This is a genomic window from Bacteroidia bacterium (assembly GCA_041391665.1).
In the GTDB taxonomy this organism is placed as follows: domain Bacteria; phylum Bacteroidota; class Bacteroidia; order J057; family J057; genus JAGQVA01.
The window spans coordinates 2768234-2860622 of record JAWKNO010000001.1; the positions used below are offsets into that span (position 1 = coordinate 2768234).

Annotated in this window: 93 protein-coding genes (1 of these 93 only partly in view); 46 read left to right on the plus strand and 47 right to left on the minus strand. The window is 41.7% G+C overall.

The window, feature by feature from the left end; all coding sequences use genetic code 11:
• A protein-coding gene (locus tag R3D00_11245) for a hypothetical protein (GenBank protein ID MEZ4773748.1) crosses the window boundary here: on the plus strand, positions 1-569 show its final stretch. It extends 1006 nt beyond the left edge of the window; the window shows 569 of its 1575 coding nt (coding positions 1007-1575); the start codon falls outside the window, past its left edge; its stop codon occupies positions 567-569.
• An 82-nt stretch (positions 570-651) separates the two neighbouring features.
• On the opposite strand, the gene R3D00_11250 is transcribed toward R3D00_11245, so the two are convergent.
• The 3 genes from R3D00_11250 to R3D00_11260 all read right to left on the minus strand — a co-directional run bounded on the left by R3D00_11250 (position 652) and on the right by R3D00_11260 (position 5422).
• Complete coding sequence (locus R3D00_11250; protein ID MEZ4773749.1) at positions 652-2421, minus strand: PQQ-dependent sugar dehydrogenase; 1770 nt, start codon at positions 2419-2421, stop codon at positions 652-654.
• A gap of 136 nt (positions 2422-2557) precedes the next feature.
• On the minus strand, positions 2558-4474 hold the full coding sequence (locus R3D00_11255; protein MEZ4773750.1) for an ATP-dependent DNA helicase RecQ: 1917 nt from the start codon (positions 4472-4474) through the stop codon (positions 2558-2560).
• A gap of 72 nt (positions 4475-4546) precedes the next feature.
• Positions 4547-5422 carry a hypothetical protein gene (locus R3D00_11260; protein ID MEZ4773751.1) on the minus strand — a complete coding sequence of 292 codons (876 nt, stop codon included), beginning with the start codon at positions 5420-5422 and terminating at the stop codon, positions 4547-4549.
• Positions 5423-5636: 214 nt separating this feature from the next.
• On the opposite strand from R3D00_11260, the gene R3D00_11265 reads away from it, so the two are divergent.
• Positions 5637-6893, plus strand: a complete 1257-nt coding sequence (locus tag R3D00_11265) for a TPM domain-containing protein (protein MEZ4773752.1) — start codon at positions 5637-5639, stop codon at positions 6891-6893.
• Between the two features lie 5 nt (positions 6894-6898).
• On the opposite strand, the gene R3D00_11270 is transcribed toward R3D00_11265, so the two are convergent.
• The gene (locus R3D00_11270; GenBank protein MEZ4773753.1) at positions 6899-7339 is read right to left on the minus strand and encodes a nuclear transport factor 2 family protein; all 441 of its coding nucleotides are present in this window, start codon (positions 7337-7339) and stop codon (positions 6899-6901) included.
• Positions 7340-7457: 118 nt separating this feature from the next.
• On the opposite strand from R3D00_11270, the gene gltX reads away from it, so the two are divergent.
• The 5 genes from gltX to R3D00_11295 all read left to right on the plus strand — a co-directional run bounded on the left by gltX (position 7458) and on the right by R3D00_11295 (position 12881).
• A complete protein-coding gene (gene gltX / locus R3D00_11275; GenBank protein MEZ4773754.1) occupies positions 7458-8984 on the plus strand; it encodes a glutamate--tRNA ligase in 1527 nt (508 codons plus the stop codon).
• A 178-nt stretch (positions 8985-9162) separates the two neighbouring features.
• The gene (locus tag R3D00_11280) at positions 9163-10077 is read left to right on the plus strand and encodes a hypothetical protein (GenBank protein MEZ4773755.1); all 915 of its coding nucleotides are present in this window, start codon (positions 9163-9165) and stop codon (positions 10075-10077) included.
• 11 nt (positions 10078-10088) lie between these two features.
• Positions 10089-10862: an enoyl-CoA hydratase-related protein gene (locus R3D00_11285; protein ID MEZ4773756.1), complete on the plus strand. Its 774-nt coding sequence runs from the start codon at positions 10089-10091 to the stop codon at positions 10860-10862.
• Positions 10863-10892: 30 nt separating this feature from the next.
• Positions 10893-11624, plus strand: a complete 732-nt coding sequence (locus R3D00_11290; GenBank protein MEZ4773757.1) for a DUF4197 domain-containing protein — start codon at positions 10893-10895, stop codon at positions 11622-11624.
• A gap of 21 nt (positions 11625-11645) precedes the next feature.
• The gene (locus tag R3D00_11295) at positions 11646-12881 is read left to right on the plus strand and encodes an ABC transporter permease (protein ID MEZ4773758.1); all 1236 of its coding nucleotides are present in this window, start codon (positions 11646-11648) and stop codon (positions 12879-12881) included.
• Position 12882: 1 nt separating this feature from the next.
• Here the strand turns inward: R3D00_11295 and R3D00_11300 are convergent, their stop codons facing one another.
• Positions 12883-13404 carry a hypothetical protein gene (locus tag R3D00_11300; GenBank protein ID MEZ4773759.1) on the minus strand — a complete coding sequence of 174 codons (522 nt, stop codon included), beginning with the start codon at positions 13402-13404 and terminating at the stop codon, positions 12883-12885.
• A gap of 147 nt (positions 13405-13551) precedes the next feature.
• On the opposite strand from R3D00_11300, the gene R3D00_11305 reads away from it, so the two are divergent.
• Complete coding sequence (locus R3D00_11305) at positions 13552-13701, plus strand: hypothetical protein (GenBank protein MEZ4773760.1); 150 nt, start codon at positions 13552-13554, stop codon at positions 13699-13701.
• Positions 13702-13707: 6 nt separating this feature from the next.
• Here R3D00_11305 and R3D00_11310 read toward each other — a convergent pair whose 3' ends face one another.
• On the minus strand, positions 13708-16125 hold the full coding sequence (locus R3D00_11310; GenBank protein MEZ4773761.1) for an FtsX-like permease family protein: 2418 nt from the start codon (positions 16123-16125) through the stop codon (positions 13708-13710).
• 246 nt (positions 16126-16371) lie between these two features.
• Between R3D00_11310 and lysS the strand changes: the two genes are divergently transcribed.
• On the plus strand, positions 16372-18099 hold the full coding sequence (gene lysS / locus R3D00_11315; GenBank protein MEZ4773762.1) for a lysine--tRNA ligase: 1728 nt from the start codon (positions 16372-16374) through the stop codon (positions 18097-18099).
• 1 nt (position 18100) lies between these two features.
• On the opposite strand, the gene R3D00_11320 is transcribed toward lysS, so the two are convergent.
• From R3D00_11320 to R3D00_11335, 4 genes are all read right to left on the minus strand, one after another.
• The gene (locus R3D00_11320; GenBank protein MEZ4773763.1) at positions 18101-19750 is read right to left on the minus strand and encodes a T9SS type A sorting domain-containing protein; all 1650 of its coding nucleotides are present in this window, start codon (positions 19748-19750) and stop codon (positions 18101-18103) included.
• 74 nt (positions 19751-19824) lie between these two features.
• On the minus strand, positions 19825-21342 hold the full coding sequence (locus tag R3D00_11325; GenBank protein MEZ4773764.1) for a T9SS type A sorting domain-containing protein: 1518 nt from the start codon (positions 21340-21342) through the stop codon (positions 19825-19827).
• Positions 21343-21586: 244 nt separating this feature from the next.
• The gene (locus R3D00_11330; protein MEZ4773765.1) at positions 21587-23155 is read right to left on the minus strand and encodes an AAA-like domain-containing protein; all 1569 of its coding nucleotides are present in this window, start codon (positions 23153-23155) and stop codon (positions 21587-21589) included.
• A 25-nt stretch (positions 23156-23180) separates the two neighbouring features.
• Positions 23181-24749: an AAA-like domain-containing protein gene (locus R3D00_11335; GenBank protein ID MEZ4773766.1), complete on the minus strand. Its 1569-nt coding sequence runs from the start codon at positions 24747-24749 to the stop codon at positions 23181-23183.
• A 213-nt stretch (positions 24750-24962) separates the two neighbouring features.
• Here R3D00_11335 and R3D00_11340 point away from each other — a divergent pair, with 213 nt between their 5' ends.
• Positions 24963-27044, plus strand: a complete 2082-nt coding sequence (locus R3D00_11340; protein ID MEZ4773767.1) for a DUF349 domain-containing protein — start codon at positions 24963-24965, stop codon at positions 27042-27044.
• A 64-nt stretch (positions 27045-27108) separates the two neighbouring features.
• Here the strand turns inward: R3D00_11340 and R3D00_11345 are convergent, their stop codons facing one another.
• From R3D00_11345 to R3D00_11355, 3 genes are read right to left on the minus strand one after another with little or no spacing between them, the layout of a single operon-like run.
• The gene (locus tag R3D00_11345) at positions 27109-27597 is read right to left on the minus strand and encodes a hypothetical protein (GenBank protein ID MEZ4773768.1); all 489 of its coding nucleotides are present in this window, start codon (positions 27595-27597) and stop codon (positions 27109-27111) included.
• Between the two features lie 26 nt (positions 27598-27623).
• Positions 27624-28235 carry a hypothetical protein gene (locus tag R3D00_11350; GenBank protein ID MEZ4773769.1) on the minus strand — a complete coding sequence of 204 codons (612 nt, stop codon included), beginning with the start codon at positions 28233-28235 and terminating at the stop codon, positions 27624-27626.
• 33 nt (positions 28236-28268) lie between these two features.
• The gene (locus tag R3D00_11355; GenBank protein ID MEZ4773770.1) at positions 28269-28961 is read right to left on the minus strand and encodes an RNA polymerase sigma factor; all 693 of its coding nucleotides are present in this window, start codon (positions 28959-28961) and stop codon (positions 28269-28271) included.
• A gap of 5 nt (positions 28962-28966) precedes the next feature.
• On the opposite strand from R3D00_11355, the gene R3D00_11360 reads away from it, so the two are divergent.
• From R3D00_11360 to R3D00_11380, 5 genes are read left to right on the plus strand one after another with little or no spacing between them, the layout of a single operon-like run.
• Complete coding sequence (locus R3D00_11360; protein ID MEZ4773771.1) at positions 28967-29671, plus strand: alpha/beta fold hydrolase; 705 nt, start codon at positions 28967-28969, stop codon at positions 29669-29671.
• Positions 29672-29717: 46 nt separating this feature from the next.
• Complete coding sequence (locus R3D00_11365; GenBank protein ID MEZ4773772.1) at positions 29718-30722, plus strand: hypothetical protein; 1005 nt, start codon at positions 29718-29720, stop codon at positions 30720-30722.
• 18 nt (positions 30723-30740) lie between these two features.
• Positions 30741-31835: a carboxylate-amine ligase gene (locus tag R3D00_11370; protein MEZ4773773.1), complete on the plus strand. Its 1095-nt coding sequence runs from the start codon at positions 30741-30743 to the stop codon at positions 31833-31835.
• A 1-nt stretch (position 31836) separates the two neighbouring features.
• On the plus strand, positions 31837-32664 hold the full coding sequence (locus R3D00_11375) for a GMP synthase (GenBank protein MEZ4773774.1): 828 nt from the start codon (positions 31837-31839) through the stop codon (positions 32662-32664).
• Entirely contained in the window at positions 32661-33875 is a 1215-nt protein-coding gene (locus R3D00_11380) for a hypothetical protein (GenBank protein MEZ4773775.1), read from the plus strand. The genes R3D00_11375 and R3D00_11380 overlap by 4 nt, the downstream gene beginning before the upstream one ends.
• Here R3D00_11380 and R3D00_11385 read toward each other — a convergent pair.
• The 5 genes from R3D00_11385 to R3D00_11405 all read right to left on the minus strand — a co-directional run bounded on the left by R3D00_11385 (position 33872) and on the right by R3D00_11405 (position 40455).
• Positions 33872-35089 carry an ATPase gene (locus R3D00_11385; GenBank protein ID MEZ4773776.1) on the minus strand — a complete coding sequence of 406 codons (1218 nt, stop codon included), beginning with the start codon at positions 35087-35089 and terminating at the stop codon, positions 33872-33874. The genes R3D00_11380 and R3D00_11385 overlap by 4 nt on opposite strands.
• 4 nt (positions 35090-35093) lie before the next feature.
• Positions 35094-36536: a leucyl aminopeptidase family protein gene (locus R3D00_11390; protein MEZ4773777.1), complete on the minus strand. Its 1443-nt coding sequence runs from the start codon at positions 36534-36536 to the stop codon at positions 35094-35096.
• Positions 36537-36549: 13 nt separating this feature from the next.
• Positions 36550-37320, minus strand: coding sequence for an alpha/beta hydrolase-fold protein (locus tag R3D00_11395; protein MEZ4773778.1), 771 nt, complete (start codon positions 37318-37320; stop codon positions 36550-36552).
• Between the two features lie 106 nt (positions 37321-37426).
• A complete protein-coding gene (locus R3D00_11400; protein MEZ4773779.1) occupies positions 37427-39832 on the minus strand; it encodes a TonB-dependent receptor in 2406 nt (801 codons plus the stop codon).
• 83 nt (positions 39833-39915) lie between these two features.
• The gene (locus R3D00_11405) at positions 39916-40455 is read right to left on the minus strand and encodes a hypothetical protein (GenBank protein ID MEZ4773780.1); all 540 of its coding nucleotides are present in this window, start codon (positions 40453-40455) and stop codon (positions 39916-39918) included.
• Positions 40456-40730: 275 nt separating this feature from the next.
• On the opposite strand from R3D00_11405, the gene R3D00_11410 reads away from it, so the two are divergent.
• From R3D00_11410 to R3D00_11535, 26 genes are all read left to right on the plus strand, one after another.
• Entirely contained in the window at positions 40731-41099 is a 369-nt protein-coding gene (locus R3D00_11410; GenBank protein ID MEZ4773781.1) for a metalloregulator ArsR/SmtB family transcription factor, read from the plus strand.
• A gap of 132 nt (positions 41100-41231) precedes the next feature.
• Entirely contained in the window at positions 41232-42338 is a 1107-nt protein-coding gene (locus tag R3D00_11415) for a transposase (GenBank protein MEZ4773782.1), read from the plus strand.
• A gap of 21 nt (positions 42339-42359) precedes the next feature.
• Positions 42360-42908 (plus strand): mercuric transport protein MerTP, encoded by a 549-nt coding sequence (merTP, locus tag R3D00_11420; protein MEZ4773783.1) that lies wholly within the window; start codon positions 42360-42362, stop codon positions 42906-42908.
• Positions 42908-43531, plus strand: a complete 624-nt coding sequence (locus R3D00_11425) for a class I SAM-dependent methyltransferase (GenBank protein ID MEZ4773784.1) — start codon at positions 42908-42910, stop codon at positions 43529-43531. Before merTP ends, R3D00_11425 begins: the two co-directional genes overlap by 1 nt.
• Positions 43524-43739, plus strand: coding sequence for a GDCCVxC domain-containing (seleno)protein (locus R3D00_11430; protein MEZ4773785.1), 216 nt, complete (start codon positions 43524-43526; stop codon positions 43737-43739). Before R3D00_11425 ends, R3D00_11430 begins: the two co-directional genes overlap by 8 nt.
• Positions 43740-43741: 2 nt before the next feature.
• Positions 43742-44308, plus strand: coding sequence for an AraC family transcriptional regulator (locus R3D00_11435; protein ID MEZ4773786.1), 567 nt, complete (start codon positions 43742-43744; stop codon positions 44306-44308).
• Between the two features lie 69 nt (positions 44309-44377).
• Positions 44378-45100, plus strand: coding sequence for a cation transporter (locus tag R3D00_11440; protein ID MEZ4773787.1), 723 nt, complete (start codon positions 44378-44380; stop codon positions 45098-45100).
• Between the two features lie 133 nt (positions 45101-45233).
• The gene (locus R3D00_11445; GenBank protein ID MEZ4773788.1) at positions 45234-45656 is read left to right on the plus strand and encodes a hypothetical protein; all 423 of its coding nucleotides are present in this window, start codon (positions 45234-45236) and stop codon (positions 45654-45656) included.
• A gap of 160 nt (positions 45657-45816) precedes the next feature.
• Positions 45817-49617: an efflux RND transporter permease subunit gene (locus R3D00_11450; GenBank protein ID MEZ4773789.1), complete on the plus strand. Its 3801-nt coding sequence runs from the start codon at positions 45817-45819 to the stop codon at positions 49615-49617.
• Positions 49614-50846: a TolC family protein gene (locus R3D00_11455; GenBank protein MEZ4773790.1), complete on the plus strand. Its 1233-nt coding sequence runs from the start codon at positions 49614-49616 to the stop codon at positions 50844-50846. The genes R3D00_11450 and R3D00_11455 overlap by 4 nt, the downstream gene beginning before the upstream one ends.
• A 1-nt stretch (position 50847) precedes the next feature.
• Positions 50848-52635, plus strand: a complete 1788-nt coding sequence (locus R3D00_11460; protein MEZ4773791.1) for an efflux RND transporter periplasmic adaptor subunit — start codon at positions 50848-50850, stop codon at positions 52633-52635.
• Between the two features lie 5 nt (positions 52636-52640).
• Entirely contained in the window at positions 52641-53045 is a 405-nt protein-coding gene (locus tag R3D00_11465) for a heavy-metal-associated domain-containing protein (GenBank protein ID MEZ4773792.1), read from the plus strand.
• 146 nt (positions 53046-53191) lie between these two features.
• Complete coding sequence (locus R3D00_11470; GenBank protein ID MEZ4773793.1) at positions 53192-53818, plus strand: DUF3347 domain-containing protein; 627 nt, start codon at positions 53192-53194, stop codon at positions 53816-53818.
• Between the two features lies 1 nt (position 53819).
• On the plus strand, positions 53820-54272 hold the full coding sequence (locus R3D00_11475; protein MEZ4773794.1) for a heme-binding domain-containing protein: 453 nt from the start codon (positions 53820-53822) through the stop codon (positions 54270-54272).
• The gene (locus R3D00_11480; protein MEZ4773795.1) at positions 54245-54844 is read left to right on the plus strand and encodes a helix-turn-helix domain-containing protein; all 600 of its coding nucleotides are present in this window, start codon (positions 54245-54247) and stop codon (positions 54842-54844) included. The genes R3D00_11475 and R3D00_11480 overlap by 28 nt, the downstream gene beginning before the upstream one ends.
• A 48-nt stretch (positions 54845-54892) precedes the next feature.
• Entirely contained in the window at positions 54893-57475 is a 2583-nt protein-coding gene (locus R3D00_11485) for a heavy metal translocating P-type ATPase (protein ID MEZ4773796.1), read from the plus strand.
• An 11-nt stretch (positions 57476-57486) separates the two neighbouring features.
• Positions 57487-59226 carry a potassium transporter TrkG gene (locus tag R3D00_11490; GenBank protein MEZ4773797.1) on the plus strand — a complete coding sequence of 580 codons (1740 nt, stop codon included), beginning with the start codon at positions 57487-57489 and terminating at the stop codon, positions 59224-59226.
• 190 nt (positions 59227-59416) lie between these two features.
• On the plus strand, positions 59417-59830 hold the full coding sequence (locus tag R3D00_11495; protein ID MEZ4773798.1) for a transcriptional repressor: 414 nt from the start codon (positions 59417-59419) through the stop codon (positions 59828-59830).
• Positions 59831-59876: 46 nt separating this feature from the next.
• Positions 59877-60206 carry a DUF6660 family protein gene (locus R3D00_11500; GenBank protein ID MEZ4773799.1) on the plus strand — a complete coding sequence of 110 codons (330 nt, stop codon included), beginning with the start codon at positions 59877-59879 and terminating at the stop codon, positions 60204-60206.
• Positions 60207-60503: 297 nt separating this feature from the next.
• Entirely contained in the window at positions 60504-64883 is a 4380-nt protein-coding gene (locus R3D00_11505) for a CusA/CzcA family heavy metal efflux RND transporter (GenBank protein MEZ4773800.1), read from the plus strand.
• A gap of 2 nt (positions 64884-64885) precedes the next feature.
• A complete protein-coding gene (locus R3D00_11510; protein MEZ4773801.1) occupies positions 64886-66157 on the plus strand; it encodes an efflux RND transporter periplasmic adaptor subunit in 1272 nt (423 codons plus the stop codon).
• A gap of 41 nt (positions 66158-66198) precedes the next feature.
• Positions 66199-66588, plus strand: coding sequence for a DUF302 domain-containing protein (locus R3D00_11515; protein MEZ4773802.1), 390 nt, complete (start codon positions 66199-66201; stop codon positions 66586-66588).
• A gap of 10 nt (positions 66589-66598) precedes the next feature.
• Positions 66599-66817 (plus strand): hypothetical protein, encoded by a 219-nt coding sequence (locus tag R3D00_11520; protein MEZ4773803.1) that lies wholly within the window; start codon positions 66599-66601, stop codon positions 66815-66817.
• Positions 66814-67056 (plus strand): acyl carrier protein, encoded by a 243-nt coding sequence (locus tag R3D00_11525; GenBank protein ID MEZ4773804.1) that lies wholly within the window; start codon positions 66814-66816, stop codon positions 67054-67056. Before R3D00_11520 ends, R3D00_11525 begins: the two co-directional genes overlap by 4 nt.
• Positions 67049-67672 carry a hypothetical protein gene (locus R3D00_11530; GenBank protein MEZ4773805.1) on the plus strand — a complete coding sequence of 208 codons (624 nt, stop codon included), beginning with the start codon at positions 67049-67051 and terminating at the stop codon, positions 67670-67672. Before R3D00_11525 ends, R3D00_11530 begins: the two co-directional genes overlap by 8 nt.
• Before the next feature lie 6 nt (positions 67673-67678).
• On the plus strand, positions 67679-69601 hold the full coding sequence (locus R3D00_11535; GenBank protein ID MEZ4773806.1) for a heavy metal translocating P-type ATPase: 1923 nt from the start codon (positions 67679-67681) through the stop codon (positions 69599-69601).
• Position 69602: 1 nt separating this feature from the next.
• Here the strand turns inward: R3D00_11535 and R3D00_11540 are convergent, their stop codons facing one another.
• The 28 genes from R3D00_11540 to R3D00_11675 form a co-directional block, all read right to left on the minus strand.
• Positions 69603-69779 (minus strand): hypothetical protein, encoded by a 177-nt coding sequence (locus R3D00_11540; GenBank protein ID MEZ4773807.1) that lies wholly within the window; start codon positions 69777-69779, stop codon positions 69603-69605.
• A gap of 10 nt (positions 69780-69789) precedes the next feature.
• Complete coding sequence (locus tag R3D00_11545; protein ID MEZ4773808.1) at positions 69790-70257, minus strand: hypothetical protein; 468 nt, start codon at positions 70255-70257, stop codon at positions 69790-69792.
• On the minus strand, positions 70254-70688 hold the full coding sequence (locus tag R3D00_11550; protein ID MEZ4773809.1) for a hypothetical protein: 435 nt from the start codon (positions 70686-70688) through the stop codon (positions 70254-70256). The genes R3D00_11545 and R3D00_11550 overlap by 4 nt, the downstream gene beginning before the upstream one ends.
• Positions 70688-71224, minus strand: a complete 537-nt coding sequence (locus tag R3D00_11555; protein MEZ4773810.1) for a M15 family metallopeptidase — start codon at positions 71222-71224, stop codon at positions 70688-70690. Before R3D00_11555 ends, R3D00_11550 begins: the two co-directional genes overlap by 1 nt.
• 160 nt (positions 71225-71384) lie before the next feature.
• Positions 71385-71714: a hypothetical protein gene (locus R3D00_11560; GenBank protein ID MEZ4773811.1), complete on the minus strand. Its 330-nt coding sequence runs from the start codon at positions 71712-71714 to the stop codon at positions 71385-71387.
• 9 nt (positions 71715-71723) lie between these two features.
• Positions 71724-73064: a hypothetical protein gene (locus R3D00_11565; protein MEZ4773812.1), complete on the minus strand. Its 1341-nt coding sequence runs from the start codon at positions 73062-73064 to the stop codon at positions 71724-71726.
• Positions 73065-73070: 6 nt separating this feature from the next.
• On the minus strand, positions 73071-73469 hold the full coding sequence (locus tag R3D00_11570; protein ID MEZ4773813.1) for a hypothetical protein: 399 nt from the start codon (positions 73467-73469) through the stop codon (positions 73071-73073).
• Positions 73408-73773 carry a hypothetical protein gene (locus tag R3D00_11575; GenBank protein MEZ4773814.1) on the minus strand — a complete coding sequence of 122 codons (366 nt, stop codon included), beginning with the start codon at positions 73771-73773 and terminating at the stop codon, positions 73408-73410. Before R3D00_11575 ends, R3D00_11570 begins: the two co-directional genes overlap by 62 nt.
• Positions 73757-74125 carry a hypothetical protein gene (locus R3D00_11580; GenBank protein ID MEZ4773815.1) on the minus strand — a complete coding sequence of 123 codons (369 nt, stop codon included), beginning with the start codon at positions 74123-74125 and terminating at the stop codon, positions 73757-73759. Before R3D00_11580 ends, R3D00_11575 begins: the two co-directional genes overlap by 17 nt.
• A gap of 11 nt (positions 74126-74136) precedes the next feature.
• Entirely contained in the window at positions 74137-74484 is a 348-nt protein-coding gene (locus R3D00_11585) for a hypothetical protein (GenBank protein ID MEZ4773816.1), read from the minus strand.
• A complete protein-coding gene (locus R3D00_11590) occupies positions 74484-74684 on the minus strand; it encodes a hypothetical protein (protein ID MEZ4773817.1) in 201 nt (66 codons plus the stop codon). The genes R3D00_11585 and R3D00_11590 overlap by 1 nt, the downstream gene beginning before the upstream one ends.
• Positions 74685-74688: 4 nt before the next feature.
• Entirely contained in the window at positions 74689-75069 is a 381-nt protein-coding gene (locus R3D00_11595; GenBank protein MEZ4773818.1) for a peptidoglycan-binding domain-containing protein, read from the minus strand.
• A 12-nt stretch (positions 75070-75081) separates the two neighbouring features.
• On the minus strand, positions 75082-75489 hold the full coding sequence (locus R3D00_11600) for a hypothetical protein (protein MEZ4773819.1): 408 nt from the start codon (positions 75487-75489) through the stop codon (positions 75082-75084).
• 11 nt (positions 75490-75500) lie between these two features.
• A complete protein-coding gene (locus R3D00_11605; protein ID MEZ4773820.1) occupies positions 75501-75974 on the minus strand; it encodes a hypothetical protein in 474 nt (157 codons plus the stop codon).
• A 10-nt stretch (positions 75975-75984) separates the two neighbouring features.
• A complete protein-coding gene (locus R3D00_11610; protein ID MEZ4773821.1) occupies positions 75985-76170 on the minus strand; it encodes a hypothetical protein in 186 nt (61 codons plus the stop codon).
• On the minus strand, positions 76170-76664 hold the full coding sequence (locus R3D00_11615; GenBank protein ID MEZ4773822.1) for an N-acetylmuramoyl-L-alanine amidase: 495 nt from the start codon (positions 76662-76664) through the stop codon (positions 76170-76172). Before R3D00_11615 ends, R3D00_11610 begins: the two co-directional genes overlap by 1 nt.
• Positions 76665-76668: 4 nt before the next feature.
• Positions 76669-78405 carry a YncE family protein gene (locus R3D00_11620; protein MEZ4773823.1) on the minus strand — a complete coding sequence of 579 codons (1737 nt, stop codon included), beginning with the start codon at positions 78403-78405 and terminating at the stop codon, positions 76669-76671.
• Positions 78402-79208, minus strand: a complete 807-nt coding sequence (locus tag R3D00_11625; GenBank protein ID MEZ4773824.1) for a hypothetical protein — start codon at positions 79206-79208, stop codon at positions 78402-78404. Before R3D00_11625 ends, R3D00_11620 begins: the two co-directional genes overlap by 4 nt.
• Positions 79208-79630 (minus strand): hypothetical protein, encoded by a 423-nt coding sequence (locus R3D00_11630; protein ID MEZ4773825.1) that lies wholly within the window; start codon positions 79628-79630, stop codon positions 79208-79210. The genes R3D00_11625 and R3D00_11630 overlap by 1 nt, the downstream gene beginning before the upstream one ends.
• A gap of 10 nt (positions 79631-79640) precedes the next feature.
• Complete coding sequence (locus R3D00_11635; protein ID MEZ4773826.1) at positions 79641-79868, minus strand: hypothetical protein; 228 nt, start codon at positions 79866-79868, stop codon at positions 79641-79643.
• A gap of 9 nt (positions 79869-79877) precedes the next feature.
• On the minus strand, positions 79878-80426 hold the full coding sequence (locus tag R3D00_11640) for a hypothetical protein (protein ID MEZ4773827.1): 549 nt from the start codon (positions 80424-80426) through the stop codon (positions 79878-79880).
• 11 nt (positions 80427-80437) lie between these two features.
• Positions 80438-80857 carry a hypothetical protein gene (locus tag R3D00_11645; protein ID MEZ4773828.1) on the minus strand — a complete coding sequence of 140 codons (420 nt, stop codon included), beginning with the start codon at positions 80855-80857 and terminating at the stop codon, positions 80438-80440.
• A 10-nt stretch (positions 80858-80867) separates the two neighbouring features.
• Positions 80868-81437, minus strand: a complete 570-nt coding sequence (locus R3D00_11650; GenBank protein ID MEZ4773829.1) for a hypothetical protein — start codon at positions 81435-81437, stop codon at positions 80868-80870.
• A gap of 1 nt (position 81438) precedes the next feature.
• Entirely contained in the window at positions 81439-82071 is a 633-nt protein-coding gene (locus tag R3D00_11655) for a hypothetical protein (GenBank protein ID MEZ4773830.1), read from the minus strand.
• A gap of 103 nt (positions 82072-82174) precedes the next feature.
• Positions 82175-83062, minus strand: a complete 888-nt coding sequence (locus tag R3D00_11660) for a hypothetical protein (GenBank protein ID MEZ4773831.1) — start codon at positions 83060-83062, stop codon at positions 82175-82177.
• Positions 83063-83119: 57 nt separating this feature from the next.
• Positions 83120-83272 carry a hypothetical protein gene (locus tag R3D00_11665; GenBank protein MEZ4773832.1) on the minus strand — a complete coding sequence of 51 codons (153 nt, stop codon included), beginning with the start codon at positions 83270-83272 and terminating at the stop codon, positions 83120-83122.
• A gap of 325 nt (positions 83273-83597) precedes the next feature.
• Positions 83598-84467: an SDR family oxidoreductase gene (locus R3D00_11670; protein ID MEZ4773833.1), complete on the minus strand. Its 870-nt coding sequence runs from the start codon at positions 84465-84467 to the stop codon at positions 83598-83600.
• Between the two features lie 17 nt (positions 84468-84484).
• Positions 84485-85018 carry a hypothetical protein gene (locus tag R3D00_11675; protein ID MEZ4773834.1) on the minus strand — a complete coding sequence of 178 codons (534 nt, stop codon included), beginning with the start codon at positions 85016-85018 and terminating at the stop codon, positions 84485-84487.
• Positions 85019-85172: 154 nt separating this feature from the next.
• Here R3D00_11675 and R3D00_11680 point away from each other — a divergent pair, with 154 nt between their 5' ends.
• The 5 genes from R3D00_11680 to R3D00_11700 all read left to right on the plus strand — a co-directional run bounded on the left by R3D00_11680 (position 85173) and on the right by R3D00_11700 (position 91464).
• A complete protein-coding gene (locus tag R3D00_11680; protein ID MEZ4773835.1) occupies positions 85173-85613 on the plus strand; it encodes a helix-turn-helix domain-containing protein in 441 nt (146 codons plus the stop codon).
• Positions 85614-85769: 156 nt separating this feature from the next.
• On the plus strand, positions 85770-86540 hold the full coding sequence (locus R3D00_11685) for a DUF6577 family protein (GenBank protein ID MEZ4773836.1): 771 nt from the start codon (positions 85770-85772) through the stop codon (positions 86538-86540).
• Positions 86537-87592 carry a nucleotidyl transferase AbiEii/AbiGii toxin family protein gene (locus R3D00_11690; protein ID MEZ4773837.1) on the plus strand — a complete coding sequence of 352 codons (1056 nt, stop codon included), beginning with the start codon at positions 86537-86539 and terminating at the stop codon, positions 87590-87592. The genes R3D00_11685 and R3D00_11690 overlap by 4 nt, the downstream gene beginning before the upstream one ends.
• Positions 87593-87604: 12 nt before the next feature.
• Positions 87605-89653, plus strand: coding sequence for a DUF262 domain-containing HNH endonuclease family protein (locus R3D00_11695; protein MEZ4773838.1), 2049 nt, complete (start codon positions 87605-87607; stop codon positions 89651-89653).
• Positions 89654-89655: 2 nt separating this feature from the next.
• Positions 89656-91464 carry a DUF2779 domain-containing protein gene (locus tag R3D00_11700; GenBank protein MEZ4773839.1) on the plus strand — a complete coding sequence of 603 codons (1809 nt, stop codon included), beginning with the start codon at positions 89656-89658 and terminating at the stop codon, positions 91462-91464.
• 2 nt (positions 91465-91466) lie between these two features.
• Here the strand turns inward: R3D00_11700 and R3D00_11705 are convergent, their stop codons facing one another.
• Positions 91467-92360 carry a WYL domain-containing protein gene (locus R3D00_11705; GenBank protein MEZ4773840.1) on the minus strand — a complete coding sequence of 298 codons (894 nt, stop codon included), beginning with the start codon at positions 92358-92360 and terminating at the stop codon, positions 91467-91469.
• Positions 92361-92389 lie beyond the last annotated feature (29 nt).

A 92389-nucleotide genomic window follows, 5' to 3' on the forward strand; every position in this document is an offset into this window, starting at 1 on the left:
CTTATGCGGAGTTTCTGTTTTTTGAAGAATATTTCAATGCTGATCGCGCAAAAGCTTATATGAAAACTGAGCGGGAATCCATTCAGGATGTGGCCTTACAGTATGAGGGCAGCCTGACCCCTGATCTTAACCGTCAGGTTGGCCTGAAAGGTGCCTGGTTGCTTCACTCCCTGCGGGTAGTTGCAGATAATGATGCAAAATGGTTTGAAACACTTCGTACGCTCAGCATGGATTTTCGAACCAAAACACTTTCCGCCCAGACATTTTATGAATTTTTATCATGGAAACTGGGGCAGGATTATGTTTATGTTTTCCGTCAGTATATGGCTTATCCCAATTTGCCGGTATTTGTCTATAAAATTCACAAAAAGGGCAAAAAATTTAACCTCTCCTACCGATGGGAAGCGGATGTTGCAGAGTTTGATCTGCCTGTGGATATGCAGACACTCAGCGGGGTAGAGCGCCTCACACCAACCAGCGAATGGCAAACCTTCACCCGTAAAGGAATGTCAGAAAAGCAGGTGTTTTTTGACGATAATGCAGGTCTGTTTGAAATCAGACGGGATTAGGCAAAGTACTTTTCCCTTCCGCATTAACAACGGTCATGGGTTTATCATACTGCCACGTTGAGGAACCGGGATCTTCCCAACCTCAAAATTGTCCGCTAATCTGATATATTTTACCATCTGCCTTTGTCAGCAGGTACAGTTCTCCGTCTTCATCGGTACCAAAACGCAGATCTACGCGGCTGTGTCCTGTAATATTATTGCCAGTCAGTTCGGGCCATAAAGCCGGTTTCCCATCCTCCAGTTGTAATGATAATTCCTCAATAGGCGCCTGTTTTCCCAATGCGAGTGAGGCTGCATCTACCATAAAAATACGACCGGCAACAATTCCTCCGAAGATATATTTTCCCTTTAGCGCTGGCACTTTTTTGCCCTGATATACAAATCCACCACTGATGGCAAGTGCTTCATCATGGTCAAACTGCACGACCGGATAGGTGTAACCCGCCAATGAATCATCACTGGCAAGCGGATAAACCTTTCCAATATCAGCGGATGGGTCCAGTCTGAATGTTCCTTCCCGCTCCGGCCATCCATAATTATTTCCTTTAACAATGATATTCAATTCTTCGAGGAAATTCTGGCCTATGCAGGTTCCCAACATTCTCCCCCCATGGGCAGGATCCCAGGTAAATCTATGCGGGTTTCTGAAGCCCATGGCATAAATTTCTCCCGAGGTATTGTCATCCTGGTCTGAAGCATACGGGTTGGAGGGCGGGATGCCGTAGTGTCCATTTTTACTGTTATTTCCCCGTGGGTCTATGCGCAAAATGGAGCCCCAGATACGACTTTTGTTCTGAACAAGGAAGGATATTTTTTGTCCGACAGATCCCCCGTCTCCTATGCCGATAAACAACAATCCATAGTCTTCATCTCCCGGGCGTGCATACGGATTAAACGCAATTTCCTGCATGCCGTGAATCTGGGTTACCATATCGACCCGCATAATTTCCCTTTCACTTCCGGCAAACTTATCGCTGGCCGGGTTTTCCTGTTTCCATTCGGTCAGTACCCATCGCACCTTTCTCTGAATGGAGTCCGCAAATGAAAAATCTGCAGCCGAAGATGTCGCCGGGTTTTCCGTATGAGAGGTATAAAATAACCCATTTTTTGCATATTCAGGGTGAAAAGCAAAACTTCCCATTCCCGTCCCATGTCCCGGTGTATGAATAAATTCAGGCTTGCGGGCGGCCAAATCGAGAAACAGATGGGGTTTGCCTTGTACCAGTTCATAAAGTTTTCCCCGGAGGTCATGGACAAACAAGCGTTTACTCCCATCGTATAAAGGCGCCATTTTATTAATTCTGGCCCGTTGCCCTTCATCAGCTGTTGGAGGAACCTGGGAAAATTCTTTAATAATCAGGGTCAAATCAGCGCGCGGAATTTTTTCCTGGATAGGATCTGTCAGAGGCTGTCCCCAATCTGTACGGGTGATTGTGGCAGGTTTTTCTTTATGAGTATGTAAATATGCCGTGAGTGCATCTATATCTTCGTTTCCCAGCATGGGGAAAGCCGGCATATATTGTTTGAACTGCCCAAACAACTGAGTCGCTCTTTCATCCCCTGACTGAATAACCTCCGTAGGATTTTTGATAAAACTCTTCAACCAGTCATGAGATACTTTTTGGGTGACACCGGCCAGATTAGGGCCAATGCCCGTGCTTTGAAAATTGTGGCACGCCACACAATAGTTGTCAAAAAGTAAATTTCCTTTGGCGATAGTTTCAGCGTCCTGAGCGTATGTATCGGCTGATTGCTCAGCGTCGCCGCAGCCTGAGAATATGAAACCTGCAATGAAGATATAACAAAGCAGTATATCCTTTGTCCTGTATTTTGAAATGCTAAATCGGGGCATAAGCTTTTAAAAGAAAAATTTTCAGTAAACGGGTAATCGAATGATAAGCGCTAAAGTTAAATAACCGTATTGGCAGATATGATTCAATCATTATCATTTAGGTAGCCATTTTTCACATTTGGAAGATTCTTTTGGATCATGGCCTTATTGTCAAATTCCCCCATATATCTGTCAAAATCACTTCCTTGTCGAGGAGGTAACGCAAAACCTTTTCGCGTTGGGCGGGTGTGCCGGTTTTTACCTGGTTAATTGTGTCCCGGTAAGTTTGCGGCCCGGCTTTCACAAAACTAATGATTGCAGCCTGTATTTTTGTGTATTCATCGTCGGAAACTTTGGTTTTATTTCTGCCAATACATACATCGCACTTGCCACAGGGGGTATGCGAGGTTTCTCCGAAATAGTGCTGAATCATCAGACTCCGGCACACTTCTTTTTCATAAATATAGTGCAGCATTTCTTTCAGCCTGCGGTCATTCTGCTCTCGCAAAAACTGATATTTCTCCCAGTTGAGGGCTTTTTTACTGAGTAAATGCCGGGGTTGATGAAACCTGAGCGTTGGCAAATCGGTCGGTGCCTGGTAGTAAATGATGTTGTGTAAAACCAGTCGGTCGAGTTGTTTTTGCAACGCTTCCACGGTTAGCTGAAGTTTTCCTGCCCAGAAGCCCGGTAAAAATCTGACTTCCTGCATATAGGACTCACCCCCGAGGTTTCGGAGCATAAAATCAATAAGCGCTGCCAAAGAAGGGTGGGATTGTTTGTAGTGCAATACATCTTCGGGGCGTGCGATAAACTGTATATAGCCATAATCATCCGCATCTTCATTGAATTCCACGATCCCTTCCTGGTTCAGGAGGCGAAGGCTATTGTACAATTGCAATGCGGGAATCTGCACCGAAGGTGCCAGCTCACCCATAATCAACGGGTGGGTTTCGCTGACATTCCCGCTATTGGGTATCTGGAAATAATTGCACAGCTGGTGGTAATGGTGGTTGAGCTGCTCCCATGTAGGATATTTGTCCTGGCTCCAGCGTTTCATTTCTGCTATATCAACCGGCGAAAGAAACGCGATAGCCAACGCAGTTTTACCGTCTCTTCCTCCGCGGCCAGCCTCCTGATAATAACTCTCCAGATCAAACGGGAGGTTGTGATGCACCACAAACCGCACGTCAGGTTTGTCGATCCCCATGCCGAAGGCATTGGTGGCGACGATTACCCGTGTTCGGTCTTCGATCCAGTCCTGCTGAATCTGACTGCGCTGGGAGTTTTTCATCCCACCGTGATAAGCGGCTGCGGCAATCCCTTTGGACTGGATCAGCGCTGCGATCTTTTCCGTAAGCTTTCGGGTGCGGGCATATATGATGCCTGTGCCAAGGGTTCGCTGTACAATCTGGAGGATTCTTGCGGCCACATTTTCCTCTTCAATCACAAAATAGCGCAGGTTGTCGCGGCGAAAACTTTTGGAGAAGGCATTTACCTGCTTCATTTCCAGTTTTTCTACGATATCCTGCTGCACCTGCGGTGTAGCGGAGGCGGTAAGGGCTATGACCGGAATATGCGGGATCGCCTCCCGGATTTTGCAGATCTCCAGATAGGATGGCCGGAAATCGTACCCCCACTGGCTGATGCAGTGTGCCTCGTCAACGACGAGGAAGTTGATCTTCATCTTTGGCAGCCGGAGGCGAAAAATTTCTGAATGGATGCGTTCGGGCGCGAGATACAAAAACTTATATTTTCCATCCATGGCGCCCTGTAACTTCTGGTCTATCTGCCACCTGGGCATGGCACTGTTGACATACGTGGCGGCAATACCCATTTGGTTGAGTCTTTCTACCTGGTCTTTCATCAGGGCTATCAGCGGAGAAACTACCAGTGCGAGGCCTTCTTTGCACAATGCCGGAACCTGAAAACAGACAGACTTGCCACCTCCGGTAGGAAGCAACGCCAGGGTGTCCCTTCCTTGCAGCGCACTTTCTATAATTTCTAATTGGAGGGATCGAAATTCATCGTATCCCCAGTACTTTTTAAGAATCTCTATGGGTGCTGCGTGCGACATGGCTGGCAAAGATAAAAAAATAAAGCGCAGGCCCCGAAGGTACTGCGCTTTATTACACACTAACAATATTTTTTACTGCTTCACAGAGAACTCGTAGTAATCCTGATTGTTGGTCTCTGTAACGCTGATGTTTGTAACAATAATTGCAAAGTAAGTTCCTTCGCTCAGCACCAGAAACTGGTCGCCATTGGCTACTTTATCTGAAGTAGTGATGGAAGTTCCCAGGCCAAAGGCTGCTTCAATTTGCTCTTTTTTGGTAATCGTCGCGTAGTCAAATCCTGCAGCCGGAACCCTGAGGTCAGCAGCATTGGCAGGAGAGATGATCTGCTTCCAGTTATCTTTCAATGGGAGCGCCAGATCAATTCCGTTGTCTTTGATATCGGCTGTAGGATCAGTAGAACCAACGCCTGTACCGGTGTGGAGGTCAAGACCACCTGTACCCACAGGACCACCCTGATTGAGGAGCAGTACCATGGTTTTTTCGGAAACTGGGGTTCCAGGATCAAATGAAGTTACATCTACAGAAACTTCATCAGAAAGCCCGGCGTTGTCCAGCACTTCGAAAGAATAGGTATTGGTAACGTCAGGTGAGGTTTGGGTTTTGATTTCGATTACCCAGGTAAAACCACCTTCAGAACCAGGCCCCAGTGGGTTTGGATTGCTTTGTGCTGCAAATCCGTCAAAAGTGATGCGGGCAAAATCTGTAATTGCTACTCCGTTTTCTTTTACGGTGATACGGCTGAGGTTGGAATCACCTTTTACCGCTGTAAGTTTTATTTTAAATAGTTCGTCAATTGCTACAGTAGCTGTATCGCTGACAAATCCCGCATCCGTAGAAAGACTTAATGTTGGACCAACCGGAGCCGGTGGTGGGTCTTCCTGACAACCAGCGAGAAATAAAACGATTGCCAATACAGCAACTGAAAGAAGGACATTTAATTTTTTCATAAAATTCTCAAAATTTGTGTTTGTTGAGTGATTCGTGTATTAAGACCGTGCGAAATTACAAAAAGTCACATATCAGCATATTTTTTTTAACTTTTACACTGATTTCTTAATACTGTAACGAAAGGTATTCATTCATATTTCGTAAAATTCAGCTAATCCGCTGCCTCTGAATGGTAATTTTTTTTCAATCTCTGAAAATTTATCCCCAGGTTATATGAAAATCTGTTGGTTATTGTCTTTCATCCTGCTTTGTATTCCTTTGTATGGCCAGGTTCCCGAAACCCCTCAAAACTACGTTACGGACGTGGCAGGGCTGCTCTCGGCTGAAGAAGAGGCCTCATTGAATCAGATTCTTGCCTCCTATGAGGATTCTACTACTAACCAAATATTTATTTTATTGACCCGGTCTCTGGAGGGCAGAATCATCGAAGAAGTTTCTTTGGAAACGGCAGTTCGCTGGGGGGTTGGGCAAAAAGGCGAAGACAATGGGTTGCTGATTTCAATTTTTGCCGATGACAGGCAAATGCGGTTTGAAGTTGGCTATGGACTCGAACCTTTTCTCACCGACTACGAAACGCAGCGGATTCAGCAGGATGATATGATTCCGTTTATAAAGCAGGGGGATTATTTTCATGCAATTGAAGCGGGAATCAATCAATCTATCCTGATACTGGAAACGCCACCGAAGGAGCCTACAGAATTCGAATTACAGCAACAGACTTTTTATCAGTACGAAGATTACCCTTTGTGGCCACCGGTAAGATGGGAAAATGGATACCTGTGGGTGCATTGGGGCGTTTTTGTTGTGATAATTTTACTCGGTATGTATCCTGCCTATCTTTTGTTTGGACTGATCGCAAAAATGATTGGGGCCGAATTGAAGACCTCGTGGAAGCGGCTGGTTCTGCTGCTGGCATTAAATGCACTTGTTTTTTTAGCTGCATTCTGGCTGGTCGATGATACCGGGTTTATTTTTGTTTTTCCCCGATTCGGACCAGTAAAAGTGTTGTGGGCTGTGTATGCATTGTGTTTCTTTTGGATGCCGGTGTTGGGGATCTGGCTCAAAATGTCGAAAGATATTTATCAGGTAAAGAAAAAAGGGGTCAGCAATTCCGGTAAAAAGAAATCAGCCTTTGCGGACTTCAGCGTATTTGAAAAAATCATGTATTATATCGCATATACGCTGTATGGGGGCATGATCTGGACCAATCTGGTATTATTTAGTATCTGGGGCTCCAATACCTGGGGGGTAGATGGAATTTTTACTTTCATCATCGTGAACCTGTTTTTATTTCCTTTTGTCTTTTCTCTGTCCCTGGCATTTTTGGGTGAAGGTGGGACTGGTGGCGGTTCGGGATCAGGCAGTAGCTGGAGCAGTAGTAGCTCAAGTTCTTCCTGGAGCAGCTCTGACAGCTTTAGCGGCGGAGGTGGTGGCGATTTCGGCGGTGGGGGAAGTAGCAGTAGCTGGTGATCGTGTCAGGAGGTGTGATCACTGACAATCACCCATTTTCCCTTTATCTTTTTCCACACAAGCGTAAAATACCCGCCCAGATCGCCGATCTCTCTTTTCAGATGAAAGGTGCCTATGAGGAAAGCCGTATTTTTATCCAGTTTTTCCAGCCGCAAAATCTTAAAACTCAGTGTTCCCATAGCGGTTCTGTCCGGGTATCTTTTCTTATAGTTATCCCGCGTCTGTGTCCATCCATAGGTAATCCCCGAACTACCGATAAACGTAAGGGAGTCTGACTTCCAGTACCCTTCCATAAACCGGTCGACATCACCTGCATTCCAGGCTTTTTCCTGATCGAGAAAGACAGCCATGATAGCTGTTTTATCCCCGGAAGAAAGGGTTTGCGCCTGTAAGAAAGAATGACATAAAAAAATAAGGGAAGCAAAAAGGAAAAATTTAGGTTTCATCGCGATACATTTTGCGCCCAAACTACACAAAAGTTTTCTGAACGACATTCCCGGTTTCACATACAGCGGAATTCCCCTACATTTGCATAAATAAATCCTTCGGAAAAGTTTTTTACAAATGGTAGTAGTCAGATTTGCTCCTAGTCCCACAGGACCGCTTCACATTGGCGGTGTTCGTACCGCATTATATAATTACTTGTTTGCCCGCCAGCACAACGGCAGGTTTATCCTCCGCATAGAAGATACAGACCAGGCGCGATTTGTTCCCGGCGCAGAAGAATATATCATCGAATCACTCGAATGGATGGGTATTTCCTTCAGTGAAGGCGTAGGAGCAGGCGGAGAAAAAGGCCCTTACCGCCAAAGTGAACGCGCGAAAATCGGCCTGTATAAACAATATGTCGACCAGTTGATCGCCAATGGCAAAGCCTATTATGCGTTTGACACGCCTGAAGAGCTCGATGCGATGCGCGAGCAACTCAAAGATGACTCTACAGATGTCCAGCAGTACAACCATATTTCCCGGATGAAGATGAAAAATTCTTTTACCCTGTCTGAGGCAGAGGTAAAGGAGCGTTTGCAGTCCGGGCAGCCCTATGTCGTGCGAATGAATATGCCGGCAGATGAATCGGTCACTTTTCAGGATGTGGTGCGCGATACCGTGACTTTTCACACCAGCCAGCTCGACGATAAAGTATTGATTAAAAGCGACGGGATACCGACTTATCACCTGGCCAATGTAGTGGACGACCACCTCATGGAAGTAACCCATGTGATACGGGGAGAAGAATGGCTTCCCTCGACGCCGTTGCATGTTTTGTTGTACCGCGCCTTCGGCTGGGAAGACACGATGCCCGTTTTTGTGCATCTCCCGCTCCTGCTCAATCCGACAGGAAAAGGAAAGCTCAGCAAACGCCATGGCGATAAAATGGGTTTCCCCGTGTTTCCGGTCAACTGGCACGACCCTGAATCCGGAACCATATTTCCCGGTTTCCGCGAAGCCGGTTACGATCCTGACGCATTACTGAACTTTTTGGCACTGCTGGGCTGGAATCCCGGTAATGACGAAGAGGTGATGGACGTAGATCGTCTGACCGAATTGTTTAGCCTGGAGCGGATTGGCAGCGCGGGGGCGAAGTTTGACCTTGACAAGCTGACCTGGTTTAATGAAACGTACCTTCGCCACCGCCAGCCGGAAGAGCTGTTGCCACAGGTGAAAACCGCGCTCCAACACGCGGGTATCGCGCTGCCGGATGACCATTTCCTCACAGGTATGATCGGACTCATGCGCGAAAGAGTAAAATTTGTAAAAGAATTTGCAACAGAAGCGCCCTATTTTTTTCAGGCACCCACCGCGTATGATGAAAAGATGTCGAAGAAATGGACTGCCGAATCAGCCGTTTTACTGACCGCACTTGCAGAGAAGTTTGAAGATTTGGCAGAATGGACAGCAGAGATCCTGCACCATGTTTTTCAGGAATTTCTTGCAGCAAGGGAAGTGGGCGCAGGTAAGGTCATGGCACCGCTACGGCTGGCACTAACAGGCACATCTTCGGGCCCGGGAGTGTTTGAAATTGCAGAATTGCTGGGAAAAGCCGAAACTGTAAAGCGAATCAAAACAGCTGTAGAAACAATTCAGGTATAAATATTTCCGGATAATTCGAAGGAAACTGCGAAAGCCATGAAATTTTCCAATTATTGACCGTATTTTGTAAATTCAAAAGCTGATTACAAACTGGCAAAACTTAGCGTGTGGTTTCTGACGTATAAAATAATTACTACCGGAAATCGTCAAAAGAAAGAATATTAACCGAATACTAGCTTTGGCAACAACGAAAAAATCAAAACCCAACCGGATACAAAAATTCATCAACTATACCAAGGAGGCTTTCTTCTGGCCGGCCCACCTGGTGATGATGGCTGGGATTACCGCGATTGCGGCACTGGGCATTTTTATTGTACCGGAATTGGCGATCGGAATTGATTCCGGGCTGATTACCTCCTCAATTATTCTTATGGCCGGCGGCGTCGAGCTTATGCTGCTCAGTGCGATTTCTCAAAACCCCCGGTTTATCAGAGCCATTAATGCCAAATATCAACAGGATATTGATGCTTTTCAGAAAACCAAAACCCTCGTGGACTACTATAACGAGCTTACCCTCGAATCTCAGGGCAGATTTGATAAGCTCCGCAAACGCGTGAAAGAGGTGCGGGACAGCTTTAAAAAGCTCAATACTACTGTTCCCAGTCTGGTAAATAGTTTTCTGAATAAAATGAATGCGATTGAATTATCGTATGCGCGGTTGTTGTATTTCAGAGATAAATTCCCTGAACTCACCAACGAAACCGTTATTCACCAGACCGTACAGGAAATCGATAAACTCAATCAGGAGTTGAAAAACGCTACCAGCCGCCTGAAAAAACTGAAGGAAAAACGCCTCAAACTGCTGGAAATGCGGATGGATAATTATTATAAAGTCCGGGAAAACCGTGAGGTAATTGAAGAGCAGCTTCAGACCATCGAAGAAATGGTTGAGTATATCAAAGATCAGCCCATGACCCTTCAGAATACTGAGCGGGAGGATATTATGATCGACAATCTGTTGTTTGAAACTGAACAGACCCAGCAGACGATGGAAGAAATCGAATCACTCATCCAATCCGAATTTTATCCCGGTATTGTGGATGATATTGATGGAGACTTTGACATGGGTGATGCGTCTAAAGAGAAAGAATAATATCTGTCTGTATGTACAATACCCTCATTACTGAGAAAAAAAACTATACCCTGGTGATCATGCTCAACCGTCCTCAGGTCTTAAATGCCCTGAACCGGGAGCTTCTGGAAGAACTCTACGCTGTCATCCGGGATATGAAAAATGATCCGGAGATAAAAGGCGTTGTGATCATTGGTGCCGGCGACAAGGCTTTTGCAGCCGGAGCAGATATCGCGGAGCTAAAAGACCTGTCGGCAGATAAAGCCGTCGAAGCCAGCAAATTTGGCCAGATGGTTTTTAATGAAATCGAAAATAGCCCCAAGCCCATCATCGCTGCAATCAATGGCTTTGCACTTGGAGGAGGGTGTGAACTGGCGATGGCCTGCCATATGCGTATTGCTTCTGGTGGTGCCAAGTTTGGTCAGCCGGAAGTAAAACTGGGGCTGTTGCCCGGATATGGTGGCACTCAACGACTGGTTCAACTGATCGGAAGGGGAAAAGCAACAGAAATGATCATTACCGGAGATACCATCGATGCTGACGAAGCGTTGGCATTAGGTATCGTCAATTATGTAACTACCCGTGGCGAACTGGCCGAAAAATGCCTGGAAATACTTCGGAAAGCCTATCAGCAATCCCCTCTCGCGATTCAATATTCGCTGGAGGCAATCGCTGCCGGCTTTAATCACGCCAACGGACTTGATAAAGAAGCCGAAAACTTCGGCAAAGCCATTACCTCTTACGACGGCAAAGAAGGTACTGCCGCTTTTGTAGAAAAACGCAAACCCAACTTCCGGGGCGAATAATACCTCAAAAAACCAACCTAAGTTACCATTATGAAAAAAAGTATTTCCATTTGGCTCCTCATTTTCACCCTTTCTTTCTGGGGCTGTGATACCTTACTTCAAATGGCCGAAACAGGAATGGCTAACCTTGATCCCACAGATACTGAAATTATCGGCGGGTTAAAAGAAGCACTCGCCAATGGCGCAGCAAACTCGGTTTCCATTTTGAGTAAGTCCGGCGGTTATCTCAATGACCCTCTGGTGAAAATTCCTTTTCCCGAAGAAGCGCAGTTTGCTGCAAATACGCTCAGGGATATTGGTTTGGGAAGTCTGGTGGACGAATTTGAAAAACTCCTTAATCAGGGGGCGGAAGATGGCGCCAAAACCGCACTGCCTATTTTCAAAAATGCCATCACTTCCATGTCCTTTGCCGACGCAAAAAATATACTCTTTGGCGGTGAAAATGCAGCTACGGAATATTTTAAAGCCAAAACCCGCGATGACCTGGTTGCCGCATTTTCCCCGCATATCAAAACTTCACTGGATAAGGTAAATGCTACCAAAGCCTGGGAAGATGTGACTACCCGCTATAATGCAATTCCGCTGGTACGGAAAAAAGTGAACACGGATATTGTAAATTATGCAACGGGTAAGGCGCTTGACGGTTTATTTCTCAAACTGGCAGATGAGGAAAAGAAAATCCGTATGGACCCGGTTGCCCGTACATCGGATTTGCTAAAGAAAGTATTTAACTACGCCGACAAAGAGAAAAGTAAGCAGTAATACTGCCATAAGCTTCTTAAGATGCGCATTTTACTCAATCTGAACCAATCGCTTGATGCCATCCGCGCCAATTTACTTCGCGCCGGTATCACGATTTTCATTATCGCTCTCGGCATTACGGCACTTGTGGTCGTCATGACTTCGATTGCAGGGGTAAAAAGCGCTATGATGAACAGTTTCTCTTCCCTGGGTTCTAATACATTTAAAATCCAGAATATGGCTTCTCAGGTCATGTTTCACGGTGGGGGAGGGCAGCGGGTCGTCAAATATCCGGCCATCGACTACCGGGATGCTACAGAGTTTAAAAAGCAATACGAACATCTGGCGGTTGTAAGCATCAGTGGGTCTGCTGGTGGCGCATTCAAGCTTAAGTACCGGGAAAATACTACCAATAACAATATTCAGCTTCTGGGGGTGGATGAAGACTACCTGAAAACAGCTCGTTATGACCTTGCTGAAGGGAGAAGTTTGTCTGAAGAAGATGTCTCACTTGGGAAAAATGTCATCGTCATCGGCGCAGAAGTAAAAGATATGCTGTTTCCTTTCGAGTCGGCCGTCGGCAACTTTGTAACGGTTGATGGCAATATGTACAAGGTCATTGGGGCATTTGCCAAAATGGGTACGTCCGGAATGTTTGGCGGCGATAAGATCGGTATGATTCCCATTTCCACTGCCAGAAACCATTTTCCCAATATGGGCTCCCTGACGCTGAATATTTTTGCCACTGACCCTGCCAGAATGGACTATCTGATGGAAGAGGCCCGGGGAATTTTTCGGCTGGTAAGAAAGGTAAGAGCTGATCAGGACGATAATTTTGCCATCACCAAAAGTGATTCTTTTGTCAGCCAGTTTCTCGATCAGATGAAAGTGCTGACAATTTCTGCTCAGGTCATTGCGATGATTACCCTGATGGGGGCATCCATTGCTTTGCTCAATGTCATGCTCGTATCTGTCACTGAGCGCACCAACGAAATCGGGGTGAGAAAGGCCATGGGCGCTTCCAGACGCAATATTTTATATCAGTTTTTATTCGAAGCCATTGTCATCTGCCAGTTGGGGGGATTGCTCGGTATTTTGATGGGGTTATTTGTCGGTAACCTGATCAGCACCCTGATGTTTAATACAGGCTTTGTTGTGCCGTGGAATTGGATTTTCATCGGCCTGATCTCCTGCCTGGTGGTCGGTGTTGGCTCCGGCTATTATCCTGCCTGGAAAGCGGCACGGGTGGACCCGATCGAGTCGCTCCGGTACGAATAGATTACATCTCCCGAAAAGAGTGAATCAGCTTGTCCATGTCTGGTTCGTATTGCGCCAGGTTTCTTTCTGTTGTCCAGACCAAAAGTTGATACAGGTGTTCTTTTCCTGCAATCATGACGAGTTTATAATAAATAGACTCCCCTTTTACCGTTCCGCTCACATGGCCTTCCAGCGCTTCCAGTCCGTTGATCTTTAATTCTTTGGGGCCGGGCGCTAATGGTTCATGAACATCTATCAGCAGGTTTTCGATATGGAAGTCATAATAATCTTCCAGCGTTCCTGCATTGCCTTTATTGTTATTTTTAAGATCCTCCCAGGTATTGTATCTGATAATGGCATACACTTCTTTGTGTTTATTGGCGAGTTGTACCTGGGCATCGCTGTTGAGCGAAGCGGTTGCTTCCAGGTAATCGGGTACAGTAAGGGCAAATAAGCCATTAAACAATTGATTTTCATAGCTGGTCGCGCAGCCTGTAGCTAAAAGAGCCAGAGCAAATCCCAAAGTGAAAATTTGTCGCTTCATACCCAAAATTGGCGCGAAAACTCCTGAACTCCAAACCGGGAGGAAATCCTTTCCAAAATTTTAGATCTTTTCCCAATGTTAACTTAATGTTAAGTAATTGTTTTTTTTAAGTTAATTTTTTATTACCTTAGTGTAAAGATAAAGATTATGATCGCCATATTAGAAAAAATCAACACCATTACCCATCGGGTACATCTGGATCTGGAGGCGATCGCCTTATTTGGTGGTAGCCTGCTTATCGCTCTGGCTCTCACAGCGATCTGTGAGACCTGTGGTATTAATATTTTCGCTGTCTGATGGTATTTAATCCTGCCGGATCGCATCTACGGGATTTGCAGTTGCTGCCTGATATGACTGCCAGGCGACGGTTCCCCATGCGATAAATAAAGCCACCATTCCTGCCAATACAAACGAAACCCATCGTATATCTCCCTGATAGGCAAAGTTGTCCAGCCAAAATACGCTGATCGAAATATAGGCCAGTACAACACCGCCTGTTATTCCGGCAATCACCAGCAGGGAAAATTTATTTGTCAGCAGTAAAATAATCTGTGGTACAGTTGCACCCAGCACCTTGCGAATGCCTATTTCCCTCGATCTTTGTTCGGTAGTAAATGATGTCAACCCAAATAATCCCAGCGCAGCAATCAGTATCGCCAGCAGCGAAAAATAGCCGATCACTTTGCCCAGCCGATCTTCTCCTTCGTATTGACTGTTGAAATTTTCATCGACAAATTCATATGTAAATGGAAATCCTTCCCGGAGAAATGCCCACTGCGCTTCGAGATATTCCAGCGTCTGCTGCCTTGCGCCTTCGTGAATGCGGAAAACCAGACTACCTGCGCGACCGTCTGTGATCATGAATATCACCGGCGCTATCGGCTGTCTCAGGTTTTCGAAGTGAAAGTCTTCTGTTACGCCAACTACAATCCCGGTTCTGTCTCCATATTCCATCTTTTTCCCGATGGCGGCTTCCGCATTTTCCCAGCCAATCGCCTTGACAGAAGATTCATTGATGATAAATGCATGCAGGGAATCACTGGCGAGGTTCCTGTCAAAGTCTCTGCCCGCCGCCATTTTTACCTCAAGGGTTGATAAATAATCGTGCCCTACATGGATGTCTGCGATCCGGAAGTCAACGGTTTTCATTTCTCCGTTTATTTCGGCAGTTGCTCCCTGTGAGTCCAGCAGCCTGCCCGAAGGCACCCGGCTGGCAAGCGATATGTCTGTGATTCCGGGCTGGGTCAGCCATTGGGTTTTGAGCGACTCAAAACGGTTATAGATATCGTCATTGGAAGGCAAAATTACCAGATTCTCCCGGGTAAATCCCAGGGGTTTATTTTTCATAAACTTCAACTGATCCTGTACCATCATTACTCCGGCAATCAGTGCCACCGATATGCTAAACTGAACCACCACAAGCGACGAGCGCAAAAACGAGCCTTTGCCCCCTGAAAATAACTTCCCTTTCAATATCGCCACCGGCTCAAAGGAGGATAAGTACAGCGCCGGATAACTCCCTGCCACCAGTCCCACAACCAGGGTCAATACCAGCAATCCGGGTAAGGTCCACGGATCGTTCAGAAAGGAGATATGAAGGTCTTTTCTGAAAAAATTGTTGAACCACGGGAGAAGCAGCTCCACGATACTCACCGCCAGAATCAGCGCAAAAACTGCCAGCAATACAGACTCTGTGATAAATTGCCGGATCAGATTTCCCCTGAACGCACCGATCACTTTTCGAAGCCCGATTTCTTTGGCGCGGGTAGAGGAGCGGGCCGTAGAAAGATTGATAAAATTGATGCAGGCAATCAGCAGGATCAGAAAAGCCACCACGGAGAAAAGATATACATAGTTGATATCGCCATTTTCTTCAATTTCTGAGTCCAGATGCGAGTGAAGGTGGATTTGTGTTAATGGCATCAATCTCAATGCGTTATATTTAGATGCTGGCTGTCCATTCCACAAACCCAGGTGCTTGTATAAAAAATCCGGAAAACGGCTTTCCAGCTCCTTGGGTTTTACGCCTTTAGCCAGGAGCAGATATGTGGGAAAATTGTTACTGCCAAAATTTTTCATCAGTTCTTCCCTTCCGAAAAAATTCTCCAACGAGATAAAAGAACAAAGCGCATGAAAAGAAAAATGAGAATTAACCGGTACATCTTCCATAATACCGGTTACTTTCATATCCGCCATATTATTGTAGTTGATCGTCTGGCCTATGGCAGGCTTGTCTCCAAAATATTTTTGAGCGGTACTCTGAGTCAGTACCAGCGAATTGGGTTCTGAAAGGGCGGTTTCCCAATCCCCTTCCAACATCTTCCAGGAAAAAACTTTTCCTATGTCGCTGTCTGCAAAAAACAGTTGGTCTTCTACCAGTTTTTTTTCGCCAATGACGAGCAATGGGTTGTAGTCCTGCACAAATCTCACAGCTTCTTCAATCTCGCCTTCAAAATCGCCTTCCAACAGCGGGCCAAATGGCGGTGCAACCATGCCAAGGTGAAGACTGGTCTGTCCGTCCTCATTAAACCATTCCCGTGAGACGCGGTAGATCCTGTCAGATTGCTCGTGATACCGGTCAAAGGACAATTCGTCCCTCACCCACAAAATAATCAGCAGACAAGCCGCCATGCCGGTCGCTAGTCCGACAATATTGATGAATGTATGCACTTTCTGACGTTGCATACTTCTGAGCGCTGTTTTAAGATAGTTTTTCAGCATAGTGCTTATAAATTTTCCTCTTCCTTCTTAGCAGATGCGTGAACCGGAGAATCTGTGATCGAAAATCCGTTTCATCACTTTGCAAACAATATGAGTTTCTCAGAGGCAGATAAGACAGGAGAAATTACTATAAAGGTTGTATGAAACGAATACATTTCCTCGCTTTAGCAATTTTCCCATAGGATACTGCTCATTTTCCATGAAAAATCCCTACTTTTGCAGCGCTTTTCAGCAGAAATCTATATTATGAGCGATCATCATTTTTCCGATCAGGAAATCATCCGAAGAGAAGAGCTTCAACAGCTTCGAAACCTGGGCATCAACCCCTATCCCGCCGAACTATTTCCCGTAAATATCAAGGCGAAGGACATCGAAGAAGGTTTTGAAGCCGGAAAAGAAGGCTTTGACAACCTCTGCCTTGCCGGCCGCATCACCACCAAACGGGTGATGGGCAAAGCCTCTTTCGCCGAACTCGAAGATTCCTCCGGGAAAATACAAATCTATATCGCCCGCGACGAAATCTGCCCCGGCGAAGACAAAACCCTCTACAACGAAGTATTCAAACGCCTGACTTCCCTCGGCGACATCGTGGGTATCAGGGGCGAAGCTTTTATCACCCAGACCGGTGAAAAAACCGTGAAGGCGACGGAATTTGTGATCCTCTCCAAAATTCTGCGCCCGATTCCCTTTTCCAAAGAGACTGACGAAAAACTCTACGAAACCTTTACCGATACCGAGCAGCGCTACCGCATGCGTTATCTCGATATGATCCTCCACCCCAAAGTGAGGGAAACCTTCCGCAAACGCACCACGCTGGTGCAGACCATGCGCGAATACCTCAACGAAAAAGGGTACCTCGAAGTGGAAACGCCCATTCTCCAGCCCCTCTACGGAGGCGCTGCGGCCCGGCCGTTTAAAACCCACCACAATACCCTCGACATGACCCTTTACCTCCGCATTGCCAATGAGTTGTACCTCAAAAGGCTGATTGTGGGCGGTTATGACGGGGTGTATGAATTTTCCAAAGACTTCCGCAACGAAGGCATGTCGCGTTTCCACAACCCCGAGTTTACCCAGGTGGAACTGTATGTGGCGTATAAAGACTACGAATGGATGATGAACCTCGTGGAAGAAATGGTCGAAAAAGTCGCCATCGCCGTCAACGGAAATACGAAGGTTCAGGTAGGCGAAAACATCATTGACTTCAAACGCCCGTGGAAACGATACACCATGTACGAATCCATCCAGGCATTTACCGGTATAGACATCTCCGAAATGGATGAAGCCGGGTTGCGTCAGGTCGCTCACAGCCTGCATATACCCGTGGACGATACCATGGGCCGGGGCAAACTGATTGACGAAATATTTGGCGAAAAAGTCGAACCGAACCTTATCCAGCCGACCTTTATCACCGACTACCCGGTAGAGATGAGTCCGCTGGCCAAAAAACACCGGAGCAAACCCGGACTGGTAGAGCGGTTTGAGGCCATTTGCAACAGCAAGGAGATTTGCAACGCCTTCTCCGAACTCAACGACCCGATAGACCAGCGCGAGCGGTTTGAGGAGCAGTTGGAGCTTGGCAAACGCGGTGACGACGAGGCCATGTTGCTCGACGAAGACTTTCTCCGGGCACTGGAGTACGGCATGCCGCCGACGGCGGGGCTGGGCATCGGCATAGACCGGCTGAGCATGATCATGACCAATTCGGCCTCGATTCAGGACGTGCTGTTTTTCCCACAGATGAAACCCGAGAAAAAAGCCGCAGTGGTTTCCAAAGACGATTTTATCGCCGCAGGCGTGGCCGAAGAATTTGCCGCCCTCGTAATGGAAACCGGCATCCGCACCGTGCAGGCCCTAAAAGAAGCCAACCCCAACAAACTCCATCAGGACGTATGCGGGCTGATCAAAAAGAAAAAACTCGACCTGCGCAAACCCGCGAAAGAAGAAGTGGAGAATTGGGTGAGGGGGAATTAATTCAGATTTCCCTAATCATTTTCTTTATTACCGATCTCTTCCCCTGCCCAAGCCGCAGCAGATAAAACCCATCCGGCAGCACTGGCACGGATAGGCGGAAGGGAAAAATATTGTCTTCTATAAGCATCTGCGTCTTCCATATTTCCCGGCCCGACAAGTCAAATAAGCTTAGATTCAGCGGCCCTAACACAAAATCTCCCCAAAGGAAGATATGATCCTCAAAAGGATTGGGATATACCGTCCACTCTGCGGGAGGTTGAGGAAGTGGTGGGAGACTGTCGCGGTGGAGTTGGGCGACAAAAACATCCATATAAGCAGGGAAGACATTGAGTACGAGTGTAGAGTCAAAAAAAAGCCCGTTGTAATTGTACCCACCGGCAAGGGTAACGTCGCCTTTTGTATTACCTTCGATCTGTAAAAGCCGATGATCAGAAATGTTTTTTATCGCCCGAACCCAAACCAGATTTCCTGTTGTATCATACCGGGCAATCAGCAATTGCTCTTCACGGGGGGAGGTAAAAGTACTATCCCCGATGGTGATGGTGTGGGAGAATGATCCTGCCAGGTATAACTGCCCCCGGTTGTAGAAGAGGGAAGGGTTATTAAAGAAGCCATTTACCGGTTTTTTCACCCATTGGACTCGTCCTTCTGAAGAATATTTTGCCAGATATTTGGCTCGCCCCAGATTTACGATAAGTGTATCAAATAAAACACTATCGCTCATGCTTCCTGTGAAATAGATGTTTCCTCTTTCATCAAGGGTCATATCCCAAATATCTGTTCCGTTAAACAGTTCCGACCATTGATACTTCCCGTTGGCATCCAGTTTCAGTAAAAAGTGATGGGAGGAAAGTCCGAGGGAAAGCATGTTGCCCTGAACAATCATGGTATCCCCAAAATAACCGGTGAGAAAAAGTTCGCCCTGCCGATTGGGTTCTATTTCCTTTATTGCCCTTGCTCCCGAACCCGGAAACACGCACTCAGTAAGGTATTGAGGATGAAATACAGAATCTAATCGGGCAATAAAAAACTGACCCGGGCCATTCGTTTTGAGGAATAATTCGTCACTAAAAATAAGACTGTCCGAGTTTGTGATCCCGGCTATGTATAAATTATCTCTTCTATCTGTAGAAATTTGGTATAACCAGGAAATGGCTTGTCCGTTAGGATGAAAAATAGCTAGAATACTACCTTGAGGAGAAATTTTTGCAATAAAAAAGTCTAAGGGGTTATAAAAAGATTTTTTGGGATTATTCGCTTGCAAGAAGACTCCCCCTACATCTATTTTCCCCGAAAACCCCGCCCCGAGAAACACATTTCCCTGGCTGTCGAGTGCGAGGGCTTTGCCTTGATCCACTCCGCCTCCGCCCAATACCTTTGCCCACTGCAACACCCCCACCGAGTCGTACTTAGCCAGAAAAATATCGGAAGTATCGGGGCTGGCAGCGGGAAAACAGAGGGTGTCGAAGCAGATAAAATCCGTAAAAGAGCCGGTGACATACACACTTCCGTCTTCGGCCACGACGAGGTCGGCGAGGTCGTCGTCCTGCCAGCCGCCCATACTTCGCGCCCACTCAAACTGCGGCGGTATCTGCGCGGCCACCACAAGGCGCAGGCACAGAAAAGTAAGGATCAGGAGAGGTGTTTTCATAACAGAAATTAGGCAGAATATTGGAGAGTGGCAAGTTTTTGGGGAAAGGGTATAAAAATCGGGGATCCAGTCTGCTAAACCCTCACCATCTTCTTTACTATTTCCTTTCCCCTCTGCCCAATCCTCAGCAAATAAAACCCACCCGGCAACACCGGTACGGATACCCGTAGGGGAAAAATAGTATCCTCCACCAGCATCTGCGTTTTCCAGACTTCTCTGCCGGAGAGGTCGTACAATGAGAGTTCCAGCACCCCTTGTAAGAAATCCCCCCAAAGAAAGATGTGATCCTCAAAAGGATTGGGATAAACCTTCCATTCTGCGGGAGGTTGGGGTAGCGGAGGCAGGCTGTCGCGGTGAAACTGGGCAATAAATGGTTCCATATAACCGGGAAACGAGTTTTGGATAAAATAGTCGTCAAAGGAGGTTTTATTATAGTTAAACATACCTCCGATTGTTAAATCCCCCGTTTCATTTCCTTGAATAGCCAAATACCAGTATAAGGAAGGCTCGCCAGTCGTTCTTACCCAAATCAGACCGCCAGTAGTATCATATCGTACAATAAGGATATTTTCTTCATGCGGGCTTGAAAAAGTATGGTTTTCGACCACCATACTTCCACTAAAAGAGGCTATTATATAAACTTGTCCTCTATTATAAAACAAATTCATCCATCCTGGAATACCAGTATATGAACGCCTCACCCATTGTACTTTCCCCAAGCTGTTATACTTAGTCAAAAAATAAGAATTTGCACCTGCTATCCTCAACGTATCAAAAAACTCCTCTTCTGTAAAATTTCCTGAGAAATATATATTATTTTTTTCATCAATATTGAGTCCATGAATGTTCAGTGATCGAAAGGTTTCTGACCAACGATGATTCCCCAAACTATCCCAGGAAATCAGGAATTGTTGGAAAGAAGTTCCTTCAGATAATACAAATGAATCGATACTTATAGAATCACCTGATTGTCCCGCTACCAGAATATCTCCATTATAGTTGGATGTCAAGGTTAAGTAGTTAATACCGTGGTAATAAACTGGGAAATTTTTGGCAAAAATAAATTTCTGATTTTTGTTATACTTCACCAGAAACATATCCAAAGCAGAGCGGGCATTTTTGACAGTAAAATGATGACCAAACCAAAGGGTGTCAGAAATTGATTGCCCGACAATTGTTAAATTATCTTGATAATCAATGCAAACATCTAATAATGCAGCCCCACGGCTCCCTCCTGGATGATAAACGGATAAGCATTTCCCATCAAATGAAAATTTAGCAACAATTATTTCCGAACTACCAAAAGGGTACAAGTTTGGATCGAAGGGATTAATTACAAAAGAATCTATTTGTAGAGGTCCCGAAAACCCCGCCCCGAGAAACACATTTCCCTGGCTGTCCAGTGCGAGGGCTTTACCTTGATCCACTCCGCCTCCGCCCAATACCTTTGCCCACTGCAATACCCCCACCGAGTCGTATTTAGCCAGAAAAATATCGGAATTATCGGGGCTGGCGGCGGGAAAACAGAGGGTATCAAAGCAGATAAAATCCTTAAAAGAGCCGGTGACATACACACTTCCGTCTTCAGCCACGACGAGGTCGGCGAGGTCGTCGCCCTGCCAGCCGCCCATACTTCGCGCCCACTCAAACTGCGGCGGTGGTATCTGCGCGGCCGCTGTGAGGTGCAAGCACAGAAAAGTAAGGATCAGGAGGGGTGTTTTCATAACAGAAATTAGGCAGAATATTGGAGAGTGGCAAGTTTTTGGGGGAAGGGTATAAAAATCGGGGATCCAGTCTGCTAAACCCTCACCATCTTCTTCACGATTTCCTTTCCCCTCACACCCACACGGCAAAAATCGCTTTCCCCCGGTGTAAAATCTCCTCCTGCCGCCCGCTTTTTTCTTTCTGCCCTTCAAAAATCACCAGAAAACCGCTCTCCAGTTCCTGCCGGTCGAGATAGTCTGCCAGTTGATCGAGTCCGCGCTGGTGAACCGCCTCTCCGTACCAGCGTTTGAGTTCTATTACGTATTTGTTGCGGTGGTAAGTAACCACTACGTCCAGCCGTTTTTCTTCCGAAATTTCGACTTCCTTAAAGTCGTGTCCCTGGCCGTTGAGGATCGGTTTAAAAAAGGCCAGAAACACCAGTCTCCACTCGCGTTCGAGGAAGTCCTGATCTTTTTCGCTGTATTGCTCCCGCAAAAACTGCTGGAATCGCTGCAACACGCCTTTGAGGTTCAGCGTCCCGTCTGCCTGCGCATATGAGACCGGCAGATAGGGGTGTTTACGTTCCAACTGTGCCTGGAAGGTCTTGGCCACCATGTAGTTGTACAGAATCTGCTCATAGATCCGGTTGTGGATTTTGACGGTTCCATTTTCCTTAAACACCCCATAGAGCCTTCCCAGGCTGATTGTCGGTTCATGCGGGTCGAAAGGAACCCGCACTCCGTTGACGATAATCGAATAGGTGAGATCGTAGAGATTTGGATGATTTTCGAGGTTTTTGATCAGGCTGTCGAAGAGGGTATTGTTTTCCCGAAGCAGAAGCTGTACTGCTGTTTCGAGGTCATCAAGGGTCCAGATTCGCTCCGCCTTTTGGGGCAATATATCCTCAGCTACTGTTTTGCACAGTTTCGAGACCAGGAAGGGATAACCCGCGGTGTAGTAGTACAGTTTGTCAGCAAATGCGGGGATATCGATCGCTACTCCTTCGGCGGCGGAATAGTCCACGAGCATCGGCGCAATTTCGTGCGGATGGAAGCTCATATCCACCTTAAAATCCGTGGCTATATTCCACGGACTGTTGTACTGCGCGTGGTCATCTTCACGCACTTTGCGTTTGAGACTTTTAATATCGTGAACCCCCGCCAGCACCACGCTGTGAAAGGTGTAGTTTTGGGGCGAATAGCGGTCGAGGTACTTATTGCGAAGCATTCCCAGAAACCGCAAAAATGGCTCGTAATTGCTACTCGCATCCACTTCGTCGATCAATAGCACCAGCTTTTGCACGGCTTTGTGCGCGAGGCGTGTGAGGAGCCTGGATAATTCGCCCATGTCCGTAACCTCATTTTGCTGGCTTTCCAAAAACAGATATAAATCGGGAGAACTAAATTCGAGGAAATCTTTTGTCAGGCGAACAAACATTCGGGCAAAGGCTTCGTCCGAAACGTGCCATTTTTCGTCCACACCCTGAAAATCCAGGCGAATAGGTAGATAACCCTCCTGTTGCGTCAGAATCCGGTGTAAGGCAAACAGCGTCGTCGTTTTCCCATACTGACGCGGGCGGTTGATGATGAAATATTTTCCGCGTTCGATCAGCTCAATAACCCCAGCCAGTTTAGCTCGGTTATCCATCATATAATGCTGGTCGGGGTAGCAGTTGCCAGTGATGTTAAATTCCTTTTTCATGGGGTAAAGTTAAGAAAATCCTGCCTCACACCCATACAGCAAAAATCGCTTTCCCCCGGTGTAAAATCTCCTCCTGCCGCCCGCTTTTTTCTTTCTGCCCTTCAAATATCACCAGAAAACCGCTCTCCAGTTCCTGCCGGTCGAGATAGTCTGCCAACTGATCCAGTCCCCGCTGATGGACCGACTCCCCGTACCAGCGTTTGAGTTCGATCACGTATTTGTTGCGGTGGTAAGTAACCACTACGTCCAGCCGTTTTTCCTCCGAAATTTCGACTTCCTTAAAGTCGTGTCCCTGCCCATTGAGGATGGGCTTAAAAAAGGCCAGAAACACCAGTCTCCACTCGCGTTCGAGGAAGTCCTGGTCTTTTTCGCTGTATTGCTCCCGCAAAAACTGCTGGAATCGCTGCAACACGCCCTTGAGGTTCAGCGTACCGTCAGGCTGCGCATATGATATGGGAAGGTAGGGGTGTTTTTGGCGAACCTGATCCTGAAGGGTGCGGGCAACCATATAATTGTAAATCCGCTGTTCATAAATCCGGTTATGAATTTTCACCGAACCATTCTCCTTAAATACCCCATAAAGCCTTCCCAGGCTAATCATAGGTTCATCGGGGTTGAAGGGAATCACCTGTCCGTTGACGATAATCGAATAGGTGAGGTCATATAATCCGGGATGATTTTCGAGATTTTTGATCAGGCTGTCGAAGAGGGTATTGTTTTCCCGAAGCAGAAGCTGTACCGCTGTTTCGAGGTCATCAAGGGTCCAGATTCGCTCCGCCTTTTGGGGCAATATATCCTCAGCTACTGTTTTGCACAGTTTCGAGACCAGGAAGGGATAACCCGCGGTGTAGTAGTACAGTTTGTCAGCAAATGCGGGGATATCGATCGCTACTCCTTCGGCGGCGGAATAGTCCACGAGCATCGGCGCAATTTCGTGCGGATGGAAGCTCATATCCACCTTAAAATCCGTGGCTATATTCCACGGACTGTTGTACTGCGCGTGGTCATCTTCACGCACTTTGCGTTTGAGACTTTTAATATCGTGAACCCCCGCCAGCACCACGCTGTGAAAGGTGTAGTTTTGGGGCGAATAGCGGTCGAGGTACTTATTGCGAAGCATTCCCAGAAACCGCAAAAATGGCTCGTAATTGCTACTCGCATCCACTTCGTCGATCAATAGCACCAGCTTTGCAGAAGTATGGTGAGCCATTTCTGTAATTGCTTCCGAAAGTCCGCCCATGTCATCCATTGAAGGGGTCAGCCTTTGGAGGAGGTTTACCAGTTCCGGCTGGGAAAATTTCAGGGCTTTTTGAATTTGAATGGAAAACATCGTAGCAAAAGCACTGTCCGAAACATGCCATTTTTCGTCCACACCCTGAAAATCCAGGCGAATAGGTAGATAACCCTCCTGTTGCGTCAGAATCCGGTGTAAGGCAAACAGCGTCGTCGTTTTCCCATACTGCCGCGGGCGGTTGATGATGAAATATTCACCGTCCTCTACCATCCGCATGACATCCGTCAGTTTGGCGCGGTTGTCCATCATATAATGCTGATCGGGGTAGCAGTTGCCTGTGATGTTGAATTTCTTCTTCATGAGGTAAATATACATCCGTAGCCCCACAAAACAATCTGATAGAACGCGGTTTTGCCGTAGGAACTTTGTACGGGATTTTGTACCTTCGATTAAGAAATCAGAACGTATCAGGCATATCTGAAAAAAAATTCATTTATTTGCGTGAGCCAGCCCCTGAAAATATCCGGAAACCGGTATCTTTAGGGCACGAACCAAACTTTTGAGTTGAATACCATGTTTCCAGAAAATGAGAACCCGGAATTGTCGGACCTTGAACAGAATGAAGAACAGGAAGTTCAGGAAGTCCCGACTCCACAAGAGCCAGAATTAACAGAATCAGAGCCCTTGGTTTCCCCCGAACCCGTAGCGGAAGATGTTCCGGTGCAGGAAGAAGTGCAGGAAACAGTCGCTCAGGCAGATGAATCAGCCTCGGAAGAGTCTGAGCATCAGGAGGTCGCGCACATAGAAGCTGAAGAAGAGGAGGTGTATGTACCTCAGGAGCTTCCTCCGCTTAATGAAGATTTGCTTCCATTGATAGAACAATTAGTGGAAGATAAATCCAATAACCTCAGCATAATAGAAGGCGCTACGGTTGCTGATCTTATCCAACTTTTGGATATGTACAAAGCTGCCGACCATGTATTGCCGTTGATCCCTAAAGTCGGACTCGTCAAGCGAACGTTTGATTCGCTCGTTGCCTCGGAAGAATCATTCCCGGACACCGTCAAAACGCTTTTCCACAACGCACTCCATAGCTTTAACCGCCGCCGCAGTGAAGCTCAGCAGGAAGCCGAGTCAGAAAAAGCAACCAATTCGAAAAAGAAGCAGGAACTGCTGGTCGAACTGGAAAAACTGGTGAATGCCGACGACCCCAACCTTATCAAAGAAGTTAGAGCCATTCAGGACGCATGGCGCGATGTAGGTCATGTTCTGAAAGAAGATATAGAACCACTTTATCAGCAATTCCGTGTGCTGCTGGATAAGTTTTACCAGCTCAGGGAAATGCATTTCGAACTTCGCGACTACGACCGGAAAATCAATCTTCAGGAAAAAGAACGCCTGATCAAGGAGGCTGAAGATTTAATTCTCCCGGAAGAAGAGCGTGAAAATGTAGAGCTGTGGCGCGAACGTATGGATATGCTCCATGAGCTTCAACAAAAATGGAAAGCCGTTGGTCATGTGCCCCGTGAAGAAATGGAGCGCATCAACAATGAATACCGGGATGTCGTAGATAAATTCTTCGAAACCCGCCAGGGCTTTATGCAGGTTCAGGATCAGTTCCGGCAGGAAAACGCTGAAAAGAAACTGGCCATTCTCGAGCAAATGGCGCCTTATGCAACTTTCACTGCTGATAAACCTCGTCTGTGGAATGATGCAACCCGTACCTTGCGTGAACTCCAGGAGCAGTGGAAACAGATCGGCCAGGCACCTGGTAATCAAAACAGCGAACTCTGGGGCAAATACCGGGAAGCTTGCAATACATTCTTCACCAAGAAGGCAGAGTTTTTCCGTACGTACGATGATTTCCGCTCCGAAAACCTGGTTAAAAAACGCGAACTCGTAGAGCAGGCAGAAGCTCTTAAGAATGGTGAAGACTGGGAAAAAGCGGCAAAAGATCTAAAACGGCTTCAAAAAGAATGGCGTGAGATCGGTCCGGTACCAGAAAGGCATTCCAATAAACTTTGGGCTCGCTTCCGTGAAGCTTGTGATGCTTTCTTTGAAAGCAGACGTGGTCATTACCAGGAAATTCATGAAGATGAAAACACCAACCTGGAAGCGAAAAAAGCGCTGATTGAGGAAGTGCGGAAGCTCACCGCAAACCCCGAAGGGGGCGTGGATAAGGCCATCGGCCGTGTAAAAGAGCTGCAGGCCAACTGGAAAGAAATCGGCAAGGTTCCCTTTAAAGAAAAGGATAAAATATGGGACGAGTTCCGCGCCGAAATTGATAAATTCTTTGGAAGTCTGGATATGAAACGCGAGCAAATCCAGGATATCAAAATGCAGGCGGCCATTGAGTCTGTCGATGACCCGGATGAACGCACAAGAGCTATCAAACAGCGGATTGCAAATATTCGCCGCAAGATCGGCGCTTCAGAAGAAAAAGTGAACCAATATAGTACCAATATTCTCTTTGTCGCCAAAGGGAAATCAGGGGATACACTTCGCAATCAGATTCAGGGTGAAATTGATCGTGAAGTGAAAATGCTGGAAGAGTGGAAACGGAAGGTCAAGAAACTCAACGAAATGCTTAAAAATCCTCCCACTCCTAATGACGATGCCGAACTTGCTGATGATGATGACAGCGACAACAGCTGATCATAAGCTAAAATAAAAAAGGCTGGCTATTATAGCCAGCCTTTGTCTTTTTATAAAAATCTTTCTATTGCCGGATACCGGGTCTTCCTTCCTGCATACGTTTCTCCATTTGCCGCCGGCGTATTTCCTCCAAAATCTCCTTCTTAAACTCCGTCTCTGTTTTATACAACAGCAGGACTTTGCGGATAGGTAAAACCGATTTAAACTGGGCATGGTATTTCTCCTCAATATCGGCCTCTTTACGCTTAAGGCTGATAAATTCATCCGACAATTTTTCCAACTCGCGGTTGTCGTCTCCCATCATTGCACTTTGTGCTTTTAACTGAATACTTCTGCGTGTTTTCCGGAGCGACTCCTGTTCGTCAAGAAAATTATTATACACAGGCCAGAATTTTTCAGATTCCTGGGGAGTGAGGCTGAGTTTGCGGGTAAAAAAAGCAACCCGGAAAGATTCGATTTTTTCGGCCCTGGAGAATGAAATGTCTTCATCCTGGGCCTGTAAGCTGATCACACCAGCTAAAGCCATTGTGATGGTTATCATCCATTTATACATCGACAGTCAGTTTATATGTTGCGTAGTTACTTATCCAATTCTTCGAGCATCCCCTCGAGATCGGAGATGTCCAGGTCTTCAAGCAGGTCGTTTAATTCTTCTCCCCGCAGATCTTCAGGAGGCGGCTGTAAATCTGAAATCGCTTCGTCCCCGACAATATCCAGGATGGTACTCAGATCGACTTCAGCAAGATCTACGCTGGTCATCAATTCTTCAGTAGAAATATCAGCCAGTAACAAAGGGGTTGTCGCTGCCTCATTTTCAGTAACCCTAAACCATATCCCAAAGGAAATGAAAAGAGCAATGGCAGCCGCAATTCCTACAGAAAACCGGTTGATGGAAGTCATTCGCCTGACAATCCCCATGCGGGAAGATCTTGCTGAAGGCTGAGGTTGTGTCAGATGAAAAATCTTCTCTGCAAAGGTTTCAAAATACCCTTCTGGTATCTGGAAAATATTCTTCTTTTCTATTTGATCGAGAACCGGGGTTTCTGGTTCCGCCTCATGTCTGATTGTTTCCCAAACCTGTGGCAAGGGCCCAAAATAATCGTCCGGAACCCGGAATATATTTTCCTTTTTCAACGACCCTAGAAAAGGCGCTTCGTTTAGTTCATCTTTATGTTCATCAAAGTCTTGCATCGTATGGTATTGACGTTGTAGAAGGCCGTCGGTTTAATCGCTTGTTAAAAAAAGCTCAATTTTTTTTACTGCATGGTGATAACTGGCTTTGAGGGCGCCTACCGAAACTTCCAAAATTTCGGAAATTTCTTCATATTTCAATTCGTCGTAATAGCGCATATTAAACACAAGGCGCTGCTGTCTGGGTAAAGTCAGAATGGCCATCTGGAGTTTTTTTTGTATTTCGTCCCCATCTATATATCGCCCGGTGGAAAGGCTGTGGCGGAGGTCATTTTCAATATCTTCTACATCCTCAAATCCCCGCTTTTTTTTATTGTTGAGAAAAGTAAGCGATTCATTGGTTGCGATACGGTACAGCCAGGTTTTGAGCGCCGCATCTGCCCGAAACCGATCAATATTTTTCCAGGCTTTGAGCAGGGTATTTTGCAAAACGTCATCCGCATCATCATGATCTATGACCAATCGCCGGATATGATAATACAATATCCGCTGATATAACTCAACCAAATGCCCGAAAGCCTGATTTTTGGTTTCGGGTTGCCGGAGTTTTTCCAGGAGATTTTTTTCTTCCAGTGCTACCATCGAAGTCTTAGACCACAGACAAATAATAAGGTTTAATGTGAATAAAAATTTATATTGAAAAAATTCATTATCAGACCTTTGCGAGGCGTTTAAAATTTTTGCAATTTCGCGGCAAATTTCCAGCCAGACTATACTTAAGATCATATATTTTGAAAGAAGAATATTTAAAATGGTATTCCCCGACTCTCAGCATGGATATCGAAATGCTGATTCATGGACATGCGGGTTACCCGGTTATTTTTTTCCCTACGACCAAAGGTCGTTATTATGAAAGCAAAGACTTTTTACTGATTGAATCTGCCCGGTGGTTTATTGAGCAGGGACTCGTAAAAATCTATTGCCCAGACAGTATCGATGCACTCAGTTGGTACAATAAAGCAATCCATCCGGCAGATCGGGTCAAAAACCATATGGTGTACGATCAGTTTATTCTCGATGAAGTGATCGACCCCATCCGCCACAATCACGGATTTGCAAAGGTATGCGTCGCCGGAGCAAGCTTCGGTGGGTTTCACGCGTTGAATTTTGCCTTTAGACATCCCGATCGTGTGAGCCACCTTTTTTCTATGAGTGGTGCGTTTGATGTAACTTCATTTATGGATGGATACTATGATACCAATGTGTATTTCTGCAATCCGGTAGACTATATGCCGGATAACAATCACCCTGACCTATGGAAAATGAAAATCGCCCTCGGGGCAGGGGAGTGGGACATTTGCCTGGATGCAAACCGGAAAATGTCAGAAATCCTCAGCCGTAAAGGCATCCCTCATTGGTTTGATCTGCGCCGTTGGGCAAAACACGATTGGCCCATCTGGCGCGATATGTTTCCCCACTATTTATCACTCATGTAATTCTTCTAAATATTTCACAAAAACTACCTAAATTCTCGCCTCAGTTATGAAAAAAATAGGAATCCTCTTCGGAAAAGAAAATACATTTCCCTGGGCGTTTATCGAGCGGGTGAATGAGAAAAAAGTAAGCGGCATTGTCGCAGAACCCGTAAAACTGGACGTCGTGCAGCAAAATCTGCCGTCCGACTACGCAGTCATTATCGACCGCATCTCTCAGGATGTGCCTTTCTACCGCGCATTCCTCAAAAATGCCGCAATCAATGGTACCATTGTCATCAACAACCCCTTCTGGTGGAGCGCTGATGAAAAGTTTTTCAATAACGCACTGGCTGAGAAGGTAAATGTTCCTGTGCCTAAAACAGTCCTGCTACCTTCCTACCAGCGTCCTCCCGATACAGATGAAGGCTCTTTCCGCAACCTGGCGTATCCTTTTGACTGGAAACGTATTTTCGATTACATCGGCTTTCCTGCATATATGAAACCGCATGCAGGTGGTGGATGGAAAAGCGTGTACAAAGTATATGACCCTGAAGATTTGTTCAAAAAACATGCAGAGACCGACCAACTGGTCATGATGCTTCAGGAGGAAATTGTATTTGATACCTATTTCAGATGTTATTGCCTCGGTGGCAACAATGTGCATATCATGCAGTATGAGCCGCGCAACCCGCACCACCTCCGCTATGTGAAAAACGCGCTTCCCGTGGAGAAAAAACTTCTGGCTCTGGTGGAAAAACAAACCAAACAGCTCAACCAGGCACTGGGATATGACTTTAATACCGTGGAATTTGCGGTAAGAGATGGTATTCCTTACGCAATTGATTTTTGTAATCCGGCACCTGATGCTGATATTCATTCTGTAGGTCAGGAAAACTTTGACTGGATTGTGGAAAATGCTGCAAACCTCGCCATTGAAAAGGCTAAAAAATTTAAGCCCGGTCAGGTAAACCTCACCTGGGGTACATTTGTCAGTGATATCTTTGCTGCACCGAAAACAACGGCCCCAAAGAAAGCCGCTACCCCAAAGAAACCAGCTGCCAAAAAGAGCTAACCATCAAACTGTAATAAGATGCAATTTACCCTTGGTATCGAAGAAGAGTATCAGGTCATAGATCCGGAAACCCGCGAACTGACCTCCCATGAGCAGCGAATTGTGGAAACTGCCAATAAGTTTCTCGATGAGCAGGTGAAAGCAGAAATGCACCAGGCTGTAGTGGAGGTGGGTACCCGCATTTGCACAGATATAAATGATGCCCGTGAGCAGATTATCTATCTGCGAAAGTCGATTTCCGAAGTGGCAACCAGCCTGGGTTTCCGTATTGGTGCTGCCGGAACGCATCCTTTTTCTGCCTGGCAGAAGCAGTTGCTGACGGTACACCCCCGCTATGACCAGATCGTGAATGAATTGCAGGACGCCGCCCGGTCAAATCTGATATTTGGGTTGCATGTGCATGTGGGCATTGAGGATCGCAATATGGCGATTCACCTTGCCAACTCTATGCGCTATTTCCTGCCGCATTTATTTGCACTTTCTACCAATTCCCCTTTCTGGGAAGGGCGTAATACGGGATTTAAGTCCTTTCGAACCAAGGTTTTTGACAAATTTCCACGCACGGGTATTCCCGACCATTTTGATTCTGTCGCTGAATACGACAATTATATCAATCTCCTGATTAAAACTGGCTGTATTGATAACGCCAAAAAAATCTGGTGGGATATTCGTGCGCATCCTTTTTTCCCGACTATTGAAATTCGCATTTGTGATATTCCTCTGACGGTAAATGAGACGATTTGTATCGCAGCACTCGTACAGGCGCTGGTCGCCAAACTGCATAAACTTCGCGTAGCGAACCTCAATTTTATGACTTACCGCCGCGCACTTATCAATGAAAATAAGTGGCGGGCTTCGCGTTATGGAATCGATGGGCAACTCATTGATTTTGGCCTGGAAAAAGAAGTCTCTACGCGTCATTTGCTACATGAACTTCTGGAGTTTATCGACGATGTACTCGATGAACTGGACTCCCGCGAGGCGGTCAATTATATTCATACCATTCTTGAAAATGGAACGGGTGCAGATCGTCAGCTGAAAGTGTATGAAGAAACCGGTAGTCTGGAAAAAGTAGTGGATTATATTATTGCACAAACCGTAGAAGGAGTTTAGAATGAAAAATCAGCCTGTTCGCCTGGCAATCCTGGATTTAAACAATGGGCAGCCCAATCAGGGGATGCGGTGTATCCGCGAAATCGTAGGGGACTTCTCTACGTTGCTGGAATGGCATGAGTATGATATCCGGGTTACTGGCGAAGTGCCTGATACTGATTATGATATCTATATCTGCAGTGGCGGTCCGGGAAATCCTTTGGAAGGCGATGGGATATGGGATGTACGGTTTTACGACCTGATAGATCAGGTCTGGGACCACAACCAGCAGCCTGGTGTCAGGAAGAAGTACATGTTTTTCATTTGCCACTCCTTCCAAATGGCTTGTAATCATTTCGGATTGGGAGAAATTGCCCCGCGAAAGTCCACTTCCTTCGGTGTAATGCCTGTACACAAAACACCTGCCGGAATGAGCGATCCGCTGCTCAAAGATCTGCCCGATCCCTACTATGGCGTGGATAGCCGGGACTGGCAACTGATCCAGCCCAACCTCAAAGTATTTGCCCAGCAAGGGGCTACGATTCTTTCTCTTGAAAAAATACGTACCCACGTCGAATACGAAAGAGCGATTATGGCTGTACGGTTTTCTGAAGAATTTGTCGGTACGCAGTTTCACCCTGAAGCTGACCCCGTCGGTATGACGATCCATTTTCAAATGGAAGAAAACCGACGCAAAGTCATTGACAATTTCAGCGAACGGAAATACCGGGATATGATGGCGCATCTCACCGACCCCGACAAAATCGCCCTGACTTATAGCACAATTTTGCCTTCATTTATCAATGGTGCGATTGCCGCACTCAATGGAAAATCAATAGTCTCTGTATGATCACCTCACTCCGCGAACAGTTTAACCGGGATTTTACCCAGGAAAAGTACCAGGGTTTTCTCGATTCGGTGTATAGTGCCTATCAGCATAAACCACCTTTTCGTATCGCGGAGACGCCCGTGTTTATTCCCAATCTGCTGAAAGAACGGCTTGCTGATGCCATAGAGGATATCAACGCTGTCATTTGTAATCCCCGGTTTAAGGATATGACAAAAGACGCGATTCGTCCGCCTATGGAGATTGTACCAGGAGAAGATGCGCATACACAATTTCTTCAGATGGATTTTGGCATTTGCCGGGACGAAAATGGCGATCTTACACCACAACTGATTGAAATTCAAGGATTTCCTTCTCTTTACTTTTTTCAGGATCTGCTCGCTAAATCCTACCGCCAGCACTTTGCAATTCCCGATAATTATTCTTCCTATCACAGCAGTCTGACACCGGAATCCTATATTCAGTTGCTGAAAGAAGAAATTGTTGGCGATCAGGACCCGCGTACGGTGGTGCTGCTGGAAGTTGAGCCTGAAAAACAAGCCACTGCCATTGATTTTTGGGGTACACAGGCGCACCTGGGGATAAAAGTGCTGTGCATCAGCAAGCTGAAAAAAAGGGGAAAAAACCTGTATTATCTCGATGAGAAAGGAAAAGAAATTCCGGTAAACCGAATCTATAACCGGGTGATTTTTGATGAGCTCGATCAACGAACGGATATTCAGCGTGAGTTTTCCTTTTCAGAAGAAATCAATGCAGAGTGGGTCGGGCATCCCAACTGGTTTTTCCGCATAAGTAAATACACCTTGCCGCTGTTTCACAGCCCTTATGTTCCCCGCAGTTTTTATCTCGACCAATTAGACGCCTATCCATCTGATCTGGAAAATTATGTCCTGAAGCCCCTGTATTCTTTTGCAGGATCGGGCGTTAATCTTCATGTCACAGCTTCTACCCTGGATTCCATTAAAGACAGGCGAAACTACCTTCTTCAGCGCAAGGTTACCTATGATCCGTGTATCAAAACACCGGGAGAGCCTGCCAAATGTGAGATCCGGATGCTGATGGTATGGAAAAAAGGAGAACCCAAAGCCCGCACAGTCAATAATCTGATGCGTCTTTCCAAAGGAGAAATGATCGGTGTACGGTACAACAAAGACAAAGACTTTGTCGGCGCGAGTATCGGCTTTTTTGAGGGCGGTGTAAGCTCGAAGGATTAATTGGCTGGTCTGTCAGGTGCCGGCAGACTGGCATGAAACTCCTCAGAGATACGTTTGGTATATTTGTCCAGCAATTCGTGAACACGTTCTGGGGTTGATGCTTTGACAATCAGGCCTATATGCCAGTCTTTTTTCATTCGCCACCATATTTCGGGATCATTAAAGGAAGAATCATCCGGCTGCTGAAAACGGCTAAGTGATACCACTATACCCGAGTAATCATTTTTGACTTCCGGCAACTGGTAGGTTGAATTTTTGGCGACAGCGGTCTCGATTTTCGCCCATTCGGTCCAGAGGTTTATTCCGGCAGAAGCTTCCACCATTTCTGCAAGATTTGCCCCGCCCACACGGGAAGAAGTTTCCAGAAAATAATATTTACCATCTTCTTTCCCCTTGATAAACTCAGAGTGGGACGCGCTGTATTGCATGCCAAAAGCCTTCATTACCAGCTTATTGAGTTTAGTCAACTCCTTTTCATCTTTGGAGCCAAACTTTGCCGTGACCGAGCGGAAAATCCCCCCACCATGGGCCACTTCAAAAGGAGTATCGAGGTACTGGCTCACACGGGAGAAGACGGTTTTTCCATCCATATTAAGGGTATCCACATGAAATACATATCCGGGAGCAAATTTTTCAACCAGATACATATGTCTTTGTGCGCCAAGTTTGTGTATTTCACGCCACAGCGAATCTTTGTCTGCCACTTTCACAATGCCGGTAGCAGAGGCTGCAAACCGCGGTTTGATCATCCACGGGCCGGGAACCTGGTTGGCGTATGACTCGATATCTGCGTCATGAAAGATAGCAGAAAACGCCGGAACAGGAATCCCCGCTTCCTGAGCTTTCATCCGCATGGCCAGTTTATCCCGGAAGTAATGAGCGGTGGTTTCTCCCATTCCGGGAATGCGGAAATGTTCGCGTATATGGGCCGCTTTTTCCACATCAAAATCATCGAGAGCGACAATTTTGTCAAACTTTATCCGCTGCATTTGCCAGGCAATCCCATCGATCAGGTGTTGCATTACCCATTTTCCCTCTTCTGTTTCGTCCATAAAAAAGGTCTCATCAATTGACTCCCATGGCCAGGGATGGTTTTTGAGTTTGTTTCCTGTAATGAGGTAAACCTGGTTTCCTTCCGCTTTGGCAGATCGGAGGAACGCTTCTCCCTTAAAAAAGCTGGAGATGCAGAGGATATTGAGGGGGGCTTTGGACATAGTATTATTGTTGGGAAATGAGTTGTTTCATAAAAGTAGTCAACAGACGCACACCATACCCGGTGCCTGCCCGCATTTTGGTAAATTCAGAATCGCCAAATGCAACACCAGCAATATCGAGGTGTACCCATTTGGGGTGATCTTTGATAAAATATTCGAGAAATTTTGCAGCAGTAATAGCTCCGGCTACGGGTTTTCCGCTGAAGTTGCGCACATCCGCAACATCTGAGTGCAGGTCATCCTCAAAGTCTTCGAATAGCGGTAATTGCCATACACGCTCATGCACCGATAAACCAGCGCTGGAAAGCGCCTGAGCGAGGAATTCATTTTTCGTAAACATACCTGCCGCGCTGTATCCAAGGGTCATCACACAGCTTCCTGTGAGCGTGGCAAGGTCGATGACAGTATCCGGCGAAAATTGTTTTTGCATCCAGGCCAGGCCATCGGCCAATACCAGCCTTCCTTCTGCATCGGTATCTATGATTTCAATGGTTTTACCCGAGTAAGAGGAAATCACATCTCCCGGCTTAAAACTATGGGCATCCACGCTGTTTTCCGCTGAAGGAATCACGCCCGCCAGGTGAATGGGTAACCGCAACCTTGCCGCCAGTTCTATCGCTCCGATTACCGCTGCGGCGCCTCCCATATCACTTTTCATAAAGTGCATATTGGTGGAGGATTTGATGGAAATGCCGCCCGTGTCAAAAGTAATGCCTTTCCCTACCAAACCCAGCTGCGGAGATGCCGACTCCATTCCTTCGGGTTTGTATTCCAGTTGAATTAATACCGGCGGATACATACTTCCCTGTCCTACGGCCAGGAGGGCGTGAAGCCCCTGGGCTTCCAGTTCGTCACGCGTGTAAATACGCGCCGAATAACCATATTTTTGGGCTGAATCTGCCGCAAACCGCCCCAGCCATTCCGGTGTTTTGGTATTGGATGGGGTATCTATCAGCTGCATAACCCGCGTTTGGGTATCTGCTGTGATAAATCCTTCCTCCGCCCATTTACCGGCCTGTGGATCTGCATGAACAAGGTACACCGCTGCGGGAACCGGTTGCTCCGCTGCATCAGTTTTAAAAAGTCCGTTTTTATACTGTCCCAGACCTATTCCTAAAGCAGCGGCGAAAACCAGTTCTGATTCGAGATGTGGGAGGTAAATAACGGGACAATCTCCCCATTTTTCCTGCTGGCGGAAGGTAAGGCTGCGAAATACCTGTGGTGCTTTGGCTATTTCCTTCCGGTCGCCCAGGCCGGCTAAGTATATTTTTAGTGGTTTTTCGGGGTGAAATAAAATAACCGACTCTTTAAACTTTGCTTCAAATTCCGGCAGAAAAGAAATTCCGGATAGTTTCTGAATCAGGTCTGTATCTGCTTCGCCCTTAAAAAACGGAAGAACAAGGGTAGAAGGGGAGTCGGGAATATGAGCGCTAAGGGTATAGTTCATGTACAAAAGAGGTTTATTGGGGAAAATACAACCATTCTATGGCTTTGGGAAATTCTTCCCGCCAAAAAGACTCATTATGTGTACCTTCCGGATTGATGCTCAGGTGAAATCTGAGTAAGGACTGATCGGCGGTTGAGCGGTATAAAGAGCTTTTCAGACGCTTTACGTTTGTAATATGGCTCTTACTTTCCTGTTCGCCGGCATACACATACATCTCGGTTTTTTCCTTCGCCAGGAAGCTGGAAGTGTGGTAGTAAACTTTCGGAGAAATCCACAAGCTGGGAGAAAAAATCATCATTTTACTGAACACATGGTTGTGCACAATGCCTGCATACAGGCTGATAAGACCTCCCATAGAACTTCCTCCAATACCTGTATTCAGCCGATCGGTAAAGACCCTGAATTTTCGGTCAACATACGGCTTCAGGGTCTGTTCTACAAACTGTAGATAAAGCTCGCCACTTCCTTCCCCAAACTTTGGATTGTAATAGGGCGAATATTCACTTATCCTTTCTTCCCCTCCGTGGTCCACGGCGATAATGATGATATCTTTCAGGCCTTTCTCCGCGAGTTTTGCCAGAGACTGATCGATCGCCCAGTTGCCAAACATGGCATGTTCATTAAACAGGTTCTGCCCGTCATGAAGATAAAGCACAGGATAATAAGTCTCCGATTCCTCATAATCATAGGGCAACAGGGCCGAGATTCTTCTTCTTCGGCCCAGCTGAGGAATTTCGTAGTCTTCCTCAATCACACGAATTATGGGAAGATAATTTTTCTCCACTGATTCTCAATTTGAGGGGCAAATGTAGGGATTCTACACTTAAAAAAATACGTTTATTCCCATACATCTGCCGCTCTTTGCTTAGATTTTGTCTGTCTGCTTATGATCAGATTGTTGCCCGAAGTGTAAAAATGAAATTTCGCCCCGGTGCAGAAATATTAGACGCAAAAACCCGGTAATTTTGATCCAGAATATTTTCACAAGCTGCCTGGAGGCTGATTTTTTTGCTCAGTGCCACGGTAATCCTTGTGTTGAGTGTGTACCACGAAGGCATCCCGTATGTGGTGGCATAGGCCAGATTATCCTCTCCGGAACTGCTGTAATCTTCCAGCCGTTTCCAACCGCTGTAATTGACAAAAAATTCCGCCCGGATCTTTTCCCGCTTCATATTGAGGCTGATTTTTCCAAATACAGGTGGAATATGGTCCAGGGGAGTTGTCAGCTCGTCGTTGACCACTCTCCCATACGTGTAGTTGATAGAGGCAAACAAAGAAAAATAATCATTGAGATTGCCCGAAAGACTGCCTTCCATGCCGTAGATAAACGCTTTTCCGGTATTTACGGTAGTTGTTACCTGGCTGAGTTGTCCATCATACAAGATCGAATCCTGCCCGTCAAATAAAGATGGCTGGACGGTAATGGCATTTACATATCGGGTATAATAGCCTACTGCTGATACAACGATGCGGTTTTGTATCGTATGGGCAATTCCCAGTTCTGCGTTGTAGGTAAATTCCGGGTGCAGATCGGGATTGGGGACGATTACATTGCCCTGAACGGATTCAAACACCTTGCTGAGGTCATCGACGTTTGGTGCGCGGAAGCCAGAGGAAAGGTTACCGGTAAATCTCCATCCCGGTGCAGGCAGAATTATCAGCCCCAGATTGCCGTTGAGTGCCGTATGGTTTTGGTTTACCCTGTTAAAAGGAAACGGGAAAAAAGATTTGTCTGTAAAATCTGCTGTCAGCGAAGTATGTGTCAGGCGAATCCCGTCATTGAGGATCAGTTTTTCGTTGATTTCCCAGGTGTGGGTGCCATAGATTGCCTGCGTATTCATCGTAGAACCCCCATCGGGGTAGCGGGTATCCAGTGAAGTTTTTTCTCCTGAGGAAATGTTTTCCTGAAAAGCCGAAGAGTTGATAAAATTAAAGACAGCTTCTGCGCCATAGCGGATTTCGTGGCTCCCTTTGGTTTTATCAAAATCGGCATTAAAGGAAAATATATTTAGCTTTTCTATCCGCCGGTTGATGCTGGGATTATTGAGGCGGCGGTCGTTTCTGCTTTCTTCAATATTCTGATAGGCAAGGATCAGGCGGGCATGATCGAAGAGCTTGTTTGACGAGCGAATGCGAAGCGTATAGGCGCTCAGCAGCCGGTCCTGGGGTCCATAGTACCATTCGGCAAAGCGGGGACGTCCCCCGGAAACCTGCGTCAGTCGGTCATACCTCGGAACATCCGACGATGTGGAGTACTGGAAATTGAGCAGATGTGTGATTTTTTCAGATGGTTTGAAAATCAGCTTCTGTAAAAAATCATACTGCCGGTAACCGGAAGAGACCTGGAGATTGGAATCGGGATTGGCAATTACGGAGTCTTTCCCTCCAACCTGGGAAACATACCAGGGGCGGGAGCCAAAGTTTTCATAAAAAGGATTTCGTACCGCCCCCTGCCGCAAATCGCCAAAATCTGAATAGGTAAATGATGTCAGCGAGCCTACTTTTTCTCCTCCAACCGAAACATCTGCATGCCCGGCATAACCATGAGCGGCAGAGGTGTAACGTCCATATACATTGGCTTTGACCAGCGTTTTTCCATCTGCCGAAAGCGTAGGGTCTTTGGTGTAAAAATGCATTACTCCGCCCAACGCGTCTGAGCCATACACGACAGAGCCTGCACCAAATACCAGCTCTGTACGCTCCAGAATGGAGTTGTCGAGTGTGATGACATTTTGCAAATGTCCGCCCCTGTAGATGGCATTGTTCATGCGGATTCCATCTACAACCATCAGCACTTTATTGGCCTCAAATCCGCGGATTACCGGTGAGCCTCCTCCCAGCTGACTTTTCTGAACCATAATATTGCCGCTGCCAGCAAGCACATCGGCCATGGAAGTCTGATTCATATGTTGCATTTCGCTACTGCGCAGCACCTGGATTTTTTGCACAACATCTTTCTGCTGCTCTTCAAACCTGCTGGCGGAGATCACCACTTCATTGAGTGAAATACCGGTAAGTGCCAGATATACTGTATAATCTGAAGATGCCAGTTTTTCGATCGTCAGTGTTTCCGTCTGATAGCCCGGCAAATAGATTCTGAGCGTTTTTACGTCTTTGAAAGCCGAGATATCCGCCTCTCCGGCAGTATTTGTGAATGAAAATGAAGGATTGTCTTCAGAAGATACAGAAACACCCGCCAGCGGTTGGCCGGTTTCCAGGTCCCGGACAACCATTGTCTGGGCAAAGAGCATAAGTCCTTCCCCCAGGAATAATCCCAGTATGATTAATTTTTTCATGGATTTAGGTATAAACAATACAACAATCGGGCAGCCAATATCCTTCAGGGACGAAATTGGTTGCCTCAAAAAAAGTGATGTGTTTATACAGTTTCCGGCGGAGGAATGGGCGGAGAAAGGCAAACCGAGCAGTATATCAGCGGGCTGAAAACCTCAGGATTTTTGGCTCTCTCCCGGTTTTGTAAGTGCCAGGTGAATCTTTCTGACCGAAATAGTGTATGAAAAAAGTGAATGAGGCGCTGCTGATTTTTTTGTCTTATGGGATTATGTCCGCTGGCGTGATTTACGAGATAGGATAAACGTTGATTGAGCCGGGATTCCTCCTTATCGGGCCAACACCAGTACACCACTGTGTCTTTGTGCATCTCCTGAGAAACCACATCGTACATTTGCCCTTCAAATTCAAACTCATCAGGTTCTGGCCAGTGTAGCAGGGAAGCCTGAGCATGGCTTAGGCTGATTTCAACCAAATCCTGGTGTTCAGAAAGAGTCAGCAGATGGTGTTTGATCTCTTTGCGAAGGAAAAATTTTTGCAGGTGCAGCAAGGTATAAATCCCCAGAAAGGGAGCAAACAGACAAAGCAGAAGGAAAACACTGATGATATTTTTCCGCCAATGATTCACCTCCGAAAGTTAAAAAAATCCCTGTAAAGACGGGATGGCCTGTAAAACAAAAAACGCCAGCTGTTGGCTGACGTTTTTGTACAAGGGAACCGACAAATATCGAACTTTATTATGCAGGATGTGGACATAATCCTCCACCACGCAAAGCTTGTGGGAGTAGCTATATAAATGGTTATAAACTTGTTCTCACAGTAACAACAATTTATAATTCATTTTATATTTAAGTACTTGCTTAAATAGTTTAGTTAGATTACCTTTGTGTAAAGGAAATAAATATGGAATCAACTTGCATAAGAGCATTGGCGGATGAAACTCAAATTAGACGTTGTAAAAAGAAGATTGAAAATGTAGGTTCTGATCTTTCTGACTTGGCTATAATTATTGGATTAATTGGAAATGATACACGCCTTAAGATCCTATATCTAATTCAGTCTGAGAATAGACTTTGCGTTTGTGATTTGAGTGATATTCTTGGAATGACTGTTCCTGCCATATCTCAACAACTAAGAAAACTAAAGGATAGAGGAATTATCTCCAGCGAAAGAGAAGGTACAGTAATTTATTATTCTTTAACGAAGAAATACCTTGAAACAGTCACCAGTGTCCTAACAAATGGTACAATTAAAAATTTAATAGAGCAATGAAGAAAAGTAGCAGCAAATTAATCGGCATGGGATTATTTACAGCCATTGCAGCCTCTTTGTGCAGCCTACTAGACAATTTTGAAAAAAGGCGAAAAAAGCAAGAGTATTGTGTTTACCAAGACAACGATACCTATGCCTTTTTCGCAACTACTCAAATTTAGTAAAATCTACCAAGACTATGGTCTGGGTGCAGCAAAGAATTTTTACCTGCTCGTATCGCTGATCAGTTTGGGCCAAACGGTCAACCTGTACAAACTCAAGGACCACGTCAGCAGCGTACTGGGCAAGACACACACCGATGTGCAGAGCCACTACCAGCGGCTGATCCGATTTTTTAAAGACTGGGGTAAGTCGGAAGAATTTCTGCACGACATCCTGCGCCACAATCTGGGGCTGCTGCGTCAGGGGGGGCATCAGACGCTGATCCTTGACGGCACGAGTTGGCAGTTTGGCCAGACCGAAATCCACTACCTCGTACTGGCTGTCCAGGTAGGCGGCGTAGCCATCCCCCTGTACTGGAAGCAGCTCGGTAAGATCGGTACCTCTAATCAGGAAGAACGAAAAGAGATGATGGACGAGGCCCTCGGTATCTTCGATCTGCGTGGGATGACCCTGCTCGCAGACCGGGAATACATCGGCAAAGAATGGTTTAAGTACCTCAGCGACAAGGGCCTACACTTTGTGATCCGGATGAAGCGCGGCGACTACGAGCAAGATACTAATGCCGTCTGCGGGCGGAGCTATCGGGCCATGTACCGCCGCTGCCAGCAAAAAAAGAAAGTCGTCAGCAAACGGATCACCCTCAACCATACTTCCTATACCCTCGTCATGATGCCCAACCCTAAAGTCGGCGCAGACGAACCCGTCATGGTTTTCCTCACTACCCTTCGTAGTAGCCGATACGCCGCCGCCGCTTACAAGCTCCGATGGAAGATCGAGTGCATGTTCAAGCACCTCAAGACCAACGGCTATCACCTCGAAGACCTCAACCTCAAAGACGCGGGCAAAACCCGGCTCATGATGGCCCTCGTAGCCACCGCCTACCTGCTCGCACTCCGAGAAGGATGGCGAAGAAAAAAGAAAATACCGCTCAAAAAATACGCCGACGGAACCCGATGGCCAGCCTGCTCCCTCTTCCGGGCCGGACTCGCCTATCTGATCGAAAAATCCCAGCAACTACAACGATTCCTTACCTATCTTGAATCCATCTCCAAAACCCCTAAAACCCCTCCTGATTAAAAATGTATAGTAGTATGCTCTTTGTGTTGTATTACACCTGTACTTGCACTTGTAGCAGGAGCAAGTGGAATTGCTTCTACTTTTTCATGGCTTGAACCTGCTAGACCTTATTTAATAGCGGTAACAATTCTAGTGATTGGATTTGCTTGGTTTCAGAAGCTTAAACCACGTAAAGAAATAAATTGCGATTGCGAAATAGATGAAAATCCGTCCTTTTGGCAATCAAAAAAATTCTTGGGCATTATATCAATTTTTGCTGCGTTAATGCTAACCTTTCCCTACTATTCAGGCATGTTCTTTCCAGAAAGTGAAAGAAAAAATATTATCATAAAAGAATCTAGTATTTCAGAGGTTACACTAACCATTGATGGTATGACTTGTACTGGATGTGAACACAGTGTAAATCATGCACTATCTTCTTTAAAAGAAGTTTTTGAATCAAGTGTTTCTTATGAATCGGGAAAAGCTATTGTACAATTTGATAAAACTAAATTAACTCCTGATCAGCTTTCGGATACAATTGAAAAGGAAACGGGATATAAAGTAATTAATATAGAAACTCAGAAATAATGGAAAGACGTAAAGATCATTGGGAAAACGTATATGAAACCAAAAGCGATCAGGAAGTAAGCTGGTATCAGGAAATACCGGATACATCTCTCAACTTAATAAATTCACTATCCCTTGATAAAGAAGATTCAATTATAGACATTGGAGGAGGAAATTCAAATTTGGTTTCTGAGTTATCTAAAAAAGGATTTACCAATCTTTCGGTTCTCGATATTTCTGCCAAGTCTTTAGAGAGAACAAAATCTAAATTAGGTCAGAAATCCACTGAAATTCAATGGATCGTTTCTGATATTTTAGAATTTCAGCCACCACAACAATATAGCCTTTGGCATGATAGGGCAACATTTCATTTTCTCATCCACGAGAATGATATTCTACAATATGTAAATATTGTGAGTAAAGCTATCAAAAAAGAGGGCTACCTTATTGTTGCTACATTTTCCGCTTCTGGACCGAAAAAATGCAGCGGACTAGAAATAACACAGTACTCTAAAGAAAAATTACAAAGCTTGTTTCATGAAAGTTTCGAACTTATTCAATCTTTTGAAGAGGTTCATAAAACGCCATTTGAAACCGAGCAAAACTTCGTTTATACCATATTTAAAAGAAAAGAACATGGCTGAAAAACAAATAGAATTACAGTCCACGATTACCTGCCCTAATTGTGGACACAAAAAAAAGGAAACAATGCCTACTGATGCCTGTCAGTATTTTTATGATTGTGAGAACTGTCATAAGGTATTAAAACCAAGTGAAGGCGATTGTTGTGTCTATTGTTCCTTTGGTTCTACCCCCTGCCCACCAATTCAAGAAAGTAAAACTTGTTGTTAGCAATGTCGAACAAAATCCACATAAAAAATATGGTTTGTCCACGGTGTATTGACACTGTGAGGGACATTTTCAATAGTTTAAAGATTGATGTAACTGCTATTCAATTAGGAGAAGTTATTGTTTCTAGTGAAATAGAAAAAAACAGAAAAGAGGTATTGAAAGAACGATTATCCGAAAAAGGCTTTGAACTTCTGGAGGATAACAAATCAAAACTCATTGGGAAAATAAAATCCATCATTGTGGATACCATACACTATTCCAAAGAAGCCGTTCACAGTAATTTTTCTACCTTATTGAGCGATCAAGTACATCACGATTACAGTTACCTGAGTCGGTTGTTTTCGTCCGTAGAAGGAATCACTATCGAGAAATTCATCCTTTCTCAAAAGATTGAAAAAGTAAAAGAGCTGCTGTTTTATGATGAGTTAACTTTATCCGAGATTGCCTTTCAAATGAATTACAGCAGTGTAGCCCATCTTTCCTCACAATTCAAAAAAGAAACGGGTATGACCACTACCGAATTTAAAAAACAACGTAAACCCGGACACCGTTCTTTGGATTCCATTTAGTCAAAATCCTGAAACAGATTTACCGAATTTCGTAACACAAACATTTAGCTTCCTAATGATCTTTGTTATATGGAAAAACAATACAACGTATTAGGAATGACCTGCGGAGGCTGTGTAGCTAAAGTCAAGAAGACTTTAGAAGCTATCCCAGAGGTTGGGTCTGCCAAAGTACAACTGGAAGCACCTGAAGGAGTACTTTCTTTAAAAAAAGAAGTCTCTATCGAACTATTAAATAGCAAACTTCGTGCAGCGGGCAACTACACCATTGAAGAAATAACCCCTGAATCAAATAACAAAATAGAACTACCTGAAAAATCTATCACCACCTATAAACCTTTAATCCTTATAGTATCATTCATCGCAGGAGTTAGTTTTTTGACTCAGTATCCCTATGAAGAATTTTCGGCAATGCTTTGGATGAGATACTTCATGGCGGGTTTCTTTATTGTATTTTCTTTCTTCAAGCTATTGAATATAGAAGGTTTTGTCAACTCCTACAAGATGTATGATATTGTTGCTGTCAAATGGAAAGGATGGGGCTATATCTATCCGTTCGTTGAATTAGCATTAGGTGTATCATACCTCCTTAATATTGTACCATTTGAAACCAATTTGGCTACTGTCATTATTCTTGGAATCAGCAGTATTGGTGTGATTAAAAGCAACTTGGATAAGAAAAAAATAAAATGTGCTTGTTTAGGTGATGTTTTTAACTTACCAATGAGTACGGTAACCATAGTGGAAGATTTGACCATGGTAGCAATGGCAGGATGGATGCTTTATTTAATTTAGGTTCAAAATTTTGAAAAACTTAACCCGAATTATATAACAATTGACTAAAGTCATTTGACTAATTTTGATTTACTGATAAAAATCATTAAATGAATAAAATATTTTTGTAAAATTTACGTTTGATAAAATTAGGATGAAACGAATTCTGTCCATATTACTTGCAATTTTAATGCTCACAACCAACATGAGCGTTACATTTGCTACGCATTATTGTGGCGGTAAAGCGGTAAAGTCTTCTATTTCATTTGGTCATGACAATTTGGATTGTGGGATGGCTAAAATGGATGAGAAAAAATGTGGCAAAGAAGATCATCAGCAAAGAATTACAAAAAAGGGATGTTGTGAAAACAAATACACAACACTTTCAGTTGATGATGATTATAGCAATCCCGTAGTAGTTTCTCCCAATTTAGATTTCAAGTTTGTAGCAGCCTTTATCGTTACTTATGTAAACGACTATTTTTTCGTTAAGGAGGAGTCAAACTCATTTATTGCCTACTCCCCCCCACTAATTGAACAGGATAAATCCGTCTTGTTTCAAGTATTTCGCATATAAAATACATACTGTTAATGGTTCATTTTCATAAATGAATCACAGGAATTGATTGGGTCACTTGTACCGACCTTTATCTTATTCCAATTAATAATTACCCTATTCCGGTAATCATTAATAATAGAAAGACAACACTATAAATTTGTCAATTTAACAGTATGATATGCTTAATAGAATAATAAAATATTTCCTAGAGAATAAATTAGTCACAATACTTGTAATTGTATTGTTTGTTGGCTGGGGTTTAGTCACCGCTCCCTTTGGATGGAAGATTGGCTCTCTGCCCTCTGATCCTGTGCCTGTTGATGCCATACCCGATATTGGTGAAAATCAACAAATTGTATTTACCCAATGGATGGGGAGGTCACCGCAAGATATTGAAGACCAAATCACTTATCCTTTGACTACGTCATTACTTGGTATTCCAGGGGTGAAATCCGTTCGTAGCTCATCCATTTTCGGCTTTAGTAGTATCTACATTATCTTCAATGAGGATATTGATTTCTATTGGTCGAGATCTAGAATATTAGAAAAACTCAATTCTCTTCCTTCTGGATTATTGCCTGAAGGTGTACAACCTGCTTTAGGACCGGATGCTACTGCTCTTGGTCAGGTGTATTGGTACACTTTAGAAGGCAGAGATAAAGAAGGTAATCCTACCGGAGGATGGGATTTACATGAAATACGAACCGCCCAGGACTTTTATGTGAAGTATGGATTGAATGCGGTTGATGGTGTTTCGGAAGTAGCCTCCATAGGTGGCTATGTTCAGGAGTATCAAATAGACGTTAACCCGGATGCACTCAGGATATATGACATACCCATCCATAAAGTAATGATGGCGGTTAAAAAGTCAAACCGTGATGTAGGAGCAAAAACCATAGAGATTAATAAAGCAGAGTATCTAGTTAGGGGTTTAGGTTATGTCAAATCTATTGAAGACATCGAAAAAGCTGTGGTTGATGTTCATGACAATGTTCCAATTCGTGTGAAAGATATTGGTGTAGTTTCACTTGGACCGGCTACAAGAAGAGGACTTCTTGATAAAGACGGTGCAGAAGTTGTCGGGGGGGTAGTGGTGGCTCGATATGGTTCCAATCCATTACATGTTATAAATAATGTAAAAGAAAAAATAAAGGAAATAGCTTCTGGCTTGCCTAAGAAAACCTTGGCTAATGGTGTGGAAAGCCAATTAACCATTGTGCCTTTTTATGATAGAACTCAATTAATTTATGAAACATTAGGAACGCTTGAAGAAGCTCTTTCATTGGAGTTGCTCATTACCATACTTGTAGTAATTGTAATGGTGTTGAATCTGAGGGCTTCTATTTTAATTTCTTCACTTTTACCTATTGCAGTTTTGATGGTTTTTATTGCCATGCGTTACTTTGGTATAGATGCCAACATTGTGGCACTTTCAGGTATCGCCATTGCAATTGGTACTATGGTGGATTTAGGAATCGTCCTTTCTGAAAATGTTATTAAACATGTTGACGAAGCATCACCTGGTCAAAAATTAATCAATACAATTTATAATGCAGCAGCTGAAGTGAGCTCGGCTATTGTTACTGCCGTAGCTACTACGATTGTAAGTTTTGTTCCCGTGTTCACCATGGAGGCAGCAGAAGGAAAACTATTTAGACCATTGGCTTACACCAAAACATTCGCATTGATTGCCTCATTAATAGTTGCGTTAATCATATTACCATCTTTAGCACACTGGGTGTTTGGAATAAAAATCAATAAAAATGCTAAGGGAAAACTTATCAATGCTTTGTTAATTGTTGGTGGATTAATAACAGCGATTTGGATTAGTGTTTGGGGTGGTATTACATTGATGGCTTTTGGTGCAGCGTGGTTTATCACTGAGTATAGCCCAAAACAGAATTTTTTCACTAAAAACTTAGCCCTAATCATAACAGTGGTTTCAGTGGTATGGCTCCTAGCTAACTACTGGATGCCTTTAGGTGCAGGAATATCATTGCTATGGAATTTCATATTTGTCACAGCAATTGTTAGCGTTATTCTTGGAGCATTTTATTTACTCGAAAAGTATTATGAAAAAATACTAAACTGGTGTTTAGCAAATAAAGTCAAATTCTTACTCATACCTGCTACGGTTATTTTATTTGGAACAACCGTATGGATGGGCTTTAATTCCATGTTTGGGTTTGTCGCTACTGGATTTGATAAAGTGGGAGTAAATATTCGGACTACCACTGTATGGTCAAGCCTTTCCCATTCTCTACCAGGACTGGGAAAAGAGTTCATGCCATCACTTGATGAAGGAAGTTATCTGCTAATGCCTACTTCAATGCCTCACGCAGGGATGGAGCAGAATAAAATGGTTGTTCAGCAACTTGATATGTTATTGGCTAATATACCGGAGGTGGAATTAGCAGTTGGAAAAATGGGAAGGGTTGAATCTGCATTGGATCCTGCTCCTATATCCATGTATGAAAACATCATCAACTATAAACCGGAATACTTACTTAATAAAAAAGGACATAGAGAACGATTTAAAGTTGATAAAGAGAATCGGTTTGTGTTAACATCAGGTGATGTTATTTTCAACGAAGATGCTTTAAAGCAAGGAATCTCAAAAGATGAACTAATTCCTGATGCGAACGGTCTGTACTTTAGAAACTGGAGAAGTCATATACAATCACCTGATGATATTTGGAATGAGATTGTTAAAGTAACCAATATTCCGGGAGTTACTTCTGCTCCAAAGCTTCAACCAATTGAAACCCGATTAGTCATGTTACAAACTGGTATGCGTGCACCAATGGGAATTAAAGTATTTGGACCAGATTTAAAGACAATAGAAAAATTTGGCTTGGAGCTAGAAGCCATTCTTAAAGAGGTTCCATCAGTAAAAACAGAAGCGGTTTTTGCTGACAGAATCGTTGGTAAACCTTACCTGCATTTCAATATTGATAGAGATGCTATTTCTCGATATGGATTGAATATTGAAGATGTTCAACAAACCATAGAAACGGCTATTGGTGGCATGCAAATTACATCTACCGTTGAAGGTAGAGAACGTTTTCCTGTACGAGTAAGGTATCCAAGAGAACTAAGGGATGACCCTGATAAATTGAAGAAAGTGTTAATTCCATCTCCTATTGGTGTTCAAGTGCCACTTATTGAATTAGTAAATATCGAATATGTACGTGGACCACAAATGATAAAAAGTGAAAACACTTTCTTATTGGGCTATGTCTTATTAGATAAAAAGGAAGGTTATGCAGAAGTAGATGTGGTGGAGGAAGCACAACGATTTATTCAAAACAAAATAGATCAAGGGGACTTGATCGTTCCTTCAGGAGTTAGTTATAAGTTTTCCGGAAGCTATGAAAATCAAGTTCGTGCGGAAAAACGATTGGCAATTATTGTTCCGCTGGTTTTAGCTATTATTTTCTTAATCCTCTATTTCCAGTTTAAATCTGTTAGTACTTCTTTAATGATTTTTTCAGGTATAGCTATGGCATTTAGTGGAGCTTTTATGATGTTATGGTTATATGGGCAAGATTGGTTCTTCAATTTTGAAATTCTAAATACAAATATGAGAGACTTGTTCCAAATGCAAACCATCAACCTTAGTGTTGCTGTGTGGGTTGGCTTCATAGCGTTATTCGGAATTGCAACAGATGATGGTGTGTTGATGGGAACTTATCTTGATCAAAGTTTTGAAAAAAACAAAACTACAACGCTTGAAGGAATTAGAAAAGCGGTTGTCATTGCAGGTCAACGAAGAATTAAACCTGCTGTTATGACTTCGGCTACAACTATTATCGCTTTGCTACCGGTTTTAACTTCCACAGGTAGAGGAGCTGATATTATGATTCCAATGGCTATACCTGCATTTGGAGGAATGATAGTAGCATCTATTACATACTTTATTGTACCGGTGCTTTATTGTTGGAGAGAGGAAAGAAAACTTAAAAAGGAAACAAAATGAAAAGATATATTTTAATAATAACAGTACTCCTTTTAAGTGGTTTGAGAATAAATGCTCAAACTCTGGAAGAGAGTTTAAAGATTGCTAGCGAAAACAATCCTTTATTGAAAGCTAAATTTGCAGAATTTGAAGCAGCTTTACAAAAAGTGGCACAGGTTAATAGCTTGCCTGATCCTTCATTTTCCTTTGGCTATTTTATAAGTCCTGTTGAAACTCGTGTAGGACCACAACAAGCAAAACTTGGACTTACTCAAATGTTCCCATGGTTTGGAACGCTTAAAACAGCAGGAAATGTTCAAGCCCTGCAAGCAGAAGCAAAGTATCAGGAATTCCAAAACGCTAAGAATGAACTTTATATGCAGGTAAAATCTGCTTGGTATCCAATATATGAAGTGAATCAAAAGATTCGTTTACAAGAAGAAAATAGGGTTATTTTAAGCAGTTACAAACAACTCGCAACCACAGGGTTTAAAAACGATAAAGGCAGCATGGTTGATGTTATTCGTGTTGACATAATGATTGAAAACACAGATACTGAAATTAAACTATTGCAAGATCAGCTCCAGCCTTTTTATGTTCAGTTTAACAAACTACTTAATCGACCTGACTCTATATTAATTCAGGTTGAGCAAGACCTTACTTTAATTGAAATACCATTGAACTATCGAAAAGACAGTTTGGTAGCCAATCACCCTTTGTTACAATCGCTTGATTTAAAAATGAAGTCAGCTCAAGAGGCTGAAGAATTAAGTAAAAAACAAGGGTTCCCAAAGTTGGGGGTAGGTCTCGATTACGTATTTGTTGGTGATCGCACAGATATGGCTGTACCGGATAATGGAAAGAATGTAATTATGCCCATGATAAGCATGAGCATTCCCATCTATCGAAGAAAGTACAATGCAGCAACCAAAGAAGCACAATTCAAGCAAGAAGCCATTGCGAACTATAAAACGAATACAGAAAATACGCTGGTTTCAAATTATGAAATGGCATGGTTCGAACTGGAAAAAGCACGACAACTTGTTGAATTATATAAAGCTCAAACTTTAAAAACAAATCAAGCCATTTTATTGCTGGAAACAGCTTACAGTAATTCAGGTAAGGACTTTGAAGAAATCCTTCGAATGCAACAAGAATTATTAAAGTATCAAATCGCTACTGCTACTGCTACTAAAGTATTTTATGTAGCACTAGCTAAACTGGATTATCTCACTTCAAAAACAGAATAAGATGAAAAACATAAATAAAAACACCGCATATATAGCGCTTGGAACACTCACAATCGGTTTGTTCTTAGGCTGGATGATGTTTGGAGGTTCTTCCAATGAACAAGTCACTGAAAACAAACATGAAAATTCTAAAAATACTATTTGGACATGCTCCATGCACCCTCAAATTCGACAAAACGAACCAGGGCAATGTCCACTTTGCGGAATGGATTTAATTCCTCTCTCTAACGAAGGAGATAGTGAGGATAACCCAATGGAAATAAAAATGTCTCCAACTGCCATGCAATTGGCTAATGTGCAAACTTCTATTATCACAAAAAGAAAACCGATAAAAGAAGTTAGAATGAACGGGAAAATTAAGGCTGATGAACGCAATGTTAATTCTCAATCATCTCATATACCAGGTCGAATTGAAAAATTAACTGTGAGTTTTACGGGTGAATCTATCCAAAAAGGGCAAGTACTCGCTTATGTTTATTCACCTGAATTGGTTACAGCTCAGGAAGAGCTATTTGAAGCTCAAAAAATGAAAGAAACACAACCGGGATTGTATCAAGCTGCTGTTGAAAAGTTGAAAAACTGGAAACTAACAAATAAACAGATTAACCAAATTTTGGAAGGTGGAGTTGTTCAGGAACAGTTTCCCATTTTAGCTGACGTTTCTGGAATTATATTGAACAAAAAAGTAAACTTAGGAGACTACATAAAGAAAGGCCAAACAATTTATGAAGTAGCTAACCTGAGTAAAGTTTGGGTCTTGTTTGATGTTTATGAAAGTGATATTCCTTGGGTGAAAACTGGGGACAAAGTTCAGTTTACGGTACAATCAATTCCTGGAGAAACTTTTAATGGTAAAATATCTTTTATTGATCCTGTTATAAACCCTAAAACCCGTGTTGCATCTGCTCGTGTAGAAATCAGCAACCCTGGTATGCGTTTAAAACCCGATATGTTTGTCTTAGGTACAATTGAAAGTCCTATTCATAATGAAAAAGAGACGTTGATTGTACCAAAATCAGCAGTTATGTGGACAGGAGAACGCTCTGTTGTTTATACTAAAATCACCAATGCCAAAGGGATTAGTTTTATGATGAAAGAAGTAACGCTCGGTCCGGCTTTAGGTGATAGCTATATTATAAATTCGGGGTTAGAACCCGGTGAAGAAATAGCTACGAATGGAACATTTAGTATTGATGCTGCGGCTCAATTAGCTGGAAAACCAAGTATGATGAATCCCGAAGGAGGGGTTGTGATGACTGGTCATAATCATGGTGGGGGAAATACGCCTCAAAATACCGATTACAGCGTTCATTCAAAAAGTATTACCATTAGCTCTAAAGCAAAAGAAGAATTAAATCCTTTGTTCAACAGTTATTTCAAATTAAAAGATGCATTGGTAAATGATAACCTAGACAACGCTGTATCTGCTTCAAAAGATATGAGTGCTGTATTAAGCAAAGTAAATATGGGAGTGTTTACTGGTGAAGCACATAATGTGTGGATGAAGCATAGTAGTGTGTTAGAAAAAGAGCTTAGAAAAGCTGGAAGTACTGATGAAATTGGGAAAATGAGAGTACTATTTAAAAACATTTCAGATCAAATGGTAATGTTAATCAAAACATTTGGTGCAATTGACAAACCTGTTTATGTGGATTATTGCCCAATGGCGAACAATGATAAAGGTGCTGAATGGTTGAGCACTGAAAAAGAAATAAAAAACCCATACTTCGGCTCTTCCATGATTAAATGTGGGGAAGTAAAACAAGAAATTAATAACATTCAAAAATAAATATCATGAAGAAAAAAATCGTAAAAATCGGATTATTAAGTGCATTAACCCTTCTAGGAGTTAATCAAATGGCATTGGCAACATCGACAACGAATATGGAAGTTGTACATGGTAACCATAAAACAGAAACTTTTAAAGTATATGGGAATTGCGGAATGTGCAAAAAGACCATAGAAGGTTCTCTGAAAAATGTAAAAGGCATAGAGAAAGCAGATTGGAATAAAGAGACTAAAATGATGGAAGTTACCTTTGATTCAGAAGTAATTAGTTTAAAAGAAATCAAGCAGAAAATAGCTAACGTTGGCTATGATACAGATGAAGTAAGAGCGACTGACGATACCTATAATGGCTTACCCGGATGTTGTCAATACGAAAGACCAGAAAGTACTCACGAAGACCACAAACATTAACATTCGAGAGTATGAAAAGTTGTTGTCAAACAGGAGGTCAAAACGGTAAAACATCAAAAACTAGGGTATGGATTAACCGTACAGTTTGGGCGTTAGTTATACTGCTTCTGTTGGTCATATTAATGAATAATTAAATCTTAAATAAAATGAAACAGTTCAATTTAAAATTAATCGCAATGGCAGTTGTAGGAGGATTACTCTTCACAAGTTGCGGGAATAGTAGCAATCCTGATAATAATGGACACCATGAACATCAGGAAGGCATGGATCACGACCACAGCACGCATCAGCATGGAGAGTCCACCGAAAGAAATGTAACATCAAATAATGGTGAGCAAAAAGGAGATTTAATACCAGTCTTGGAAAAGTATTTCTCTATGAATGCGCACTTGGTAAGCGATGATGCTTCATCAGCTGCGAAAAGCTCAGAAAAGATGGTAACAGCTTTAAAAGCGTTTAAAGGAACTGGTTTTACTGCAGATGAACAGACAGAGGTAAACGAAATATTGGAGAGTGCGATTGAAAATGCCGAGCACATTGCAGAAAACGCAGGAGAAATTTCACATCAAAGAGAGCATTTGGTTGCTCTTAGTACTGATATGAAAGATTTGATTGCAATAGTTGGCACTTCACAAAAGTTGTACGAGGACTTCTGCCCAATGGCAAACAATAATGAGGGAGCTATGTGGATTAGTAATGAAGAAGAAATTCACAACCCATATATGGGCAGTAGAATGCCAAAATGTGGTAAAGTAAACAGAGTTATTGAATAGGATGAAGAAGATTATACAAAGGATAATTGTTGTTGGTTTGTTTGCATTGGTCGGAATACAGTTTATTCCGGCCAATCTAAACAAGCAGGAGGTTATTCCTACCTCAGATATTAGGCATGTTTATGATATTCCTGATAGAGTTTTGAATATCCTTGAAACATCTTGTTATGATTGCCACAGCAACAACACGAATTACCCTTGGTATAGTAATATTCAACCAGCTCGAATGATAATGGATCATCATGTAAAGGAAGGGAAAGAAGAACTGAATTTCAATGAGTTTAAAAACTATTCTGATAGAAGGAAAAAGAACAAGATAAAATCAATCATCAGTCAAATCGAAGATGGTAATATGCCAATTCCTTCATATGCGTTGATGCACAATGATGTTAGAGTATCAGCAGATGATAAAAAAGAAGTGATGAAATGGTTCAAAACCAAGCTAAAGGATTAAATATGGCAACTATAACAGAAGAGTTTAAGATAAAAGGAATGATTTGCAGCCGTTGCCTGAAAGTTCTAAATACAGAATTAAAAGGAACAGGAGCAGAAGTTGTTGATATTCATCTTGGTAAAATTGTGATTCGTTATAACCCTGACAAAATCAAAAAATCCCTGATTAAACAAACTATTGAGGAGAATGAGTTTGAAATTATTTGGGACAAAGAAAGCGTTCTTGCGGAGCAAATTAAAAGATGGGTAATTAATTACATCTGGAACACTGATCAGCAAGAAAATCTATCTGATTATCTAGCGAAAAAATTGAATAGCAACTATGATTATTTAAGCAAAATGTTTTCAAAAACATTTGGGAAAACTATTGAACGTTACAGTATTTTATTAAAAATGGAACGCACCAAAGAATTTATTGAGAATGGTGATTTGAGCTTTAGTGAAATAGCTTATGCTTTAGGTTATCAAAATCTTTCAGCTCTTTCGAGACTCTTCAAAAGAGAAACAGGAATGACTCTAAAAGAATATAAAAATCTTGGTGTAAGCAGAAGGATTCCGATAGACAAAATATGATTAGTGATCTACTTGTATCTGGATTTAAGAACCTTTAGAATTTAAATTATGAAACATACATATAAAGTAAGCGGAATGTCTTGTGATACTTGTAGAACAAAAGTAGAAAAGACACTTAATGAAATAGATGGAATTACAAAAGCAACAGTCAGTTTACCTGATAACGCTGTTGTAGAAATGGATACCCATGTTGCTATTGAAGTGATGCAAGAGGCATTAATTAAAGTAGGTGATTATACCATAGAAGTTTCTCATCAAATTGATATGGCTTCAGAAAAAAAGACAACTAGTTCTTGCTGTGGTGTAGATGATTCTCCAAAAAAGGAGGATAAATCAAGTTGTTGTGGCGGAGGTTCACATGGAAATGATAAACATCATCACAAAACAACCCCAAAAGCTGATGGAAACGGGACATATTATTGTCCTATGCATTGTGAAGGAGAAAAAACATACGATAAATCAGGAGATTGCCCAGTTTGTGGAATGCACTTGGTAGAACAACCTAAAGTCGTTTCTGGACAACAATATACCTGTCCTATGCACCCTGAAGTAGTTACAGATAAGCCTGGTTCTTGTCCAAAATGCGGAATGGATTTAGTTCCTCTAGCCCCTAGCGAGAGTGCTGAACAAAAAACATACAAAGAGTTGGTGAAGAAAATGATAGTGGCTACTATTTTTACTTTGCCTGTTTTTGTAATTGCCATGGGAGATTTAATTCCTGGAAATCCATTGGCTAAAATGATGAGTCAAGAGAATTGGAACTGGGTACAATTAATTTTAACCATCCCTGTAGTGTTTTATGCGTGTTGGATGTTTTTTGTGCGAGCATGGAAATCTATCATTACTTGGAATTTAAACATGTTTACCTTGGTAGGAATTGGAACTGGTGTAGCATTTTTATTCAGTGTAGTAGGGATGTTTTTTCCAGATGTATTTCCCGATGAATTTAAAACCGAATCAGGTACAGTCTTGCTTTATTTTGAAGCAGCAGCAGTAATCTTAACACTGGTTTTATTAGGTCAATTATTAGAAGCAAGAGCACACAGTCAAACCAGTGGCGCAATTAAAGAACTATTAAAATTAGCTCCATCAGAAGCAGTTTTAGTGGCCAACGGAGAAGATAAAGTAATTTCTATACACGATATACAAGTAGGGAATTTCTTGAGAGTTAAACCCGGAGATAAGATACCGGTTGATGGGAAAATCTCAGAAGGACATAGTAGTATTGATGAATCTATGATTTCAGGAGAACCTATTCCTGTAGATAAAAAAGTAGGAGATAAAGTAAGTTCAGGGACAATTAATGGGAACAAGTCATTTATAATGGTTGCCGAAAGAGTTGGGGCAGATACGCTGCTTTCTCAAATAATTCAAATGGTAAATGATGCGAGTCGTTCACGTGCCCCGATTCAAAAATTGGTAGATACCATTGCGAAGTATTTTGTACCTATCGTAATTACCGTTGCCCTCATCACATTTGGTATTTGGGCAGCTTTCGGTCCAGAACCGGCTTATGTTTATGGTTTTGTCAACGCTATTGCTGTATTGATTATAGCTTGTCCTTGCGCACTAGGTCTAGCTACTCCAATGTCAGTAATGGTGGGTGTTGGAAAAGGAGCTCAATCAGGTGTTTTAATTAAAAATGCAGAAGCACTCGAAACCATGAACAAAGTAAATGTTTTGATTACTGATAAAACAGGAACGATTACCGAAGGAAGGCCATCAGTAGAAAAGGTTTATGCTACAGACGGAAATAATGAAACCGATTTGTTAACGCAAATTGCTTCATTAAACCAGTATAGTGAACATCCTTTAGCCGAAGCAGTAGTAAAATATGGAAAGGCGAAAGGAGTTCAATTAATTGATGTGAAAGATTTTGAGGGGGTTACAGGAAAAGGAGTAATAGGTACTGTGAATGATAAAAAAATTGCATTGGGTAATTTGAAATTGATGGAGAAAGTGAATGCTACAATTCCTGATGATTTATATGCTAAAATTATTGCAGAACAGAAATTAGGTAAAACGGTTTCTTATATAGCTGTTGATGCAAAGGTTGTTGGGTATGTAGCTATTTCAGATGCTATAAAAGAATCAAGTAAAAGAGCCATAGCTGAACTAATAAGTATGGGAGTAGAAGTGATTATGATGACAGGAGATAATGCGAATACTGCAAAAGCTGTAGCAGACACATTAAACTTGAGCGACTTTAAAGCAGATTGTTTGCCAGAAGATAAATTACAAGCGATAAAGGACTTACAGGCTCAAGGTAAGGTGGTAGCAATGGCTGGTGATGGAATTAATGATTCTCCTGCATTAGCACAATCGGATGTAGGAATTGCTATGGGAACAGGAACAGATGTAGCCATTGAAAGTTCAGAAATTACATTAGTGAAAGGAGATTTACATGGGATTGTAAAAGCAAAGAACCTTAGTCATAAGGTAATGGTTAACATTAAGCAAAACTTATTTTTTGCTTTTATCTATAATGTTTTGGGTGTCCCAATTGCTGCAGGAGCGTTGTTCCCTATTTTTGGAATTTTACTTTCTCCTATGATTGCAGCAGCAGCTATGAGTTTTAGTTCTGTGTCAGTTATTGCAAACTCCTTAAGGTTGAGGGGAGTGAAGATTTGATTTAAGAAAATTTGGCTAAATTAATTCAAATATTCAATTTTTTAAATCTACTGGTTTCCATATCTGTGATAGGAACATTGGTATGGTGGCATGGTTATGAGTACCAGCCACACTACCTGCACCCTCACTTGCTTTACCTGAACATTTGCTTTGGTTTTTACCTCATTCAATTTGGGTTTAGAGCAAAACTATCAGGTAATGTCAGTGACCACTTTAGCAGGAATAGATTAGAGTATCTGTTCTTTTTGTTTTTTATTTTGGAGTTCCTGATGAACTGGTTGCTGGATTTTTCAATCATACGTTTATTACTATCCTTTACTAGTATTGAAAACCATGACCATGTTTTCATCCTTTTCCTTCATGTATGGTTGTTATTTATTGTTGGTATTGAATTAGGCAAAGCCACTTCCCGGAGTACCATTTGGAAAATCTCCCCTCCGATACTGTTCATTCTGTCCTTTGTGGTGCTTATCATAATCGGTAGTTCCCTATTAATGCTTCCCGAAATGAGTGCTGACAAGCAGGGAATGTCATTTATAGATGCCTTGTTCACTTCCATTAGTGCCAATTGTGTTACTGGCTTGATAGTAGTTGATACCGCTACCTTTTTTTCGTTGAAGGGAAAAGTATTAATCCTGTTACTTATCCAGTTCGGAGGGTTAAACATTATTGCTTTCGCAACCTATTTTATTTCCTTTTTCCGCAAAAGTGTAGAAGGACATAGAAACCGTACGACCATCAAAGAATTGCTCCACACCGATAGTCTGGACAGTACAAAGAACATGGTGAAAATGGTTGTGTTTACCACATTGATTATTGAGTTTATCGGAACAGTCATACTTTATCATCAATGGGATCCGCAGGTGGGATTTTCTGACAATTCAGAAAAGCTATTTTATTCTGTGTTTCACGCCATATCCGCTTTTAACAATGCCGGATTTACCTTATTTACAGATGGCTTTGCAAGTGCTATTGTGCAAAGTACATTTACTCTGCACATTACTGTTGCACTGTTGATTGTTCTGGGAGGATTAGGATTTACTACAATACAAGACACGTTCAGCCTTTTCAAACACAGGTTTCGCACGAAATTACCCGTACAAAGCAAAATTGCCTGGCTCAGTACCATATTGCTGGTTTTCGTTGGGGCAGCTGTATTTTTCATTGCTGAAAAAGGCAACACACTTGGTAAGCAAGATTTTTCGGAAGCAATAACAACTTCCTTTTTTCAATCTGTTACTGCACGTACTGCAGGATTCAATACAGTTCCCTTCTCAAACCTAACCCCCATTGTGATAGTGGCTACAATGATATTGATGTTTATAGGAGCTTCATCTGGCTCTACCGGAGGTGGTATCAAAACCTCCACATTTACTGTTCTGCTTTTGGCGATTGTTAAAAGAAAGGAAAAAGCAATTGATTATGGAACATCCTTTTTGACGGGTGTGCTGGTGAAAAAGGCTGGAACTATTCTGCTTTACTCCTTTGGGGTAATTGTTGTAAGTGTAATCATCTTGATAATAGTAGAACCCGATAAAACAATTGTTCAATTATGCTTTGAGGAAATTTCAGCATTTGGCACAGTGGGGTTATCCACTGGGATTACACCCGAACTTTCAACCGTTGGTAAGTCTGTCATCATGGCAAGCATGTTCATAGGACGGATCGGGCCATTGGCATTGGCTTATGCGTTAATCAGGAACATCCACGTATCAAAACAAAAAACCGAACAGGGAATTATGATTGGATAAAACACACGACTGAAATAGAGAATAAAAATGTCAACAAAGACCTTAAAGATCAAAAAAAAAAACATGTGCTGCTCACGATATTTTGGCCGTTGTAAGAATGGAAATGGAAAAACTGAACCTTGAGATAGTAGCAATTAATTTATTAGACTATATAAACTTTTAGTCAAGGTGAAACGTATATTTAAGGCTCATGAATGAAAAATTAGAACAAAAATTATTATCGAAAAAAATCAAGCCTACAACCATGCGGTTATTGGTACTGCAACAATTGATGCAGCGTTCCAGTGCTATAGGTTTAACCGAATTGGAAAGTTCATTTGAACGGGTAGATCGTACCACCTTATACCGCACCTTAAAAACGTTTGAAAAAAACAAACTTATTCATAGCATTGATGATGGAACCGGAGTTCCTAAATACGCACTTTGTCTGGAAGGATGTGAATGTAATCCCGAAGACCTTCACGTTCACTTTCATTGTACCCACTGTAAAGAAACTTTTTGTGTTACGCAAACAAGTGTGCCAATGGTGCAACTACCTGTTAATTTTGAGCTTGCGGAAATCAATATGGTCATAAAGGGTATTTGCGGAAATTGCAAACAGTAACTTTGCAATACCATTGCATTTCCTTTTTCCTTAAATTTGTGGTCAAATGAAATTCTTCGCAGTCATATTAGCCACTTTTATTTTGGTTCTATCTATAGTACCATTTGAGGGTGCTTGCTGTGATACACAATGCGAAGAAGTTTATTCTGGACTGGATACTAAATCTGACCAAGAGAACAATGGAGGTCAACAAAATGAAACATGTCCTCCTCTATGTGGCTGCCAATGTAGCCACATTCACGTAATCTCTGTTGTTTATAATAAAGTTGATCGTCAATTAGCTCCGGTTAATGACAATAAGCTACTAAGAGCTTATAACGATGGCATTTCTTTCGATTTAATTCATGCCATTTGGCATCCGCCAAAAATTTCCTAATAGTTATCAAATTGTTGTATTGATTAAACACATGAGAAGCAAATAAACTTTGTTTGCTAAGTGTGATGGTACACACATCTAACATCCGATAACAACTTCCCGCAGTATTATTTTTAATGTCTTACAGCTATTCCTGTAAAAATCACCTCCAAATAAATGGGGAAATGGAAGAAAAAGATACCCTTGTGGCAAAATATTATAAGAATTGTAGTCATCGTGCTATTCAGCACCCTTTTGATACTCGCTATTATTGGTCGGCTTTGGCATTACTACACAAAACACTTAAATCAATAGTTCATGATAGATAAACTCATAGCGTTCTCAATAAAGAACAAATTAATAGTCGGGCTGTTTGTAGTGGCACTTATTATTTGGGGTGGTTACTCCGTAAATAAGCTCCCGATAGATGCTGTACCTGACATCACAAACAACCAGGTACAAGTGCTCACACTTGCACCCACACTTGCAGCACAAGAGGTAGAGCAGTTTATTACCTACCCCATTGAAATTGCATTGGCCAATGTGCCAGGAGTAATTGAAAAGCGTTCAATCTCACGATTTGGGATTTCGGTAGTAACGATTGTTTTTAAAGATAATATGGACACCTATCTGGCCAGACAACTTGTAACGGAACGATTGAAAGAAGCTGAACAAGATATTCCCAAAGGTTTGGGATCTCCTGAACTGGCTCCTATCACAACTGGCTTGGGTGAAATATACCATTATGTTTTACATACAGACCCAGGCTATGATACCGTCTATTCTGCAATGGAGCTGCGAACCATCCAAGACTGGATAGTAAAAAGACAGTTAGCAGGAACGGAGGGAATAGCTGAAATAAGTGGATGGGGTGGATTCCTAAAACAATATGAAGTAGCCATCAATCCTGAAAAGCTCAATAGCATGAATGTAAGCATTGCGGAAGTTTTCAAAGCATTGGAAAAAAACAACGAAAACACAGGTGGTGCATACATTGAAAAAGGTTCCAATGCCTATTTTATTAGAGGTATCGGGCTTGCCAAAAAATTGGAGGACATAGAAAAAATAATTGTAAAAAGCGAAAAGGGAGTACCTATTCTCATTCGTGATGTGTCAACAGTTCGGTACGGAAATGCAATTCGATATGGTGCAGTTACACGAAATGGAGAAGGTGAAGTTGTTGCCGGTGTAACGCTGATGTTAAAAGGAGCCAATACAGCCGAAGTTGTTGAGCGAGTAAAAGAAAAGGTGAAGACCATACAAAAGTCATTACCAGAAGGGGTTACAATTGAACCTTTTATTGACAGAACTAAACTCATTGACAAGGCGATCGGCACAGTTAGCAAAAATCTTATTGAAGGTGCGTTGATCGTCATCTTTATCCTGGTATTGCTTCTTGGAAATGCGAGGGCAGGATTAATCGTTGCTTCGGTTATCCCTTTATCCATGCTATTTGCATTTGCCATGATGAACCTTTTTGGTGTTTCTGGAAACTTAATGAGTTTAGGAGCAATAGATTTTGGATTGATTGTAGATGGTGCTGTGATTATAGTAGAAAGTATAGTCCATCGAATTACCAGTCTAAAGAATACCAAGCGGATGAACCAAGCAGAAATGGATGAAGAAGTTTATCAAGCATCTTCAAAAATCAGAAGTTCGGCTGCATTTGGAGAAATTATCATCTTAATTGTTTATTTCCCGATACTGGCTCTTGTAGGCATTGAAGGTAAAATGTTTGGGCCAATGGCACAGACGGTTTCATTTGCAATTTTAGGAGCATTTTTACTATCACTTACCTATGTCCCTATGGCTTCGGCTTTATTCCTAAGTAAAAAAATCAGCCATAAAAGGACTATTTCAGATAGGATAATGGACTTTTTTCAAAAGCTCTATAATCCGGTCATTCATTACGCATTAAAGCATAAGATAGCAGTTCTCAGTATTGCGGTTGGTTTATTTGCCATTAGCTTATTCACATTCAGTCGTATGGGGGGAGAATTTATTCCAACACTTGAAGAAGGAGACCTTACTGTGGAGGCAACACTGATGCAAGGAACATCTTTGTCGCAAACGGTTAAAACCATTACTGAAATGGAAAAAATATTGATAAATAAATTTCCAGAAGTAACCGAAGTAGTTTCAAGAATTGGAAGTTCAGAAATTCCTACTGACCCTATGCCGATTGAAAGAGCCGATGTAATGGTGATTCTAAAAGACAAGTCAGAATGGACAAGTGCCGACAATAGGTTGGAATTGATGGAGCAAATGGAAGAAGCATTAGAAGTCCAGTTGGGTGTTCGGGTAGAGATTACACAACCCATCCAAATGCGTTTTAATGAATTGATGACCGGTATTCGGCAGGACGTAGCCGTCAAAATTTACGGAGAAGATTTGGATGTATTAGCTCTAAAGGCAGATGAAGTAGCAGATATTATTTCATCCGTAGATGGTATTAGCGAACCATTTGTAGAGCGAATTGCAGGACTTCCACAAATCAATGTTGAATACAACCGAGATAAAATAGCACAGTATGAATTAAATATTGAGGATGTTAATACAGTCTTAAAGACAGCATTCGCTGGCCAAGTAGCTGGAGTAATATATGAAGGTGAAAGACGATTTGATATGGTGGTAAGGTTAAACCAAGACTTTCGTACGGATATTGACGACATCAGCTCATTGTTTATTCCTCTTCCGTCAGGCAAACAAGTTCCGTTAAGCCAGCTTGCAACGGTAAAATTTCAGGAAGGGCCTGCACAAATTTCACGTGATGATACCAAAAGACGAATTTTTGTCGGCTTTAATGTCAGAGACAGGGATGTACAGTCAGTAGTTGAAGAAATTCAAGGAAAATTAGATGAACAGTTAAAACTGCCTTCTGGATATTACATCACTTATGGAGGTCAGTTTGAAAATCTGATAGCAGCCAAAAAAAGATTAGCCATTGCCGTACCAGCAGCATTGTTGCTGATTTTCGCATTGCTGTTCTTTACTTTCCGGTCTATCAAACAATCGTTATTGATATTTACAGCGATCCCTTTGTCCGCTATCGGTGGTATTTTTGCTTTGTATTTCAGGGATATGCCTTTTAGTATATCCGCTGGGGTTGGATTTATTGCCTTGTTTGGTGTAGCAGTACTAAACGGTATCGTATTAATAGGTTATTTCAATCGCTTGAAAGAAGAAGGGATGACTGACATAACCGAACGGGTATTAACAGGGACAAGAGTGAGACTACGACCAGTTATTATGACGGCTGCAGTGGCTTCTTTAGGATTCTTGCCAATGGCATTATCATCAACAGCAGGTGCAGAAGTTCAAAAACCTTTGGCAACGGTAGTCATAGGGGGCTTACTATCAGCCACACTGTTGACATTGGTAGTGCTTCCCATATTGTACATCCTTGTTTCGAGTGTCTATAAAAGAAAAGGAGGTATCAATAAGACAGCAATGATTATTGTGTTGGTATCCGGCAGCTTCATGTTTGCTCCTTCAAAGGCGAATGCACAGACCGATTCTGCCTCTGTTTTGACCTTAGACCAAGCCATTGAGCAAGCGGTAAAAAACAACTCTAGCATTAAATCTGCCAACTTGGAAGTGGAACGACAAAAAACCCTCAAAAGGGCTTCCTTTGATTTAGGTAAAACCAATTTTGACTACCAACAGGGACAATTCAATAGTCCGTTAGTAGATGATAACAAATTCGGGATTTCCCAAAATTTCTCTTTGCCTACGGTATATTCCAGCCAAGCTCGATTGACCCAGGCAAATATTAAAGGAAGTGAGCAACGATTGGCAGTTACCCAAAACGAGCTGATTGGTCAGGTAAAATCTACCTATTATCAATTGGTGTATTTGAATGCTTTACTGGACTTATTTCGTTCACAGGATAGCATATACAGTAATTTTAAAAAGGCTGCGGAACTTCGGTTTAAAACAGGTGAAGCCAATTTACTGGAAAAAACAACTGCTGAAACGCAGTTGATGGAAGTGAGGAATAAGATTGTCCAAGCCGAAGCGAATATTCAAATATTCCGAAGGCAGTTACAAGCATTATTGCAAATCGACCATCCTGCTGCAATTGCCAGAACCGAACTGGAAATAAAAGCAATTGACTTGCCTAAAGATAGTATGGCTCTTAATAGCAACCCCTATTTGGCTTATATCAGGCAACAGGTCGCAATTAGTCAGGCAGCTACGAAAGTAGAACGTTCAAAATTGTTGCCAGAGTTTTCGATAGGATATGTTAGCCAATCAATGATTGGAACAGAAACCATCAATGGAGTGGATCAGAATTTCACATCTACTGATAGGTTTTCAGCATTTAAAGTCGGGGTGGCCATTCCATTATGGTTTAGACCTCAAGCTGCTAAAATAAAGGCCGGCAAAATCAGTCAGGACATTGCAATAGCTGATTTGGAGTATTATCAAGCGACTATTCAGTCAGAATTTGAACAACTTGTCCAACAATTATTTAAATATCAAAGTGTACTGGACTATTATTCCCAACAAGCAATACCAAATTCAGCATTGATTATCCGAAATGCGGAAAAAGGGTATAAAGCAGGAGAGATAGGATATGTTGAGTATGTACAAGGCATTAATACCGCCTTGTCTATTAAATCAGCATATCAAGAGAATCTCAATCAGTACAATCAAACCATTATCTCACTTGAAACCATTATAGGAGGAAAATAATTATGAAAACAATAAATAAATATATAGCCATAGTGCTTGTGGGCAGCAGCATTTTTACTGCTTGCCAATCAGAAAAAACAGTTGAAGAAGAACACGAAGAAGAAACAATCGCTAACCAGGTTGAAATTACTTCCTCACAGTATGAACATGTGGGGATTCAAATGGGAACGTTTGAAAACAAAAACTTGAAAAATGTTATAAAGGCAAACGGTCATTTAGAAGTACCCCCTCAGTATCAGGCAAGTGTTTCTTCTTTTATGGGTGGAGTAGTAAAATCCATTCATGTAATTGAAAGTGATTTTGTAGAAAAAGGAGCTGTTTTGGCCACTTTAGAACATCAAGACTTTCTCAAATTACAGGAAGAATATCTTAAAACTAAAGGTAACCTGGTATTCGTTGAACAGGAATATGCACGGCAAAAAGAGTTGTATGAGGAAAATGTAAGTTCAGGGAAAGTTTTTCAACAAACCCAAGCTAATTACAACGCTGAAAAGGCAAAGTTCAGTTCGCTGCAAAACCAACTTAGATTATTGCATATTTCTACCGATGAACTCGAAAACGGTCAAATCAAAAACGCTATATCCATTCTCGCTCCTATTAGCGGATATGTCGGCCATGTGCGAATACGAATTGGAGAATACGTAGAGCCAAGTAAGCAACTTTTTGAGATTATTGACAACAGGCATATCCATGTTGACCTGTTGGTATATGAAAAAGACTTGTTCAAAGTTAATATCGGGCAAAAAGTCAGTTTTATTATGACCAACCAAGGTAGCGAGCAAATTGAAGGAGAAGTTTTTGGAGTTGCCAAAGCATTTGAAAATGAGACAAAATCACTTGCTGTACATGCTGAAATCAAAAACAATGAAAAGCTCGGCTTAGTACAAGGCATGTATGTCAATGCCCTTATAGCGGTAGGTGAACAAACGGTTAAAGCCATACCCGTTGAAGCTGTTGTTCGTTCAGGAGGCAGTGAATACATTTTTATTCAAGTTGAAGGAGAAGAAGACGGGAAAGCGAATAATGATGAAGATGAGAAGGAACAGATTGAGGAAGACAATGATGAAGACGAGACCAGTATGGAAGAATCCGAGGAAAATGAGGAAGAATTAACTTTTCGTATGGTAGAAGTAAAAACAGGAATTTCAGAATTAGGCTATATAGAAGTAGTTCCTATTGAAGACCTTGAAAATGACGTTAAGGTTGTTGTCAAAGGAGCCTTCTACCTGTTATCACAACTTAAAAATGCCGAAGGTGGAGACGATGATGATTAATTGACCGTATCAAACTATTTATTCACTAAAACAAACAGAAAATGGATTATTATTTTAAAACAACATTGAACAACATAACTTTTGATAGAGCCATCGAAAGAATTATAGAGGAATTAAAGACAGAAGGATTTGGCGTATTAACAGAAATAGACATCAAAGCCACCTTAAAGGAAAAATTGGATGTTGACTTCTATAATTACAGAATCTTGGGAGCTTGCAATCCTCCATTTGCTTATAAGGCACTGCAAGCAGAGGACAAAATCGGTACAATGTTGCCCTGCAATGTTATTGTTCAGGAAAGAGAACCAGGAATCATCGAAGTGTCAGCAGTAGATCCTGTTGCTTCCATGATGGCAATCGAAAATGAAGCATTGGGAGAGGTAGCTGTTCAGGTCAGAGATAAATTGAAAAAGGTAATTGAGCAACTATAAGATAAAAGCCATGAAAAAACTGCAACAACTCACCAAGGAAATTAACGAACTGACGTTAAAAATTGAGCAGGAATATCCAGAGGTTTATAGGTATCTGGATGAGAATCCAATTACAATCACATCATATCAGCATCCTGAGTTGACTGTAAAAACTTTCTCGGATTATCTGGATAGCTTAAAAGGCTTACTCCAAAGCCATATTGAAACGCATAAAAATAGTGAAACATGAATGATTTTACAGAAAGATTTAACAAGCTTCTGATTGACAAGCTCGGTGTCAGTCAGGAGGATATTCAACCGGAAGCAAAATTTACCGATGATCTGGGGGCTGATTCTTTGGATATGGTAGAACTCATTATGGAGTTTGAAAGTGAGTTTAATGTTTCCATTCCTGATGATGATACCGAACAGATACATACGGTAAGTGATGCCGAAACTTATTTAATGGAAAAAATAAACAATGATTAACCTACTTGCAGGAAGCATATTATTGAGCATCATTCATGCTGCCATTCCAAACCACTGGATACCAGTGGTAATGATTGGCAGGTCAGAAAAATGGAGCAAAAAAGAACTGATTGGAGTAACAGCTATCACCAGTTTTTCCCACACTTTAAGTACTATATTGCTTGGTATTGTGATTGGCATTATTGGATATAGGTTATCCAATACTTATCATCTCATTACAGATGTTGTTGCTCCATTAGTATTGGTACTTATGGGCTTGATTTACTTTTCAATATCGCTCAAACATAACGATCATGAACACCTTCCATCACAAGAAAGGCTAAAGAATAAATCTAAACCGGCTATCATCGCTACGCTGGCATTGAGTATGTTCCTCTCACCTTGCCTAGAAATTGAAGCCTACTATTTTGTTGCTGGAACACATGGACAGATGGCTGTTTGGTTGCTATCAGCAGTTTATCTTGTGGTAACAGTTGCCGGAAGCATTCTGCTTGTTGTTTTGGCTAATAAGAGCATCGAAAAGTTCAAATGGCATTTTCTGGAACACCATGAAAAAAAGATAACTGGAATAGTGTTGATAGCATTGGGCTTGTTATCGTATTTCTTTAAACATTAAAATATTATGAGTAAAAGTTGTTGTAACGAAGTACTAAATAGTGAGCAGGGAAAAACTTCCTGGCTCGATAAATACCGTCCCTATTTTCCGGCAGTTTTCAGTTTTGCGCTGCTGGCAACTGGTATTATTGTGGAACAGATTAGCCCTGAAATATTTAAAACCGAATTGCAGCTATTGGTCTATGGTATAGCCTACTATGCCGTAGGGAAACCTGTTGTGTGGAAAGCGTTGAAAAAACTATTTACGGCAGATATATTCAATGAGTTTTTCCTAATGAGTTTAGCAACTATTGGTGCATTTGCCATTGGAGAATATGCCGAAGGCGTAGCCGTTATGCTATTTTATACCGTAGGTGAATTGTTTCAGGAAGCAGCCGTTAACAAAGCCAAACGCTCCATCGAATCCCTGCTTAAATTACAGGTAGAAGAAGTAACGGTTTTAAGTAATGGGAAAACAGAGATTAAGCATCCGAAGGAAGTGGAGATCGGGCAAGTGATACAAGTGAAATCTGGTGAAAAAGTAGCATTGGATGGAGAGCTGCTTACCGAACATGCAGCTTTTAATACCGCAGCACTTACCGGTGAATCAGTACCTGACGACAAGAAAAGAGGCGATAGTGTTTTAGCTGGCATGGTCAACCTGAATACACTGGTAGAAATAAAAATTACAAGTAAATATGAAGACACCAAACTGTCCAAAATTCTGAAACTGGTACAAGAAGCTACAGGCAGAAAAGCAAAAACTCAGCGATTCATTACCAGCTTTGCTAAAGTCTATACACCCATTGTGGTGTTCCTGGCAGTAGCATTAACCTTTTTGCCTTACTTTTTTACAGATACTTATGTCTTCAACGATTGGCTGTACCGGGCACTCATCTTCCTGGTTATATCCTGCCCCTGTGCATTGGTGGTATCTATTCCACTCGGATACTTTGGCGGTATCGGTGCAGCATCTAAAAACGGTATCTTGTTCAAAGGCTCCAATTACCTTGACCAGGTAACCAAAGTAGATACCGTAGTGATGGATAAAACCGGAACCCTCACCAAAGGAATCTTTGAAGTACAAAAGGTGGTTTCAGAAGAATTCGATGAAAAGGAATTTGTAAAAATGGTAGCAGCTCTGGAAGTAAACTCCACTCATCCCATAGCACAAGCCATTGTCGAATATGCAGGAGAGGCCTATAAGGAAGTTTCTGTTACGGGGGTTGAAGAAATATCTGGGCATGGGTTAAAGGGGAAAGTGAACAACAACGAAATCCTTGCAGGTAACAGCAAATTGCTCGACAAGTTTAATGTAACCTACGACAAGCAATTAAATAACCTGACCGACACAATGGTTTTGGTGGCTATTGATGGCAAGTATGCCGGATACATTACTATTGCAGACACCCTGAAAGAGGATGCAGAAGCAGCTATCAAGGCCCTGCATGAAGCCAACATAAAAGAGGTAATCATGCTTTCGGGTGATAAGCAGGTAGTGGTGGATAAAATTGCAGGTCAACTGGGATTGGATAAAGCCTTTGGAGGATTGTTGCCCGAAGACAAAGTGAAAGAGGTAGAACGACTGAAAAGTGAAGGCCGTTTGGTCGCTTTTATTGGCGATGGCGTAAATGATGCTCCCGTTATTACCGTTGCCGATGTAGGAATGGCAATGGGGGGATTGGGAAGCGATGCAGCCATTGAAACAGCCGATGTCGTGATTCAAACCGATCATCCTTCTAAAATTGCTACTGCTATCAAAATAGGTAAAGCAACCAAACGTATTGTGTGGCAAAATATAGGACTGGCCTTTGGCGTGAAGCTGATTGTTCTGGTATTGGGAGCTGGCGGATTGGCAACTATGTGGGAGGCTGTTTTTGCTGATGTGGGAGTGGCACTTTTAGCAATATTCAATGCAATTCGGATACAGAAAATGAATTTCAATAAATAATTCAATTTGACAAATAAGCTTTCACCGCCTCCTTCAATTCAACATTACCTGTTGGTGAATCGAGGTCGGAAAAATGAAAAATTACAAACGGTTGGGCTTGATCGTCTTTTTGGTAGCGGACACCAATCATTTTTTGACCGTTGTTTTCCTGAATGGATAATTTTAGTATTTCAATCATAGTAGTTCGTTTAATAGACTTCCGGTACACCTCCCGATAAGAGGGCTTTTACAGTTCCTAATATGGCATTGGGTTTTGATTCTAATGCTTTGGCAAAAGTGCCCGGCCAGGAAGATGATGAAGCATAGCCTCTTCCATGAACATCACCGGTATAAATGTTGTCGCCAATATTTACAGGGAAAACAGTCATTTTTATATCCGCAATACCTGATGTTTGGATGGTTACCAATTGACCAATTCCACCGCCAGTTTTCACTACTCCAATAACATCTTCGCTGTAATACAAATTGGTTGTTGTTACCGATAAAGGATTATTTTTCTCAATGATTACCACATCACCGGGTTCTAAAATTTGAGCTGAACGGTTGGTTAATTGAATTTCACCACCTCCAGTTCCACCTCCCGGATCTGTTCCACCAGTTTCCTCAATGATGGTTTGACTTGCCTTTACAAAGCGTTGTTTATTGATATACCTCATGTGTTATTTGGAGATTGATAATATTGCACTCTTATAACATGGCTTTTCCCTGTCTCAATTCCGATAACTCGAAAGCTTTCCAAATTCCATCGACCGGTAATTTCGTAAAGGTCATTGTCGCCTAAAGCAATACCTGAATTTGCACTTGGATCGCTACCGTTTTCTTTGAAACGAATCACTTTTGATTTATCTGTTACACTTGCATCTGCTTCAATGGAAATAGTTGCAGAAATTGCATTTTCAGGAATGGTTAATTGAGCTACCTCCGTATCTGTAACCGCCAAGTCTTCATAACCTTGCTCAGTTTCAGGAATGGTTAGTCTTCCGTTTTCACCACTTTGAATCAGTATTAACTCTTCCAAATAATCCAACATGGAAGAGGCATTGCCATTTCGATAGGCGTTTTTATGTACTCTGGTTGCTTCGCTCATTATGCTAGGTTTGCTAAGTTTTGTTGTTCAGTCCAAAGCTGTGCAATGGATTTACCACCTCGGTCGTAAAAATGTGGACGGTCTTTAAAAGAAGTCCATCGACCTCCCCAGGAAAGACCAACACTTTCACCAATAACTCCAAGGGTATTCCATACCGATTCAGGCACTTTGTAATTCGCTCGTCCATCCACAATAGGAACAATATCTATTGCTACTCCTACATTGTGATCCGACTGTCCGCATTTGGCATTGGTAACAATTCCTCCGGGAGCTGTTCGTCCTTGTGCATAGAGTTTGTTTTGCTCTTCACAATCACGATAGGCACTGGTTACTTTTAGTGGGATGCCTGCCTTTTGAGCTTTGATAAGAAACTTCTCGACCTTCTTTCTTACTTCAGGTCGAAGTTGACGGAGCTTTAACTTGGTTTGAATATCCAATTTCTTGTAAAGCCAACGACTTGCAATAGCAATACCAATGACACCCACAAGGATACCAACCCCCATAAAGACTACCTTTTTATCTACCTGAACTGCCATAGACTATGCTTGTTTTTGACAACTACAACCACCGCTTTCACCGCTTTGGCATTTGCAGCTCTTTTTCATTCTCAATAGATTGATTGAAATGTTTGCAATGGACAATACCATAAATGTTGCAAACAAGATGTTCATTGTTTTATTTTCCTTCATGACGTACTTATTTTATGCGTTTTAGCTCGTTAATTAATTCCTTATTCTGTTTTTCCATGTGAACCACTTTTTTCTCCAAATCTTGGATGCGTTTGCGTTGGTTCTCTATTACTTTTTGTAATGCTTCTGTATGTTCCTCCGATTCTTTGATTCTCTTTTCTAACATTTGCGACCACTGTATCCAATTTGCAACAATCTGATTTTCTGCCTGTGCATGCAGGTTAATAGCCTCTGCTAACTTCACTTTCTTGTCGGTACGTAGGCGAATAAGGATTTCAAGCAGCTTCCAAAACCCGGTAGCTCCTAAAATCAGCGTAATTATTTTCCATAGTTCCATATTCATCGTTTAAGCAGGTGAAGTAGCATCGTATTCGATTGGGTATTTGGCGATATAGGGATGAATATTGAATAACAATTCATCGTTCGGATCTATAAAATTTCCAAATATTGATACCCTTCCATTACCATCAATGTTGTAAAAGAAAGTTTCACCTTGATTACTAGTTAAAGTCCCTGATAAAGCTCCAGTTGGACTGTTGTTAGGCTTTGGGAAATTCATTACCCATGCAGCAACAGAACCAGTTCCACCGGTACGTTTTAATCGAATATCTTTAATCAGTATCATGTTTCCATTTACTACTGAATAGCGATTTCTTCCCGGTGTATGATACATGGTCGTTCCTATCTGTTCAGCCGTGATGGTAAGGAGGGATTCCCTATTAAGGTAATTATCCAATCGAGTTTTCAATCTCAATGGCGTAATAGCTCTTTGGTTATCAGCTCCTAAATCCGTCTCTGCCTGAGTAGCAATTTCGATTAAGCCGATAAGTGTTTCGGTCGCCAGTCTTGAATCCAAAAGTGTTTTCAGTTTCAAAGGGGTAATGGCAGTCAAATCATCTATTCCACCATTCACCAAAGCCTGTGAAGCCACTTTGATTATTCCTGCAATAGTTTCGGTTGCTTGCGAAACATTGCTTTGAATCACATTCCATGAAGCTCCAACGCTTGCCTGATCACCTCCGGCATTGTCAACTAAACAAACAATTACATCCATTTCCTGAACATCTTCTCCAGCAGCTCCACCAATTTTACCTCCGGCACTTACCGTATAAGCATCTCCGGCTAAGGCTGCCGGGTAATTAGGATTCGTTGAGCAGTCAATAGTTCCTTTGTTTTCCCAAAGTCCTGTTACCTTATCAGCTACATAGCTTGCAAGCTTTTGAGGGGTTACAAAAGTTGAGTTACTTGTACCTGCATTGACTTCTTCAATCGTGGCAACTCTCGCTTTTCCTTCAACGGTTTCCGATGCCGTTTCAATACTCGATTTTAGACCGGCTACTACTTGAAAACAAGTCCCATCAAATAGTAATAAATAATGATTGATGGTTCCCAAATCATCGGCAGCTAAGTCCACCAATACACCGTTCACGGCTTTCATTATTGGAACCGCTCCCTTACCATTGATATTGATTGTTGAAACGCCTGAATTACCATGATTAAATTTCACCTGAATACTCAATCCTTGTCGGTAGGCATTTTTCAATGCAGGATCTAATTCTAACACATAGTCATCTGTTCCACCAGTTGTAACACCAAAACCACCGAGGCTATTTTCCACCGGAAAATCACCCACATAGTTTAAATCGTTTAGGTTCACATCACTGCTATATCCACCAATTGCACTCATAATTCTTTAATTAAGTATGGCTAAGATTCCTATGATTCCAATGCTTACTCCAAGCCCGGTTCCTAGGAATATCTTATCTCGTTTATGTCGTTTCACTTCTGTTATTAGATAGCCCAATTGCAGGTTTACCTCATTGTTCACCTCTTTACTATTGGTAATGATGCTTTGATAGTTGATCGCTTGATTATGGAGCAACTTAATAGTTGAATCCTGCTGCTGAATCAAAGAATCTTGCAAAGCCAGTTGTGTATTTTGCTCAACTGTAATGCTATCCTGATACTTTTTGCCTTCCAGTTCAATAGCAATTACTTTTGCCTGACTTACTGTAAAGCAGAAAAGTGTATCATTCTGAATGGTGTAAACTGTCGGTTTCAAATTCTGCGAAAAACCGATACAGTTCATCATTATCATAATTACCAATAGCCCTAATCTTTTCACTTTTCCTGTGTTTAAGTTGTTCTAAATCCTTGTTTCGTTTTTTTAGTTCTTCCTTTATGCCATCTTGTTTTTCCAGTTGTTCAGTAATTTGCTTTTGTAAACCCTGATTGATAGCTAAGAGGCTGTCGTTTTGCTGTTCCAGTTTCTTGATGGTTTGCTCGTAATTGGGGTTTAGATTAACCGACCTATCCTTTGAGCTCCAATACCATACAAAACCTATAATAGTCATCAGCCAAAGCACCAAGACTACATGGCTAAGTCGCATTTTCATTTTCCTTTAGCGTTTTGTAATCCGTTCTTTTGCCTGTGATGTAGCGGACTAACCCATCTAAAATGAGTTTGTGAAAAACAAAGGCAAACACGAAGGATTGAAACAGTACTTCAATATGCTTTACTTCATATCCACGAATGAAATAAAGGATCACGGCATAGACTAAACCCACCAATGCCGTTCGGTATCTTCGTTTGGATGAAATATTGGTTTTCTGCTTGATCTGATTGGTAAACTTTTGTGAGTTGATGCCATATCCGATAATGATAAAAGTGAGAATGTAAGCCCAATCAAGGCTTTTGACATATCCCATAATTTGTGTTGCTATTTCTGAAATAATTCCTGTATCCATAATTCTTGCATTTATGATTGGAGCAAATCTGTTATCTGTTTGAGGGCTGCATGCTTTTCTATACCCGATTCGTTTAACTGCAAAGCCAATTTTTTGAGCTTTTTCTCTTTCCTTTCGGAAGGTTTGGCAAAATGCCATCGAGTTAAATTCCATAGCAAAACGTGCTGTTCGTAATCCAAAACTTTGAGCTCTTTTTCAAGAAGTTCTTTGTTTGCCTTATCCACCTTTAAATCCTTTTCCCAACGACCTAATAGGCGTTTAGAAATGACCGTTTTTCCCAAAGGAGAATACGCCCAAGCCACATAACCGGCTCCGACAAAAACGGAAATAGCGAATAATGCAACGACTTTCTTATTCATTACTGAGCTTCCATATTTTTTACAATTCCTCGAATACCAAAAACTATGAGCGTAATCACCAAGCCTGAACCCACGAGGTACAAGCTTGTCTTTCTCAATGTCTCATCGGTCATTGTGATTTTGATGTCGGTTTTTAAGCCATCATCGCTAAATACATTGTCCAAATAGTTTTTTATACCTGTTCTTTCTTCTGTTTCCATGGTATTAGCTTATGGTTTTAAACTTCTCCTGAGACACGGTTTTAGTGCCAAATACCTTCTGAACAGCTGCTTCTGTTTTCGGACCAAACTTGCCATCAGTATCTAATCCCGATCCTTTTGAGTTCAGGTAGTTTTGAAGCTTCTTCACATTGGTTCCACAGGTTCCGAATTTCAATGGGAAGCTGCTATCAGAATACATACAACTAAATGAGCGAACTCCTGATGAACTGCTCGAAGTGGTTGTTCCTTTAATGCTTGCAGCAAATTGCTGTTTCTCTTTTCGTTTTTTCAGAAAATACCATACGCCAAAACCTGCTGCTGTAACTGCCAGTCCAGCTCCGATCCATAGCATTTTATTATCTAATTTGAATGTCTCTTTCTTCATATCTTTTGGGGTTTAATATTGAACTACAACTGCATCTTCACGCACATAACCTTCGGTTTTTCCTCCCACAGGCTTGGTCAATTTTATTCTGTACCAGTAATAGCCGTCTTCACCTTTGAGGCGTTCTAAAATGGTTCCTACTGGATTGCTTTCTGCTTGTGTTAAAAGGTTGTGCGAGAAATCCATCGTAGTCCAATTCTCATTATCCACCTTGGCAGAGCTTCTTACATTCACATAACCTTCCGATCCGTAATGCACCTTTTTACCAATGAGTTTTTGCTCTTCTCGTTCCTTTTGTTTGCCACTTGTAGTGCGGTTCTTTCGGTTCTTGATAAACTTGTGAACTCCAAATCCTGCAAGTGCTACAACGACCGTGGCTACACCACCTATGACTAAATATTTCTTTGTCTTTGCATCCATAATTCTAAAGGTTAATAGCTTTCTAAAATGTCTTTAACTCGTGCCACTTCATCGGCATCATCTAGGTAATATGTGATGTACTCCGCCAAACTGCCGTATTTCATGGCACTGAACATTCGAGAAATCAGAGAAAGGTTATCGGCACTTCCGGCTTCTTCCAAAGCAGAATAAATGGCTCCTTCATCATCATTGTACCAGGAACCTGCATCATAAATTTGGGTAGCCAGTTGTTTTGCCCGATCGTGGGAAATCGTAATTTTTTCCGGACGAGCATAATTCGGATCAAAACCTTTGTAGCTCATAATGTCACGAATCTTCTTACTGCTTTTACAGTCGGCTATTCCTGTTTTGCAAAGAATCGGGCGTATCACTCCAAAGTAGGTAATACCAATACCCACGAGGATAATTCCCCCAATGATATAAGGGGTAGCCTTGTTCTGTGATAAGCCTTCAACGGCTTTTGCTCCTGCAACTGCTCCTACCATGATAACTGATTTATATGCCTATGATTTCTTCCGTGGTTTCTTTCACTTCACTTTTGGTTAAGCCATTATCTTCCAAAAAGGACTTCAAGCGATTTTTGATTTGCTCTTCCTTTTTAAGAGCCGTTTGCTTGTCGTACTTAATGTAGATTTGTCTGCCTAGCCAAAAGCCTATTGCCAATGTGATTACCGTTCTCATTAGTCTTCTTCTTTGTAAATGTTCTTCTCTGAAATACCGATGCTTTCCAACCACTTAGGAACATCAAAACTTGGACAAGCTTTGCTTGCTCCGGGAGCTTGGTTATGTCCTAAAACCTGAATATGCGGATGGCGAAGTACCATGAACTTTACATAGGTTTCTAAAGTGCTTTTTTGCTCATTAGTTCTTGTGTCTTTTGGCTTTTCACCCCTTTCATCAACGCCACCTACATAGACTACATGCCTTGAATTGCCATTGATACCACGCACTCCATTGGATATTTCCCATGGATCCACTTGGTCATCTTGGTTGAATGGTATGATGTTTACAAGCTCTCCATCGAGGTACACGATGTCGGAATATCCCGGACGATTCCAACCTCTTCCTCCCAAATGTTTTGGGTTGGTGTGCATGCGAATAATATCGTCCTTAGTAAGCTCTTTTCCTTCAGGACTTGCGGTACAGTGAATGACCAGATAATTTAATTTTCCCATTGTTTTAAATTTTAATTGTTGGTATTAAGTATTTGAATTGAAGCTGTTTGTAATAGACCAAAATGGTAATGGTCTGTCCGGGAGCTATCTTAAACTCCCATGTCGATTTACCATCAATCACATCACCACGAACGGCTGTTACTTCTGCTACATCGAGGTAGTTTTGCGGACTTTTGTAATTGTTGAATGAAATCGGGGTAACGTGTTGTTTCCCTGTTGGACTTTGGTGAATCAGTTTTAAGCCACTCGCTCGGTTTTCATCTGAAAACACAAATTTGGCATGCTTCACCAGTGCAGGTTTGAACTGAAATTCCGCTCGTTTTTCAGGGTAACTTTCATTAATGGTGATGTCACTACTGCTTTCAGAATAATCGATAAAAGCAAGGTTGCCACCACTTGTATTAGTTGTAAATACCTCACCACTCGGTAATGCAGCTATACCAATGTTAGGTGCATTGTTTAGTGACAAAGTTTCTGAAAGTGTTCCGGTAGTAGAATAAATATAGGTTAAGCCAGTTTGACTGCTCAACACGTATAAAAATCCATTAACCGGATTATAGACTATTCCACTTGGTTGAAATCCTAATGGATAAGTGTTTTCAATATTTTGGGTTTCAGGATTGAGCTCCAGTAATTCATTACTGTTCTTGGCTATTAAAAATAGACTGCTTGTAGTTGTGGTAAATTCCGTTGGATAATCTCCTGTGGCGTTTATTTCATTTAGCAGAATATCAGCTGCATCAAATACACTCACCGAATCTGAAGTTGAATTGCTTACCCACACCGATCCTTGTTCAGTCCATACCGAAACTGTTATTGGATCCTCTCCAGTATTTAAAGTTGCCACTATATTGTAGGTGGTACTGTCAATTTTGGATAAGGTGTTATCCAATAAATTGCTCACATAAAAACAGCTATTTTCAGGATTGTAAGCAATGGAAGTTGGTCGATTGCCTACTGGAATGGTTTGAATGATATTGTGCGAAGCATCCAGTATTTTAACAGTATTCTCAACCGAACATACTACCCACGCTTCTCCATTGGAAGGGTTAAAAGCAACATCCACCGGAGAAACAAATCCGGGATAAACACTACCTAAAGCAACTGTTTTTACAATTGCTCCCGATGTATCCATGATAGTAATACTATCGCTTAACTGATTAGCTACATAGAGTAAGCCATTGAACGAATTGAAACCTACATTTTGAGGATGTATGCCTGTTTGTACTTCTTGATTTACTTTGTGATCCTGAACATCTCCGGGCAAAGGTTTACTAATTGAAGTACCCATATTGGCTCCCCACAAATTGATGGTTCTAACCGAAGTACCATTATTGGTAAGGGTAATTTGTGTTTTGGATATTTCAGGTAAATGAGCTGCCTTTTCTTTATAGCTCTTCTGAACTTCCAATGCTTTTTGGGCGAAGGCTTTTAATTTCCTTTTCTTGCGTTTGGCTTCATCAAAGTCATTGGAAACATCCATCACACCTGACACCGTTCCCCATGTCTTTAGATCCTTTTTATAGGCTGTAGCATAGTTGGGGTTTTGAGCCATCAATGCCTGATGAATGCGAGCATTGGAAATACCAATAAAGTTGCTTTCGGTATCATCACCGTGCAACTTAGTTTCTTTGTCTGAGGTACTTATTGACTTTTCGTCCTTATCGTTTTTGAAAAGGAAATAACCTGTGCCAACCACCGCCAAAGCTCCCAATAACCCTATTTTTTGCTTGCTGTTCATACGGCTTTGGCTTTGTGGTTTAACATGATTTCTTGGGTATTGCGATACCTATCAATGAAATTGATAATGTCCTGAGCTCTTGTCACATGCTGACTACCCACGGTTTCGGGGTGCATGGCAAATACTTTTGTAGCTGCGTACACCGCTTCAATTTTTGGATATTGTAAATCCAAATAGAGTTTTAATGCAGCAAGGTCTGCCGGACGTTCTTCTCTGGTTGGTATCTGAAAGTGTTGGCGTTCGTGTAATAGAACAAACATCCTTACAGGAATAGTAAAGTGCTTGAATGCTTGATTGGAAACTTGTATTCTACCGGTCTGACGGTTAGTTCTTGCAGGTGTAACCATGGTATTACCAAACTGGTCTTTAATAATCGGTAGCAACTGAATCAAAAACTCATGATCGGGTGAATCGAAAAATCCGGGCTTGTATGTACCGCTATACTTCGCAAAGTTTTGAGCAAAGTCGATGAATCGGTGCATAGCAGGTTGAGCCCAAATTTCTGAGGCTTTCATTTTTTCCACCTCAAATTTTTCAATCACATAGCCGTTATCCTCACCGGTTTCGCTATTGTAAATTTCTACCAACAAAGTATCAGGAGACAAAGGCATAGGAATAGATATTTCCTTGTAATTCATGCCATCTCTTATTGCCGATGGCTTGAAAGGAACCTTTCTTCTGAAATAATAGGAATTAGCTCTATGGGCATCATAACCTTTAAGGGCAACAATGACCGGTCGAAGGGCTTTGATTCCTACCTTCAAAACAAAACGATTGTTATATGTTGGTACTGGTACTAACATTAAGCTGACTGGATTTGTACTTTCTTATTCTTTTGCATGACTGAAAAACCGTATGCAGCAATTACTAGCACGGCAATTCCTCCAATAATCATTACTTCTTTTGAAATGCCTTTTTTCTCAGGCTGCGGAGCAGGTTGTCCACCACCCATAGAAATATCATAGTCCGATGGTGTATCGTCTTTGAAAAATCCCACGATATTGCCAATGGTACTGGTAATTCCTTCCACACCTCCGGCTTTTTGAAAACCTTCTTTTTGCTTTCCCCACCATTGTTGACGTTGCTCTTTTCGAGCTGCTTTTTCTTCGGCAGTACGCTTTGGCTTTGCCTGTTTGTTAGGATCTTTCTTAAACAGGTTTTTCAAGAAGTAATCGTAATTATCTTCTCCACCGTGTATGATATATTCTGTTTCTCCTGCAATCATCTTGATTCATTTAAAGGATTCTTAATATTCTAAGCGTAGAACCTTGTGGCTCATAGTTTACCGCCTGATAACCTTTTCCGACAAAGGGGTAGCTTTTGGCTTCTCCCGGAGGCAAAGGCACATTGTTCACAAGGGCTGTGCTTGTTCCCACGTTCTTGATGGAAGCGAAGAGAAAACCTTGTGGTAAGTTTCCGTTGGTTGTTGCTTCTTCTTCCGTTATTTGAGCGAGTATGTCCATGCTTGTTCATTATTTTCTTATCATTCCAATTACTACCAATGCAGCCACACCAACACCCACAAAAACCAAGGTCTTCTTGCTCATGCCAAATGGCAACATAGAAGCCTGTTGTAGTTGATTTTCTGTGCTTTCGGTTGTTAAACTAGTAGTGGTTTCCGAAGCCGTTGTTTCGGTTTGTTCTATAGGTTTAGTGCTTGGTTCTTCTGATTTGGAAGAGCTCTCCATCATAGCTTTTTTCACCTGTGGTTCACTCACTATGGGTTCCTTTTTTAGAGGTAAATCGGGAGCAATTTGCTTAACTACCGGTTTGGTAGTTCGCACTGGAGCAGGACGACTAAACCTTGGCTTTCTGCCTTTGGCGATTCGTTTTTCATCCCTTTTTTCTCTTCGGGCAATAACTTTAGGATTTTGGCTTCGCTTTTCCTTTCTCTTTTTGATCCACTTACCAATGAATTCATCGTATTCAAATTCATTTCCTAAGCCATCAACAAAATTGTCTTCCTCTTCCAAAAGACCTCCGTAAAACTTCAATTCATACAATGGATTTGCAGCTATCATACTTCAATTTTTTAAGCAGTTTGTACTGGAGCAGCAGCTCCTTTTTTCTTCATGGATTGATATACTAAGCCTCCAACTACAAGCAATCCAATGACAATCATTACCGGACTTCCCATGCCTGCTTTTTGCACTTGCGGTGCAGGGGCTTGTGCCGTTGTAGTCGGTTGTGGTGCTTGTTGCATCATCATTTGTGGAGCCATCTGTGGTGTTGTTGCAGGCGTAGGTGAAGCCAATTGCTTGGTCAAACCTGTTTCCGCTCTTAATGCTTCTGTTTCCGCTCGCTGTTGGTCATTCTTTAGCTTTCGCTTTTCCATTCGCACCTTATGCCTTTCGGCTTTTCGTTGCTTACATTTTCTGCCAAAGCATAAAAAGTTGTCCCACTCATTTGTAGGCTGACCGGTTATTCCGAAGTTGTAATTGCTTAATTCCATGATCTATCGTTTATGAAGGATTTACATTGATTGAATTTTTTCTCTGCCGGAAATAGAAGAAGCTGATAATGCCCAATAAGCCCAATACACCGATAATGAGGTATAGGCTTTTCTTGCCTGCCAACTTGCGTTCTTCGGCAGCAGCTTGTTGTTCCTGGGCTTTCATTGCAAGCATGTTATTCAGCATTTCTCTGCGAGCTTCTTCTTTCGCCATTTTCTGCTTGTTCTTGCCTCCAACAATACTTCCCACAGCTCCGGATATTCCGGCAATTGCTCCGGCTATGGCTTGTACATAATGGTATTCATCTTCATCGGGATTATAGGCGGTTTCTGATTCCACCATTTTGCTAAGTAGTTCAGTGAGCTCCCTGTTGAATGCTTTGTTTTGAAGGGCTAATCCTTCTACCAATCCATTGGCTAGAGATATTTTATCGCTTGTTGGAACCTGAATACCGTATCTATCCAAAAGCATTTTATATGGCTTTGGATTTTTGGCAACTGCTACACCTATTAAGGATAGAGCAGCTTTGGATTGCTGATTAAGTACCTGTGTATTTTCCTCTTTAACTATTCTAATCATATTAGTTGCTTTTTATGGAGGATCCGATGAGTACACCGGCAACCAGTGTTAAGCCCAAAATCACTAATCCGTCTTTTGAAACAGAAAAGCGATCCTTGTCTTTGGGTTCTTCTTTTGTTGGGGTTTCAGCGGTTAATTTTCGTTGTCTTAATTCATTCCAAACCAGTTGAACTTCTTCCATTAGGGATAAGTCTTCCGGCTTTTTATTGGAGGCTGCCAACACTTCCTGATAGTGTTTTTCCAATTGAGAAGTGGTCATGTCCACCAACTGATCAATGTAGTCGCCTACATCCAAATTGGAATCACCACCGAAGTTGCTGTTGCCACAAGCTCCACAAAAATTGGATTCAGGATTAAATGAGCTACTTCCGCATGCACCGCAAAAACTATCTTCCTTTGGTTGGTTCAGTTTCAGAATCAAATCTTTTTCCGGATGAATCGTTAACAGGTGCGGAACAATGTTTTTGCCTTGGGTTTTTACCAATTCCTTGGTAGCCTTCACCAAATCGTGAATGTTCTTTGGAGGATGATACCCTTGGTCAAACAAAAATTTGCGTGCACCATCCGGATTGCCATACACGATGTATGCAATGCGATTTTGTGCGTATTTCGACCTTGTTAAACTTTTCTTCATCGTATTTCAATTTGAGTTTTACAAAAACAGCCAAAGAGCTATCGCTGACTTTGGCTGCTTAATGGTTTACCTGTTATGAGCCTGTTACAGCTTGCATAGGTTCTTATCTTCTTCTGCGTAAGAATCCTCTTCCTCCAGGTCGTCTTCTCATTGAAATACCACGTCTGCGTCTAACAGGGCTAGGTCTTTTTCTGACAATCTTCTTTACCAGTTTCTTAGGCTTCAACCCAAAGGCTGATGGCTTCTTACTTCTGATTAAGTCTAATTGAGGAAGACCGGTAGTTCTTGGAGCAGTTGAAAGCTCGGCAACATTTTTACCATCCAATAGGTTACCCATGTTGGCTCTTGCTTTGATTGTGAAGGTGAAAACCACCGTTACACCATCTTTAAGCAATAGTCTGATGCTATCTTGTCCTGTAACATCCATCTCAAAGTTGTGGTCATCAATCAAACCTTGAGTGAAGTTTTGAGGTGAAGTCGCATTTCTAGGTTGGTAAACTCTTACCGAATTGCTTCCTGTTGCTGTCCTTTTGTTGATTTTCAACACATTGTCAAACTGCAATGGATTGGAAACCGACATTTTCATTCCCACAATCTTGAAAGGATTGGCTTTTGATTCCTCCCTTACTTCTTTGTGCGAACTCTCTTCAACGGTTACCGTTACTCCGGCAGGTTGTGCTGCTTCTTCGTTGGCTCCAAACAGAATGGCTTCTGCATCGGCTCCGGAAGTGTTTTTAACTACTACGGTTAAGGTACGGTCGTTCGGATCAATACGTCCAATGGATGTCGTTTTGTAGCTATCGTACATATCGTCATCATCGGCAGGAATGTATTCTACTTCTTCATCGTAGTATTCATCCTCATCGTAATAACTGTCTTCGTTACCTTCAAATCCGGTATCAAAGTCGTCCTCTTCATACCCATCGTAGTCATCGTATCTGTCTTCGGCATCATCTTCGTATGCCATCAACTCATCGTTATATGGATTCATTTTGAATGCTTTTTTAAGTGTTTGTAACTAAATTCAGGTAGCTCCACCATGGAACTACTACTTGGTTTCGCTGCTTTCTGCCAGCTTTTTAGCTTTTGCTTTCTCCATAGCCGGATCAATCACTTTTTTGGTAAGGATGGTACCAATCACAAAAACTCCTAGTGAGATGCCTGCCATAATGCCAATTGATTTCCAATCAGTATTTTTCATTTTGTATCGTTTTAAATTTTTAAATCTTCCGAATTGAACTGTGTGGTTTTTAAACCAATTGTGGAGCTAAGGTCAGGGTAAAACAAGGCGAGAAAAAGGGCAAAAATTGTCTTTTGGTGAGTGTTTGTTAATCGACAAACTTTAAGTCAAAAACCGGATATTGGTCGGTACAAAAAAGGAAGGGATTTAATTTATCCTAGGTATAAATTAAAGGGGTATTGGAATTTATTAGGGGGATAAATTCAGGTATTTAAAATTGTCTTCAAAAAAAAATCACAAGAGTAACACCCTTGTGATTTTGATTTATTGAAATTAATCTAGCAGATTAAGCAGAAGCACCACCTAAAACAGTGTCAAGTTGCATTTCTTTCAATATGTTATCTTGTATAGGTTGTGTAATCTCGTTGATCTTATCAGTTCCCCAAGTTAATCCTACAACTGTTCTTGTAGGACGACTCCCATAAGGTAAATCTGCTAATTTCAAATAAGCATCCACAACCCATTGTGGATCAGGAGCATCTTCACTTTGCAACATTTGACTAAAACTCTCGCTCATTGTTATTGGAATGCCTGCCAATTCACCATACGACTCCAAAACACCCGTATGTGCGGGTACTTGACCAGATTCCAACAAACCTGTGCCAAATGGTCCTGGTTCTACTAAAACTACATCTATTCCGAATGGTGATAGCTCATAACGAAGCCCTTGACTATATGCTTCAAGTGCGTGCTTAGTAGCTGCATACGTACCAAAAAATGGACCTGTAATCCTTCCTACTAAAGAACTTGTGTTTATTATTAAGCCTTTGCCTGATTTACGCATTAAGGGTAAAACAGCTTGCATTACTCTTATCGCACCAAAATAGTTGGTTTCCATTTGAAAACGTGCTTGCTCTACACTGTAAGCTTCTGTGATGCCGATGTACATTATACCTGCATTATTAATTAGCACATCAATACTTTCTGATTGAGAAAGGATAATGCCCATTGATTTTTTAACAGAAACCTCGTTGGTTACGTCCATTTCTAAAACTTTAATATTTGCAGAATGGTTTTCTAATTCTGATTTTGCTCCTGCGTTTTTTTCGTTTGGATTACGCATTGTTGCAAAAACTCGATACCCTTTATCGGCAAAATCCTTAGCAGCTTTCAGACCAAATCCGTTGCTGCTTCCTGTGATGATTACATTTTTCATTATATAATTATTTAATATTAAATGCATGAAGCATTGAATGCTAGATAATTGAATACAGTAGATGTTATCCAAAATATTGAAAACACAATACCTACATTTCGCCCATTTTTTGATACTCGTGGATGATACCCTAAGAATGGTACCCCTGCTTGATTTGCATTAACCAAAGCAAATAAAGCGGACATTATCATAAACATAAAGTGAATAACATGTCGCTCACCAATTGGCAAACCCATAGCGTATGTAGAAGCTACAAATACAGCAATGAACGCTAAGGCACCTTGTCTTTGCTCAAATAGTAGGATGAAAATATAATCTTTAGCTGCTATTTTTTTTGCTTCGGGAGCAGCATCAATAGCCGCATCAAGCATTTTTAACTGCTCATCTTCATTGATAGACTTCTGTTTGTTTGGAATACCTGGTGCAAACATTGGTAATACTAAATTCACCACCCAATTAACCCAAGTTGGTTTAATGACTTCTACAGCATGAACGACTGCTGGAGCTAAACATAGGGTTAGCCCTAAAATTGAAATTGTTTCTGTACTCATGTGCTTTTTTACATTTTAAATTAATTATTACTTGCTAATCGCAAGCAAAAATATAAAATCACTTTTAAATTGCAAGTGTTATTTATTATTAATTTCATTTTGCAAGTAATAATTGATTTTTAATACCTTTGTATAACAAATAAATAATTCATTCATGGATGTAAAATTTAGATGCGATTGTCCCATAACGTCTGCACTTGATATTTTAGGTGATAAGTGGATATTGGTAATAATCAAACAAATGATTATTCAAGGCAAGGAAACTTTTAAGGACTTTACTGATAGTGATGAATCAATAGCTACTAACATACTTACAGTCAAACTAAAGTATTTGGAAGAATTGGGATTTGTAACAAAATCCAAATTACCTAACAATAAAAAAACAGTTTATTATCATCTTACGGATAAAGGATTGTCTTTAACATCAATTATTGTGGAGTTGGCTATTTGGAGCGATGAATATTTGAGAGAACTCCACTCTGAAATGCAGAAACCCGAAGAACTAACATTAATGAAGTCAAACAAGGAATTGTTCATTAAGGATCTGATTGCTAGTTATAAAGAAAAGACAACTGTTAGACCTTCTACACTCTAGTTACCTGATAAATGAAATACCTATAATTAGCCACTAAATTGCTTTTGGTGGCTAATTATAGTTTTATCAAAAATAACCACTATATTTGCATTGGTGGTTAAATATAGTTTTACTAAAAATAGCTACTTATTTAGAATTAGTGGTTAATTATAGCAAATGACAAAGTTCATAGAGAAACAGCTAATAGAGACTTTTAAGAACGAAACTCAATTCGATCGGGATGAGCTATTCGCCTTTTTAAAGCAATTCGATCCGGAAATGACCGAAACGGCTTTATCATGGCGTATCCATGACTTACTAAATAAGAACATCATTAAATCCGTAAAACGAGGGGTTTACAGTATTTCTAATAGTAAGAAGTATGTTCCTGCTATTTCAGACAAACTTGTAAAGCTCTCAAAAATTGTAGCCAAGGAATTTGACGACCTAGATTACTGCTTATGGAGTACTGAATGGTTTAATGATTTTACAAGACATCAAATGGGAGCCTTCTTTTACTTGTTAGAAGTGGAAAGAGACTTTGTAGAAGAAGTATTCAATGCCTATTCTGAATCCAAACAATTTAGGGTGTATCTCGATCCTAACGAGGACATCATGGAAAGGTATGTGGAAAGTGAAATTTCCATCGTTATTAAACCGCTAATCAGTCGTTCTCCAAAACAGAAAGTTTCCATAAAAACCAAATCAAAGGATAAAATTCAGGTTCCCACCTTAGAAAAAATGTTGGTGGATGTGTTTTGCGATCCCGTAACCTTTTATACGGTTCAAGGGAGTGAAATGGAAACATTATTTGAAAATGCCCTGAAAAGGTATCATATCAATTTTAGTCGAATGCTGAATTACGCTAGGAGACGGAAAAAGGAGCCTCAATTGAAAGCGTACATGAGTGAGCATTTTGGAGATTTATTAAAAGATATTTTAGAATGATAAAAGCACATTGTTTTACCAAAGAATGGATCAACAGCTTTAAGCAGCAAAAGCATTTGAAGCGTATCAATCCTCCGATACTGGAGAAAATGATACACGCTCTTTCCTTATTGCAGCAGCTCAAAGCTCATGGTTTGGATTTCACTTTTAAAGGCGGAACAAGCCTTGTGTTATTACTTGCCAAATCAAGACGATTTTCGGTAGATATTGACATCATTACCACCCAAAGTCGAGAAGAAGTAGAAGCTATCCTGGAAAAGGTGGTGGCTAACTCACATTTCAACAAGTGGGAGCTGCAAGATAGAAGAAGCTACAAAGAAGGTGTTCCGAAAGCTCATTACGAATTTGATTATGAATCGAGTCTCAATCAAAGTGCTCACTTTGTATTGTTGGATATACTGTTTGAGCAAACCGATTATCCAAGGTTATTAGCAGCACCTATACAATCAGAATGGATTGAATCCGGAGATGTATTGGAAGTAGCTGTTCCATCTATTGAATCTATTTTAGGAGATAAACTCACGGCATTTGCACCAAATACCGTTGGAATCCTATACGGAAAGGACAAAGAACAGGAAATCATTAAGCAGCTTTTTGATATTGGCTGTTTGTTTGATGAAGCGCAAAACGTAGAGGAAATTGCATTGAGCTTTGAGAAAATTGGAAGCAAGGAAATCAACTACCGTGAACTGGAAATAGGCTTAACGGATATACTGGATGATATTTTCACCACTTCTTTGCTCATAGCCAAGCGAACCAAAAACACCGTAGAGCCGGATAAATCAAGATTTACCGAACTCACCACCGGAATACGCAGGTTTGAAGGCTTTTTGATTGCTGAAAGCTTCAAAATAGAAGATGCCATACTTGCAGCAGGTAAAGCAGCTTACCTCGCCAAACAATTAAAGAACAAAGACTATACATCCATAGAAAAGTTTAACGGTCAGGACATCAGTAAACTGGAAATTACTGGAGAGCTGAACTTCCTGAATAAACTCAAAAAGTCGAGAGACAAAGCAGCATTTTTCTATTGGTATAAGGCGTTGAATTAAGAATATTAGAATATGGATTTAAAATCAATACACGAGATTTTCACAAATAGAATATTAAGAATACCGGCTTATCAGCGTGGTTATGCTTGGTCAAACAATAAGTCAATAAAGGTTGACAGTAAGGAGCCTTTAAAAAATGTAAAAGGGCAATTGAAGGATCTATGGGATGACTTAATTAATATTCCTGAAGGTAAATGGCATTATACCGGATTACTAACATTAGTTGAAGTAAAACCTTGTGATTATAACTGGCTACCCAATTTCAAGCAGTATTCAATAGTAGATGGACAACAACGGATTACTTCTGTATTGATTTTGTTAAGTGTGATTATCAGAGAAGCTCAAAAACAAAATGTGATTTTGGGTATTCGTGAAGGGGATGCGGAAATGCAATACCTCTTCATCAACAAAGGCGTTAATGCTTACATTTTTGGCTATGACGAAGATAACCCAAGTGATAAGTTTTTCAGAAAACACATCTTGGCATTGAATGAAATTGAAGATGATAGCGAGGAAAGCACATACACCGAAAACCTTTTAAAAGCAAAGAAGTTTTTTGAAGCAATGGTTGCTTTATATCTAAGAAAAGAAGGAAATACCATTGAGCAGCTTTTTAATAAGGTTACAAATCAATTGAGGTTAAACGAATATATCCTTCCCGAAGAACTTGACGAATACGTTGTGTTTGAGACCATGAATAACAGAGGGAAACCCTTATCCCAACTCGAAAAGCTAAAAAACAGACTTCTATATCTCAACGATAAATACCATGTATCAGAGAATACTCCAGAAGCTATTAATTTGAATGAGGCTCAAAAGGCTGAATTAGAAAAATCAATAAATAAGGCATGGATTACCATCTACAAATCATTAGGTCAAAACAAGCAAAACCCCTTAGACGATGAAGACTTTATTAAAAATCATTGGATAGCTTATTTCAATAAGTATAGTCGTGATGAAGCGAATGTTTATGCCAATTTTTTGTTTGATGAGCATTTTAGTCTTGATAATGTTTATAATGGGAAATTAAAGCGTTCCGATATTGAGACTTACATAAAATCCTTACAACTCTGCTCTGTTTGGTGGAACAAACTACACTACATCAAGTATTTCACAGAAGATGAGAAGGTAATTAGAAAAGCGATCCAAGGAATTCATCATGTTGGTCTTAAAGCATCTTTCAAGCCGATATTGCTCGCTATATTAAGCAGGGATGACAGAAATGAGTTTGTTGATTCTATAAAGACACTGGAAAAATACAGTTTCAAACTTTTTGACCTATCCGACAAACGAGGAAATACTGGAGACAGTAAAATTTACAGCCTTGCTTACGAGGTTTATAAATGCAAAAAGAACAGTTTAGAAACTCAAACTGAATTGGAATTATATACTTCTTGGTATTACCGTTTCAACTTGTTTGTAAATCAGAGTTATGAACTCTTTGAATTGGGGCACAAAACAGGATTCTACAAATGGTCAGGGAGGTTTTATTTACTGTATCAGTATGACAAATACCTTAGAAAGATTAACAAAAATTCAAGCGAGAGTAGTGCAATTGAATGGACTGATTTTGTAAAGAACGATAGCATTGAGCACATCTATCCTCAGAGTGCCACAGTTAGTTTGGAGACTTATGCTCAACACAAAGGAAAAGAACCTATTGAAGTTGAAGAGGCTTACAATAAAATCCAAAACGACTGGAGTCATTTTACAAAATATACACCTGAACAACGTAGAAATTTTGCCAATAGCCTTGGTAATCTTTTAGCATTATCAAAGAGTGCCAATTCTTCTCTTCAAAATGATAAATTCCTTTTCAAGGTTGATCAAGGCAATAAGGGGGAAGGATACCCAAAAAGAGGTTATAAATACGATTCCATGAGTGCCATGATAGTTGCCAATGAAATAGAATGGACACCGGAAACCATCGTTGAAAGAGGTTTGAAAATACTGAACTTCTTGTGTGAGTATATAAATGAAGATTTCAATTCAATTCCTATTGAAACGAAATACAAAATACTAGGATTGGAATTCATGCTTGTTAATGAGGAAGTTGAATGAAAATGAAAACCGACTTTTCAAAAATATTATCCAAGTCCGATTTTAAGGTAGCTCGTAGCTGTCCGACCAAGCTCTATTACAAGAAAAACGGCTATCCATCTGCCAACGATGGTAACGAATACATGGAATACCTTGCCGAAGGTGGTTATGCCGTTGGTAAATTGGCTACGCTACATTTTCCGGAAGGTATTCGCATACAAAACGAACTCGGACTAGAGAGTGCCATAGTTCAAACCAAAGAAGAGCTACAAAAAGAAAATGTAGTCCTTTTTGAACCGGCTTTGTTAACGGAAGGAAAAGTCGCTGCCATTGATGTTTTAGTCAAGGAAGGCAAACGTTTTGAAATTATTGAGGTAAAGTCCAAAGGCTTTGATTCAGATAACCCGAAATTTGACAAAGGTTGGGATGAATACCTAGAGGATATTGCATTTCAAAAGGAGCTTTTGCAGGAAGTGTTTCCGGATGCTCATATCGACTGTTTTCTGTTTGTTCCGGACAAAGCCAAACAAACCCAAATAGATGGCTTAAATGCTTTGTTTGAACTCAAAGAAGTAGAGGCTCACAATCAGTTTAAGTTTTACGAAATTGAATTTATTGGTGATCCTGAAATTATCCGAAAGGATGATTTTATGGTGAAGGTAGATGTAAACGATGAAGTCAACAAACGTAGCTCAATCATTAAAAATTCCATCAAGGTCTATTCTGAAAGTTTGCAGCAAGGCACTAAAATTCAGGAGCCTTTGAATATAAATTGCTTCTCTTGTGAATACAATGCCGGAGAAGATAAAAACGGCTACCATGAATGTTGGAAGGAAATGCCGGAACCGGAATTACATATCAGAGATGTTTACCGTTTGGGGAATATCAAAGAAAACAAGGAGTCCGTTGCTAACGCCTTAATTGGAGAAAAGAAACTAGATGTAGATGCCTTGCCTGAAAAAGCTTTTGAAGGCGTTTGGGGTGAACGAAGATTGATACAGATAAACAATACCAAAGCACAATCGGAATGGATAGCAAGGGAATTGAAAGAGGAAATCAACTCATGGAAATATCCGCTGCATTTTATCGACTTTGAAACTTGTATTACGGCATTGCCTTTTCACAAAGGTATGCGACCGTATGAAATGAGTGCTTTCCAATGGAGTTGCCATACCATTAAACAACCCGGAGCTGAACCTATTCATAGCGAATGGCTCAATACCGATCCTAAATTCCCAAGTTTTGCCTTTGCAGAAAGTTTGATGAATAAGGTCGGATATGATGGTACACTGTTGATGTGGAGCTCGCATGAGAATACCACCTTGCGAAACATCTATTATCAAATGGAAGAGTACAACCAATCCATTCCGGGATTAAAGAGATGGTTGGAATACGTTGTGAAATTTGATAAAAATGGAGCCGGAGCCTTTGTGGACATGAACGATTTGGCATTGAAATACTATTTCCATCCAGTAATGAAGGGACGTACCAGTATCAAAGTAACGTTACCGGCTGTTTTGGCTGCCAACAAATCAAAACGCACCGAAAACTGGCTAACTAATTTTGATGAAGGCATCAATTTATTGCATCGTGGCGAAGATGGAATAATCGAGAATCCATACAAACATTTGCCACCCATAGACTTGTTGGAAAATGCCGAAAAGGTAAACGAAGGAACCGGAGCCATGCGAGCTTATGAAGATATGCTCTTTGGTATCAGTAAACACCAACCGGAAATAAAAAAAGCCTACAAAGAGGCTTTATTACGCTATTGCAAACTGGATACGCTTGCCATGGTGATTATTTGGGAGCATTGGAGGAATTTGAAGTGACATTAAAATTTAGCACTTTTCTCACTTAAATAATCTCGAAAAGCCTGTGGATAGACCACTTCAATCTCGCCAGGTAAGCCTAATACAAAACGACCAACGCCTAAGAAATTACCAACCTCTGTGGTAAGCAGGTAGTTGTTATCATCTACCTTTTTGAGGTACTTCTCACTCAAAGGGAACTCTTCCAAAATCAGATTGTAGGCTACTAAGGATAATTGAAGCTGAATGGCAATAGGTTCGAAGCTTTGCATTCTAAAAATATCCGTTATGCCTACTCGATGTTTAGGTTTGTATTGCCAATCATTATCCAGTATTTCAACTTCTTGTATTCTCGAAGCCTTGAATATTTTATTGGATTGGTCTTCGGTATCGTAGCACCAAACACCGGTGTAATTGATGGTAAAATCAATAGGCTCTACAATTCTATCCCGAATATTCTTGCTGTTACCAGATTTGTACTCCTTTAAAACAACTTGTTTTTGCTGCTTAATGGCTTGGATTAGGTTATATATGTTCTCCGTTTCTTCTTTTTTGGTAATGGCATGAATCACCCTGTCAAAATCATATAAGCTGTAAAGCTTTTTAACGAGCTTCTCTTTCAATTCTGAATCTTCATCAATGGCATGAATGGTTTTACTGAGAATAAAAGCTTCTTCTTCGGTAAAGTGCAATAATTTGCTAATATCCTCTGCCGTTGAATTTTCCTTATCTATTCTGAAATAGCCATTGCTATTTTCAATGACAAAGCCTACCTGTTTGAAGGTGTCAAAATAGCGGTACACCGTTCTTTGAGAAATATCAAAGCGATCCGAAAGTTCCTGAATAGTCCTACCATACTTACAATCAAGTAGAAGTAGCACCTCCAACATTTTCTGAAATTTCGCCTGGTCTGCCATATTAATTGCGATTGGTCATAACAAACTGA

Bases quoted from the DNA above. Each gene is read 5' to 3' on its own strand.
- R3D00_11250 (MEZ4773749.1), bottom strand. From the start codon at position 2,421: ATGCCCCGATTTAGCATTTCAAAATACAGGACAAAGGATATACTGCTT.
- R3D00_11255 (MEZ4773750.1), bottom strand. From the start codon at position 4,474: ATGTCGCACGCAGCACCCATAGAGATTCTTAAAAAGTACTGGGGATAC.
- R3D00_11260 (MEZ4773751.1), bottom strand. From the start codon at position 5,422: ATGAAAAAATTAAATGTCCTTCTTTCAGTTGCTGTATTGGCAATCGTT.
- R3D00_11265 (MEZ4773752.1), top strand. From the start codon at position 5,637: ATGAAAATCTGTTGGTTATTGTCTTTCATCCTGCTTTGTATTCCTTTG.
- R3D00_11270 (MEZ4773753.1), bottom strand. From the start codon at position 7,339: ATGAAACCTAAATTTTTCCTTTTTGCTTCCCTTATTTTTTTATGTCAT.
- gltX (MEZ4773754.1), top strand. From the start codon at position 7,458: ATGGTAGTAGTCAGATTTGCTCCTAGTCCCACAGGACCGCTTCACATT.
- R3D00_11285 (MEZ4773756.1), top strand. From the start codon at position 10,089: ATGTACAATACCCTCATTACTGAGAAAAAAAACTATACCCTGGTGATC.
- R3D00_11290 (MEZ4773757.1), top strand. From the start codon at position 10,893: ATGAAAAAAAGTATTTCCATTTGGCTCCTCATTTTCACCCTTTCTTTC.
- R3D00_11295 (MEZ4773758.1), top strand. From the start codon at position 11,646: ATGCGCATTTTACTCAATCTGAACCAATCGCTTGATGCCATCCGCGCC.
- R3D00_11300 (MEZ4773759.1), bottom strand. From the start codon at position 13,404: ATGAAGCGACAAATTTTCACTTTGGGATTTGCTCTGGCTCTTTTAGCT.
- R3D00_11305 (MEZ4773760.1), top strand. From the start codon at position 13,552: ATGATCGCCATATTAGAAAAAATCAACACCATTACCCATCGGGTACAT.
- R3D00_11310 (MEZ4773761.1), bottom strand. From the start codon at position 16,125: ATGCTGAAAAACTATCTTAAAACAGCGCTCAGAAGTATGCAACGTCAG.
- lysS (MEZ4773762.1), top strand. From the start codon at position 16,372: ATGAGCGATCATCATTTTTCCGATCAGGAAATCATCCGAAGAGAAGAG.
- R3D00_11320 (MEZ4773763.1), bottom strand. From the start codon at position 19,750: ATGAAAACACCTCTCCTGATCCTTACTTTTCTGTGCCTGCGCCTTGTG.
- R3D00_11330 (MEZ4773765.1), bottom strand. From the start codon at position 23,155: ATGAAAAAGGAATTTAACATCACTGGCAACTGCTACCCCGACCAGCAT.
- R3D00_11335 (MEZ4773766.1), bottom strand. From the start codon at position 24,749: ATGAAGAAGAAATTCAACATCACAGGCAACTGCTACCCCGATCAGCAT.
- R3D00_11340 (MEZ4773767.1), top strand. From the start codon at position 24,963: ATGTTTCCAGAAAATGAGAACCCGGAATTGTCGGACCTTGAACAGAAT.
- R3D00_11345 (MEZ4773768.1), bottom strand. From the start codon at position 27,597: ATGTATAAATGGATGATAACCATCACAATGGCTTTAGCTGGTGTGATC.
- R3D00_11350 (MEZ4773769.1), bottom strand. From the start codon at position 28,235: ATGCAAGACTTTGATGAACATAAAGATGAACTAAACGAAGCGCCTTTT.
- R3D00_11355 (MEZ4773770.1), bottom strand. From the start codon at position 28,961: ATGATCTTAAGTATAGTCTGGCTGGAAATTTGCCGCGAAATTGCAAAA.
- R3D00_11365 (MEZ4773772.1), top strand. From the start codon at position 29,718: ATGAAAAAAATAGGAATCCTCTTCGGAAAAGAAAATACATTTCCCTGG.
- R3D00_11370 (MEZ4773773.1), top strand. From the start codon at position 30,741: ATGCAATTTACCCTTGGTATCGAAGAAGAGTATCAGGTCATAGATCCG.
- R3D00_11375 (MEZ4773774.1), top strand. From the start codon at position 31,837: ATGAAAAATCAGCCTGTTCGCCTGGCAATCCTGGATTTAAACAATGGG.
- R3D00_11380 (MEZ4773775.1), top strand. From the start codon at position 32,661: ATGATCACCTCACTCCGCGAACAGTTTAACCGGGATTTTACCCAGGAA.
- R3D00_11385 (MEZ4773776.1), bottom strand. From the start codon at position 35,089: ATGTCCAAAGCCCCCCTCAATATCCTCTGCATCTCCAGCTTTTTTAAG.
- R3D00_11390 (MEZ4773777.1), bottom strand. From the start codon at position 36,536: ATGAACTATACCCTTAGCGCTCATATTCCCGACTCCCCTTCTACCCTT.
- R3D00_11400 (MEZ4773779.1), bottom strand. From the start codon at position 39,832: ATGAAAAAATTAATCATACTGGGATTATTCCTGGGGGAAGGACTTATG.
- R3D00_11410 (MEZ4773781.1), top strand. From the start codon at position 40,731: ATGGAATCAACTTGCATAAGAGCATTGGCGGATGAAACTCAAATTAGA.
- R3D00_11415 (MEZ4773782.1), top strand. From the start codon at position 41,232: ATGCCTTTTTCGCAACTACTCAAATTTAGTAAAATCTACCAAGACTAT.
- R3D00_11425 (MEZ4773784.1), top strand. From the start codon at position 42,908: ATGGAAAGACGTAAAGATCATTGGGAAAACGTATATGAAACCAAAAGC.
- R3D00_11430 (MEZ4773785.1), top strand. From the start codon at position 43,524: ATGGCTGAAAAACAAATAGAATTACAGTCCACGATTACCTGCCCTAAT.
- R3D00_11435 (MEZ4773786.1), top strand. From the start codon at position 43,742: ATGTCGAACAAAATCCACATAAAAAATATGGTTTGTCCACGGTGTATT.
- R3D00_11440 (MEZ4773787.1), top strand. From the start codon at position 44,378: ATGGAAAAACAATACAACGTATTAGGAATGACCTGCGGAGGCTGTGTA.
- R3D00_11445 (MEZ4773788.1), top strand. From the start codon at position 45,234: ATGAAACGAATTCTGTCCATATTACTTGCAATTTTAATGCTCACAACC.
- R3D00_11450 (MEZ4773789.1), top strand. From the start codon at position 45,817: ATGCTTAATAGAATAATAAAATATTTCCTAGAGAATAAATTAGTCACA.
- R3D00_11455 (MEZ4773790.1), top strand. From the start codon at position 49,614: ATGAAAAGATATATTTTAATAATAACAGTACTCCTTTTAAGTGGTTTG.
- R3D00_11460 (MEZ4773791.1), top strand. From the start codon at position 50,848: ATGAAAAACATAAATAAAAACACCGCATATATAGCGCTTGGAACACTC.
- R3D00_11465 (MEZ4773792.1), top strand. From the start codon at position 52,641: ATGAAGAAAAAAATCGTAAAAATCGGATTATTAAGTGCATTAACCCTT.
- R3D00_11470 (MEZ4773793.1), top strand. From the start codon at position 53,192: ATGAAACAGTTCAATTTAAAATTAATCGCAATGGCAGTTGTAGGAGGA.
- R3D00_11475 (MEZ4773794.1), top strand. From the start codon at position 53,820: ATGAAGAAGATTATACAAAGGATAATTGTTGTTGGTTTGTTTGCATTG.
- R3D00_11480 (MEZ4773795.1), top strand. From the start codon at position 54,245: ATGGTTCAAAACCAAGCTAAAGGATTAAATATGGCAACTATAACAGAA.
- R3D00_11485 (MEZ4773796.1), top strand. From the start codon at position 54,893: ATGAAACATACATATAAAGTAAGCGGAATGTCTTGTGATACTTGTAGA.
- R3D00_11495 (MEZ4773798.1), top strand. From the start codon at position 59,417: ATGAATGAAAAATTAGAACAAAAATTATTATCGAAAAAAATCAAGCCT.
- R3D00_11500 (MEZ4773799.1), top strand. From the start codon at position 59,877: ATGAAATTCTTCGCAGTCATATTAGCCACTTTTATTTTGGTTCTATCT.
- R3D00_11505 (MEZ4773800.1), top strand. From the start codon at position 60,504: ATGATAGATAAACTCATAGCGTTCTCAATAAAGAACAAATTAATAGTC.
- R3D00_11510 (MEZ4773801.1), top strand. From the start codon at position 64,886: ATGAAAACAATAAATAAATATATAGCCATAGTGCTTGTGGGCAGCAGC.
- R3D00_11515 (MEZ4773802.1), top strand. From the start codon at position 66,199: ATGGATTATTATTTTAAAACAACATTGAACAACATAACTTTTGATAGA.
- R3D00_11520 (MEZ4773803.1), top strand. From the start codon at position 66,599: ATGAAAAAACTGCAACAACTCACCAAGGAAATTAACGAACTGACGTTA.
- R3D00_11525 (MEZ4773804.1), top strand. From the start codon at position 66,814: ATGAATGATTTTACAGAAAGATTTAACAAGCTTCTGATTGACAAGCTC.
- R3D00_11530 (MEZ4773805.1), top strand. From the start codon at position 67,049: ATGATTAACCTACTTGCAGGAAGCATATTATTGAGCATCATTCATGCT.
- R3D00_11535 (MEZ4773806.1), top strand. From the start codon at position 67,679: ATGAGTAAAAGTTGTTGTAACGAAGTACTAAATAGTGAGCAGGGAAAA.
- R3D00_11540 (MEZ4773807.1), bottom strand. From the start codon at position 69,779: ATGATTGAAATACTAAAATTATCCATTCAGGAAAACAACGGTCAAAAA.
- R3D00_11545 (MEZ4773808.1), bottom strand. From the start codon at position 70,257: ATGAGGTATATCAATAAACAACGCTTTGTAAAGGCAAGTCAAACCATC.
- R3D00_11550 (MEZ4773809.1), bottom strand. From the start codon at position 70,688: ATGAGCGAAGCAACCAGAGTACATAAAAACGCCTATCGAAATGGCAAT.
- R3D00_11555 (MEZ4773810.1), bottom strand. From the start codon at position 71,224: ATGGCAGTTCAGGTAGATAAAAAGGTAGTCTTTATGGGGGTTGGTATC.
- R3D00_11560 (MEZ4773811.1), bottom strand. From the start codon at position 71,714: ATGGAACTATGGAAAATAATTACGCTGATTTTAGGAGCTACCGGGTTT.
- R3D00_11565 (MEZ4773812.1), bottom strand. From the start codon at position 73,064: ATGAGTGCAATTGGTGGATATAGCAGTGATGTGAACCTAAACGATTTA.
- R3D00_11570 (MEZ4773813.1), bottom strand. From the start codon at position 73,469: ATGATGAACTGTATCGGTTTTTCGCAGAATTTGAAACCGACAGTTTAC.
- R3D00_11575 (MEZ4773814.1), bottom strand. From the start codon at position 73,773: ATGAAAATGCGACTTAGCCATGTAGTCTTGGTGCTTTGGCTGATGACT.
- R3D00_11580 (MEZ4773815.1), bottom strand. From the start codon at position 74,125: ATGGATACAGGAATTATTTCAGAAATAGCAACACAAATTATGGGATAT.
- R3D00_11585 (MEZ4773816.1), bottom strand. From the start codon at position 74,484: ATGAATAAGAAAGTCGTTGCATTATTCGCTATTTCCGTTTTTGTCGGA.
- R3D00_11590 (MEZ4773817.1), bottom strand. From the start codon at position 74,684: ATGGAAACAGAAGAAAGAACAGGTATAAAAAACTATTTGGACAATGTA.
- R3D00_11595 (MEZ4773818.1), bottom strand. From the start codon at position 75,069: ATGAAGAAAGAGACATTCAAATTAGATAATAAAATGCTATGGATCGGA.
- R3D00_11600 (MEZ4773819.1), bottom strand. From the start codon at position 75,489: ATGGATGCAAAGACAAAGAAATATTTAGTCATAGGTGGTGTAGCCACG.
- R3D00_11605 (MEZ4773820.1), bottom strand. From the start codon at position 75,974: ATGGTAGGAGCAGTTGCAGGAGCAAAAGCCGTTGAAGGCTTATCACAG.
- R3D00_11610 (MEZ4773821.1), bottom strand. From the start codon at position 76,170: ATGAGAACGGTAATCACATTGGCAATAGGCTTTTGGCTAGGCAGACAA.
- R3D00_11615 (MEZ4773822.1), bottom strand. From the start codon at position 76,664: ATGGGAAAATTAAATTATCTGGTCATTCACTGTACCGCAAGTCCTGAA.
- R3D00_11620 (MEZ4773823.1), bottom strand. From the start codon at position 78,405: ATGAACAGCAAGCAAAAAATAGGGTTATTGGGAGCTTTGGCGGTGGTT.
- R3D00_11625 (MEZ4773824.1), bottom strand. From the start codon at position 79,208: ATGTTAGTACCAGTACCAACATATAACAATCGTTTTGTTTTGAAGGTA.
- R3D00_11630 (MEZ4773825.1), bottom strand. From the start codon at position 79,630: ATGATTGCAGGAGAAACAGAATATATCATACACGGTGGAGAAGATAAT.
- R3D00_11635 (MEZ4773826.1), bottom strand. From the start codon at position 79,868: ATGGACATACTCGCTCAAATAACGGAAGAAGAAGCAACAACCAACGGA.
- R3D00_11640 (MEZ4773827.1), bottom strand. From the start codon at position 80,426: ATGATAGCTGCAAATCCATTGTATGAATTGAAGTTTTACGGAGGTCTT.
- R3D00_11645 (MEZ4773828.1), bottom strand. From the start codon at position 80,857: ATGGAATTAAGCAATTACAACTTCGGAATAACCGGTCAGCCTACAAAT.
- R3D00_11650 (MEZ4773829.1), bottom strand. From the start codon at position 81,437: ATGATTAGAATAGTTAAAGAGGAAAATACACAGGTACTTAATCAGCAA.
- R3D00_11655 (MEZ4773830.1), bottom strand. From the start codon at position 82,071: ATGAAGAAAAGTTTAACAAGGTCGAAATACGCACAAAATCGCATTGCA.
- R3D00_11660 (MEZ4773831.1), bottom strand. From the start codon at position 83,062: ATGAATCCATATAACGATGAGTTGATGGCATACGAAGATGATGCCGAA.
- R3D00_11665 (MEZ4773832.1), bottom strand. From the start codon at position 83,272: ATGAAAAATACTGATTGGAAATCAATTGGCATTATGGCAGGCATCTCA.
- R3D00_11670 (MEZ4773833.1), bottom strand. From the start codon at position 84,467: ATGAAAAATGTAATCATCACAGGAAGCAGCAACGGATTTGGTCTGAAA.
- R3D00_11675 (MEZ4773834.1), bottom strand. From the start codon at position 85,018: ATGAGTACAGAAACAATTTCAATTTTAGGGCTAACCCTATGTTTAGCT.
- R3D00_11680 (MEZ4773835.1), top strand. From the start codon at position 85,173: ATGGATGTAAAATTTAGATGCGATTGTCCCATAACGTCTGCACTTGAT.
- R3D00_11685 (MEZ4773836.1), top strand. From the start codon at position 85,770: ATGACAAAGTTCATAGAGAAACAGCTAATAGAGACTTTTAAGAACGAA.
- R3D00_11690 (MEZ4773837.1), top strand. From the start codon at position 86,537: ATGATAAAAGCACATTGTTTTACCAAAGAATGGATCAACAGCTTTAAG.
- R3D00_11695 (MEZ4773838.1), top strand. From the start codon at position 87,605: ATGGATTTAAAATCAATACACGAGATTTTCACAAATAGAATATTAAGA.
- R3D00_11700 (MEZ4773839.1), top strand. From the start codon at position 89,656: ATGAAAACCGACTTTTCAAAAATATTATCCAAGTCCGATTTTAAGGTA.
- R3D00_11705 (MEZ4773840.1), bottom strand. From the start codon at position 92,360: ATGGCAGACCAGGCGAAATTTCAGAAAATGTTGGAGGTGCTACTTCTA.